Source organism: Ancylobacter aquaticus, from assembly GCF_004339465.1.
Lineage (GTDB): Bacteria > Pseudomonadota > Alphaproteobacteria > Rhizobiales > Xanthobacteraceae > Ancylobacter > Ancylobacter aquaticus.
The window spans coordinates 113,676-226,438 of sequence record NZ_SMFY01000005.1 but is presented as its reverse complement, the minus strand read 5'-3'; the positions used below and the strand labels follow the sequence as shown (position 1 = coordinate 226,438).

At 64.0% G+C, this 112,763-nt stretch carries 102 protein-coding genes and 13 pseudogenes (2 of these 115 cut by a window edge); 64 read left to right on the top strand and 51 right to left on the bottom strand.

All coding sequences use genetic code 11. The features are described 5' to 3' along the window. The 11 genes in view from EV667_RS20985 to EV667_RS20935 are tightly spaced (at most 50 nt apart) and all read left to right on the top strand, a layout consistent with a single transcriptional unit that may run on beyond the window. Positions 1-339: the final stretch of a methyl-accepting chemotaxis protein gene (locus tag EV667_RS20985; protein WP_245516295.1), read on the top strand. It extends 1,500 nt beyond the left edge of the window; 339 of the gene's 1,839 nt are visible here — the last part of the coding sequence; its start codon lies beyond the left edge, outside the window; its stop codon occupies positions 337-339. Beyond that, entirely contained in the window at positions 332-1,852 is a 1,521-nt protein-coding gene (locus EV667_RS20980; RefSeq protein WP_131837271.1) for a chemotaxis protein CheW, read from the top strand. Before EV667_RS20985 ends, EV667_RS20980 begins: the two co-directional genes overlap by 8 nt. Next, a complete protein-coding gene (cheB, locus tag EV667_RS20975; protein ID WP_131837270.1) occupies positions 1,849-2,919 on the top strand; it encodes a chemotaxis-specific protein-glutamate methyltransferase CheB in 1,071 nt (356 codons plus the stop codon). Before EV667_RS20980 ends, cheB begins: the two co-directional genes overlap by 4 nt. A 1-nt stretch (position 2,920) precedes the next feature. After that, positions 2,921-3,547 carry a HEAT repeat domain-containing protein gene (locus tag EV667_RS20970; protein ID WP_131837269.1) on the top strand — a complete coding sequence of 209 codons (627 nt, stop codon included), beginning with the start codon at positions 2,921-2,923 and terminating at the stop codon, positions 3,545-3,547. A 10-nt stretch (positions 3,548-3,557) separates the two neighbouring features. Continuing rightward, a complete protein-coding gene (locus EV667_RS20965; RefSeq protein WP_131837268.1) occupies positions 3,558-4,391 on the top strand; it encodes a CheR family methyltransferase in 834 nt (277 codons plus the stop codon). Continuing rightward, on the top strand, positions 4,384-4,773 hold the full coding sequence (locus EV667_RS20960) for a response regulator (RefSeq protein WP_131837267.1): 390 nt from the start codon (positions 4,384-4,386) through the stop codon (positions 4,771-4,773). The genes EV667_RS20965 and EV667_RS20960 overlap by 8 nt, the downstream gene beginning before the upstream one ends. Next, positions 4,770-6,953 (top strand): chemotaxis protein CheA, encoded by a 2,184-nt coding sequence (locus tag EV667_RS20955; RefSeq protein ID WP_245516294.1) that lies wholly within the window; start codon positions 4,770-4,772, stop codon positions 6,951-6,953. Before EV667_RS20960 ends, EV667_RS20955 begins: the two co-directional genes overlap by 4 nt. Further along, positions 6,950-7,222, top strand: a complete 273-nt coding sequence (locus EV667_RS20950) for a hypothetical protein (RefSeq protein ID WP_131837265.1) — start codon at positions 6,950-6,952, stop codon at positions 7,220-7,222. The genes EV667_RS20955 and EV667_RS20950 overlap by 4 nt, the downstream gene beginning before the upstream one ends. A 50-nt stretch (positions 7,223-7,272) precedes the next feature. After that, complete coding sequence (locus EV667_RS20945) at positions 7,273-7,650, top strand: response regulator transcription factor (RefSeq protein ID WP_131837264.1); 378 nt, start codon at positions 7,273-7,275, stop codon at positions 7,648-7,650. Further along, positions 7,647-8,309, top strand: a complete 663-nt coding sequence (locus EV667_RS20940) for a chemotaxis protein CheC (RefSeq protein WP_131837263.1) — start codon at positions 7,647-7,649, stop codon at positions 8,307-8,309. The genes EV667_RS20945 and EV667_RS20940 overlap by 4 nt, the downstream gene beginning before the upstream one ends. Beyond that, positions 8,296-10,632 carry a PAS domain-containing hybrid sensor histidine kinase/response regulator gene (locus EV667_RS20935; protein WP_131837262.1) on the top strand — a complete coding sequence of 779 codons (2,337 nt, stop codon included), beginning with the start codon at positions 8,296-8,298 and terminating at the stop codon, positions 10,630-10,632. The genes EV667_RS20940 and EV667_RS20935 overlap by 14 nt, the downstream gene beginning before the upstream one ends. Positions 10,633-10,927: 295 nt before the next feature. Here EV667_RS20935 and EV667_RS23000 read toward each other — a convergent pair. The 5 genes and pseudogenes from EV667_RS23000 to EV667_RS20910 form a co-directional block, all read right to left on the bottom strand. Beyond that, positions 10,928-11,038, bottom strand: a pseudogene (locus EV667_RS23000) (short-chain dehydrogenase); the annotation flags it as partial. A 651-nt stretch (positions 11,039-11,689) separates the two neighbouring features. Then, complete coding sequence (gene pdxR / locus EV667_RS20925; protein ID WP_131837261.1) at positions 11,690-13,108, bottom strand: MocR-like pyridoxine biosynthesis transcription factor PdxR; 1,419 nt, start codon at positions 13,106-13,108, stop codon at positions 11,690-11,692. 24 nt (positions 13,109-13,132) lie between these two features. Then, positions 13,133-13,873, bottom strand: a complete 741-nt coding sequence (locus tag EV667_RS20920; protein WP_131837260.1) for an NAD-dependent epimerase/dehydratase family protein — start codon at positions 13,871-13,873, stop codon at positions 13,133-13,135. 134 nt (positions 13,874-14,007) lie between these two features. Beyond that, complete coding sequence (locus tag EV667_RS20915) at positions 14,008-14,646, bottom strand: FMN-dependent NADH-azoreductase (RefSeq protein WP_131837259.1); 639 nt, start codon at positions 14,644-14,646, stop codon at positions 14,008-14,010. Then, on the bottom strand, positions 14,643-15,119 hold the full coding sequence (locus EV667_RS20910; protein WP_131837258.1) for a GNAT family N-acetyltransferase: 477 nt from the start codon (positions 15,117-15,119) through the stop codon (positions 14,643-14,645). Before EV667_RS20910 ends, EV667_RS20915 begins: the two co-directional genes overlap by 4 nt. A 277-nt stretch (positions 15,120-15,396) precedes the next feature. Between EV667_RS20910 and EV667_RS20905 the strand changes: the two genes are divergently transcribed. The 6 genes from EV667_RS20905 (at position 15,397) to EV667_RS20885 (ending at position 20,923) form a co-directional block, all read left to right on the top strand. Beyond that, complete coding sequence (locus EV667_RS20905; protein ID WP_165901673.1) at positions 15,397-16,623, top strand: alpha/beta hydrolase family protein; 1,227 nt, start codon at positions 15,397-15,399, stop codon at positions 16,621-16,623. A gap of 380 nt (positions 16,624-17,003) precedes the next feature. After that, a complete protein-coding gene (locus tag EV667_RS20900) occupies positions 17,004-17,408 on the top strand; it encodes an EamA family transporter (RefSeq protein WP_245516293.1) in 405 nt (134 codons plus the stop codon). 423 nt (positions 17,409-17,831) lie between these two features. Further along, positions 17,832-18,677 carry a hypothetical protein gene (locus EV667_RS20895; protein ID WP_131837256.1) on the top strand — a complete coding sequence of 282 codons (846 nt, stop codon included), beginning with the start codon at positions 17,832-17,834 and terminating at the stop codon, positions 18,675-18,677. Positions 18,678-18,760: 83 nt separating this feature from the next. Further along, entirely contained in the window at positions 18,761-19,714 is a 954-nt protein-coding gene (locus tag EV667_RS20890; protein WP_131837255.1) for a hypothetical protein, read from the top strand. A gap of 104 nt (positions 19,715-19,818) precedes the next feature. Continuing rightward, on the top strand, positions 19,819-19,947 hold the full coding sequence (locus EV667_RS23105) for a hypothetical protein (protein ID WP_280960235.1): 129 nt from the start codon (positions 19,819-19,821) through the stop codon (positions 19,945-19,947). A 223-nt stretch (positions 19,948-20,170) separates the two neighbouring features. Then, on the top strand, positions 20,171-20,923 hold the full coding sequence (locus EV667_RS20885; protein WP_131837254.1) for a hypothetical protein: 753 nt from the start codon (positions 20,171-20,173) through the stop codon (positions 20,921-20,923). Positions 20,924-20,994: 71 nt separating this feature from the next. Here the strand turns inward: EV667_RS20885 and EV667_RS20880 are convergent, their stop codons facing one another. Next, a complete protein-coding gene (locus EV667_RS20880; RefSeq protein ID WP_131837253.1) occupies positions 20,995-21,174 on the bottom strand; it encodes a hypothetical protein in 180 nt (59 codons plus the stop codon). 600 nt (positions 21,175-21,774) lie between these two features. Here EV667_RS20880 and EV667_RS20875 point away from each other — a divergent pair. The 8 genes and pseudogenes from EV667_RS20875 to EV667_RS20845 all read left to right on the top strand — a co-directional run. After that, positions 21,775-22,734 (top strand): helix-turn-helix transcriptional regulator, encoded by a 960-nt coding sequence (locus tag EV667_RS20875; RefSeq protein ID WP_131837252.1) that lies wholly within the window; start codon positions 21,775-21,777, stop codon positions 22,732-22,734. Positions 22,735-22,910: 176 nt separating this feature from the next. Beyond that, the gene (locus EV667_RS20870) at positions 22,911-23,888 is read left to right on the top strand and encodes a hypothetical protein (protein ID WP_131837251.1); all 978 of its coding nucleotides are present in this window, start codon (positions 22,911-22,913) and stop codon (positions 23,886-23,888) included. Beyond that, a complete protein-coding gene (locus EV667_RS20865; protein ID WP_131837250.1) occupies positions 23,885-24,994 on the top strand; it encodes a hypothetical protein in 1,110 nt (369 codons plus the stop codon). Before EV667_RS20870 ends, EV667_RS20865 begins: the two co-directional genes overlap by 4 nt. Positions 24,995-25,020: 26 nt before the next feature. Continuing rightward, positions 25,021-28,245, top strand: coding sequence for a vWA domain-containing protein (locus tag EV667_RS20860; protein ID WP_131837249.1), 3,225 nt, complete (start codon positions 25,021-25,023; stop codon positions 28,243-28,245). 3 nt (positions 28,246-28,248) lie between these two features. Further along, a complete protein-coding gene (locus EV667_RS20855) occupies positions 28,249-28,977 on the top strand; it encodes a hypothetical protein (RefSeq protein ID WP_131837248.1) in 729 nt (242 codons plus the stop codon). A gap of 610 nt (positions 28,978-29,587) precedes the next feature. Next, positions 29,588-31,588, top strand: coding sequence for a BCCT family transporter (locus EV667_RS20850; RefSeq protein WP_131837247.1), 2,001 nt, complete (start codon positions 29,588-29,590; stop codon positions 31,586-31,588). A 29-nt stretch (positions 31,589-31,617) separates the two neighbouring features. Further along, complete coding sequence (locus tag EV667_RS22650; protein ID WP_165901660.1) at positions 31,618-31,983, top strand: hypothetical protein; 366 nt, start codon at positions 31,618-31,620, stop codon at positions 31,981-31,983. A 14-nt stretch (positions 31,984-31,997) separates the two neighbouring features. Continuing rightward, positions 31,998-32,484 (top strand): annotated as a pseudogene (locus tag EV667_RS20845) (IS6 family transposase); the annotation flags it as partial. Between the two features lie 207 nt (positions 32,485-32,691). Here EV667_RS20845 and EV667_RS20840 read toward each other — a convergent pair. The 6 genes from EV667_RS20840 to EV667_RS20815 all read right to left on the bottom strand — a co-directional run bounded on the left by EV667_RS20840 (position 32,692) and on the right by EV667_RS20815 (position 39,166). After that, entirely contained in the window at positions 32,692-33,330 is a 639-nt protein-coding gene (locus EV667_RS20840) for a dihydroxyacetone kinase family protein (protein WP_131837246.1), read from the bottom strand. Positions 33,331-33,339: 9 nt separating this feature from the next. Further along, positions 33,340-34,341 (bottom strand): dihydroxyacetone kinase subunit DhaK, encoded by a 1,002-nt coding sequence (locus EV667_RS20835; RefSeq protein ID WP_131837245.1) that lies wholly within the window; start codon positions 34,339-34,341, stop codon positions 33,340-33,342. Between the two features lie 50 nt (positions 34,342-34,391). Continuing rightward, complete coding sequence (locus EV667_RS20830) at positions 34,392-35,423, bottom strand: ABC transporter permease (RefSeq protein ID WP_131837244.1); 1,032 nt, start codon at positions 35,421-35,423, stop codon at positions 34,392-34,394. After that, on the bottom strand, positions 35,420-37,000 hold the full coding sequence (locus tag EV667_RS20825) for a sugar ABC transporter ATP-binding protein (protein WP_131837243.1): 1,581 nt from the start codon (positions 36,998-37,000) through the stop codon (positions 35,420-35,422). Before EV667_RS20825 ends, EV667_RS20830 begins: the two co-directional genes overlap by 4 nt. Positions 37,001-37,101: 101 nt before the next feature. Further along, positions 37,102-38,112, bottom strand: coding sequence for a substrate-binding domain-containing protein (locus EV667_RS20820; protein ID WP_131837242.1), 1,011 nt, complete (start codon positions 38,110-38,112; stop codon positions 37,102-37,104). Positions 38,113-38,170: 58 nt separating this feature from the next. Continuing rightward, complete coding sequence (locus EV667_RS20815; protein ID WP_131837241.1) at positions 38,171-39,166, bottom strand: ABC transporter permease; 996 nt, start codon at positions 39,164-39,166, stop codon at positions 38,171-38,173. Positions 39,167-39,657: 491 nt separating this feature from the next. Here EV667_RS20815 and EV667_RS20810 point away from each other — a divergent pair, with 491 nt between their 5' ends. The 3 genes from EV667_RS20810 to EV667_RS20800 are packed head-to-tail and all read left to right on the top strand — an operon-like array spanning position 39,658 to position 42,508. After that, positions 39,658-40,749: a LacI family DNA-binding transcriptional regulator gene (locus EV667_RS20810; RefSeq protein ID WP_131837240.1), complete on the top strand. Its 1,092-nt coding sequence runs from the start codon at positions 39,658-39,660 to the stop codon at positions 40,747-40,749. Positions 40,750-40,760: 11 nt separating this feature from the next. Next, a complete protein-coding gene (locus EV667_RS20805) occupies positions 40,761-41,450 on the top strand; it encodes an aspartate/glutamate racemase family protein (protein ID WP_131837239.1) in 690 nt (229 codons plus the stop codon). Then, positions 41,447-42,508 carry an aldo/keto reductase gene (locus EV667_RS20800; protein WP_131837238.1) on the top strand — a complete coding sequence of 354 codons (1,062 nt, stop codon included), beginning with the start codon at positions 41,447-41,449 and terminating at the stop codon, positions 42,506-42,508. Before EV667_RS20805 ends, EV667_RS20800 begins: the two co-directional genes overlap by 4 nt. A gap of 192 nt (positions 42,509-42,700) precedes the next feature. Here EV667_RS20800 and EV667_RS20795 read toward each other — a convergent pair whose 3' ends face one another. Next, on the bottom strand, positions 42,701-42,961 hold the full coding sequence (locus EV667_RS20795) for an FAD-binding protein (RefSeq protein WP_131837237.1): 261 nt from the start codon (positions 42,959-42,961) through the stop codon (positions 42,701-42,703). Positions 42,962-43,093: 132 nt separating this feature from the next. Between EV667_RS20795 and EV667_RS20790 the strand changes: the two are divergent. Both EV667_RS20790 and EV667_RS20785 read left to right on the top strand, forming a co-directional pair. Continuing rightward, positions 43,094-43,348 (top strand): annotated as a pseudogene (locus tag EV667_RS20790) (IS21 family transposase); the annotation flags it as partial. A 50-nt stretch (positions 43,349-43,398) separates the two neighbouring features. Beyond that, positions 43,399-43,585, top strand: a pseudogene (locus EV667_RS20785) (IS6 family transposase); the annotation flags it as partial. A 428-nt stretch (positions 43,586-44,013) separates the two neighbouring features. Here EV667_RS20785 and EV667_RS20780 read toward each other — a convergent pair. From EV667_RS20780 to EV667_RS20765, 4 genes are all read right to left on the bottom strand, one after another. Next, positions 44,014-45,161 (bottom strand): IS3 family transposase gene (locus tag EV667_RS20780; RefSeq protein WP_131837236.1). Its coding sequence is split into 2 segments (ribosomal slippage): positions 44,014-44,897 and positions 44,897-45,161, totalling 1,149 coding nucleotides; the frame shifts between segments, so codons are not numbered across the junction. A gap of 32 nt (positions 45,162-45,193) precedes the next feature. Continuing rightward, positions 45,194-45,883 carry a methionine ABC transporter permease gene (locus tag EV667_RS20775; protein ID WP_131837235.1) on the bottom strand — a complete coding sequence of 230 codons (690 nt, stop codon included), beginning with the start codon at positions 45,881-45,883 and terminating at the stop codon, positions 45,194-45,196. Then, positions 45,873-46,913 carry a methionine ABC transporter ATP-binding protein gene (locus EV667_RS20770; RefSeq protein WP_131837234.1) on the bottom strand — a complete coding sequence of 347 codons (1,041 nt, stop codon included), beginning with the start codon at positions 46,911-46,913 and terminating at the stop codon, positions 45,873-45,875. Before EV667_RS20770 ends, EV667_RS20775 begins: the two co-directional genes overlap by 11 nt. Before the next feature lie 123 nt (positions 46,914-47,036). Further along, a complete protein-coding gene (locus EV667_RS20765; protein WP_131837233.1) occupies positions 47,037-47,240 on the bottom strand; it encodes a hypothetical protein in 204 nt (67 codons plus the stop codon). Between the two features lie 447 nt (positions 47,241-47,687). Between EV667_RS20765 and EV667_RS20760 the strand changes: the two genes are divergently transcribed. From EV667_RS20760 to EV667_RS20745, 4 genes are all read left to right on the top strand, one after another. Then, positions 47,688-48,488 carry a MetQ/NlpA family ABC transporter substrate-binding protein gene (locus tag EV667_RS20760; RefSeq protein ID WP_131837232.1) on the top strand — a complete coding sequence of 267 codons (801 nt, stop codon included), beginning with the start codon at positions 47,688-47,690 and terminating at the stop codon, positions 48,486-48,488. Positions 48,489-48,566: 78 nt separating this feature from the next. Beyond that, positions 48,567-49,346: an amino acid ABC transporter substrate-binding protein gene (locus EV667_RS20755; protein ID WP_131837231.1), complete on the top strand. Its 780-nt coding sequence runs from the start codon at positions 48,567-48,569 to the stop codon at positions 49,344-49,346. 75 nt (positions 49,347-49,421) lie between these two features. Further along, positions 49,422-50,102, top strand: coding sequence for an amino acid ABC transporter permease (locus EV667_RS20750; RefSeq protein WP_131837322.1), 681 nt, complete (start codon positions 49,422-49,424; stop codon positions 50,100-50,102). Next, a complete protein-coding gene (locus tag EV667_RS20745; protein WP_131837230.1) occupies positions 50,099-50,845 on the top strand; it encodes an amino acid ABC transporter ATP-binding protein in 747 nt (248 codons plus the stop codon). Before EV667_RS20750 ends, EV667_RS20745 begins: the two co-directional genes overlap by 4 nt. A gap of 68 nt (positions 50,846-50,913) precedes the next feature. Here the strand turns inward: EV667_RS20745 and EV667_RS20740 are convergent, their stop codons facing one another. From EV667_RS20740 to EV667_RS20730, 3 genes are all read right to left on the bottom strand, one after another. After that, positions 50,914-51,663, bottom strand: a complete 750-nt coding sequence (locus tag EV667_RS20740) for a transporter substrate-binding domain-containing protein (RefSeq protein ID WP_165901672.1) — start codon at positions 51,661-51,663, stop codon at positions 50,914-50,916. Positions 51,664-51,746: 83 nt separating this feature from the next. Further along, the gene (locus EV667_RS20735; RefSeq protein WP_131837229.1) at positions 51,747-53,246 is read right to left on the bottom strand and encodes a tripartite tricarboxylate transporter permease; all 1,500 of its coding nucleotides are present in this window, start codon (positions 53,244-53,246) and stop codon (positions 51,747-51,749) included. Further along, positions 53,246-53,707: a tripartite tricarboxylate transporter TctB family protein gene (locus EV667_RS20730; RefSeq protein ID WP_131837228.1), complete on the bottom strand. Its 462-nt coding sequence runs from the start codon at positions 53,705-53,707 to the stop codon at positions 53,246-53,248. Before EV667_RS20730 ends, EV667_RS20735 begins: the two co-directional genes overlap by 1 nt. 89 nt (positions 53,708-53,796) lie before the next feature. Between EV667_RS20730 and EV667_RS20725 the strand changes: the two genes are divergently transcribed. The 13 genes from EV667_RS20725 to EV667_RS20665 all read left to right on the top strand — a co-directional run bounded on the left by EV667_RS20725 (position 53,797) and on the right by EV667_RS20665 (position 67,066). Continuing rightward, positions 53,797-54,780, top strand: a complete 984-nt coding sequence (locus EV667_RS20725; protein WP_131837227.1) for a Bug family tripartite tricarboxylate transporter substrate binding protein — start codon at positions 53,797-53,799, stop codon at positions 54,778-54,780. Positions 54,781-54,800: 20 nt separating this feature from the next. Beyond that, the gene (locus EV667_RS20720; RefSeq protein WP_131837226.1) at positions 54,801-56,135 is read left to right on the top strand and encodes an LLM class flavin-dependent oxidoreductase; all 1,335 of its coding nucleotides are present in this window, start codon (positions 54,801-54,803) and stop codon (positions 56,133-56,135) included. Positions 56,136-56,170: 35 nt separating this feature from the next. Further along, positions 56,171-57,319, top strand: coding sequence for an ABC transporter ATP-binding protein (locus EV667_RS20715; RefSeq protein ID WP_131837225.1), 1,149 nt, complete (start codon positions 56,171-56,173; stop codon positions 57,317-57,319). Continuing rightward, positions 57,316-59,049, top strand: a complete 1,734-nt coding sequence (locus EV667_RS20710; RefSeq protein WP_131837224.1) for an ABC transporter permease — start codon at positions 57,316-57,318, stop codon at positions 59,047-59,049. Before EV667_RS20715 ends, EV667_RS20710 begins: the two co-directional genes overlap by 4 nt. A 14-nt stretch (positions 59,050-59,063) precedes the next feature. Next, the gene (locus EV667_RS20705; protein WP_131837223.1) at positions 59,064-60,623 is read left to right on the top strand and encodes an FAD-dependent oxidoreductase; all 1,560 of its coding nucleotides are present in this window, start codon (positions 59,064-59,066) and stop codon (positions 60,621-60,623) included. An 8-nt stretch (positions 60,624-60,631) separates the two neighbouring features. Then, entirely contained in the window at positions 60,632-62,020 is a 1,389-nt protein-coding gene (locus EV667_RS20700; protein ID WP_131837222.1) for an LLM class flavin-dependent oxidoreductase, read from the top strand. Positions 62,021-62,043: 23 nt separating this feature from the next. Then, entirely contained in the window at positions 62,044-63,117 is a 1,074-nt protein-coding gene (locus EV667_RS20695) for an ABC transporter substrate-binding protein (protein WP_131837221.1), read from the top strand. Between the two features lie 58 nt (positions 63,118-63,175). Next, on the top strand, positions 63,176-64,771 hold the full coding sequence (locus EV667_RS20690) for a rhodanese-like domain-containing protein (protein ID WP_131837220.1): 1,596 nt from the start codon (positions 63,176-63,178) through the stop codon (positions 64,769-64,771). Between the two features lie 23 nt (positions 64,772-64,794). Further along, complete coding sequence (locus EV667_RS20685) at positions 64,795-65,559, top strand: SDR family NAD(P)-dependent oxidoreductase (protein ID WP_131837219.1); 765 nt, start codon at positions 64,795-64,797, stop codon at positions 65,557-65,559. Positions 65,560-65,566: 7 nt separating this feature from the next. Further along, entirely contained in the window at positions 65,567-65,974 is a 408-nt protein-coding gene (locus EV667_RS22755) for a hypothetical protein (RefSeq protein WP_207907832.1), read from the top strand. A 259-nt stretch (positions 65,975-66,233) separates the two neighbouring features. Beyond that, a complete protein-coding gene (locus tag EV667_RS20675) occupies positions 66,234-66,401 on the top strand; it encodes a DUF6441 family protein (protein ID WP_207907831.1) in 168 nt (55 codons plus the stop codon). A 63-nt stretch (positions 66,402-66,464) separates the two neighbouring features. Beyond that, positions 66,465-66,722 (top strand): type II toxin-antitoxin system ParD family antitoxin, encoded by a 258-nt coding sequence (locus EV667_RS20670; RefSeq protein WP_131837320.1) that lies wholly within the window; start codon positions 66,465-66,467, stop codon positions 66,720-66,722. Beyond that, complete coding sequence (locus EV667_RS20665) at positions 66,722-67,066, top strand: type II toxin-antitoxin system RelE/ParE family toxin (RefSeq protein ID WP_131837218.1); 345 nt, start codon at positions 66,722-66,724, stop codon at positions 67,064-67,066. The genes EV667_RS20670 and EV667_RS20665 overlap by 1 nt, the downstream gene beginning before the upstream one ends. A gap of 709 nt (positions 67,067-67,775) precedes the next feature. On the opposite strand, the gene EV667_RS20655 is transcribed toward EV667_RS20665, so the two are convergent. From EV667_RS20655 to EV667_RS20645, 3 genes and pseudogenes are all read right to left on the bottom strand, one after another. Beyond that, positions 67,776-68,246: a Ros/MucR family transcriptional regulator gene (locus EV667_RS20655; protein ID WP_131837217.1), complete on the bottom strand. Its 471-nt coding sequence runs from the start codon at positions 68,244-68,246 to the stop codon at positions 67,776-67,778. A 148-nt stretch (positions 68,247-68,394) separates the two neighbouring features. Next, positions 68,395-69,015, bottom strand: a pseudogene (locus EV667_RS20650) (IS5 family transposase); the annotation flags it as partial. Further along, positions 68,966-69,199 carry a type 1 glutamine amidotransferase family protein gene (locus EV667_RS20645; protein ID WP_245516310.1) on the bottom strand — a complete coding sequence of 78 codons (234 nt, stop codon included), beginning with the start codon at positions 69,197-69,199 and terminating at the stop codon, positions 68,966-68,968. The gene EV667_RS20645 and the pseudogene EV667_RS20650, both read right to left, overlap by 50 nt. Before the next feature lie 89 nt (positions 69,200-69,288). Between EV667_RS20645 and EV667_RS20640 the strand changes: the two are divergent. After that, positions 69,289-69,606 (top strand): annotated as a pseudogene (locus tag EV667_RS20640) (transposase); the annotation flags it as partial. Positions 69,607-69,946: 340 nt separating this feature from the next. On the opposite strand, the gene EV667_RS20635 reads toward EV667_RS20640, so the two are convergent. Beyond that, positions 69,947-71,140 carry an AGE family epimerase/isomerase gene (locus tag EV667_RS20635; protein WP_131837216.1) on the bottom strand — a complete coding sequence of 398 codons (1,194 nt, stop codon included), beginning with the start codon at positions 71,138-71,140 and terminating at the stop codon, positions 69,947-69,949. A 25-nt stretch (positions 71,141-71,165) separates the two neighbouring features. Further along, the gene (locus tag EV667_RS20630) at positions 71,166-72,704 is read right to left on the bottom strand and encodes a UxaA family hydrolase (protein WP_131837215.1); all 1,539 of its coding nucleotides are present in this window, start codon (positions 72,702-72,704) and stop codon (positions 71,166-71,168) included. A gap of 111 nt (positions 72,705-72,815) precedes the next feature. On the opposite strand from EV667_RS20630, the gene EV667_RS20625 reads away from it, so the two are divergent. The 3 genes from EV667_RS20625 to uxuA are packed head-to-tail and all read left to right on the top strand — an operon-like array spanning position 72,816 to position 76,281. Continuing rightward, positions 72,816-73,556, top strand: coding sequence for a GntR family transcriptional regulator (locus EV667_RS20625; protein ID WP_131837214.1), 741 nt, complete (start codon positions 72,816-72,818; stop codon positions 73,554-73,556). Then, the gene (locus tag EV667_RS20620) at positions 73,553-75,064 is read left to right on the top strand and encodes a mannitol dehydrogenase family protein (RefSeq protein WP_207907829.1); all 1,512 of its coding nucleotides are present in this window, start codon (positions 73,553-73,555) and stop codon (positions 75,062-75,064) included. Before EV667_RS20625 ends, EV667_RS20620 begins: the two co-directional genes overlap by 4 nt. 2 nt (positions 75,065-75,066) lie before the next feature. After that, positions 75,067-76,281 carry a mannonate dehydratase gene (gene uxuA / locus EV667_RS20615; RefSeq protein ID WP_131837213.1) on the top strand — a complete coding sequence of 405 codons (1,215 nt, stop codon included), beginning with the start codon at positions 75,067-75,069 and terminating at the stop codon, positions 76,279-76,281. Between the two features lie 74 nt (positions 76,282-76,355). Here uxuA and EV667_RS20610 read toward each other — a convergent pair whose 3' ends face one another. The 6 genes from EV667_RS20610 to EV667_RS20585 all read right to left on the bottom strand — a co-directional run bounded on the left by EV667_RS20610 (position 76,356) and on the right by EV667_RS20585 (position 82,252). Continuing rightward, on the bottom strand, positions 76,356-77,186 hold the full coding sequence (locus tag EV667_RS20610; RefSeq protein ID WP_131837212.1) for an ABC transporter permease: 831 nt from the start codon (positions 77,184-77,186) through the stop codon (positions 76,356-76,358). A gap of 5 nt (positions 77,187-77,191) precedes the next feature. Next, positions 77,192-78,076, bottom strand: a complete 885-nt coding sequence (locus tag EV667_RS20605) for an ABC transporter permease (RefSeq protein ID WP_131837211.1) — start codon at positions 78,074-78,076, stop codon at positions 77,192-77,194. Continuing rightward, entirely contained in the window at positions 78,073-79,143 is a 1,071-nt protein-coding gene (locus tag EV667_RS20600) for an ABC transporter ATP-binding protein (protein ID WP_131837210.1), read from the bottom strand. Before EV667_RS20600 ends, EV667_RS20605 begins: the two co-directional genes overlap by 4 nt. Positions 79,144-79,226: 83 nt before the next feature. Continuing rightward, entirely contained in the window at positions 79,227-80,390 is a 1,164-nt protein-coding gene (locus EV667_RS20595; protein ID WP_131837209.1) for an extracellular solute-binding protein, read from the bottom strand. A 51-nt stretch (positions 80,391-80,441) separates the two neighbouring features. Beyond that, on the bottom strand, positions 80,442-81,206 hold the full coding sequence (locus tag EV667_RS20590) for a glucosamine-6-phosphate deaminase (RefSeq protein WP_131837208.1): 765 nt from the start codon (positions 81,204-81,206) through the stop codon (positions 80,442-80,444). Positions 81,207-81,208: 2 nt separating this feature from the next. Next, complete coding sequence (locus tag EV667_RS20585) at positions 81,209-82,252, bottom strand: LacI family DNA-binding transcriptional regulator (RefSeq protein WP_165901671.1); 1,044 nt, start codon at positions 82,250-82,252, stop codon at positions 81,209-81,211. Positions 82,253-82,870: 618 nt separating this feature from the next. Here EV667_RS20585 and EV667_RS20580 point away from each other — a divergent pair. Next, a complete protein-coding gene (locus EV667_RS20580) occupies positions 82,871-83,308 on the top strand; it encodes an HAD family hydrolase (RefSeq protein WP_245516292.1) in 438 nt (145 codons plus the stop codon). Between the two features lie 6 nt (positions 83,309-83,314). Here EV667_RS20580 and EV667_RS22995 read toward each other — a convergent pair whose 3' ends face one another. Both EV667_RS22995 and EV667_RS22990 read right to left on the bottom strand, forming a co-directional pair. Continuing rightward, the gene (locus EV667_RS22995; RefSeq protein ID WP_245516306.1) at positions 83,315-83,398 is read right to left on the bottom strand and encodes a hypothetical protein; all 84 of its coding nucleotides are present in this window, start codon (positions 83,396-83,398) and stop codon (positions 83,315-83,317) included. Between the two features lie 104 nt (positions 83,399-83,502). Continuing rightward, positions 83,503-83,760, bottom strand: a pseudogene (locus EV667_RS22990) (SDR family NAD(P)-dependent oxidoreductase); the annotation flags it as partial. A gap of 123 nt (positions 83,761-83,883) precedes the next feature. Here EV667_RS22990 and istA point away from each other — a divergent pair. From istA to EV667_RS20555, 3 genes and pseudogenes are all read left to right on the top strand, one after another. Beyond that, positions 83,884-85,200: an IS21 family transposase gene (gene istA / locus EV667_RS20570; RefSeq protein ID WP_425359051.1), complete on the top strand. Its 1,317-nt coding sequence runs from the start codon at positions 83,884-83,886 to the stop codon at positions 85,198-85,200. Beyond that, on the top strand, positions 85,200-85,985 hold the full coding sequence (gene istB, locus EV667_RS20565; RefSeq protein ID WP_131837205.1) for an IS21-like element helper ATPase IstB: 786 nt from the start codon (positions 85,200-85,202) through the stop codon (positions 85,983-85,985). Before istA ends, istB (EV667_RS20565) begins: the two co-directional genes overlap by 1 nt. A gap of 141 nt (positions 85,986-86,126) precedes the next feature. Further along, a pseudogene (locus EV667_RS20555) lies at positions 86,127-87,525 on the top strand (IS3 family transposase). A gap of 386 nt (positions 87,526-87,911) precedes the next feature. On the opposite strand, the gene EV667_RS20545 reads toward EV667_RS20555, so the two are convergent. From EV667_RS20545 to EV667_RS20515, 7 genes are all read right to left on the bottom strand, one after another. Then, positions 87,912-88,877: a LysR substrate-binding domain-containing protein gene (locus tag EV667_RS20545; RefSeq protein ID WP_131837203.1), complete on the bottom strand. Its 966-nt coding sequence runs from the start codon at positions 88,875-88,877 to the stop codon at positions 87,912-87,914. Positions 88,878-88,955: 78 nt separating this feature from the next. Then, positions 88,956-90,458 (bottom strand): aldehyde dehydrogenase, encoded by a 1,503-nt coding sequence (locus EV667_RS20540; protein ID WP_131837202.1) that lies wholly within the window; start codon positions 90,456-90,458, stop codon positions 88,956-88,958. Positions 90,459-90,461: 3 nt separating this feature from the next. Next, entirely contained in the window at positions 90,462-91,889 is a 1,428-nt protein-coding gene (locus tag EV667_RS20535) for an MmgE/PrpD family protein (RefSeq protein WP_131837201.1), read from the bottom strand. Between the two features lie 410 nt (positions 91,890-92,299). Beyond that, the gene (locus EV667_RS20530) at positions 92,300-93,850 is read right to left on the bottom strand and encodes a tripartite tricarboxylate transporter permease (RefSeq protein ID WP_131837200.1); all 1,551 of its coding nucleotides are present in this window, start codon (positions 93,848-93,850) and stop codon (positions 92,300-92,302) included. Positions 93,851-93,858: 8 nt separating this feature from the next. Continuing rightward, positions 93,859-94,359 carry a hypothetical protein gene (locus tag EV667_RS20525; RefSeq protein WP_207907828.1) on the bottom strand — a complete coding sequence of 167 codons (501 nt, stop codon included), beginning with the start codon at positions 94,357-94,359 and terminating at the stop codon, positions 93,859-93,861. Positions 94,360-94,428: 69 nt separating this feature from the next. Continuing rightward, positions 94,429-95,808, bottom strand: a complete 1,380-nt coding sequence (locus EV667_RS20520; protein ID WP_131837199.1) for an MmgE/PrpD family protein — start codon at positions 95,806-95,808, stop codon at positions 94,429-94,431. A gap of 5 nt (positions 95,809-95,813) precedes the next feature. Next, on the bottom strand, positions 95,814-96,818 hold the full coding sequence (locus EV667_RS20515) for a Bug family tripartite tricarboxylate transporter substrate binding protein (RefSeq protein WP_165901670.1): 1,005 nt from the start codon (positions 96,816-96,818) through the stop codon (positions 95,814-95,816). A 269-nt stretch (positions 96,819-97,087) separates the two neighbouring features. On the opposite strand from EV667_RS20515, the gene istB (EV667_RS20510) reads away from it, so the two are divergent. Then, entirely contained in the window at positions 97,088-97,933 is an 846-nt protein-coding gene (gene istB / locus EV667_RS20510) for an IS21-like element helper ATPase IstB (protein WP_131837197.1), read from the top strand. Positions 97,934-98,014: 81 nt separating this feature from the next. Here istB (EV667_RS20510) and EV667_RS20505 read toward each other — a convergent pair. Next, a pseudogene (locus EV667_RS20505) lies at positions 98,015-98,260 on the bottom strand (transposase); the annotation flags it as partial. Here EV667_RS20505 and EV667_RS22985 point away from each other — a divergent pair. After that, a pseudogene (locus EV667_RS22985) lies at positions 98,260-98,408 on the top strand (IS21 family transposase); the annotation flags it as partial. The pseudogenes EV667_RS20505 and EV667_RS22985 overlap by 1 nt on opposite strands. A 266-nt stretch (positions 98,409-98,674) precedes the next feature. Here the strand turns inward: EV667_RS22985 and EV667_RS20495 are convergent. The 7 genes and pseudogenes from EV667_RS20495 to EV667_RS20465 form a co-directional block, all read right to left on the bottom strand. Then, a complete protein-coding gene (locus EV667_RS20495) occupies positions 98,675-100,192 on the bottom strand; it encodes a tripartite tricarboxylate transporter permease (protein WP_131837196.1) in 1,518 nt (505 codons plus the stop codon). 39 nt (positions 100,193-100,231) lie between these two features. After that, entirely contained in the window at positions 100,232-100,699 is a 468-nt protein-coding gene (locus EV667_RS20490) for a tripartite tricarboxylate transporter TctB family protein (RefSeq protein ID WP_165901669.1), read from the bottom strand. 75 nt (positions 100,700-100,774) lie between these two features. Continuing rightward, positions 100,775-101,737, bottom strand: a complete 963-nt coding sequence (locus EV667_RS20485; protein ID WP_131837194.1) for a Bug family tripartite tricarboxylate transporter substrate binding protein — start codon at positions 101,735-101,737, stop codon at positions 100,775-100,777. Between the two features lie 58 nt (positions 101,738-101,795). Continuing rightward, complete coding sequence (locus EV667_RS20480; protein WP_131837193.1) at positions 101,796-103,007, bottom strand: mandelate racemase/muconate lactonizing enzyme family protein; 1,212 nt, start codon at positions 103,005-103,007, stop codon at positions 101,796-101,798. Then, positions 103,004-104,170: a mandelate racemase/muconate lactonizing enzyme family protein gene (locus tag EV667_RS20475; protein ID WP_207907827.1), complete on the bottom strand. Its 1,167-nt coding sequence runs from the start codon at positions 104,168-104,170 to the stop codon at positions 103,004-103,006. The genes EV667_RS20480 and EV667_RS20475 overlap by 4 nt, the downstream gene beginning before the upstream one ends. 31 nt (positions 104,171-104,201) lie before the next feature. Then, on the bottom strand, positions 104,202-104,873 hold the full coding sequence (locus EV667_RS20470; RefSeq protein WP_131837192.1) for a GntR family transcriptional regulator: 672 nt from the start codon (positions 104,871-104,873) through the stop codon (positions 104,202-104,204). Positions 104,874-105,077: 204 nt separating this feature from the next. After that, positions 105,078-105,350: pseudogene (locus EV667_RS20465) on the bottom strand (IS66 family transposase); the annotation flags it as partial. On the opposite strand from EV667_RS20465, the gene EV667_RS20460 reads away from it, so the two are divergent. Then, on the top strand, positions 105,285-105,806 hold the full coding sequence (locus EV667_RS20460; protein WP_342636733.1) for a tyrosine-type recombinase/integrase: 522 nt from the start codon (positions 105,285-105,287) through the stop codon (positions 105,804-105,806). The pseudogene EV667_RS20465 and the gene EV667_RS20460 sit on opposite strands and share 66 nt — an antisense overlap. Before the next feature lie 135 nt (positions 105,807-105,941). On the opposite strand, the gene EV667_RS23275 is transcribed toward EV667_RS20460, so the two are convergent. Continuing rightward, complete coding sequence (locus tag EV667_RS23275) at positions 105,942-106,319, bottom strand: FadR/GntR family transcriptional regulator (RefSeq protein ID WP_207907826.1); 378 nt, start codon at positions 106,317-106,319, stop codon at positions 105,942-105,944. A 264-nt stretch (positions 106,320-106,583) separates the two neighbouring features. On the opposite strand from EV667_RS23275, the pseudogene EV667_RS22975 reads away from it, so the two are divergent. Further along, positions 106,584-107,094, top strand: a pseudogene (locus tag EV667_RS22975) (transposase family protein); the annotation flags it as partial. Here the strand turns inward: EV667_RS22975 and EV667_RS20450 are convergent. Next, a pseudogene (locus EV667_RS20450) lies at positions 107,094-107,483 on the bottom strand (transposase family protein); the annotation flags it as partial. The pseudogenes EV667_RS22975 and EV667_RS20450 overlap by 1 nt on opposite strands. Continuing rightward, a complete protein-coding gene (locus EV667_RS22745; protein ID WP_207907825.1) occupies positions 107,405-107,728 on the bottom strand; it encodes a WGR domain-containing protein in 324 nt (107 codons plus the stop codon). The gene EV667_RS22745 and the pseudogene EV667_RS20450, both read right to left, overlap by 79 nt. Before the next feature lie 671 nt (positions 107,729-108,399). Here EV667_RS22745 and repA point away from each other — a divergent pair. The 5 genes from repA to EV667_RS20420 all read left to right on the top strand — a co-directional run. Then, complete coding sequence (gene repA, locus EV667_RS20440; protein WP_207907824.1) at positions 108,400-109,638, top strand: plasmid partitioning protein RepA; 1,239 nt, start codon at positions 108,400-108,402, stop codon at positions 109,636-109,638. Between the two features lie 198 nt (positions 109,639-109,836). Next, the gene (gene repB / locus EV667_RS20435) at positions 109,837-110,850 is read left to right on the top strand and encodes a plasmid partitioning protein RepB (RefSeq protein ID WP_131837190.1); all 1,014 of its coding nucleotides are present in this window, start codon (positions 109,837-109,839) and stop codon (positions 110,848-110,850) included. A 188-nt stretch (positions 110,851-111,038) separates the two neighbouring features. Then, a complete protein-coding gene (gene repC, locus EV667_RS20430) occupies positions 111,039-112,268 on the top strand; it encodes a plasmid replication protein RepC (RefSeq protein WP_131837315.1) in 1,230 nt (409 codons plus the stop codon). Positions 112,269-112,344: 76 nt separating this feature from the next. Further along, entirely contained in the window at positions 112,345-112,578 is a 234-nt protein-coding gene (locus EV667_RS20425; RefSeq protein WP_131837189.1) for an AbrB/MazE/SpoVT family DNA-binding domain-containing protein, read from the top strand. After that, positions 112,575-112,763, top strand: the beginning of a protein-coding gene (locus EV667_RS20420; RefSeq protein WP_131837188.1) for a type II toxin-antitoxin system VapC family toxin. Its footprint extends 222 nt past the window's final position; only the first 189 of its 411 coding nucleotides appear in the window; the start codon lies at positions 112,575-112,577; its stop codon lies beyond the right edge, outside the window. Before EV667_RS20425 ends, EV667_RS20420 begins: the two co-directional genes overlap by 4 nt.

The following is a 112,763-nucleotide window of genomic DNA, read 5'->3' as shown; positions in this document are numbered from 1 at the left end:
TCGCTGCGCCGCGATTGCGAGCAGACCATCCTCACCGCCGAAGCCGAGGTGCAGGCCAACCGCACCATCGTCGGCTCGCTCGAAAAGCTCGATGCCGACGTCTCCGTCATGAGCGCGGCGAACAAGACCATCCTCCAGGGAGCGCAGGCGATCCTGGGCGCTGCGGGACAATCCGCCGAAGCCGCACGGCAGATCGCGGCGGCGGCGGAAGAGGCCAGCGCGGCATCGCGGCAGGCGGCGACGGCATCCTCGCAGCAGGCGCAGGGCGCCGACGATCTCGCGGCAGCGATCGAGGAGATCGCCTCGCTCGCCGACGAGTTCAAGCAGCAGAATGGATAATCAGCAGCCAATCGCGGTGGACGGCACCGTGACTCACCGCTTTCTGACCTTCCGCATCGACGCGGACTTCTACGCCCTGCCGGCGGAGGACGTCAGCGAGGTGCTGCGGGTGCCGGCGGTGGCGCGCGTGCCACAGGCGCCCAAGAGCCTGCTCGGCATCGGCAATCTCCGCGGCGTCGCGCTTCCCGTGGCGAGCGTGCGCTCGCTGCTGGGCTATACCGAGGCCGGCGAGCGCGCGGGTGCGCGGGCCATCGTGCTTCACGGCGCCACCCCGGTGGCGCTGGCGGTCGATGCCGTGGAAGAACTCGTCTCCATCGCCGCCAACCAGCTGGAAGATGCCGATGCGAGCGGCCTCGCCCGTCCCGGGGAGAGGCTCAAGGGCGTGTTCCGCTTCCACGACAAGCGCGACATCGCCAAGGTTCTGGACATCCAACCGCTTCTGGCCGCGGCCTTCGTCGCCCGTGCGCGGACGGCGCGGGCCTATTCCGTGGCAGACGGCACCCAAAAGTCGGATGCGCAGGCGGCCGCGCTGACGACCAGCAAGCTGATCACCTTCGATGTGGATGGTCAGGAATATGCCCTGCCCATCGAGCAGGTTCGCGAGATCGTCGCGGTTCCCGAGGGCGTCACCAGCGTCTCCACTGGCGATGCCGTGGCGCGCGGCGTGATGGGCTATCGCGACCGGCTGCTGCCGCTGTTTTCGCTGCGCGCCTTGCTGGGTCTCCCGGCGGCGCAAGAGCGCCAGATCGACGAGAAGGTCGTGGTCGCCATGGTCGGCACCATGCTGGTCGGCCTGCTGATAGACCGCATGCGCGCCATCATCCTTGCCGATCACGCGCTGATCGAGCCGATTCCGCCGGCACTGGCCGCGCGGATCGGCGGCGAGAGCCGCATCAAGGCGATCTATCGCGCCGAGGGCGGCCACCGGCTGGTGTCGATCCTGGACCCCCAAGCGCTTTTTCGGGAGGAGGTCATGAAGCGCCTCGATACCCAGCGCGCGCTAGACAGCGCGCCGTCCGATGAGAAAGTCGCCGCGAAGGACGACTCCTTCCTGATATTCCGGCTCGGCGATGACGAGTACGGCCTGCCGATCGCGGTGGTCGACGAGGTGATGCAAGTTTCCGCCAAGATCACCCGCGTGCCGAAGACGCCGAAATTCCTCGAAGGCGTCATCAATCTGCGCGGCGAAGTGCTCCCCGTGATCGACCAGCGTCGGCGGTTCGACATGCCGGCGCTGAGCGACGGCGTGCGGCGGCGGATCATCGTGGTGCGCACCGCGCGTCATCGTGCCGGCATTATCGTGGATGGCGTCAGCGAAATCCTGCGCAGTCCCACCGACGCCATCGAGCCCGCGCCGGATCTCACCGGCGAGACCACGCGGCTGGTGTCGGGCATCATCAATCTGGAGGCCGCCGGCCGCATCATCCTCGTTCTCGACCCCGCCGAGTTGCTGACCCGGGCGGAGCTCGGCCTGCTCGACGCCTTTGCCAAGACCGGGCCGACCACTCCGTGATCAAGCTGCTGGTGGTCGACGACTCGGCGCTCGTCCGCAAATTGCTGGGCGGCGTGTTCACCGAGCGAGACGGGTTCGATGTCCGCTTCGCCCGCGACGGCATTGATGCGCTGGAACAGAACAAATCCTTCGCCCCCGACGTCATCACGCTCGACCTCAACATGCCGCGCATGGACGGGCTGGAGTGCCTCGACCAGCTGATGATCGAACGCCCCTGCCCGGTGGTGATGGTGTCCTCGCACACCGCCGCCGGAGCCGAGGCGACGCTGAAGGCGTTCGAGCTCGGCGCGGTCGATTTCGTGCCGAAGCCGGCGGGCGCCGTCTCCCTGCACCTCAACGAATGGGCACCGCAGCTGGTGGCGAAGGTGCGCGGCGCCGCGGGTGCCCGGCTGAAGTCGAGCACAAGGCTGCGCGACCGGGTCCGTCACCGCATCGGGCAGTCGAAGGTTGCCGGGGTCGGCGCTGCCGGTGCGCGGCGGCGGAGCGCGGCGACCGGCGAAGGCCTGGTGCTGGTCGGCACCTCCACCGGCGGCCCGCCGGCACTGGAGGCGCTGCTGACGCCGCTGCCGGCAAGCTTTCCCTGGCCGATAATTGTGGCCCAGCACATGCCGGCGAGCTTCACTGGCCCGTTGGCGCGGCGACTGAATGGCATCTGCGCGCTCTCGGTCGTCGAGGTTCGGCAGCCTGTCGTGCTGATGCCGGGCACCGTCTATATCGGCGCCGGCGATATCGACATCATCGTCTCCCGCCGCGCCGCCGGCCTCATCGCCATGGCCGCTCCCGGACAGCCGGACTATCTCTGGCATCCGAGCACGGATCGCCTCGTCCGGTCGGCTATGGAACATGTGCCGGCCAGCCAGCTGGTCGGCATATTGATGACGGGGATGGGCAATGACGGCGCACAGGCGATGACATTGCTGCACGCGCAGGGTGGCAATACCATCGCCGAGGCCGAAGAGACGGCCGTCGTGTGGGGCATGCCGGGCGAACTGGTGAAAGCCGGCGGTGCCGAATGGGTGCTGCCGCTCCCCGATATTGCCGCCCGTCTGCAGAAAATGGTGCCGTGACATGCCGCTGGTCCGCAAAAGCACTGCTGCGGTAGACGCGCCGCCCGCCGACGTTGAGGAATTGAAGACGGCACTCGCCAGCAGCCGCCCGGACGAGCGCTGGCAGGCGGCGCGTGCGCTCATCGATATGCCCGGCGGCATCGCGCTGCTCGGCGCGGGATTGGCCACCGAGGCCGACATCCGGGTCCGCGAGGTCATCTTCTCCGGCATCGCCCGCACGGCGACGCCGGAGGGCGCGGCGCTTCTGCTGCAGCTGCTGCGCTCGGAGGACGCCAGCCTGCGCTCCGGCGCGCTCGATGCGCTGGCTGCCATGCCCGCCGACATGCTGGCCGGCCGGTTGCCCGAACTGCTCTACGATGAGGACCCCGACGTGCGGTTGCTTGCCTGCGAGCTGGCGCGCGGAATGCCCTCCGAGGACGCCACCCAGCTGATGGCCGACTTGCTGGAACGAGAGAGCGAGCCAAACGTTTGCGCGGCGACAATGGATGTTCTCGCCGAGATCGGCGGGCCGCAGGCACTGCCGGTACTCCAGCGCAGCGCCGAACGCTTCGCCTCCTCGCCCTTCCTCGCATTCGCAATCGAGATCGCCGTGAAGCGGATCAAGACCACCCTCGATTCCGGCCGATGAGGCGCGCGGCGTGAACGAGGATGAGTTCCGGCGCCTGTGCGAGTTCATCTATCGCCGCACCGGAATGGTTTTCACCGAAGCCAAGCGATATTACGTCGAGCGCCGCATGGCGGACCGCATGCTCGCCACCGGCTCGACCTCGTTCGCCAGCTATTTCGCCCGGCTGCGCAGCGATGTGCGCGGCGAGGTCGAACAGTTCATCAACGCCTTCACCGTTAACGAGACCTATTTCTATCGCGAGGACCACCAGCTCCAGTGCCTGAGCGCGGATTTGCTGCCCCGGCGCATTTTGCGCCCGCGTGCGAACAAGACCATCAGAATTTGGTCGGTGCCGTGTTCGACGGGCGAAGAACCCTATTCCATCGCGATCTGGCTGCTGGAGAACTGGCCGCAGGCCGATGCCTATGAGATCGAAATTCTGGGATCCGACATCGATACCCGCGTGCTGGACGCGGCCCGCGCCGGCCTGTTCGGGCGCCGCGCCCTAATGCGGCTATCGGCCGATCTCATCGCCAAATATTTCGAGCAGACTGACGCTGAGCATTGGCGCCTGATCGATGATTTGCGGCAGTCGATCAGCTTCTCCCCGGTCAATCTGGTCGAGGCTGCGGAGACGCGCGCTCATGGCGCTTTCGATGTTATTTTCTGCCGCAACGTGCTCATCTATTTCGATGATGCATCCCGGCGTACTGCGGCGGAGAACCTTTATGAAAACCTGCTTCCGGGCGGTTTTATTTGTCTTGGCCACAGCGAGTCCATGAGCCGGATATCGCCGCTATTCGATGTCTGCCGATACTCCGACGCTATCGTCTATCAGCGGCCGATGGAGCGGGCGGATGGCTGACGTGACAGGCAAGCGCATTCTGGTCGTCGACGATGCCAGCCTGATCCGGCTCTATTACCGGCAGGCGCTCGAGGCCGCCGGCTTCACCGTCGAAGAGGCACTAAACGGGCTCGAGGCGATCGAGAAGCTGCTGCTGGAGCCGGTCGACCTCGTCATCGTCGACGTGAACATGCCGCGCATGGACGGCATGACGTTCCTGAAGACGCTGCGCCGCCAAGGCTCGCCAATCGTCGCGATTCCGGCGCTCGTCACCAGCACCGAGGCCGCGCCGCAGGATTTGGACGCGGCGCGTGCGGCGGGGGCGAACTTCTATCTGGTGAAGCCGCTCGCACAGGATGTGCTGGTGCAATACGTCCGCCTGATGTGCGGGATATCGGCATGAACGAGTTCATCGAACAGTTCCTCATCGAGGCCCGCGAACTCGTCGAACAGGGCACCGCCGACCTGCTGGCCGCCGAAGAACGGCCAAAGGATGCCGCCGCCATCGACGGCGCGTTCCGTGCCTTCCATACGCTCAAGGGCTCGGCCGGCATCATCGATTTCGCGGCGATGGCGAGAGCCCTGCACGTCGCCGAGGACTCATTGTCCGAAGCGCGTGGCGGCTCGCTGCCGATCACTAACGAACTCATCAGCCATTGCCTGTCCTGCCTCGACCAGGTGGTGCAATGGCTTGAAGTCATCGAGCAGACCGGCGAACCGCCGGCAGACGCCGACAGCGGCGCCGATGCGGTAGTCGCGCTATTCGAGCCGGGGGCACCGACGCCAGCGAAGGCGTCGCCCGAGGTAGCTGCCAATCTCGATGCGTGGCTGGACGCGCTCTCGGTGGCGAAGCCCGATGTGCGCGCGGCGGCCCGTTCAGCGCTGTGCCATCAGCCCGATGAGGGTAGCTTCTTTCGCGGCGATGATCCGCTCGTCCGCATCCGCGACCTGTCGGGCCTGCTCGCCGTCGATTTGGTGCCGACAGGCCCAGCCGTACCACCGGCGGAGATCGATCCGTTCGCCTGTCATCTCCTCATCTTCGCCATTAGTTCCGAGCAGGTGTCGAGCCTGGCGCCGGCCTTCGCCGATGTCGCCGGCCAGTTCGAATGGCGCGAACTAGCGGGGCCTGTCGTCGCCACTTTGTCGCCGGCAGCGCAGCTGATCGAGGCGCAGATCGCCCTACTGCAAGGCCCGCAGGGCGAAGGCTTTGACGGCCGGAAGGCCGCCGCCCTCAACACCGCCATCAATGTACGACGCGCTGAGGGCCGCGACGCCGATGCCCGGCATATCGAGCACTTGGCCGCCAGCGATGCCGGCGTTGAGGCGCTCGTCGACACCTTGCGCTCAGGTGCTGCCGCCCCCGCCGACAACGCGGCGGAGGAGGCAAGAGCGTCCGAGCCGTCGGCACAGGATCTCGCCGCGCGCTCGCTGCGCGTCAACGTCGAGCGTATAGACGCGCTGGTCCGGCTCACCGGCGAACTGACCGTGCTGAAACACGCCATCGGCCATGCAGCCGCCATGGCAGATCGTGGCGACACCGAGAGCCTCGGGACGATGCTGAAAGCGCAGTATGGCTCGCTCGACCGATTGGTCAGCGAGCTGCAACACGCCGTCCTCAACATCCGCGTGCTGCCGCTTCGCCATGTGTTCCAGCGCTTTCCGCGCCTCGTTCGCGACATGTCCGACAAGCTCGGCAAACCGATGCGGCTGGTCATCGAAGGCGAGGAGACCGAGGCTGACAAGACCATCGTCGAGGCGCTGTTCGAGCCATTGCTGCACGTTCTCCGCAACGCCGCCGACCATGGCATCGAGGTCCCCGGCGCGCGCGCGGAAGCTGGAAAACCCCCGACCGGCGTGGTCATCCTGCGCGCCCGGCGCGATGGCGATCATCTCGCTGTCGAGGTCGAGGATGATGGGCGCGGCATTGACACTGCTCGCGTCCGCAGCGTCGCCACCGAGCGCGGTGTCGCGAGCGCGGCGGCCATTGCCGCCATGAGCGAAGAAGCGGCCGCCGACCTCATCTTCGCGCCGGGCTTCTCTACCCGCAGCGAGGTGACGGGCTACTCCGGGCGCGGTGTCGGAATGGACGCGGTGCGCGTGGCGGTGCAACGGCTGGGCGGCCGGGTCAGTCTGCACAGCCGGCCGGAGCACGGCTCGCTGGTCCGCATGACGCTGCCCTTCACCATCATGAAGACCGACGTCATGACGGTGGAAGCTGGCGGACAGGTGCTCGGCATACCGCTCGATACGGTGATCGAGACCGCTCGCATTCCGCGCGCCGCGATCTCCAATATCGGCGCGGCACAGGCTTTCACTTGGCGCAACCGCACCGTTCCGCTGCTCGATCTCTCGAGTGCTATCGACGCCTCTACTGCCTCGACCTCATCCGCCGACGCGCTGGTGGTCATCGTCACTATCGCCGGTGAATATTGTGGCTTGGAAGTCGAACGGCTGGGGGAGCGCATGGATGTGATGCTGCGACCAATGGAGGGGCTGCTTGCCGGCCTCCCTTGCGCCGGAACGACGCTGCTGGGCGACGGCCGCGTGCTACTGGTTCTCGATCTTCATGAGCTTCAGTTATGACGGTGCGATTGGGTGCAGACGGCATTATCCATATCGCGGGCGTCTGCGGCGTCGAAGACGCCGAGCCGCTGCTGCGCTACCTGCTGGCGGCGCCAGAACCGCGCGTGGACTGGCATCAATGCGAGGGCGCGCACACCGCCATCGTCCAGCTTTTGCTCAAAGTCCGGCCGGCTATCGATGGTGCCCCATTAGGCGACTTCCTAAACCAGCATATCGCGCCGCTTGTCAGCCCACGGTATGCTGGCGAAACCGCGCTGTTTAAGGCATAGAGGCGTATTAAGCACCACCGTGGCGCAGCCGCCGCCGGAGTCTCCTATCGATGCCGTTCCAAGTACTCATCGTCGATGACAGCAAGCTCGCCCGCATGGCGATCACCAAGGCGATGAATAATCTCCATCCCGACTGGACCCGCGTCGAAGCGCCCAACGCCGATGACGCAATTGCGCTTGCGCGTCAGCAGCACTTCGACATCGCCCTTCTGGACTTCAATATGCCCGGCCGTGACGGCCTTGAACTGGCTGCCGAACTGCGCGCCCTTGCCCCAGGCATCGCATTGGCGATCATCTCCGCCAATCACCAGAACGAGATCGTCAACCAGGCCCATGACGTCGGCGCGATCTTTTTGCCCAAGCCCTTGACGGAACAGGCGCTCGGCCAATTTCTTACTCAGGTTCAGCAATCCAAGGGACAGTCGTGAGCGATCAGAGCCGCCTTGCCCTTAGTGAATTGCAGATCGACGCACTGACCGAACTCGTCAATATCGGCGTCAGCCGGGCCGCCGCCAGCCTGCGCGAGCTAGTGAACCAGCAGGTTCTGCTCTCTGTACCTCGGGTCAGCCTGGTGAGCCGTGCCGATGCCATAGAAATTCTGGGAGCCAGCGAAGACAAGGGTCTTGTCGCGGTTCATCAGATCTTTGAGGGCGACATCACCGGCCGCGCCCTACTGATTTTCCCGGAAATCAACAGCCTTGAACTGGTGCGGGCCGTCACCGGCGGCGTACTTCCTCTTGAGGATATCATCGAGCTCGAACAGGAAGCGCTTGCCGAAACCGGCAACATAATCCTGAACGGTTGTCTTGCCACGATCGCGAACATGCTGCACCGCAGCCTGAAGATGTCGTTGCCCGAGATTCTTCGCGGTCAAGGCAAAGATCTGTTCAATCTAGCGCCGCCACCGGAAGACGGTGACGTCGTACTGTTTCTCTACATCAACTTCGCGGTGCGAGAGCGCGACATACGCGGCTATATCGCGATGTTGATGGACATGCCCTCGCTGGAGGCCCTGCAAGGTCTTCTCGACGAATTCATCGAGCGTACGGCGGGCGGAATGGCGCCTGAGTTAAATGCCCCTGTCTGACGGTGATCTCGCGAGTATCGTGCTCGATGGACTGGACAGCGGCGTCATCGTTGTCGACCGCGAGAAGCGCATAACTGTCTGGAACGACTGGATCGCGATGGCGACCCGCAAGTCGGCTGCCGAGTGCGTCGGTAGGACGTTTGAAGAGCTGTTTCCGGACATACCCCCGCGCTTTCATTCGGCACTTACTGAAGCGTTTATATCGGGCGCCGCCAGCCTGTTGACCCATTCCCTGCATTCCCAGGTGTTCCCGTTGCGCACCCGCGCGGGCATCGAGCTGATCCACAACACCTCGATCCGCGCGCTCGGCGAGAAGCCGCATGCGTTCTGTCTGGTGCAGATCGTCGACGTCACCCCCAGCGCGAACCGCGAGCGGGTGCTGCGGCAGCGCCAGAACGCGCGCTACCACGCCGTCGTTGACAGCGCCCTCGACGCCATCCTGACGTTGGACGCCGATGGGGTGGTGCAGCTTGCTAATCCCTCCGCCGCCCTGCAGTTCGGGCATTCGGCGGACGAACTGGTCGGTGCGACCTTGTCGACCCTGCTGGAAGACCAGCACGATTGGCGCACGGCGTGGGAGCGGGTTCTTCGCGGCGCGCCGTTGACACGGCCGGTCGAAGTGGTCGCCCGCCGCAAAGATGGCTCCACCAGCTATCTCGAACTGACCGCGTCGCGCTGGACCAGCGACTCTCGCTATTTCGTCACTGCGATCCTGCGCAATATCAATGAGCGCAAGGCGGCCGAGGCGGAGCTGCGCAGCCTCAACCTCACGCTGGAACAGCGCGTGGCCGAGCGCACCGCCGACCGCGACCGAATGTGGCGCCTGTCGACCGACATCATGGTGGTCGCCCGCCTCGACGGCGTTATCAATGCCACCAACCCGGCTTGGACGCGCATTCTGGGCTGGGAGGCGGATGAGCTAGCCGGGGCCAACTTCCTCGAGTTCATCGTGCCAGAAGATCGCAGCCGCTTTGCGAGCATCCTCGATACGCTGAGCGAAGACACGCTGCCGCAGCTTTTCGCCCTGCAGCTGCGTGCTCGCGAAGGCGGCTCCCGCTGGATCGAATGGAGCGCGGCCACGGCCGACAATCTGCTTCAGGCGGTGGGGCGCGACATCACCGCCGAGCGGGAGGCTGAATTGTTGCTGCAACGCACCGAGGAAGCGCTGCGCCAATCGCAGAAGATGGAGGCGGTTGGCCAGCTCACCGGCGGCATCGCGCACGATTTCAATAACATGTTGACCGGCGTGATCGGCGCCATCGACGTCATGAAACGCCGCATCGCCTCCGGCCGCTTCACCGATCTTGACAGGTTCATGGACGCCGCCTCGGTATCTGCCCAGCGCGCCGCGGCGCTGACGCATCGCCTGCTGGCGTTCTCTCGTCGGCAGTCGCTGGATTCGAGGCCGGTCGACATCAATCTGCTGGTCGGGTCGCTGCAAGATCTGTTGAGCCGCACGCTCGGTGAGACCATCCAGCTGGATTTCGCTTTCGACGAGAGCCTTCCGCTTGGGGCCGCCGATGCCAACCAGTTGGAGAGCGCGATACTCAACCTCGTCATCAATGCGCGCGACGCGATGCCTAATGGTGGCCAGCTCACCTTGCGTACCCGCCAGGTCGTGCTAGGCGAGGTCGATATCGTGGCCACGCCGGAGGTTAAACCGGGTCGCTACGTTGTCATCACCGTGGGCGATACCGGCGTCGGCATGACGCCGGAGGTGCTGACGAAGGTGTTCGAGCCGTTCTTCACGACTAAGCCGGTAGGGCAGGGAACCGGCCTCGGTTTGTCGATGGTCTATGGCTTCGCCCGCCAAAGTAACGGCCATGTCGAGATCACCAGTAAGCCGGCCGAAGGCACGACGGTCGAGCTATATCTTCCCGTCGCGGATTCATCGGAGGCGCCAGTTTCAGATGAGCAGGATGCCGCTCGGTCCGGTGCCGGCCAGACCGTTCTGCTGGTGGAAGATGATGATTCGGTGCGCTTGCTGGTCGCCGACATATTGAAGGAACTCGGCTACCTCCCGGTTGAGGCTTCGGAAGCGCACGCGGCGATACGCGAGCTCTCCTCCAACCGCGCCATTCACCTGATGATTTCCGATGTCGGACTGCCCGGCATGAACGGCCGCCAGTTGGCCGAAGTCGCGCGGTCTTATCGCCCCGACCTACCGATCCTATTCCTGACGGGTTACGCAGAGAACGCGGCGATCCGGTCTGGCTTTCTCGGCACCAACATGGCGATGATCACTAAGCCCTTCGCCATGGTGACGCTGGCGGCGAAGATTGACGAGATGATTTCTTCAGGATCATTGCGAGCGGTGAATTAGTTCGTAGTTTGCGAACAATTTCTGCCGTTTGCCCTCATGCGTCCTCGCGGGCAGTGTCGAGGATTTCATAACTGTTGAGCGCCGCTACGCGGCGTGCCTCGTCCCAAACTAGTGCATGTCTGCTGTGATCGCCGTCGTCCACTAGAATAACATCCAGTCAAATTATTTGAGGCCACGACGTCTGGCCGAGCACAGCCGTATCCAATCTGCTTAACTAGCACCCCATTCAGGTCAACCGGAAGCACACTTGCCGGGCACAGCACGGGATGGTGACCACACCCAGCGCCACCAGCCCTCAGCCGCCAGAATAGCCACCAATGATCGGCAGGATTTCGCCGGTGATGTAGCTGGAGCACTGCGCCGAGGCGAGGAACACATTGGCCGGGGCGATTTCTTCCGGCTGGGCCGATTCTGGCTGTCAAAAGAGCCCACATACGGCATGGATCGGAAGGTCCGCTCTTGGCGCGAAAGTGCCGACGTGCCCCAGCTCGCGAATGTCGGCTTTTGGGCCGCGGCCGTTACCAAATCAATGGCCGAGATGGCGGCGCAAAGCGGACCTCTATGAGATGCCGCTCGAGGGCGCAAAGGGTCGTGAGTGGTGGCTCACGGCTCACGCGCTGCGGCGCCTGCACCGTGGGCACCCCCGACAATGGGTGAATGCAGTTCGGGTATAAGCATTTCGGCGTGCACCGCAGCTGAGCCGTTGAGCCCTTCGCCCGATGGGCGCTCGGCCGCTTGCTCGCTATGCGTCTTCGCCGAAGTGCTAGCCCGCCCACCCCCATCATAGGGCCAACCTGCCGACAAACCCTCGACTGCCGTTGCTGGCCATTCGGCCAATGCGGCAGGGATTATCGGTCAATTCCGCACTGTGTTAGTGCCGGCCACATCGGGAAAGCGCCGTCAGCCGCAAAACACCTGTTATTGAAGTAGGCCGTAGACTCCCGATAATTCATAACTGCGTGCAATAATCGAGGTCCGTATGTCGTCCGCGCCTTATGATGCTTCCATTTTAGAAAAATAGGGCGGGGAGGTTTATCGCGTTTCGTCGTTCTGATTATTAGACTTGTTCCTTTGAAACTCCCTTAGGTATGCTGATCAGAGTCAGCAGGCGGCGACAGTCCTGCTCGATATTTCGTTCGCGCACATTAGCGACGGCAAGAAGTAGGCCCGAGCGGGGTGGGGAATCCGCCGCGAACCAGGGCGACAGCGGTGCGGGCCCGAGGTCAACGGCACAGGCCTCCAGCGCGAGCCGCCGATCGTCGAAATCGTCCGGCAGCGGCAGCATGACAGACAGGGCCGCCGGAACGGCTGTCTCGATGCCGAGCCTCGTCAGGGTATCCAATAGGCACTGCCGCCGCTGCCCGTAAAGCCGTCGCATCCGCCGTAGATGGCGCAAGTAATGACCCTCGCTTAGGAACGCCGAGAGGGCGAGCTGGAGGGCAGCGTTGGGCGGTCCGCCCAACCACGTCGCCACATCGATCAATCTGCGGGCAAGCGGCAGGGGCGCTACGAGAAATCCGACGCCCACCATTGGCGCGATCGTCTTGCTGAAAGTTCCGACATGGATGACGCGCTCGACACCGCCTCCGGAAGCCAAAGCATTCGGCGATCGGCCTGCAAGATGCAGTTCCGCCAGGTAATCGTCTTCGACAATCCAGCCGCCGCAGGATTCCGCCCATTGAAGCAATTCCTGCCTGCGATGTTCGGCCAAAGCGACGCCGCTAGGAGCTTGTTGGCCCGGCGTGACCACCGCCAGCGCAGCGCGCGGCGCCAACTCACGGCCTCGCGCGACGATCATGCCGTCACCGTCCACCGGCACGGGGACTGGATGGACGCCTGCCAATTCGAGAGCGTAGCGAGTGACGGGATAGCCGGGATCTTCAACCCACGCCTGCCTTCCCGTCGCGCCGATGGCGCGCAACGCGATCCCTAAGCCGCCCCGGAAGCCGGTCGTCACGATGATCTGTTCAGGCGAGCACTCGATCCCGCGCGCTATGGCGACGTGCGATGCTACCGCCGACCTGAGTTCGGGAAGGCCGCGCGGATCGCCATAGCCGGTCTGCAGCGATGTCGACTGCACAGCCTGTCGATGCAGCCGAGCCCACAACGTCGCCGGGAAGGCGTCGTGGGCCGGAACGCCCATCTGAAAGACGAGCGCCTGCGTAGAGCGGAAATGGAAATCTTGCGGCAGCAGGCTCTCGCCGCCTGACGAGGGTGGCACAATTGTCGGAGGCAGGTGCTCTGCGACACGGGTTCCGGCCGCTCCGGCCGCGATCAGCAATCCGCGATCGATCAGCTTTTCGTAGGCAGCCCGCACCGTACCGCGCGCGACGCCGAGCTGGCCAGCGAGATCGCGCCACGATGGAAGACGCCCACCCGACTGCAATGAGCCCTCTGCTATCGCAAACTCGATATGACGCGCGATCTGGTCGGCGAGTGTCGCCGGGCTGACGCGATCAAGCGTCAGTGTCGCCATCTTCCAGGGCGCGCCGGGCGGCATTTACGCCTGTCTGCCGATGCGGAAGTCAGGTCGCCAACCCAGCTCGTTCAACGACTTTTCTATCTCCAGCGCGCCGCCGGGTTTGGCGATGTTGTAGGCCCCGGGCCGACCATGATCGACGGCGAGGAAGGCCGCATAGGCCGCGGCTTCAATGTGCAGCGGCGCTGCACCGACAGGCTCGACTGACCACGTTCCGGGACCGTAGAGCTGCCCATAGCGGAGAATGATGCCCTCGAACGCGGCCTGATCAAGGATCGCGCTTTCAAGGGCAGCGATCCCCGAAACTGTGATGGCACGCAGATCTGTTGCCTCCAGATCCAGCGGATCGGTCTCGACAAAAGGGGGAGGCTTGGGCGCGTAGGCCCATCCGATGCTCTGTGCGACAATCCGCTTCACGCTGGCGGCTGTCGCCGCTGCGACCAGATTGGCCGTTCCCTGTCGGCGAAGGCGTGCGTTGCGTCGCGATTTCTCTTCGGGGGAAGCAGCATCGCGGTTGCCTGACAGATCGGTGAGCTGGTGGATCAGAACATCCGGAGATGCAGTCCACACGGCTTCCTTCACGGCCTCGGCGTCGAACACATCAGCGACGACGGCCGCGCCGATGCCCATCGCCTCCAGCGTAGCCTTACCTTCAGGGCTTCGGCTCATCCCGGTGACGGTGTGGCCGGCGTCCAGCAGAAGCGGGACAAGCGAGCGGCCGATCACGCCAGATGCGCCGGCCAGAAATACGTTGAGTCCCATTTTTCACTCCGGAGAATCGCGGCGTGCCGAACCCGCATCATGTCCGATCCGGCGCCATTGAAAGACTAGGTGACCGCCCCGGCGCAATAGGTTCGGCGTTGCGCGTAGTGACGATATCAGGATCAGATCCGGAATCAGGCCGTGGCATTATCCTTCAGGAAGTCTCCAATCACGGTCAGGTCGATCGCTGCCAAGGTCTTCTCCCGGGCTGACGCGGCGTGGGCCGGGTCGAGGAAGGCAGTGGCCTGCAAAGGCAGGAATTGCAGGCTCGAGATGCCGACACAGCCGAAAGCAGCGCAAAGATAGGGTGTGAGAAAATCCGGCTGATTAGCCCCCGCGCCGGAGAACACGCCGCCGGACGCGATTCCGATTAAGACAGGACGGTTCCTCAGCATCCCCACCTTGCCTTCCGGCGTCGGTAGGATCGTGCGGCCGACGCGCAGAAAATGGTCGATCCAAGCCTTCAGCACCGAGGGGACGGTGAAGTTGTTCATGGGCGTGCCGATAACGATCACATCGGCCGTCTCAACCTCGCGGATCAGTGTCTCTGACAAGTCCATCGCGCTGGCGGATGCCGCGGCCATCATCGCCGCTGGCGACGCTAGCGCAGCGGCATAGTCGGACGCCGGATGCGGCACGGGCTGAGTTCCGAGGTCGCGCCGGCTGATGGTCGCGCCGGGAGCGCCGGAGAGGAGCCTTTGGACGATCCCCGCCGAAAGCTGGCGGCTGTGAGAAACCGGGCGCGGGCTGCAATCGATATGGAGAATGTTCATGCCGGCGGCCCCAACAGCTTAACGAAACCAATGACGGCGTCGGCCAGTCCTTCGCGCTTGTAGAAGCGGCGCGCGTTTTCGTTCGTTGCTGCGGTATCGAGGACGAGCCGGCCGCAATATTCATCGACCCCGATCGCGGTCAGTTCCCTGAGAAGCGCCGCCCCGAGCCTTTTCCCCCTCTCGGCCTGAGCCGTCACAAGATCATCGACGTAAAGAAAATGATCGTGGATCAGGTTTTCCATGACCCGATATCCGGCCATCGCCAGGACCCGGTCATTCTCCCACGCAGCGAGGACGCGATACCCCTCTGTCGCCATTTCTGAGGCGCGCTCGACCCACTCTTCCACGCCCTTAAGGCGCGGGCGCAGTTGCGAGATCACGGGAAAGCAGGCGGTCAATTCTCCCGGGCCGTGCGCGTGACGCAGGACGATCCCGTTCGGCAGAAAAACCGGTGAAGGGATTTGGTCGGACATGGGCTCCTCGCAGAATTGCCGTGGTCCATCAGGAGTTACCGTCAGCGCGCTACGCTTGTCAGCACCAGGAACCTTCAACCCGAATGGCCCAAGCCGGCCTATGAGCCATCCACCATCCTGCGATGAAGCCGGGCCTTACCTTCGGTCAGGGCAAGACGGATCTTGCACCGTGCGCGACAGCTCCGCACGCTCGCATGGTCCACCGCGAGAGGCTGTTCCTGGTTCTGTTAGCCAGCATCGGCAGGGTTCATCTTCGGGCAAAGGAGAAAGCCAAGAGATGAAGCACATTGTTACGATAACAGCTGTTTGCGTGGCGCTAGCTGGGCCTGCAGCAGCACGAGACGCGGAGACTCAGGCGACGGTGCCGCAGATGGTGATCGCCGCGACGGGAATTGCCCCGACATCCCGCCCTTCAGATGCCGGCGAATTGGTCTCGGCGGAGGCGATCACCCACCTTGACCCCGTGCTGGCGTCGGTCGCCGGCCGGGCGGATCGGATGACCTATCGCTCCAGATCGCTGAACGGGAGCCCCGTCGTCGTCAGCGGCGTATTCCTAACGCCGAAGGGTCAACCGCCCAAGCACAGATGGCCGATCGTTTCGTGGGGACATGGTTCGTCAGGCATCAGTGATAATTGCGCGCCGTCTACCATCACGAACAAGGGCGGCAAAATCGACCTTTATGGCTATGGCAGCTTCATCGCGGAGTTGCTCAAGGCCGGTTATGCAGTGGTCGCGACCGATTACGAAGGGCTCGGCACCCCCGGGATCCATCCTTACATCATCGCTGACAGCGAGGGCCGGAGCATGATCGACGCAGTGCGCGCCGCGATCCATGCCGAACCGGCGCTGTCGAAATCCTGGTTTGCCGTCGGACATTCCCAGGGCGGTCAAGCGGCGATTGCCGCCGGCGAGTTGGCGGAGACGTGGGGCAAGGGTCTCGATTTCCGAGGAACGGTCGGATTGGCTCCGGTCACGAATGTCGGAGCGGCCTATAGCTATGGCTCTCCCGGTCCGGTGGACCGCGGTTTCTACCTGCTCGCGCTTCAGGGACTGAAAACGCAGGACCCGAGCTTACGCTATGACGACTATCTCGGCAGCGAGGCGCTGCAGATGCTTCCCGCGACTGCGAACGACTGCACAATGAAAATTTGGGAGGATTTCTCCGCCAACCTCGGCGCGAAAATGCCCGATTTTCAGTTCACCCCTCAATCCCCTGCGGCCGCCCTAAAGCTCCAGAAGTTGCTGGACGCGCAGAGTGTGCCTCGTGGACTGACCCCTGCGCCCATGCTGCTCCTGCAAGGCGATCAGGACCCGTCCATCAAGATAGCTGTGACCCAACAGGCCGTTCAGAACGCGCGCTTCGCCGGGACCACGGCTCAGTTCCGCGTCTATCCCGGCAAGGATCATTATTCGGTTCTGGCGACCGGGGCAGAAGGCGGCGCGGCGACCGATGTCGTGAAGTGGCTCAACCGCCAGCGCCTCAGTGTTACGCCGCCGTTGTAAGTTAGCGAGATTCTACGGCCTACTTCAATAACAGGTGTTTTGCGGCGGGCGACGTCTCTCCGCATGTGGCAGGTATCGGCACCCTAAGGAAGTGACCGATAACCCCTGCCGAATTGGCTCGATGGCCAGCACGGCAGTCGAGGGTTTTTCGGTGCCGGTCGGCAAAAAACTGCTCTCGGTTCGGTTGCGCGGAGCGGCCTGATCGCCGGGCTCTCGTCCGGCCATCGACCGAGTGGCAACTAGGGATCCGGGGGGGCAACGCCCTCGCAGGACCGAGCGTTGCGGAGACCGCGGAGTTCCGCTGCTGCACCCAAGGGACAAAATCCCAGGGGAGGAGACGTCGAGATAAACCGGCGCACGGTGCGCCCAAGGGGATCTCAATGGCGCTTCCCACGCTGCTTCTCGTCATCCTTGCCTCCTTCATCCACGCCGCGTGGAACCTGCTGGCCAAGCGCGCGGCCTCGGTCGGGCCGGCGTTCGTCTTCGCCTATAATCTGGTCGCCTGCGTCGCCTATGCGCCATGGGTGCTGTATTTGCTGGCCGAAGACGCCATACGCTGGACATGGCAAGGTGGCGCCTTCGTGCTGCTGAGCGGGCTTATTCATCTCGCCTACAGCCTCTGCCTGCAGCGCGGCTATCAGGTGGCGGATCTGTCGGTCGTCTATCCGGTGGCGCGCGGCACCGGGCCCATGCTGTCGACAATCGGGGCCGTGCTGCTGCTCGGCGAGCCGCTGACCGACTGGGGTTCGCCGGGCTCGCGCTCATTGTCATCGGCATCGGCTTGATCGCCACGCGGGGCCACTTCTCTGCCTTTCGGCTGCCGGGCGGCAAGGCCGGCATAGGCTGGGGCACCGCGACCGGGGGGCTGATCGCCTGTCAAACGGCACGCAATGTTATTCCACGCCGATTCACAATGGCGGATCGGCTTTGAGAGATCAGCGATATTGATGGGCCGGTCGAGGCGGCAGAAGCGCCTCCGAACCGAAGAAGTACGGCCCGTTTATGCGGCCGATGTACAAAGCGCGGCCAATAAATTCAAACGGACCCATTACCTAGGGATCATTCAGGGTGGAATGAAGGGTCGTTGTGGTTAAAATGATTGGAGTTTCGCGCCAAATAGGTTGGGTGGTATGTGGCTACAGAGAAGGGTTTCCGGCTCGCAGGATGTAATCTTTCACGTTGGGCTTCCGAAGACAGCCACGACATCGATGCAGCACTGGCTTCACGCCAATACGTCCACGTTGGCCGAGGCTGGATTCCATTATCCTCTGGAAATCGCTGCCTTCGGCGTTCCAAAGCACCAGTCCATAGTTACCGACCTCCGTGCCGGACGGTGCAATTCACTGCGGCGCTATATTTCGCAGGCTAGGGACAAGACGCTGCTACTCTCTACTGAAGGGATGACCAATCACCTCTACGATTTTCCGGCCGCAGGTCTGAAAAAATTCTCCAAAGCATTGTCGGGTCGCCGGCTCACGGCATTCGTCGTGCTGCGGGAGCCCCGTGCATGGCTTCGCTCTTACTACATACAGGCGATACTCAATCCCCGTATTCCCGATGTCGACTATTACGCCACCGCTCTCACCCTTGATGAGTTTGCTCGGCACCCGCGTGTCATCGCACTGCTGGACCAGCCGCAATTGACGGCTGATCTGGCGCACCGGCTTGGTTGCAATGTGGTCGTCGCGCAATATGAAGCGGATTGGCTAGGCAGGTTCTGCTCGGCTTTCTCCATTCCAATCAGCCAAACCGAAATTCCACACGCCAACAAGAGCCCCCCTCGCTGGTTCATCGAACTGATGCGCCAGTTCAACGCCAGCGGCATGGCGGATAGCAAGCGATTTGCCTGGCAGGGACTCGTCCAGCGTATGACGCGCGGCTCCCACACCATGATGCGTGATGCGACGGAGCAGGCGATGGAAGAAGGCGCGGAACTTTCTGATCTCCTGTTGGTCAAGCCTGGACATCAGGACGAGTTTGAACTCGCGGCTGAGCAGATAGACCGCCTGTTGGATTTTGTGCGCGCCGACCAAGATGCGGTTGTGCCGGCATGAAGCCATATGCGGAGAACAGTGTCGCTCCCGCCGGCCCCAGCATCACGCCGCGCGCCATCATAGCTCCCCGGGATATTAGCTTCATGATCTGCGTCGAGGGCAATGCCCTGGGCTCGCAATCGCTCCTGCTATGCGAAAGCCTGCGCCAATTCGGCGGGGCCTATGCGGATTGCGAGATATGGGCAATTTCGCCTCGGCCTGAACATCCCGTGACCCCCGCTGTGGAGCACGCACTTCAAACGCTTGGAGTGCGTGTCGTCACGCTGCCGCTGAACACGACCGGAAGCGCCTATGGCTCGATCAACCGGATCGTCGCAGGTGCCTGGGCCGAACGCCACATGACAACGCCGTATGTCGGCATCCTCGATACTGATACCCTCTTCATTCGGCCGCCGACCTTCGTCGAGGCGGGCGCCGGTGTAAGGCCGGTCGACCATAAAGGCACGGCGACTGCGGGCGTGGACGATCCGAAAGATGTTTATTGGGGCGAAATATGCGATCTCGGCGGCATCCCGCTTGATAGGCTGCCGCTGCTGCGGACGACTTGTTGCAAGACGGCCATTCGAGCGTCGTACAACGGGGGATTTCTGATCGCGCGACGCTCGTTGGGCATTCTGGCGCACACGGACAAGATATTTTTTGAAACCTACCGGCGCGATCTGCGCCCCACACCCTCGGCCACGCAGATCTTCGCATCCTGTGGCCAGGCCGGACCAGAAGCCGCAAGTTGGTGGGGGTCGAGCCAAGCAGCCCTTTCTGCCGCGATCAGCGCGAAAACCGACGACATCCTTATCTATGACAACGCCTACAACATCCCGCTGCACATATTTTCCGAGACCCGACAGCGGCTATTCTCTTTGCGTCCTAGCTTCCCATTCGATCCTGGAGATGCCGTTCTGGTGCATTACCACTACCTCGCAGCCCAGAAGCACCGGACACGTTTCCTGAAGACGCTGAAGCAGATCCACTGCCCGCCGAACGTGGCAAAATGGATTTCGCAACGCTGCTCCGAACTTGACTGGCCCATAGCCGGCTGATGGCGCTAGGCAGCGGTCTATTGCTGATGGCGCTTTTCAGCTTTGAGGACAGGGGGGTCGTGAAGTCCGGGCACGCGCTTGACGGAGGGGAGAGCGTTAGAGCCATGCCGAGCGGTTACGAAAAGTCCGACGATTACGGCGGTCCCGAGCCCGGCTGGAATGGCATGCGATCCATCGTCGTATTTGTAGGCCTTTTGGCGCTGATCCTGTTGGTTGGTCTTCAGTGGCAATGACTGGTACTCGCCTTCCGGTCCATATGGCAGCACTGCCCCGGTGGTGAGTCCTTCCGGCATCCGCCGCCATGCGCGTCAGCCGTCTGCGCCAGCGCCAACAGCAGTCCGACCTTTACAAGGATGGGCATCGCCATCTTCCCCAAAAGCGTCTGACCCCTCTCATAGCACCCTCGACTCTCGATTGTAGATGGTCCAGCATCCCGCTCGGGTTGGGGAGAGTTCAATGAAATTTGCGTTCGTGCTGGCGGCATCGCTGGCACTGTCAGGGTGCGTTACGGGCGAAAAGGCTCACTTCAAGCCAACAGCAGGTCAGGAAGCGATTGTTCGGGACGGCAACGCCGCCATCGTATCCAAAAAGCCTCGCTCGATTGTGCTCGTCGGGCCGGCGAAGCGAGAAATGGTTCCCGGCGGTCGTCCGGTCTACGTGGTGGCCGCGTACAACGATGGCCCGGATTCCACGCTGCTGGCCATCAGCAACATCACCGTCGAACAGATGGCCGGCGGAGAGCCTATTGGGGACCTCAAGGTCTTCACTTATGAGGACCTATTGAGAGAAGAGCAGGCTCGCCAAGTGATGGCGGCAATCCTCGTAGGGGTAGCTGCTGGAGCCAATGCCGCATCGGCCAACAACGCGGGCTATTACAATAGCCAATCGACAATCTACACGCCGCGTGGAACCGCTACCGTCTACACGTCAGGGTACAGCCCTGCCGCAGCCTCGATTGCTCGCAGCAACGCCGCATATGAGAACGCGGCGATGACCGCTGCCGTCGTGGAAAGAGGGCAGCAAAATCTAGCCGTGCTGGAAAATCAGGTCCTAAAAGACAACACTATTATGCCGGGAGAGTGGATCGGCGGACAGGTGCACATCGCGCCTCCATCCAACAACGAGGCCGGCAAGGAGTACAGAATCACCGTGGTCGTCGGCGCGGACGTCCACCAGATTGACGTCGCCCAACGGCCATCCGGGAGCTAGCTACCGGTCGCGGCCGCACGCGAAGAACCCCGGCGCGAAGCCAAGTTTGGCGGACCCTACTGCCGTGGCATTCACCGAAGCTTGGCGATCCCTATGCCGTCGAGCTTCGCGCGGTCCTTGATGGATTCTTCGCTACGCGTCATCGCTTTAGAAATCGCCTTGAGCGCCATACCTTTCTTGGCAAGAAGCTTCAGCTTTTCCAACTCCTCATAGGTCCAGGGCTGACGGTGCCGTTCAAATCGTTCGGCCATGAGTGCTCCTTTTCGCCGGGCCCGCCCTCGGCGATTCGGCCAACTTATACCAGCCTTGGCAGCGAGCGTGCCGCGCGTGGCCCATTTGACCCTCCCCATCCCACAACAGCACAGCGCCCATGGATGTTTCTTGGGACGTGCATGCGGAATGACAGATAGCGCTGCCAGAAGTCACTCTCAGGTGGTTGCCAAATTCCACTGTAAGTAAGCGCCGAAACGAGCCCCCGCCACGGATGGCTTCAACCCATTGAAATAGCTTCAGGAGTTCATTTCGACTGGGGTCGCGATGGGCGCTGATTGGGGCCCCAGTGATCTTCGAAATTTATCAACTGAATTAGGGTTAGGCCGTTTCCAACGAAGGTCCCGCTTCCGCGCTTATTCACACCTAGCCTCGTGCGCCCCTGCCCGACCGAGGATGCTCCCGGCCGCGCGTATCTCAGGTCAAATGGCAGCCACTCGTCTGCATGGAGGTATTGGCGGTTCGTCCACCACTCCCCAGACCTCGGCTCGTCGACGGCGCTGGATTTCAAATCGAGACACTACCTGAGTCTGGACTCTCGGGACGTTAGGGAAATAGAATACATCACTCCCGGAGGATGCATGACGGTACTATCCATTCGTTCCCAGGACTTCGAGATTTCCCGGCGTGTCGAGGAATTTCAGAACGTCGTCGCGGCGATTACAAAGGTGGACTTTGTTCCGGACGATCAGAATTCCTTTACCTCTGAGACCTCGATCGGTGTTCTACAAAATCTGATCGTCGGCTATGGTCGACATTCCGCGTCGACGGCATTTCGCACGCCCGGCCATGCCGCTGAGACCGCCGACAATGTGATGTTCCACATCCCGATTTCGGGAATCTGCTCGATCGAACAACGAGGCGGCGAACGCACCGAGCTAAGGCCCGGCCTCGTCTATGCCGACCCAGGCGAAGTTCCCGGCGTCATCCGGTTTCATGGCGAACCCACAGAGGGGTTCTATGTGTCGGTCCCGCGCGTCCATCTCTCTGACGCGACCCTGGGTCTGAACGCCATGCTGCGCGGGACCGCGCCGCTGACCGCGCAATGGCGCCTGTTCTTCAGCTACGCCCGCAGCCTGCACGAGGAACTGGCCATACTCGCGCCCGAAGAGGCCGAGCAATGCGCGACGCATGTGCAGGACTTGGCGCTGATGGCGCTCGGTGCGACGAAGGAGGCCGCCGAAGTCGCGGCCGGTCGCGGCGTCCGGGCGGCACGGTTGAAGGCCATCAAGGCGGATGTCGACCGGCATCTGACGGCGACGGATTTGACGGCGGACGCGATAGCGGGCCTTCACGGCGTCAGCCCGCGCTATTTGCGGTCCCTGTTCGAGCGCGAGGGCACCTCGTTCGGCGATTTCGTCGCCACGCGGCGGCTGGCCCTGGCCTACCGGATGCTCTCGGACCCGCGCCATGCAGGGAGCAATATCGCCAGAATTGCCTTGAGCGCAGGGTTTGGCGACCTGTCCTGGTTCAATATCCGCTTTCGACGTGTCTATGGCATGTCGCCAAAGGACGTTCGGGCCCTGTCTCGCTTACGCTGACCGAGCACTGCGGACATCAGTTCCGTTCTCCCACTTTTTCACATCCTCTCTCCCCAAGACGCTCGCAAGCGGCGCTCCTACTCTCTGCACCCTGGGCCGACGGGTGAGGGGGGATCGGGTATGGGGTTCAAGCCTTTGAGGGGCGCTCGCCCTCGCTGCGAACGGGCAATCGCGTGATGTGGGATTTTTCTATTTCCCGCTCCCTCGGCCTCATGGGCCGCACCATGCCCTTCATCGCCCTGCGTGTTGCCGTCTATTTCGGCATGGCGGTGGCCTATGTCGCCGTTACCGGCACAGGTGCCGGGATCGGGTGGGGAATCGGCGCCTTCGGTGATGATGGATTTCGCAGCGGAGCGATGTTCTGGGGTGGCGCCGTCGGTTTCGGATTGACCGCCGGCGTTCTCTATTTGCTGCGCGAATACATTCTCTATGTCGTCAAGGCTGGGCATATCGCGGTGCTGGTGGAACTGCTCGACGGGCGCGACATGCCTGTCGGAAAGTCGCAGGTCGCCCATGCCGCCGCGGTGGTCAAGCTGCGCTTTGGCGAAGCCAGTGTGCTGTTCGTACTGGACCAATTGGTCAAGGGCGTCCTGCGGGTAGTGACGGGTCTCGTGCGGGGTATCGCGTCGTTCCTGCCCATTCCCGGCATCCAGTCGTTGAGCGGCATCCTCCATGCCTTCCTCAACATGTCGGTGGGGTTCATCGACGAGGTCATCCTCGCCTATGCCATCCGCACCGGATCGACCAACCCCTGGCAGTCGGCGCGCACGGCGCTGGTGCTCTACGGGCAGAACTACAAGCCCATGCTCAAGAACGCGGCCTGGTTGACGATCATCGTCTATGGGCTTTCCTTTTTGGTCTTCCTTCTGATGCTGGCTCCGGCCGCCGCGCTGGTGTGGCTCCTTCCGGGTGGCTGGTCGGCAGGCGGGTTTGTCTTTGCGCTGATCTTCGCCTGGGCGGTCAAGGCGGCGCTGATAGAGCCCTTTGCAATCACCTGCATGATGGACGTCTATTTCAGGACCATTGAGGGTCAGGCCCCCAATCCTGAATGGGATGCCAGGCTGTCCAGCCTCTCAAAGCAGTTCAACACCATCAAGGACAAGGCCGCCCATCGGCAGGGAGCGCCCGAAGCGCCCCGGGAATCCTACGCATGAGCATGGAGGGCGCAGGCGGCTGGTCCATTCTCGGGATCGTGGCGCGGTTTCGGGGGCCGCCGCGCGGGATGCTGTTTGGCAACCTCGGCCGGCCGCGTCTCCTTGAGTTCACGCTGCCTACAGCGCAGGCGCGCGCCGCAACAGAGCGGACAAAGCCAGTCATCGCCCGGCTAAACGAGCAGCGACAGGCTCATTTCGACGCGACCGAGACGCAGTTGCGGTTGAAAATGGGCGGAGCGGCCGCAGCCGGGCTTGTTCTGGGGTGGCTGTTCATGGGCAGCTTGCCGATTGGGCTGGCTTTGATGGTCGGTGGCGCATTTTTCGCTTTTCTCATGCTCTCCGCGAAGGCCGATTACACGGCCCGCGCCGACGCCAAGCACGCTATTGTCGAGGCGATGGCGGAGGGCATTCTTGGTCTGACCTCGGTTCCACCTGATCAGCGTGCCGCCGCCTTGCCCCAAGGCCTGGTGGAGAGCTGGCGCTTGCTGCCTCCCGTCCGGACGATCACGGTAGACGACTGGCTTGCCGGCGAAACGGACGATTGTCGTATTGCTGTATTTCGGGCGGGTTTTCAGTTCGGAGGCAGCTCGAACGTCGTGCTCAAGCCGGGCGACGGCCTTGTCTTCGTGATCGTCGAGATTGCCGAAGCTGACGCCACCGAGAGTGTTTCCGACGACGACCTCACGCTCGTTTTGGGCACCGACGCCCCGCTCATGCTGCGGAGTGCGCCGCGTATCACTCATGGCCTGACGAAGAGCCAAACGGGCGATGCTGCCTTCGATGCGCTCTACGAGGTCTTTGGCGATGCCGCGCGCCTGACCCCAAAGGTTCGCGCGAGCTTCAGGGCGCTCGAAGCCGTCACACGCTGCGACAGAACCGGCACGCGCGAAGTTCCCGCAGGCGCCGGCTTGCGGGCCGCAGTGGTCCTTCGGCCAGGTTATCTGGTGGTTCTGACGCCGGTCGCCGTCTTCGACGGCGCGCTTGAGCCGCCGCCTTTCTGGCAACCCTTAGCCGCCGACACCCTGATCCCGGCGTTCGCTTCGGATCTGACCATCCTCAACGAGCATCTGACGGCGGCGATGACGCTACGAGGCGAGCTTTCATGAGGAACGAAACAAAGGGAGGCGGCAAGATGAGAGTGAGCGTCAAACGTTTTGGGTTGGCGACGGCAATGACGGCGATGGCGGCAGTGTATTCGCCCGTCGTCGCACAGCAGGCCGATAGCGCCTCGATCCTGATCTATGACGCTTCCGGTTCGATGTGGGGCCAGCTTGATGGAGGCCTTACCAAGGTCGAGGTGGCTCGCAAGGTGATCGGTGACTTCTTTGCCAGCCGCGACAATTCCGTTCCGCTCGGCGTCATCGCCTATGGCCACAACCGGCGCGGGGACTGCTCGGATATCGAGACGATCGCGAATGTCGGCGTGAACAGCCCCCCCGATCTTTCGGCGCGGCTCAACCGCCTCACTCCGCGCGGCATGACTCCCATCACGGATTCGCTCTCGCTTGCCGCCTCGCTGATCCCGCCCACGGCGGAATCGGCCGATATCATCCTTGTGACCGATGGCCTCGAAACCTGCGACGCCGACCCTTGCGCTCTTGCCGCGCAACTGGCGAAGCAGGGTGTCGCCATCCGCGCGCATGTCGTCGGCTTCGGGCTGACGTCGCAGGAAGCGGCGGCGATGAGCTGCGTGGCCGATGCCACCGGTGGGCTGTTGCTGACGCCCCAGACCGGACAGGAACTGGCCGACGCGCTCGACCAGATCGCTCAAGTGCAGCCCTCCCCGAAGCCAGAGCGGGTTGTCGAGGAAGCGTTTTTCGACATCGGCCCCAACGCCGAGGCGGGCCACATCCACGCCATCTCATACAAGGGCACCGTGCCCGCTGATTATTATGCAGGGTTTACCCGCCGGGGAAACAACGCGCCACCCGTCAGCGGTGCCTATGGCGTCGTGGGCGGCGCCGGCAAATCGGGTCGCAATCCATTCTCGCGTGTGACCCCTGCGGAACCCGGCGCGTACGACCTGATCATGGTTGGTTACAATGGCGACATCATCGCCCGTCAGCCGATCGACGTGGTGCCGCCGTCAAACGGGTTCGACGCGGTTGGTTCGGTCGAACCAGGCAAGCGTTTTGAATTGACCTGGCGCGGCCCCAATCAGCTGCAGCAGCGTATTGTCATTGCCCGCCCCGGAGCCGCGCCGGGGGACTATCTGAAAAGCTGGGGCTTTCCCTATACCAATCGCAGCAGCCAGCGCATGCGTCTGACAGCACCGGCCGAACCCGGCATTTACGAGTTGCGCTACATCTCGGCAAACCGGAAAGAAATCCTGTTCTTCCGCCAGTTCGGCGTCGGGGTTCCCTTTGAGGATGCGAACCTGACAACCAGCTCGGACCTCGCCGCGCAAGCTGCTGCCGCCACACAGGCAAAACCGGGGCAGGACGCGCTGCCGCTGGTGCGGGCCAGCTTTCGCACCGCTGCAAACCTCCCCCAAATCCCGCTTTCATGGTCAGCTGTTCCGCTCGATTCGGACATGGGCCCGGAGGCCTGGTCTCCTGTCTCCGCGATGGTCATTGGCCAAGGTGATTTCGAGCCGGGCCGCTACGAGGTCTCGGCAACGGGTCCGGGCGAGGTCGCGTTCAGGGCCGTGGTCGAGATTTTGCCCGGCCAGAACAACGACTTCGTTGTCCCGCCTGTCGCTGCTTCCGACGACAAGGCGTCGGCCAGCACGCTGTCCGGCCCCTGGCAGGTGATTGGCGTGCCGCCCTATCAGGTTCAGGCGAGAACAGATCAATTGCTGACGCTTGCGCTCGAACAAGCTGAACCGAACGGCCGGATCGGCGGGAGCTGGACCGCCAAGGAAATGCTTGCCGGGCCGGAGGCTGCTGGACGGGAGGGCACATTCACGACAGCAGCTCGCGAAAAGGATGTGCTGCGCATGACCTTCACCGTGGGGGATCCGATTCCCCGGCCCATGTCGCTTTATCTCACCCCTTTCGGCCTAGGCTATGCCGGCTCCTTGTCCTCCGGGGCGAAGGGAATGAGCGTCGTCATGTGGCCCGGCGACCATAAACCGCCCTCTCTGGCCGAGATGCGCGCCGCCGTACATGGCCCTGCCCCGGCCGATTTCGTGGATATGGCGGTTCAGGGCTCGTCCGCCCAAACAACCGGGCCGACGACGGCGGCCGCGGCAGTGTCGGTGCGCCTGCGCACACCCTTGGCGGTTGGCAAGGTGGGCGTGCAGTGGTCGGCGGTCCGCACCGATGTCAGGGAAATGGATGTCGCTTTCGCCAGCCACGATCTCCTGTCGACCTTCACGACCCACCTGACACCGGGCGGCACGTATGAGGTGGAGGGGGTCAACGAGACGGCCCGTATCCGACTTGCCGGCACGATCACGATCAACCCGGCAGGCGGCAACAATTTCGAGATTCCGGTCGCCGGAACCGCCGATGACCATGAGGACCCGGTGGCCTTCCACTGCACGGGCACTGCCTCAGGCTGCCCGGTCAATCATGCCTCAAGCGGGATCTCGCTGACCCTGCCGAACAATTGGTCGATGAGCGAGCCCTTTTTCTACGAAACCGCTGGCGGCGCGCGTGCCAATCGCCCGACGGCCACGTTCTTTACGGAAGAGGCCGGCAAGGTCATCAGCGTGGAGCTCAACCCGCACCAATGGATGGAATCGAACGGTCCGTGCCGATCCATCGCCGCCAACCAGCTTTGCATATTCGGCGGACAGGGCAGGGCTGCGCAGAGCGCGTTCGAGGGAATTTCTTCGTCGCTTCAGCTTGCCTCATCGGGTCCGAACGACGCGGCCACACCTCGATCCTCCGGGTCCACGGGGACGATTCGGTTGACCTTTCAGCCGGTGACACAGTTCGGAGCGGGCTGTTCCCTGAAGGCCGAACTTGCGAACCCGTCGGGTGAAGCCTTCACGGTTTTCGCGCCGATCAACGCCACGGCAAACGGCCAGCCGGTTCGCCCCGCGCTCAATCCGGACGCGCCCGTCGTGTTGGAAATCGACGCGTATACCGAGGCAGGTGCCTCCCTCACCCCGCCGACGCTGATGTCTCCCTGCGATACGTTGGTTGTCGGCGTTGGCCCCGTGAAGTGCCGTATGGGCGTTGGCAGTTCCAAACCGTTGACCGCCTGCCCCCTGCCAGTCGAGGTGATGGCCATCCCGGAGTTCACCGATCTCTACCTCGTAAGCGCGAGCGATCGGGCGTCCGCCGCGCCGCCGAAAGGCTCCCCGGCCGTCGTCTCGTCGTCGCGCGCGGTCATACCCGTCGATCTGGGCGGGCGTGATCCGGAGGCCGTCCTGCGTGCCCTTTTCGACAACAAGGCGAGGAACTGACCCATGCGGAACCTTCTGGCATCCACCCTCGTCGGTTCGGCCGTGATCTTCGGCTCTGTCCCGGTGTCACAGGCGCAGATGGTACAGATCGCCATGTGCATGGAAGGCGGTTGTAGCTGCCATGTGCCCGGCACGGCGCTTGCTGATGTCGAGATCATTCTGGGGTCTCCCAACCCTCCGGGGGCCGCCGACATGACGCTCGTGATGTACGAGAACGAATATAGCTGGCGTTCCCAAACGCCCGCGCAGATCGACGCCACGTTCGGCGGCAGAGGCGAATGCCCGGTTCAGTTCGAAGCACCGCTCATTCCTGAAGACGGAATGTGGCGGATAGAGACCGGGGCCACTGACGCTTCGGCCTGTCCGCTGTTCTCGCTCGCCGGTCAGGCCGTGCCGGGACAGGTCAGCGGCGACACCCGCCAGATCGGATGGGGCGGATGGTTTTCGCCCCGCAAATTGATGCATGGCCACATCGGCCAGGTGAACTGGACGTCCACCGGCGGACATTCGTGGCGCGGCGTGGTTGTGGATGAACGACTGTCAGACAACTCCGGCACGACAGGCGCCAGCGTAGTCTGGCGATTGACACTGGTGACACCCACCGAGATTACCGGCTCAACCGTCTTCGAATACGACATTTCATCGAGTCTCTCCGATGCTGCCGCACAGGCGGTTCTCAAGAACATGCAATGCCGGACGGTCACGCCGTTCACTGCGCGAAAAGTTGGATGAACCGGCATGCCGGTTTCATCCCAGGTTATCAAAATCCTCACAGACTGGCTCCGCGAGAATGGCTATCTGACCACATGAGCTTGATGTAAATAAGCCTCGAAGCAAGACCCCGCAGAGATGGCTTCAGCGCATTGAAATAGCTTCAGTAACTTCATATGATGAACCCCCAAAGGCGCCGGTCGGGACCCGGTTTATATTCGAAATTTATCAACTAAATTATAGAGTTAGAAGGTTTTCAGAACCAGGGCCCCTCTTCGATGCTCATTCACAACGCGGAGCTAATTTTAATTGTCACGTTGATCTTGGTTTGATCGAGTACTTCGGCCATATGATCGCAATTTCTAGATGTACTCAAAATTTTCTGATTTATATTGTCAACATTTGCAACGGAATTTCATTCAATGTCCTAGGACGAAACAACGTAAGGCGGTGCTCATCCCTAAAGGATTTGAACCTTTCGGCCAGTGTCTTGCTGTCGAGCCCGAACGAGGCTGTCGGTCGGGCATGTTGATGGGGCGGAGTGTCCCCGGGCGGTACTTCCGGCTATAAAACAGGCTCATTGGAGTCAACGAGACGCTCCGTCACGGCTGTGGCGCGGAGGGAGCATGCCATGTTCAAGCCATTCATCATCAATCCGCCGGTGTTTTTCGGCTCGGTGAGCATCATCTGCCTGTTCCTCGCGGTGGGAATCATTATCCCGGAACAGGCCAGCACTATCTTCAGCACGTTGCAGGCCAGTATACTGGCGGGGTTTGGCTGGCTCTACCTGCTTTCCGTCGGCATATTCCTCACCTCCGTCTTGCTGCTGTGCATCGGCAGCTTTGGCGGCCTCAAGCTGGGCCCGGACGATTCGACCCCGGATTTCCGCTTCTCGTCCTGGATCGCTATGCTGTTCGCTGCCGGCATGGGCATCGGCCTCATGTTCTATGCCGTGGGCGAGCCGATGACCCACTTCATGCAGCCGCCGACCGCCGAGCCGCGCTCGATCCCGGCGATGCGCGAGGCGATGTCGGTGACGTTCTTCCACTGGGGTATCCACGCCTGGGCGATCTATGCAGTGGTCGGCCTCTCGCTGGCCTATTTCGGCTATCGCTACAACCTGCCGCTGACCATCCGCTCGGGTCTCTACCCGCTGCTGAAGGAGCGCATCAATGGGCCGATCGGCCACGCCGTCGACATCTTCGCTATCGTCGGCACCATGTTTGGCATCGCCACCTCGCTGGGCCTCGGCGTCAGCCAGATCAATGCCGGGCTGAACTATCTTGTCGGGCTGCCGGTCGGGGCCGAGGTCCAGCTCGTGCTGATCGCCGTCATCACCGGCTTCGCCACGGCCTCGGTTGTCACCGGCCTCGACAAGGGCGTGCGCATCCTGTCGGAGATCAATCTCGTCGTGGCGATCCTACTGATGCTGTTCGTTCTGGTCGTCGGGCCAACCGAACTGCTGTTCCGCGACTTCGTGCAGAATATCGGCCTCTACCTTGACACCATCGTGTTGCGCACCTTCAACATCTATGCCTATGAGCCGACGCCCTGGATTGACGGCTGGACGCTGTTCTACTGGGCGTGGTGGATTTCCTGGTCGCCTTTCGTCGGCATGTTCATCGCCCGCATCTCGCGCGGACGCACGGTGCGCGAGTTTGTGGTCGCGGTGCTTTTCATCCCGGCAGGTTTCACCTTTTTCTGGATGACCGTCTTCGGCAACACCGCCATCTTCATCGACACGGGCATTGCCGCCGGCGATCTAGGCAAGGCGGTGGCGGCGGATGTCTCTGTCGGGCTGTTTCGGTTCTTTGAATATCTGCCGCTGCCCGTTGTCACCTCGACCCTCGCCATTGTCCTGATCGCGGTGTTCTTCGTGACCTCGTCCGATTCCGGCTCGCTCGTCGTCGATTCCATCGCCGCTGGCGGCGAGACGCAGACGACCACCGGCCAGCGCGTATTCTGGTGCGTGCTGGAAGGCGTGGTCGCGGCCTGCCTGCTGCTGGCGGGAGGGCTTGGGGCGCTTCAATCGGCCACCATCGCCAGCGCGCTCCCCTTTACCTTCGTCATGCTGGCGCTGGTCTGGGCCTTGTTCAAGGGCATGCGGGCGGACATTGCCCAGCAGCGGGCACATGCGAACCAGCCCGTCTCCGTGCCGAGCGCGCCGGCCTCCGGCGTCACGTGGCAGCGGCGGCTCGCGCTCATTCTGCACGCGCCGACGCAGCGCGAGGTCGAGCGCTTCATCGCCCAGGAGGTGCGCCCCGCCCTTGAGCAGGTGGCGCAGGAACTGACGCGACGCGGCCGCGTCGCACAGGTGCGGGAGGAAGAGAACGGCGTCGTGGCGCTGCGTTCACCGGCGGAAAATGTGCGCGATTTCGTCTATGGCGTCAGCGCCGTCGCCCACCGCCTGCCGACCTTCCTCACGGCGGGGGCCGGAAAGCCCGAATACCGCTACGAGGCGCGGACCTACTTCTCCAGCGGCGGACGCGGCTATGACGTGATGGGAATGGCGCGCGACCAGATCATCACCGACGTGCTGGTGCAGTTCGAGCGCTATCTGAGTCTCGTTCATTCACCTGAGACACAGCTTGTACATGCTGCGCCCGGGCATGAGCATGAAGGGGAAGCCTAGACTAGGATGCGCAGGCGCGTGACCGCTTCATGGTCGAGCGAATGTCCGGCTTTATGCAGAGGGCCTTGGCATATGGAGACTATACCCTTGATGAGCTGACCTCCGCGGCACGAGATGTGGCGCCGTACCTTCTCGCCAGCGCAACGGACGCCGCCAAATTCCAGATAGACCGCATGGACGAGATAGTGAGGCAGTGGCGCTCCGAATTTTCGCGGGCAGAATGGAGCCGCCTGCGCGTCATTGTGCTCGGGCCACGAATGCCGCGCAACGGTTACGTCCAGCTGGCCTATTTCAGATTCCTCACGGGACAGGAGGCCGTTGGGAGAACGCTGATCTATGGCGAGAACATTTCGGGCGTTGTCACGTTAACTTCGGCGTTGCGGCAGGCCGTGTAGTTGGAATCGGGTCCCGCGACATCTGGCATCTCGACGAGGTCGTCGTCACCATTGCCGGGCAGAAGCACTGGCTGTGGCGTGCCGTCGACCAGAACGGCTATATCCTCGATGAGATCGTCCAGATGCGCCGGGACACCAAGGCAGCGAGGCGCTTGCTGAGGCGTCTTTTGAAGAAGCAGGACTGCGCGCCCCGGCGCATGATCACTGACAAGCTCGGCTCTTATGCCGCCGCCCGGCGTCAGATCATGCCGGCGATCGGGCATCGCGCGCATAAGGGCCGCAACAACCGCGCCGAGAACTCGCACCTGCCACTCCGAAAGCGCGAGCGGGCGATGCAGGGCTTTCGATCATCGGGGAGCCTTCAACGCTTCGTCGTGGTCTTCTCCGCCCTCCGCAAACTTTTTTCGTTCCACCCCGGTCCCGCTGCTCTGCCCTAGCCGCTCACCTCTATCGCCTCAATGCTATGGCGCACTGGAAGCCGTCGCTGGCGTCACCGCCTGAGCCTGTCACCAGGCCAAATGCTCCTCTTCGCGACCGCCGGAAGTTAACGTGACAACGCCCATGCGGGATGCCGGTTGGCTAGCACCCGTTCGCCTGGGGCGTGCATGATTTCCGGCATGATGGAGAGCCCCAGCCCGAAGCCCGAATCTGCGCCGCAGGCGGTGGCGGCCTTGTCATCCGACGATGGAAAGTCGTGACAAACCTCGTTTACTCCGAAACGAAATCGGTCATGGTCTTCAACAGCAGCACGCCCACAGTGGCGCCAGCATCCTGCAGCCCCAACGTTTTCTCCTGGAACGCCGCCGCCTTGCCATGCTGGGCCACCATGGTCTTGGTCCGCTCCAGCTCTGCCTCGGCGGAGTCGGCAGCCGCCTTCAGTGCCGGAGCCAGAGCGAGGCCAGAGGCCGCGGCCGTCTCCAGTGCACCAGCCACCGGGTCCAGCACGTCAAGAATGGTCTTGTCGCCCAGCTTCGCCTTGCCACGCTCGGCAATGCCGGTAGCAAAGGCCCGCCAGAAGGCGGCCGCCTCCGGGGTGCCGATCGCCTCCTTGCCGTCGAGCGCCTTGGCGCCGCGCAGGAAGCCGGTGGCAGTGAGAGTTCCCATGGTGGAGGGGGCCGTCTTGGCCATGATCGCGCCGGCCGAGCGGAGCAGTTTGGTAAGTCCCGCGCCCGCGCCTTCGGCCGCCACGGTGTCGTAGGCCGCCGCAAACGACTTCGCCATGGTGATGCCGAGATCGCTGTCGCCGACCTTGCCGTCGAGCGCGATCAGGAAATTGCGCTGTTCGGCGAACGTATCGCGCCAACGCTGGAAAAGACCGATCAGATCGTCGGCGCGGATCGCGTCCATTGGGAAACCTCAGACCTTGTAATGGGCGAAGAACGGCGTGTTCGTCGGCGCGGCAACCAGCGGATCGAGCTCGGCGTCGAGCTTCAGCACTGAAATGGAGGCCCCGGCCATTTCCATCGCAGTGGCGAATTCGCCGATCCAGACATGTTTCACCCTGGAACCGCGCTGCTCGAACAGCTGGGAGACGCGGCGAAATAGGATGTAAAGTTCTTCCTTCGGCGTCCCACCGAGGCCGTTGACCAGCACCGCGAACTCGTCGCCGCTGCCGGCAGGCAGCTCGGCGAAAATGCGCTCCATCATCTCGTCGACCACGGCGTCGGCCGCGGCAAGCTTGGTGCGCCCGATGCCCGGCTCGCCATGGATGCCCATGCCGATTTCCATCTCGTCGTCACCGACGGAGAAGGTGGCGTGGCCGATCTCCGGCACCACGCAACTCGACAGCGCGACGCCGATGGTGCGCACATTGAGGCGGGCCTTGTCGGCGAGGCGCGTCACCTCGTCAAGTGGAAGCATCGCGGCGGCTGCGGCGCCCGACACCTTGTAGACGAAGAAGATGCCGGCGACGCCGCGACGCTTGTGCTCTTCGCCGACGGCGGAGGACGCGACGTCATCATTGCCGATGACCTGCTTCACCGCGATGCCGTCAATGTCTGCCAGCTCGGCGGCCATGTCGAAATTGATGATGTCGCCGCTGTAGTTACCGTAGACGTAGAGAACGCCGGCGCCCTGATCGATGTACTTGGTCACTTCGTGCATCTGGTCGGCGCTCGGCGACTGGAACACGCCGCCGACGGCGCAGCCATCCAGCATGTTGTCGCCGACATAGCCAAGGAACAGCGGCAGGTGGCCGGAACCACCGCCGGTGGCGATGCCGACCTTGCCGGGCGTCGGCTTCGCCACCACCAGGCAACGCTTGTCGTCATTGACGTAGGTCAGCTGGGGATGGGCCCGGTAGATGCCTTCCAACATTTCGTCGACGAAATGCGCCGGGTCATTGAGAAACTTCTTCATATGGTCCTCTCGGTTCCTCTTGGAGCGCGAAGCTGTGGCGCCGGTTGAAATCAGCCGTTCTTTTTCTGGCAGAACACGAAGAAGCCGGCGGCGAGCAGAATGAAGGTGCCGACCACCACGCGCTGCCAGGTGGAGGGGATGCCCACCATCACCAGCACGGAGTTCACCACCACGATCAGCAGCACGCCGAGCAGCGTACCGATGACGCTGCCGGTGCCGCCGGTGATGCGCGCACCGCCCAGCACGACGGCGGCGATGACGTTGATCTCGCTGCCGACGAGATCAAACGGGTTGGCCTGCCGGTTGGCGGCGGTGTGGATGATGCCGGCGAGCCCAGCCAGCGCCCCGGCATAGGCGAACAGGAAGATATGGATGGTCTTCAGGCTGTAGCCGAGCCGCTCGGCGACGCTGGCATTGCCGCCCAGCGCGAAGATGGCGCGGCCCATCAGCGTGCGGTTCAAAATCCACCAAGTCAGCAGGGCTGCCGCCGGCAGGACGAGGAAATAGAACGGCAGGGTGATGGTGCGACCGTCCCCGGACTCGAACTGGAACAGCGGCATGCGGCCGAAGGCGCCCATCTGCGGCGGCAGCGACATGATCCAGACGGTACCGATGAAGGCGAGCAGGATGCCGCGGAACAGGTACTGCGTGCCGATGGTCACGATCAGCGAGGGCACCCTGAGGTGGTGCACAAGCAGGCCGTTCACCACGCCCAGCAGCGCGCCTCCTGCCATGGCGAGCAGGAGCACGAGGGCGATAGGCATATCAGGGACATGGTCCTTCACCAGCAGCGTCATCGAATACATCGTGAACGCGGCAATGGCGGTGAAGGAGACGTCGATTCCCCCTGCCGCCAGGATGATGAACACGCCGAGCGCGAACAGGCCCATGACCACGCTGGCGCGACCAATATCCACCAGCGAGGAGGGCTGGAGAAAGGCCGGGTTGATGATGGAGACGGCGACGCAGATCGCCAACAGGATCGCGAGGGTGATGATCTCCGGGCGCCGGCTTACCAGATCGATGAACGCGCTGCGCCGTGAGGGTTTGGCGGGGATGTCGTGAAGATGGAGCGCGCTCATCGGGCGGCCTCCGTTGCGAGGTCGGACCGGGACGTCAGCATGGCCTGGTAGAGCTGTTCCTCGTCGGTCGCCCGGGCATCAAATTCGGCGACGATGCTGCCCGCATTCATTACGAGGATGCGGTCGCAGTTCTGCAGCAATTCGGGCAGATCGTCGCTGATGATGACGAGGCCCATGCCGGCTTCGGCGAGTTGCTGAACCAGGCGGTAGATCGTGTCCTTGGAGCCCACATCGACACCCACGGTGGGCCCGTGCAGGAGCAGCAGCCTGGGGTTGATCGAGAGCCAGCGGCCGATGAGCACGCGTTGCTGATTGCCGCCGGAAAGCGCACCGACCGGGAGGTCGATATCGCGCGTGTTGAGGTGCATATCCTGAGCGATTTTCCCGGCGAGTGCCCGGCCCTTCGTCTTGTCGACGATGCCGACCGCGTTGGCGAGGTCGCTCACCACGAGGGCGATCTCGTTCTCGAAGATCGACTTGTCGAGGAAGAGGCCCTCGCCCAGCCGGTCCTCGGGCACATAGCCGATCCCGAGGCGTATCGCATGGGCGGGGTGGCCGATCCGCTCGACCTTGCCATCGATACGGATGCGCCCCACGGAAGCGGGGGTGACGCCGGCAATCGCGGTGGCGAGCTCGTTGCGGCCGGAATCGGCAAGGCCGGTGATGCCGAGAATCTCGCCATGGCGCACGCTGAAGCTCACATTCGCGAAGCTCGGCGGCAGCGAAAGACCGTCCGCGGCAAACAGTTCCTCCGCCCTTGGGGCGCCGGTCCGGTAGCGCTTGGAATCGATGGTACGCCCGGTCATCAGCTCGGTGAGACGGTGCTTGGAATAGTCGGCTAGCGGCCCCTGTGCCACGCATTGGCCGTCGCGAAACACGATCGCGTGGCCGCCGATACGGTAGCATTCGTCGAGCTTGTGGGTGACGAACAGCACCGCCACGCCCTCGGAGCGCAGGCGCTCGACGACGGCGATCAGATTGTCGACCTCCCGGCGGGTGAGCGAGGTGGTCGGCTCGTCCATGATGACCATCTTCGCCCGGGTGGCGATGGCGCGGGCGATGGCGACCAGTTGGCGCTGGGCCAGCGGCAGGTCGGAGACGATGGTGGAGAGATAGGCCGGCGCCGTGGGCAGGCCGACCACGTCGAGCGCGGCCTCGGCGGTGCGCTTGAGCCGCGCACGGTCGAACAGCCGCGCCAGCCGCCCACCGCTCGCGACAAGCTGCTCATTGAGCGCAACATTCTCCGCGACCGTCAGGTTCGGCAGCAGGGAAAGGTCCTGGTAGACGGTCTCGATGCCGGCGGCGAGCGACTGAATCGGGTTGAGCGCGCGGAAGCTCCGGCCTTCGAGCACGATCTCGCCCTCATCCGGGGCGTGGGCGCCGGACATGATCTTGATGACAGTGCTCTTGCCGCAGCCATTCTCGCCGAGCAGGTGATAGGCCTCGCCCGCCGCGATGGAAAAGCTCACCCCGCGCAGCGCGTGGACACCGCCGAAGCGCTTGTGGATGTTGCGCAGTTCGAGGAACGGGCGCGCCTGCGCGCCGGTCGGCAGGGGGGTATGGGACGCGTGGGACATGAGGACTCCCCTGACACCGTGATGACGCGTGCGGTGAGCGACGCGTGCGGGACCCCGGGAAACGCGCAGGGCGTCCCCCGGGATCTGGACTTATCGGGCGATCAGAAGAGGTATTCCTTGTAGTTCGCCTTGTCGGCGAGCACCATGCCGTTGCCGATGATGAGAACACCCTCGCCTGGGCCCTTCACCACCTTCACCTTTTCGTAGCCGGGCACGCCGAGATCAGCGCCGTCCTCGACCTTCTTGCCGGCGATCAGGCTCTTGGCGACCGCGTTCATTGCCATGCCGGCCTTCTGCGGATCCCAGAAGCCGATGGCGGTGATGGCACCGGACTCAAGCAGGTCCTGCGAGGGGTTCGGGAGGCCGGTGCCGACCAGGCACACCTTGCCGGACAGGCCGGCCTCGTCGATGGCGCGGCCGACGCCGAGCACGTCATTGCCAGCCGAAGTCTGGAAGCCCTTGATGTCGGGGTGCTTGCGCAGGATTTCCTTGGCCTTCTCATAGGTGCCGTTGGCGTCGTCGAACGACTCGTTGTTCTTGTCGACCAGCACCATGTCCGGATGCGTCTTCGCGTTCTCCTCGCCCGCACCGACCCACTGCATGTGGGTGCGGCTGCCGACCGAGCCGACGAAGGTGGTCCACTTACCCTTGCCGCCCATGCACTCGGCCAGACGCTTGTTCAGGGCACGCCCGTAATCGGCATTGTCGAAGGCCTCGACATCGGCATGGGTGTTCTTCTGGTTGTCGGCCTCGTGCGTCACCACGATGATCCCGCGATCCATGGCGCGCTTGAGTGTGCCTTCGAGTACGGAGGGGTCCATTGGCACCACGGCGAGCCCGTTGACCCCCTTGGCGACGAGGTCGTTTATGATCTGCAGTTGCTGGGCCGCATCAGCGGTGGCCGGGCCGTACTGGGTGGCGACGACATCGGGATTGTCCTTCTGGAACTGCTTGACGCCGGTTTCCATGCGGTCGAACCACGGAATGCCGCTGATCTTGACTATAGTGGCGATGACCGGCTTGTCCTGGGCCATCAGCGCGCCGGCGGAGCCGGCCACGACGGCGAGGGCCATCGCCGAGCCGAGCAGCATCTTCTTCGAGAGAGCTCCCATAGTTTCCTCCTTTTTTGTTTCCACCCTCATGATCTGATCGATGCGTGAGGGTTGCGCATCACACGAGCTTCTCGCTCTTGTTCGGGGTTAGCAGGCCGACCAGGTTGTAGCGGCCGACCGCTAGGAAGGTCAGAAGCAGTGCGCCCCAGGCGAAGTCGCGAACGAAGTTCGACAACCCGCCGAAGTTCAGCAGGCTCGACATGAGCTGCAGCGCGATCGTTGCCATCACCACGCAGATCACCCGGCCATAGCCGCCCTCCGGGCGGACGCCCGCCATGACGGCGATCAGGATGGCAATGAGCAGGTAGGACGTGCCGTAGTCCCACTTCACGTTGACGTTGCGCGCCGCGATGATGATTCCCGCAAGGCCCGCCAGCAGCCCGCTCGTCGCATAGGTCGCGATCAGTACCCGCGCCTTGGGAAAGCCAGCGAAGGTCGCTGCCTTGGGGTTGGTGCCCATGAGCATCAGCCACAGGCCGAAAGGGGTGAATTTCAGTAGTGCAGCGACCAGCCCGGCGGCGCCGATGAAGACAAGGAAGCTGATCGGTACGCCCAGAAAAAGCCCATTGCCAATTGCCGACAGCAGCTCGGGGCTGCCGACAGCCACTGCCCGCCCGTCCGACAAGACCACGGCAATGCCTGTGAACAACATCTGGGTGCCGAGGGTGCACAGGATGGGCGTAATGTTCAGCCGGCTGATGAGCAGGCCGTTAAACATGCCGCCAACCAGCCCTATCACCAGTGCCACCGCGATGAAGGCAATGGAGAAGACGGTCTCGTTGCCGGTGCTCGCCAGGAATGAGGCAACGATGATCGCCGAGGCGACGCCGGAGAGGTTGGCGAGCGCGATGCCGGAAAGATCGATGCCGCCATTGCCGGCGCACATGGCGAGCATCACTCCGATGGCGAGGAAGCCGATCTCGGGCAGCTGGCCGGCCATGGACTGCAGGTTGAACGGCGAGAGGAAGGTGCCGCCGGAAATCATCGCCCCCACGGCGAGGAGCGCCGCGTTGATGACGACGAGCATGACCAGCTGTCCGCCGGTGGTTCGCATGGTCTCCTCCCGGAGTGGTGCCGGTACTTTTAGTAAACTTTGACCAGCTTCACTAAATTCGTAGCAAAGGCTTTTGCGGGGCGCAAGCGGCCTACCCGAGGTGGGTGGCAGTGTTCTGCGGGCGCCCCCCGCAGCTGCCTTGGGACCAGCGTGCCCAAAAGAGCGGCAACGTTCAGGGCCGGTAGGGCATCAGATGAAATATGGAATTTCGTATACCAAACCCTTATAGGGCAGCCTTTCTTACGCTTCTGTGGGCATTTCCGTCATCTCTCGGGCAAGGCCAGGCCCGTCGCTGCCGGAGTGTTCGATCGACGGGGAGCGCGCGAATTCCAAATGGGCCAGCCACGCGGTTCGGACTTCCGCATCATTCTTGCAAGACGGTTGCAAGGCCGAGATTTTTGGCCTAACGCTCAAAAAGGCGCCCATATGTTTACTAAACAAAGTTGGCATTTAATGCGCATCGTAGGTTCCATGGGGACGCTTAGCCGGACATGAAAGCCAAGGCGACTTTCACCATTCGGGACATTGCCGGTGCGGCGGGCGTTTCGCCGGCGACGGTCTCGCTCGTCCTGAACGGCAAGGGGGAAATCTCCGGGATCACCCGCGCCCGGGTTCTCGAAGCTGCCGCGCGTCTCAACTATGTTCCCCGCCTGGCAAGGCCGCGGCCTGAGGCGTCGGGCAGCACCATCCGCTTCCTCAAGATCGCCAAGCACGGCCACACGGTGAACCGTGACCACAGTGTCTTCGTGTCGGATTACATCGACGGCATGTCGGCCGAAGCGACCCGGCGCGGCTATGCGCTGGAGGTGGTGAGCCACGAGGGACAGAGCATGACCTCGGTCGCCGACATGATCGCGGTCGCCCCGGTCAGCGGCCTCATTGCGCTTGGCACCGAAATGTCGGAATCGGACATTCGCATCCTGCAGGGCGTCGGCCGGCCGATCGTGTTTATCGATACCTTCTGCGACATCGTGGAAGCCAATTTCGTCAATATGAACAACGAAGACGCCGTCTATCAGGTGATGGCGCGACTGCGTCAGCAGGGGTTCGAGCGCATCGGTTTCGTGGCGAGCCATGTGGAGACCACGAACTTCGACCTCCGTGAGCATGCCTTCCACCGGAATGCCGCACGGTTAGGGCTGACCATCGACCCCGCCCACATTCTCTCCGTCGAATCTACCTTTGATGGCGCCCATCTCGATACCGTGAAGGCGCTAAGCGACGGGCTCACGCTCGCAGATGGGTATTTTTGCACCAATGACGTCATTGCCTATGGCTTCATCAAGGCGCTGCGCGAGTTCGGCATCCGCATTCCGGAGGATGTCGGGGTGATCGGCTTCGACAATCTCCCGCTCGGCGCCACCATGGAGCCGGCCCTCACAACGATCGACGTCTCGAAGCGCAAGATCGGGAATCTGGCCGTCACCATTCTCGACGACCTCATCAACGCCGCCGAGCCGCAGCGGCCGGTGAAGATACTGGTTGGGGCCAGTCTCGTCACAAGGGCCAGCGATCGGGGACCGGGCGATCCCCGCCCCGCACCGCGCGCGGTCCGCCGCCGCGGCGTCGCCCAGACCGCGTAAGGAGACAGCACATGCCCCGGCTCGCGCTCATTCACACCGTGCCGTCGCTGGTCGCGCGTTTCGGACCGCTCGTCGAGGAAGCGCTGCCGTGCTGGACATTCGTCCATTCGGTCGATGAGAGCCTGCTCGCTGAAACCGTGCGCGCCGGGCACCTCACTGATGCCACCCGGGCGCGCCTCGCCGCCGAGGTGCAGGCCGATGCCGCCGGGGCCGATGCGGTGCTTGTCACCTGTTCGACCCTGGGCGAAGCGGTCGACGCCCTGCGCCCGACAACGCCGGTGCCGCTGTTTCGCATTGATCGCGGCATGGCCGAGGAGGCGGTGCGGCGCGCCCGTCGCATCGGCGTGCTGGCGACACTGTCCACTACTCTGGAACCGACCGGCCGGCTGATCCGCGCGACAGCATCCGCCGCCGGCCGTGACGTCACGATGGTCGCCCGGCTCTGCGAGGGGGCTTTTGCGCGTCTCGTGGCAGGGGACCGAGAGGCCCATGATCGCCTTGTGCGGGAGGCCTTTGACGAAGTGGCGCCGCAGGTCGAATTGGTCGTGCTGGCGCAGGCCTCGATGGCGGGCGCGTTGCCGGCCTCGGCCCAGCAGAGGATTGCCGTGCTCACCAGTCCTGAGCTGGGGATTGCCGCCGTCGCGGCTGAACTGACAGGTCGCGCCCTTGCGGCCGATACCTCCGGGAGACGTCTCTCATGAAATACCGCACGCTCGGCCGCTCGGGCCTGAAGGTATCGGCCCTCAGCATGGGAACGTTCTCCTTTGGCGGAGTGGGCGATTTCGCCAAGGTTGCCAATCACGGCGTCACCGAGGCCCGGCGCCTGGTCGATGTCTGTCTCGACGGTGGCATCAACGTCATCGACACCGCCAATATGTACTCCTTCGGCCGTTCCGAGGAGATCGTCGGCGAGGTGCTCGAAGGCCGCCGCGACCGCGTGCTCCTCTCGTCCAAGGCGCGCATGCGGATCGGCGAGGGACCAAATGACGAGGGCGTGTCGCGCTACCACCTCATGCGCGAATGCGAGCGCAGCCTTAAACGGTTGCGCACCGACCATATCGACATCTATTTCCTGCACGAGTGGGACGGTGTTACGCCCCTCGACGAGACGCTGTCGGCGCTGGATGCGCTGATGCGGCAGGGCAAGATCCGCTATATCGGCTGCTCGAACTATTCCGGCTGGCATGTGATGAAGGCGCTTGGCATCGCCGAGACCAGGAACCTGCCACGCTTTGTGACCCAGCAGATTCACTACACGCTGGAGGCGCGGGAGGCGGAGTATGAACTCCTGCCGATCGCGGTCGATCAGGGCGTCGGCGTCATGGTGTGGAGCCCGCTGGCCGCCGGCCTGCTCTCTGGCCGGTTCGGCCGCGACAAGTTCCCGGCCGATTCACGCCAGGCGGCCGGCTGGACCGAGCCGCCCATCCGCGACAGCGAGCGCCTGTGGAATATCGTCGACGTGCTGAACGACATCGCCGCCACGCGCGGTGCAACAGCGGCACAGATTTCCATCGCCTGGACGCTGTCGCGTCCCGGAATCGCCTCGCTCGTGGTCGGCGGCACCGAGGAGGCCCATTTCCGCGACAACATCGCTGCCGTTGATATCGAACTCACCGCCGATGAACTGGAACGACTGAACATCGTCAGCCGGCTGCCCTATATCTACCCCTATTGGCACCAGCACAATTTTGCCCGCGATCGCTTTTGCGAGGGAGATTGGGCCTTGCATGCGGGCTACGACGACCTCGGCAAGATCTAGCGGATGCGCTGATGCAGATGAATCTTTTTGCGGATTCCGGAGACGAGCTCGTCCGTCGGGAAAGCGCTTGGCATATCGCTCTGGCGGCTAGCGGAAGCTGCTCGTCATCGAGCGGCTAAAAGGACGTTGCCGCATTTAACATCATCGTGCTTCAACTTCCCAGCCTAGGGGAAGTCAACATAAGTCGCCCCGTCATCGGCGTGGCGGGATGGCGGCATGGCGTGTCGCGATGTAGGCGAAGGTCATGCCTGGGCCCAACTGGCCGCCCGGCCCCTGATATTCCCCGCCCATCGCGGCGCTCATGTCATTGCCGCAGACATAAAGCCCCGGAATTGCCTCACCGTGGGCATCGAGCACCTGCGCATGGGCATTGGCGGAAAGGCCGAGGCTTGTGGCGACGGGGGTTGGGTAGACAAGCACGCGGTAGAACGGCGCCTTTGCCAGTGACACCATGCACGGTTGGGCGCGAAGCTGGTGTTGTCCATGGCGGTGTCAAAACCAGGCAGTGAGTGACGGCACTTTGCTGAGCACGGCGGGGTAAAATCCGGCCATTGGTTAGGCTTATCCCTTTGGGGACGGCCAGGGATGTTTGCCGTGGAGAGTTATGCCGCGGTTCGGCGCTTCGTGTTTGTCGGAGGTCGTCGCCGGCGTGAGGCGGCGCGGGTATTCGGGTTGAGCCCGGAGACGGTTACGAAGATGTGTCGGTTCTCGCTGCCACCGGGATATACGCGCAAGGAGCCCGCGGCGAAGCCGAAGCTGGGTCCCTTGTTGCCGGTGATCGATGCGATCCAGGACGCGGACCGTTCGGCACGGGTGAAGCAGCGGCATACGGCCAAGCGGCGTTGTCACGTTAACTTCGGCGTTGCGGCAGGCCGTGTAATTGGGGTCGCATGAACCCGCCGACCATCAGCTACAAGCGCCACCGATTCCCGCCGGCGATCATCGCCCACGCGGTGTGGCTGTATTTTCGCTTTCCCCTGAGCCTTCGCCTGGTCGAGGAGATGCTGCCCGGAACGTAGTATTGCCTTCTCCTACGAGACGCTGCGGCGCTGGGCGATGAAGTTCGGGCGGGATTATCTGTTCGTTCCATCTCGGCCCCGCCGCTCTGCCCTAGCCACTCACCTCTTCGCCTCAAGGCTATGGCGCACTGGAAAGCCGTCGCTGGCGTCACCGCCTGAGCCTGTCACCAAGCCAAATGCTCCTCTTCGCGACAGCCGGAAGTTAACGTGCCAACACCAGCGCGGCACACCGGCCGTATGAGACGCCAGGGGCTCCCGCGGCACAACTGCGGGAGCCCCGGAGCCACGGGTTTCAGCGTGCGCGACGGGGCGAGCTTCGGCGTCGCGGCATCAGGACGCTCGCCCGCGTCCCCGGGCGACCGGCGCGGTGTCGGCGAAGGCATGGGCCACGATTTCCCTCTCGTGGCCCTCGATGACGTCCCCGTCTCGCCAAGAGGTCGGGGGACGGCCGTGTGGCCTGCCCCTATTGAGTGGTCCGGTTTCAGTCTAATTCATTGTCGGCCTTTCGGCCTGGTCTGATGGGGCCGGCTGCAGGGGTAAGATGACCTCTGGAGCTGGAGGCCTGTAGCCGAGTGATGAGTGCGGTCGCTCGGTATTGTAGTGGTGGCGCCAGCTCTCGATGACGATCTTTGCCTCAGCCAAGATGTAGAAGATTTCGCCGTTCAGCAGTTCGTCTCTGAGCTTGGAGTTGAAGCTCTCGCAATATCCGTTCTCCCATGGCGAACCCGGTTCGATGAAGGCGGTCCTGGACCCGACCGCGGCGATCCAGTCGCGCACGACCTTGGCGATGAACTCCGGGCCGTTGTCGGAACGAACATGGCTGGGCACGCCCCGCAGCACGAACAAGTCGGATAGCACGTCGATGACTGCAGTCGAGTTGAGCTTGCGGTCGATGCGGATCGCCAGGCATTCCCGCGTGAACTCGTCGATCACGTTCAACATGCGGAACTTCCTGCCGTTATGGGTGCGATCCTCGACGAAGTCGTAGGACCAGACATGATTGGGATGCTCCGGCCGCAGCCGGAGGCAGGACCCATCGTTCAGCCATAGGCGGCCCTTCTTCGGCTGCTTGTAAGGCACCTTGAGCCCCTCCTGCCGCCAAATCCGTTCGACCCGTTTGACGTTCACGGCCCAGCCAGCGGCGTGTAGCAGCGCTGTGATCCGCCAATAGCCATAGCGCCCATACCGGGTGGCCAGTTCGACGATGTCAGCGGTAAGCGCGGCCTCATTGGCTCGCCCCATCGGCATCTTGCGCTGCGTGGATCGATGTTGCCCCAGAACCCGGCACGCGAAGCGCTCCGACACGCCGAGCTTGCCCATGACGTGCTCGATGCAGCGCCGGCGCCGGGCGGGGCTTAGAAGTTTCCCGACGCGGCTTCCTTCAGGATAAGCTTTTCAAGCGTCAAGTCCGAGACCGCCTTGCGAAGCCGCTCGTTCTCCTTCTCCAAATCCTTCAGACGCTTCACCTGGTTGCTCTTCAGACCACCGAACTCCTTGCGCCAGCGATAGAAGGTGAACGCCGTCACCCCGATCGCCCGGATCGCCTCGGAAACCGGACGTCCTTGGGACACCAGCACGTCTACCTGCCGGAGCTTTGCGACGATCTCTTCAGGCTTGTGCTTCTTCTGCGCCATAGCGCCATCCTCCAAAGGCTCGAAAGCCTACCTTAAGGAGGACCACTTTTCAGGGGGCAGACCAGTCGCAGGCGTCGGTTGACCCGCCGCGCGACATATTCACCGAGGGTTTGAAATCCCTGAACCAGCACGATGAGCACGATCACCACGACCAGCATCACCTCCGGCATAAAGCGCTGGTAGCCGTAGCGGATGCCGAGATCGCCCAAGCCTCCGCCGCCGACCGCGCCAACCATGGCGGAGTTCGACAGCAGGCTGACAACAGCCAGCGTGATGCCAAGCACGAGACCCGGCAGCGCCTCGGGGATCAGCACCTTGCGCACGATCTGCAACGGTGTGGCTCCCATCGCCAATGACGCTTCCACCAGGCCGTAATCGACTTCCCGGATCGCCGCCTCGACGATGCGCGCGATGAATGGTGTCGCGGCAATGGTCAGCGGCACGATGGCCGCCGTGGTGCCGATGGAGGTGCCGGCGATCAGCCGGGTGAAGGGGATGATGGCGACGACGAGGATGATGAAAGGTGTCGAGCGGGTAGCGTTCACCACCACGCCGAGCACGCCGTTCAGCTTCGGGGCGGCGAACAGCTCGCCCTGGCCGCTGGTGGCGAGGAAAATGCCGAGCGGCAGGCCGAGCAGCGTGCCAATAAGGGTCGCGACGCCGACCATGTAGAGCGTCTCGAGCGTCGAATCGAGGATGAGGCGGAGGAGTTCAGGCGACATGGCCGAGCATCTCCAGCTGGATGTCCGGGCTCGCCAGTGCCGCGCTCACCGCACCGCTGGTCCAGCTCGCCGTCGGCACGCCGAGGAACAGCAGCGCGAACGGGTGGCCGCCAATGCTGTCGATCTGGCCGCCGAGGATGGCGACATCGATGCCGAGCGCCCGCGCCAGCTTGGTCACGGTCGGCTGGGTGGCCGCCTCCCCGGTAAGAGTCAGACGCAAAATAGTTTGGGACGATGCCTCCACCGGCGCGCCGAGTTCGGCCTTGATGCTGGCGGGCAGTTCGCGCCCGGCAAGGCTGCCGACGAAAGAGCGCGCCGTCGCGGTCTGCGGGTGTGCGAACACCTGGTGGACCGGGCCCTCCTCGATGATCGCGCCGTCGTCGATCACACCGACGCGGTGACAGATTTCCTTGATGACGGTCATCTCGTGGGTGATCAGCACGATGGTGAGGCCGAGCTCGGCATTCACCCGCGCCAACAGCGCGAGGATGGAGCGTGTGGTCTCGGGATCGAGTGCCGAGGTCGCCTCGTCCGACAGCAGCACCTTGGGCTCGGTGGCTAGCGCACGGGCGATGCCGACGCGCTGCTTCTGGCCGCCGGAGAGCTCCACCGGATGGCGGTCACGTTTGTCGCCCAGCCCAACCAGCTCCAGCAGCGGCGTCACGCGCTTTTCAATCTCGCGACGGCTAAGGCCGAGCAGCTCGAGTGGCAGCGCGACATTGCCGAAGGCCGAGCGTGAGGACAGCAAATTGAAGTGCTGGAAGATCATGCCGATCTTGCGGCGCTCCTCGCGCAGCGCACGCTCATCGAGCTTGTCGATGGCGATGCCGTCGACCCGCACCTCACCGCAGGTCGGGCGCTCCAGCCCGTTAATGGTGCGGATCAGGGTCGACTTGCCGGCGCCGGAACGGCCGATGACGCCATAAATCTCGCCACGCGGCACATGCAAGCTCACGCCGCGCAGCGCCTCGACGGCCGTGTCGCTGCCGCGGGCTGGAAAGGTCTTCCACACACCGTCGAGTTCGATCATCGGGCGCGCATCATCGCTACCGTTCTGGTTTTCCGGGTCTTGCTTGGCAACCGCCGACGGTCCGGCGCCGCGAGCGGCACTGTTAAACGGAAAAGTCTCGGACAGCGTGGCACGCTCAGCCTGTCAGGCCGCGTAGGCCAGAGCCGGTGAACCGGCGGCCCGGCGCGGCGCGCTGCCGAACCCGAGCCGGCGCTGCTCGCGCGCCAGCAGGGCGGCGACCCGCTCGGCGCTAAGGCCATCGCGCTTCAGCACAAGGCCAATGATGGGGTCGGCCAATATGTCGTCGAGCCGCGGCTCGCCGGCGGCAAAGGAGATGAAATCGGTCATGGTCTAGGTCCCTGAACCGGAGGGCGCCTGTGGCGCAACTGCAATCCGGCTAAAGCTGCTGAAAAGATACGAGACGAAGCAACGTCATACGCAGCAGGGACAACACATCTTGGTCATGGCTCGGCCTCCCAAAGGCATCGTCAAAACGACCCGACCACGACCATCGTGGCGCTTTAGCAATTGGTGACGCGGTGCAAGCTGCCGGGCTCAAATCCCGCGGCCAATCAGCGAATACAAATTATTCACCGATCAACAACGGCTTTACGATTAACCAACCACTTCAAATTGTCAATTGGATTGATAGACCTTTGTGCGGTCGCCCACGATTTGTGCATCACGCCTAACAAATATGCATACCTAGTATTCCATAAATTCAATAGATTATTATCAGATTCGGCGCTCCTCTCACGAGACAAGGCGCCTGGCGCCATCATTCGGGGAGCCTCCATGTCCATCAATCGGTTCATCAACCTCGCAGCCGGCATTGCCGTTGCCGCCCTCATAAGCGCCCTACCCGCGTCAGCGGCTGAAAAGATCAAGCTCGGCGTCATCGGCGGCGACGAGGAAGAGATCGCCGAAGTCGTCAAGAAGGTCGCGGCCAAGGACGGAATAGAGATCCAGATCATCGCCTTTTCCGACTACACGCTGCCGAACGAGGCATTGTCGCGCGGCGATCTCGACGCCAATGCGTTCCAGCACCAGCCCTATCTCGACGCCCAGATCGCGGCGCGGGGTTACAAGATCGTGCCCGCCGGCTTCACCATCGTCGAGCCGATCGGTTTCTACTCGACCAAGATCAAGAATTTCAAAGACCTGCCGCAGGGCGCGCAGATTGGCATTCCCAACGATCCCAGCAATGGCGGGCGGGCGCTCAACCTGCTGGCGGCCAACGGCTTGATCAAGGTGAAACCCGGCAAGGGCCTGCTGCCGACGACGCTGGATGTGATAGACAATCCGAAGCAGGTGAAGTTCCGCGAGCTCGATGCCGCCTTACTGCCCAAGCAACTGCCCGATCTCGATGGCGCGGTGATCAACACCAATTACGCGCTCGGCGCCAAGCTCGACCCACGCAAGGACGCGCTGGTTCAGGAAAGCCGCACCGAGAACCCGTATGGCAATATCGTCGCCGTGCGCGCAGGGGATGAGAGCAAGCCCACGATCCGCAAGCTGGCCGCAGCCTATCAGTCGCCGGACGTGAAGGCGTTTCTGGAAACCCGGTTCAAGGGCGCCGTGCTGCCGGCGTGGTGAGCCACTAGCTGCCCGCCTCGATCACCCCACTTTAGCATTCAAGCAGGCAGCGCCCCTTAGAGCGCAGGAGACAGACCCATGAAATGGATGCACTCGCTTATCGCAATCGGCCTCGTCGCCGCCTTGCAGACGGTCGCTGCCGCGCCGGGCCGTGCCGACGACCTCGACGCCATCAAGGCCGCCAGAATCATCAAGATCGGCACCGAGGGCACCTATGCCCCCTTCACTTATCATGACGGCAGCAACAAGCTGGTCGGCTTCGATGTCGAGATCGGTGAAGCCATCGCTGCGAAGCTTGGCGTGAAGGCGGAATTCCTCGAGGGCAAATGGGACGGGCTGATCGCCGGCCTCGATGCCAAGCGCTACGACGCCGTGATCAACCAGGTCGGCATCACCGACGCCCGCAAGGCCAAATACGACTTCTCCGATCCCTATATCGCCTCAAAAGCCGTGCTGATCGTGCGTGACGACAATACCGACATCAAGGGCTTCAGCGACCTGAAGGGCAAGAAGGCGGCGCAGTCGCTGACCAGCAATTTCGGCAAGCTCGCCGAGAAGAATGGCGCGAGCCTCGTCGGCACCGACGGCTTCGACCAGTCGATCCAGCTCGTGCTCAACGGGCGCGCCGACGCCACGGTCAATGACAGCCTGTCCTTTCTGGACTTCAAGAAGCACAAGCCCGACGCCAAGGTGAAGATCGTCGCCACCGAGGACAATGCCGACTATTCCGGCGTGATCGTGCGCAAGGGCAACCCGAAGCTGGTCGAGGCCATCAACAAGGCGATCACCGACATCAAGGCGGACGGCACCTACGCGGCGATCTCGACGAAATATTTCGGCGCCGACGTTTCCAAATAATCCCACCGTCCTAATGTGACGACAGAAGGGGTCGCCCTGCCTGGGCGGCCCTTTCTCATGAACGGAAGCCGCGCTGTGCCCTATTGGCTCGAACTTATGCTGAACTCGGCCGCCCCGCTGCTGTGGGCGGCGCTGGTGTTCACGGTCCCACTTACCCTGCTGTCCTTCGCGCTCGGCCTGACGCTTGGCTTCGTCGTTGCGCTGATCCGCTTGTTCGGCCCGAAGCCGCTGGTGGCGGTGATGCGGTTCTATGTCTGGATCATTCGCGGCACCCCGCTGCTTGTGCAATTGTTTCTGATCTTCTACGGCCTGCCGAGCATCGGCATCGTGCTGGACGCATTTCCCGCCGCGCTGATCGGCTTCACCCTGAACGTCGGCGCCTACACCTCCGAGATCGTGCGCGCGGTGATCGGCTCGATCCCAAACGGGCAGTGGGAGGCGAGCTATTCCATCGGGATGACCTGGCAGCAGGCGCTGCGCCGGACCATCCTGCCGCAAGCGCTGCGCGTGGCGGTGCCGCCGCTGTCGAACTCGTTCATCTCGCTGGTGAAGGACACCTCGCTCGCCGCCGCCGTGACCGTCCCGGAGCTGTTCCAGGCGGCGCAGCGCATCGTCGCCACCAGCTATGAGCCGCTGATCATCTATATCGAGGCGGCGCTGATCTATCTGGCGCTGAGCTCCGTGCTGTCGGCCTTGCAGGTACGGCTGGAGCGTCATTTCAGCCGCTATGGCGGCTTCGTGAAAGCCTCGTCATGATTGCGCTCACCGACATCGAGATGAGCTTCGGCGAGCTTGCCGTCCTCAAATCCGTCAGCCTCAGAATTGCCGAGGGCAGCGTCACCGCGCTGATCGGCCCCTCCGGCTCGGGCAAGAGCACGCTTTTGCGCTGCGTGAACCTTTTGGAAATCCCGCAGGCCGGCGCGCTCGCCATTGGCGAGGACCGCGTAACGTTCGCGCCCGGCAAGCGGCCCGAACGCGACGCCATTCTGCGCGTGCGGCGCCAAACCGGCATGGTGTTCCAGAACTTCCAGCTGTTCCCGCACCGCACCGCGCTGGGCAACGTGATGGAAAGCCTCGTCGCCGTGCTGAAATGGCCGGAGGGCAAGGCCCGCGCCCGCTCGCTGGAGTTGCTGGATAAGGTCGGCCTCGCCGACAAGGCGGAGGCTTGGCCAGCGCAGTTGTCGGGTGGCCAGCAGCAGCGCGTGGCGATCGCCCGCGCGCTGGCCCCGGCGCCGAAGGTGTTGCTGTGCGACGAGCCAACCTCCGCGCTCGACCCGGAGCTTGCCGTCGAGGTGGTGGAAGTCATCGCGCAGCTGGCGCGCGAGGGCACAACCATGCTGATGGCGACCCATGACCTTCGGCTCGCCGCCAATATCGCTGGCGAGGTCGCGTTTCTGGATGGCGGCCACATCCTTGAGACCGGCCCGGCCCGCGCGCTGTTCGCCGCCCCGGTTCAGGAGCGCACCCGGCAGTTCATCTCGAGCCTGCTGACGCAGTGAGGAGTGCAGACCTTCCGGCCCATCAGCGGTGACGCGGTTCCGCCACAACGCGCACCCGCGCTTCGCCGTCACGCAGCGGAGACGCTCAGTCCCTGCACACGGTGCCTCTCGATCAGTTCGGCGACGAAGCCAGAGCTCTTGGCGGCCTCAATGAAGCTCGTGAGGTAGGAGAGCGCCGCGGCTTTCGCCTTTGGCGTTCCAATCGCCTGCTGCACCGCCATGAAGCGCCCCGGCAATAGGGTCGAACCGGGAAGCAGAGCCTGATCCGCGATTAATCGCGGTCGAAGCCCAGCGAGCGCGTCGAGCCCTTGCTCGGCAAAATCCGCCCGTGCCTGGTCCATGGTGGAGGAGCGCACCAGCGTGGCGTGCTGGATGTTGCGGTCGAGCCAGAGCCCATAGGCGGTGCGCCCCGTCACCGCGATGCGAAGACCCGGCGCGTCGACGTCCCCCGTGCTGTGCAAACTAGAGCCTTCGCGGACCAAATAGGTCGCCTCGATCTCTACATAGGATGGGGTGAAGCTGATTACTTCGGCCCGCTGCGGCTCGGCACCGATCAGCCCGATATCCCATTCGTCGCGCAATGCCGTGTCGGCCAGAAGACCGGGCGACTCGTACGGTACCAATTGCAGCCTGACCCCGAGGTGGTTGGCGATAGCGCCGGCCATGTCGGGCGACACCCCGATCGGCGAACCTTGCGCATCGCGGCTCGAGACCAGCAGAAAGTTCGAGAGATTGATGCCGGCGCGAAGTACGCCGCCTGGGGCAAGAAGGTCGCGCAAGGCGGGGGAGATGGGATCGATGGTCGGGCTGAACGCCATGTTTGGTACTCGGTACTGAACAGAAAGGATCCGGGCAGCATCCTATGCCGGATCGCGACGACGGTCATGGACGTCCGTTCTCCTCACTCCACGAACACCTCCTCGCGACGCTTGCGCACCGAGGGCAGGACCGCCACCACCAGTAGGGCAGCCGTCGCCAGCAGCAGCGTCAGGCTGATCGGCTTTTCGACAAACGTCATCGGGTTGCCGTGCGCGACCAGCATGGCGCGGCGGAAATTCTCTTCCAGCATCGGCCCGATGATGAAGCTGAGCAGCAGGGGCGTCGGGTCGCAATCCAGCCGCGACAACGCGTAACCGAACAGCCCGGCGGCGAACAGCACGACCACATCGAAAGTTGAGTTGTTCACGCTGTAGGCGCCGACGCAGCAGAACAGGATGATCGCCGGCACCAGCCGCCTGTAGGGGATGCGCAGGATCGACACCCAAATGGCGATCAGCGGCAAGTTGATGATCAGCAGCATCGCGTTGCCGATCCACATCGAACACACCAGCCCCCAGAAGAGATCCGGGCGCTGCGTCACCACCTGCGGCCCCGGCGAGATGCCATGGATGGTCATGGCGCCGATCATCAGCGCCGTCACCGCACCGGACGGCATGCCGAGGGTGAGCATCGGCACGAAGGAGGTCTGCGCCGCAGCATTGTTGGCACTCTCCGGGGAGGCCAGCCCTTCGATCGCGCCCTTGCCGAAGCGTTCCGGCGTGCGGGAAATCTTCTTTTCCACCATGTAGGCGGTGAAGGAGGCGAGCAGCGTGCCGCTTCCCGGCAGGATACCGAGCACCGTGCCGACGCCGGTGCCGCGCAGGATCGGCAGAGCCGAGGCCTTGAGGTCCGCCCATTTTGGCCACAGCCCGGAAATCTTGTTGTTCAGAATTGTGCTGTCGCCCGGCGTCTCCAGCGTGCGCAGGATTTCGGAAATGCCGAACAGCCCCATCGCCAACGGGATGAAATCAATGCCGTCGCGCAGTTCCTGAATGCCGAAGGTGAACCGTGCCTTGCTGGTTTCAACATCGGTGCCGATCAGCCCGAGCGACAGGCCTATCAGCACCATCACCAGCCCGTTCAGCACCGAGCCCTTGCCCATGACGATGACCGCGACGATGGCCAGCACCATGAGCGCGACATTCTCCGCCGGCCCGAACATCAGGCCGAGCTCGGACAGCGTCGAGGCCGATCCGGCGATGAAGAAGGTCGAGACCGTGCCGGCGAACAGCGAGCCGATGGCGGCAATCGACAGCGCCACTCCCGCGCGGCCCTGCTTGGCCATCTGGTGGCCGTCCAGCGCTGTGATGATACCGGACGACTCGCCGGGCATGTTGACGAGGATCGCCGTGGTCGAGCCGCCATATTGCGCGCCGTAATAGATGCCGGCCAGCATGATGAGAGCGCCAACGGCCGGCAGCTCAAAAGTCACCGGGAGCAGGATGGCGATCGTGGTTGCCGGCCCGATGCCTGGCAAAACGCCGACCAGCGTGCCCAACAGCACGCCGATCAGGCACAGCAGAAGATTCTGCCAGGAAAGCGCGACATCGAAGCCGAGCGCGAGATGACCGAGAAATTCCATCACAGGAAGTTCGGCAGGATCGGCAGCGGCAGGCCAAGCCCATAGGCGAACACCGCCCCGGCAATGGCGGCGAGCGAGCCCGCAAGCACGACGCGTTCAGCCCAGCCCTCTCCCTGTTGGGCGAGTGAGGAGAAGAACACCGTCGCCGTGGCGCTGGCGAGCAGGCCGATCGGCTGGATCAGTAGCGCGAACGTCAGCACGCCCAAGCTGATGCTGGCTGCCCCACGCCAGTGGATCGGCGCTTCCGGCGCGGCATCGTCTGCGCGGGCGGGCCGGGCAAGCAAAGCCTTGATCAGGATAAGCACGGCCACCGCGAGCAGGCCTATGGCGACGGCACGGGGAATGAAGCCGGGTCCCATGCGCACCGCCGTTCCCACCGGGAGATAGCTGCCGAAAGCCAGCAGAGTCAAGGCAAAGGCGGTGGCGAGGCCGGCAGTGAGAACGTCGCGATTAAGGGGCACTGGCAATCTCCAACTCATTAATCTATATTTTCTATAGACAATTAGAAATGTCAATTTAGGATCGTGGCGAATTACGGAGGTTCTCAGCGATGAATGGTGTTTTCAGTCTATTAGCCGGCGCCGCACTGGCACTGACGCTCGTCCCCGCGTCCGCCGACGAGGTGGACGTGTCGAAATACCCGCAGTCCCAGGTGCGCATCGTCGTCACCTCGTCAGCGGGCGCCAGCGCCGACGCGCTGACACGGACGGTGGCCCGCGAGCTTGGCAAGATCTGGGGCAAGGACCCCATCGTCGAGAACGTTGCCGGCTCCAACGGCAATATCGGGCTGGAGCAGATCGCGCAGGGCAAGCCTGACGGGCTCTCGATCGTGGTCGGCGGCGACAAGGTGCCGCTCAACGCCATCTTCTTCGGCCCGGAGCTGAAGAGCGACCTGATCAAGGACCTCTCGACCGTCACCAAGGCGGTGTCGAACCCGCAAATCCTCGTGGTCCGACCCTCGCTCGGCGTGAAGAACCTCGATGAATATCTGAAGCTCGCCCGCGAGAAGAACGGCACGCTCACCGTCGGCACGCCGTCCAATGGTGGCGCCCATCACATCGGCCATGAACTGCTCGGCCAGCTCACCGGCACCAAGTACACCTTCATCCCCTACAAGGGCGGCGCCCCGGCGGTGACCGACCTGCTTGGTGGCCATATCGACGCGGTAATCATCACGCTTGCCGCCGTTACCGAGCATGTGCGCGCCGGCCGACTGATCGCCATCGGCGTCAGCACCGCCAAGCGCTCAGCAGCCCTGCCCGACGTTCCGACCTTCCAGGAACAGGGCATCAAGGACTTCAACATCGAGACCTGGCAGGGCGTCTTCGTCTCTGCCAAGACCCCGCGCCCGCTGGTCGAGAAGATCAACCGCGACTTCGTCGCCGCGCTGAACGCGCCCGACGTGAAGAGCTTCCTCGAAGGCCAGGGCTTCGCCGTCGTCGCTTCGACCGCGGCGGAAGGCGATGCAGCCGTGCGCAGCGATTTCGAGAACTACAGCCGCGTCATCAAGGCCGCCAACATCAAGCTCGATTGAGCATTTTCAGGACGACTGCCGTGACGGACAAGCACATCCATCTCAACGTCTTCGTGCCGACCACCGGCCATCACGAGGCGTCTTGGCTCTACAGCGGATCACAGCCCGAGCGCCTGACCGATGTCGATTATTACCGAGAGATCGCGGCGATCGCAGAGCGCGGCAAGTTCGACTCGCTGTTTCTCGCCGACCAGCTCGCGATCGGGCGCAGCGTGAAGCATGTCGCGCAGGGCAAGTTGGAACCGCTGACGCTGCTCTCGGCGCTGGCAGGTTCAACCTCGCATATCGGCCTGATCGCCACGGCCTCCACCACCTATTCCGAACCCTATAATCTGGCCCGGCAGTTCGCCTCGCTCGACCATATCAGCGGCGGTCGCGCCGGCTGGAACATCGTCACGTCCTGGTCCGCCGAGGCGGCCGGTAATTTCGGGCTCGACCAGCGCAACTCCCACACCGACCGCTACCGCCGCGCGACGGAGTATGTCGAAGTGGTGCACAAGCTGTGGGACAGCTGGGAGGACGACGCCCGCGTGCTGGACCGCACGCGCGGCATCTATGCCGACACCGCCCGCATCCACGCCATCGACCATCAGGGCGAAACCTTCCGGGTGCGCGGGCCGCTCGACGTGCCGCGCTCGCCGCAGGGCAACCCCGTACTGGTGCAGGCCGGCTCCTCCGATGAAGGCCGTGGCTTCGCGGCACGCTATGCCGAGGCGATCTTCACCGCGCAGCAGGATCTCTCCGAGGCAAAGGATTTCTACGCCGATGTGAAGCGGCGTGCTCTGGCGTTCGGCCGCGACCCGGACGACATCAAGATACTGCCCGGCCTGTCGCCTATCCTCGGCTCTACCGACACTGAAGCTCGCGCGCTGGAAGAAGAGCTCGACGACCTCACGCTTCCCGTGGTCGGCCTCAAGCACCTCTCGCAGCGCTTCGACGGCTTCGACTTCAGCGTCTTCCCGCTGGACGAGCGCATCCCGATCGAGGCCTTCCCCCGCCCGGAGACGGTGCAGGGCGCGCAGAGCCGCTCGCAGGTCATCCTCAACATCGTCGAGCGCGAAAAGCCGACGCTGCGCCAGTTGCTACGCCGCCTCGCCGGCGGTCGCGGCCACAAGGTGCTGGCCGGCACGCCGAAAGCGGTCGCCAACCATATCCAGCTCTGGGTCGAGCAGCGCGCGGCGGACGGCTTCAACATCATGCCGGCCTTCATGCCGGGCGGGCTCAGCGCCTTCGTCGACGAGGTCGTGCCGATCCTGCAGGCGCGCGGGCTGTTCCGCCGCGACTACACCGGCCGGACGCTGCGCGAGCATTACGGCCTCACCCGCCCCGAGAGCCGCTACGCCCGCTCGGCCTGAACCATCCCTGACACTATGCGTACCCGGAGTTCGCCATGAACTTTTACTCACCTGCCACCGGCATCGTGCCCGATGCCCCCGTTGCGACCGACCAGCTCCCGCGGCTGGAATTGCGCGACCTGCGCAAGCGGCTCGGCGACACGGCGGCCGTGAACGGCATTGATCTGCAAGTGGCGCCCGGCGAAAGCGTTGTGCTGCTCGGCCCATCCGGCTGCGGCAAGACCACGACGCTGCGCATGGTGGCGGGCTTCCTGCAGCCGGAAGGCGGCGAGATCCATCTCGACGGGGTGCTGGCCTCCAATGCCTCCTTCGCGCTGCCGCCGGAAAAGCGCCACCTCGGCATGGTGTTCCAGACCTATGCGGTGTGGCCGCACAAGACGGTGGCGGACAATGTCGGCTACGGCCTCGTGGTTGCCGGCAAGAAGCGCGCGGAAATCGACCGCGAGGTGGCTGCGGTGCTCGATCTGGTGCAGCTCGGCGATCTGGCCAAGCGCTACCCGTCCGAACTCTCCGGCGGCCAGCAGCAGCGCGTCGCGCTGGCGCGGGCGCTCGCCACCAAGCCGACCCTGCTGCTGCTCGACGAGCCGCTCTCCAACCTAGACGCCTCGCTGCGGCAGGAGATGCGGTTCGAGCTGCGCGCGCTGCAAAAGCGCATCGGCATCACCACGCTCTACGTCACCCACGACCAGGACGAGGCGCTGGTTCTCGCCGACCGCGTCGTGGTCATGAACAAGGGCCGCATCGAGCAGGTCGGCACGCCAGAGGAGGTGTATCGCACCCCGGCCAGCCGCTTCGTCGGCAATTTTGTCGGCACCGCGAACCTGCTGGAGGGCACCATCGTCAACATCGATGTCGCGGCAGGGCGTGTCTCGGTGGCGCTCGATGCCGGCGACATCGTCTCGGCGCGGGCATCCGCCGGCTGGCTCACTACCGCGGCGCCCGGACAGCGCGCGACCCTGCTGCTGCGCCCCGAGGACATCCGTTTCGACCGCCCGGAAAAGCCTGACCAGCAGACCGGCCTCGATGTGCGGTTCGTGTCGGCCGCCTTCCTCGGCAGCCGCTACGAACTCCAGCTCGCCGCCAAGGACACGCCGCTGCGCGTGCAGTCGCGCACCGCGGGCACTTTCAAGGACGGCCGCGCCCTGCTGTGGTTCCGCGCGGACAGCGCCTGGGTGGTCGCATGAGCAGCGCCACCCTCTTCACCGATGACCCGCGCGATGTGCCGGACGGCCCCGCGCTGCTGCAGCGGCTGTCCGACATCCAGCCGGTGAAGCTTCTCGTCATCGGGTTCGCGATCTTCATCCTGCTGGCGCTCATCGCCTACCCGCTGGCCTTGCTCATCGGCTACAGCGTCGTCGACGCGCAGGGCAACCTGACCTTCGACACGTTCGAGAAGGCCTTCAACCGGCGCGGCATGTGGGCGGCGACGGTGAATTCGACCGCGCTGGTCGCGCTGGTCACGGCGGGCGCCTGCGCCCTCGGCATTCCGCTTGCCTGGATCGTCGCGCGCACCGATGCGCCCGGCAAGATGCTGGTGACTCTGGCGGCCGGCATCTCCTTCGTCATCCCGTCCTTCATCTCGGTCGTGTCGTGGATTTTCCTCGCCGCGCCGAACTCCGGCTATCTCAACAAACTGGCCGTCGAGTATCTCGGCTTCACCCACGCGCCGTTCAACATCATGAGCTTCGGCGGTCTCGTCTTCATCGAGATCATTGGCGTCTATCCTCTGGTGTTCTTCGCGGTCAGCGCAGCGCTGCATAATGTCGATGCCAGCAACGAACAGGCCGCCCGCGTGCTAGGCGCGGGCCGGCTGCGTACCACCCTGACTATCACGCTGCCGCTGGTGCGGCCGGCGATCCTGTCCGCCATCATCCTGGTGATGCTGGACGCGCTGTCGTCCTTCGGCGCGCCAGCGGCTATCGGCACGATGGCGAACTTCTCGGTCATCACCACCAAGATCTACGACCTGCTGAAATTCCCGCCGCAGTTCAATTATGCCGCCGCGGTGGCGATGCCCATCATGGTGTTCACCGCCGTCAGCCTGCTGATCCAGAAATACGCCGTGCGGGCGGAGAACTTCCGCACCCTCACCGGCAAGGCGACCTCCGACCAGATCACCACGCTCGGCCGCTGGCGCTGGGCGGCGGGCGGCTTCTGCATCGTCGTGGTGTTCGCCACCGCCGTGCTGCCCATCGGCGCGCTGCTGCTGCTCTCGGTGCTGTCATCGTTCGGCGCCGACATCACCTTGAGCAACCTCGTCACCAAACATTACGCGCTGATCTTCGACGCCGATTTCGTCGCGCGCGGCTCCATCATCAACAGCCTGCTGCTGGCGCTCGCCACCGCGACGGTTTGCGCCGGGCTCGGTCTGGTGCTCGGCTGGGTGGTAGAGCGGGTGCAGTTCTTCGGCCGCGAGGCCATCACCTTCCTTGTCATGATCGCCTATGGCTTTCCCTCCATTGCCTATGCGGTGGGAATACTGATGGGCTACGTGAACCTGTTCTACGGCACACTGACGCTCATCCTCATCGCCTATGCCGGCAAGCTGCTGCCGATCGCCTTCGTGCTGGTGCGCAACGGCATCCAGCAGCTCTCCACCGACCTGGAGGAGGCCGCGCGCATCTCCGGCGCCGGCTGGCTGCGCAGCGTGCGCGACGTCACTTTCCCGCTGGTGCGCGGCGCGGTTGGCATCGCTTGGGTGCTGGTGTTCTCGCTCAGCCTGCGCGAGCTGTCGATGTCCGCCATCCTCTCTCAGGCGGATACGCAGGTCATGCCCACCGTGGTCATCCAGTTCATCGAGGACGGCGCCATCGAGCTCGCCGCCGCGCTGTCGGTCGTCATCGTCACTGTCAGTCTCTCCATCCTCGGCCTCATCCGCTTCTTCTCGCGGAAGAAGACGGCCGTGGTCAGCTAGCCGGGATGCCCGCCATGCCTGTCAACACATCCACCCCGCCCTTCGACGAGGTCTGGGACGTGCTCGTCGTCGGTTTCGGCTTTGCCGGCGGCGCCTCGGCGATCGCCGCCTATGATGCCGGCGCGCGTGTGCTGCTGATCGAGAAGATGCCCGATCCCGGCGGCATCTCGATCTGCGCCGGCGGCGGCATTCGCACCATCGTCGAGCGCGCCGGCGCCCGCGCCTATCTGCGCGAGACGGTTGGCCCCGACGTGCCGGATGACGTGCTCGATGTGGTCGCTGCCGGCATGGCCGAGCTGGAGCCCTATTTCCGCGACCTCGCCACGGTGAACGGCGCGGAGATCGCCGTACACCGCCGCATTGCCAACTACCCGTTCACGGGCAACGACGCCTTCGGCACGGTGGAGGTGCTATCCATCCCCGGCTTCGATGCGCGTACTGAGTACCCGCAGGTGCGGGGCCGGCTGCGCGGGCCGAACGTGTTCAAGCTGGTGCACGACAATGTCCGGGCGCGCGGCATCGAGACACGCCTCAATACGGCCGCCGAACGGCTGATCCTCGGCGCCAACGGGGAAGTGCTTGGCGCCATCACCCGCACCAATGGCGAGGTGAAGCGCATCGGCACACGGCGCGGCGTCATCCTCGCCTCCGGCGGCTTCGAGGCCGCGCCCGATCTGCAGCGCAAATACTGGCAGATCCGCCCGGTGCTTCCGGTTGCCACGCGTGGAAATACCGGCGACGGCATCCGCATGGCGCAGGCCGCCGGCGCCGACCTTTGGCACATGTGGCACTTTCACGGCTCCTACGGCTTCCGCCACACCGACCCGGCCTATCCCTATGGCCTACGGGTCAAGAAACTGCCGGATTGGACGCCGCAGCTGCAGGAGCCGGACGTGCGCATGTCCTGGATCGTGCTGGATTGCCAGGGCCGGCGATTCATGAACGAGTACCAGCCCTATATCCAGGACACCGGCCATCGGCTGCTCGACCAGTACGACGCGCAGTCGCAGCGCTTCCCGCGCATCCCCGCCTTCCTTGTGGTGGATGAGGACGGACGCAAGCTCTACCCGCTCGGCCAGACCGTGATCAACGACCGCTCGGTCGAACCCTATGAGTGGAGCGACGATAATTTGAAGGAGGTCGGCAACGGCATCCTGAAGCGCGCCGACAGCGTCGAGGAACTCGCCGCGCTGATCGATGCCGATCCCGCCACGGTCGCGGCGAGCCTCGCGCGCTGGAATGCGGCGGTCGAGGTCGGCACGGACGGCGACCACAACCGTCCGGTCGGCTCGCTGTTCCCCGTGAAGAACCCGCCCTTCTATGTCGGCGAGCTGTGGCCGGTGGTCAGCAACACGCAAGGGGGCCCCGCGCATGACGCCCGCCAACGCGTGCTCAATGCGCATGGCGAGCCAATTCCCGGTCTCTACGAGGCCGGCGAGCTCGGCAGCATCTGGGGCTTTCTCTATCTCGGCGCCGGCAATCTCGCGGAATGCTTCGTCACCGGCCAGATCGCCGGCAAGGACGCCGCCGCACAGCAGCCCGCCGCCCTCCCTTCCGAACTCACAGCCGCCTGAGGTTTCCTATGACCAAGCAGATGGCGCTCGGCGCCTTCCTCTACCCCACCGGCCACCACGCCGCCGCTTGGCGCCACCCGGAGGCGCAGGCCGATGCCGGCATCAACTTCAAGCATTACGCCGAGGTCGCGCAGGCGGCCGAGGCCGCCAAGTTCGACATGCTGTTCCTGGCCGACAGCGCCGGAGCTCGCGGCGAGGACTGGGGCGCGCTGGCGCGCTTCTCCACCCATTATGTCGCGCAGTTCGAGCCGCTGACGCTGCTCGGCGCGCTGGCCGCCGTCACCGAGCGTATCGGCTTGGTCGCCACCGCCTCGACCACCTATAACGAGCCCTACACGCTGGCCCGCAAATTCGCCTCCATCGACCATATCAGCGGCGGGCGCGCCGGCTGGAACCTCGTAACCTCGGGCAATGAGGGCGAGGCCTATAATTTCGGCCGCGACCGCCATCCCCCGCACGATGAGCGCTACCGCCGCGCTACCGAGTTCCTCGCCGTCACCGAGGGGCTGTGGGACTCATGGGAGGACGACGCCTTCGTCCGCGACAAGGACAGCGGTGTCTTCTTCGATCCCGATAAGGTCTACAGCCTCGATCATCGCGGCGAGTATTTTGGCGTGCGTGGGCCGCTCAACATTCCGCGCTCGCCGCAGGGCTGGCCGGTGCTGGTGCAGGCCGGCTCGTCTGAGGCCGGCAAGGCTCTGGCCGGCGCCTCGGCCGAAGTCGTTTTCACCGCGCAGCAAACCCTTGCCGACGCGCAGGCGTTCTACCGCGACGTGAAGGCCCGCGCCGTCGCTGCGGGTCGCTCCCCCGACGACGTCAAGATCATGCCGGGCATCTTCCCGGTGGTCGGCCGCACCGAGGCGGAGGCACAGGCGAAGTTCGAGGAACTGCAGAACCTCATCCACCCGGACGTCGCGCTCTCCATCCTTGAGCATCGCCTCGGCATTCCGCTGCGCCATCTGCCGCTCGATGGCCCGCTGCCCACCGACATTCCAGTCACCAATGCCGCGCAGAGCCGGCAGGTGCTGCTGCTGGAACTCGCCCAGCGCGAGGGGCTGTCGATCCTGCAGCTCGGCCTGCGTGTCGCTGGCGCGCGCGGCCACTGGCAGGTAATCGGCACGCCGGAGCAGATCGTCGACAAGATGGAGGAGCGCTTCCTCAACGAGGGCGCCGACGGCTTCAACGTCATGCCGCCCTACCTGCCAGGCGGCCTCACCGACTTCATCGAGCTGGTGCTACCCGAACTGCGCCGGCGCGGCCTGTTCCGCACTGAGTACGAGGGCCGCACCCTGCGCGAGCATCTCGGGCTCAAGCGCCCGGCCCGTCACCACAAGCACACCAAGGCGATCGACGCCGCAGCCGAGCATACGGCTGCGAAAACGTCCGCCGCCGCCTGATCAATTGACCCTCGGAGACTGACATGACCCTCAATAAGAGAACCCTGCTTAAGGGCGCAGCCGCCGCGCTGCTGATCGCGGGCTCGCTCGCCACCTCGTTCGCCCCTGCCCGCGCCGACACGCTCCCCGAACGCTTCAAGGACCTCTACGAGGCCGCGAAGAAAGAGGGTTCGGTGGTGTTCTACACATCGTACCGGCAGGAAACGAGCACCCAGGTGCTGGAGTTCTGGCGCAAGAACTTCCCCGATGTGAAGCTCAACATCGTGCAGAAGCAGACGCTCGACTTGATCCCGACCATCGAGGCGGAAAAGGCGGCGGGGCGCACCAATCCGGACGTGGTGTTCATCAGCCAGCGCTTCATTCTCGACGACTGGAAGAAGCGTGGCTACCTCACGCCCTACAAGGTGCGCGACTTCGACAAGATCGGCGGCAATTACAAGGACGCCGACGGCACCTACCTCGCCACCGCCGCAACCCTGCTGTCCGCCGCCTACAACCCCAAGGCCTTCCCCGACAAATCGGTGCTGCCGAAGAAGATCGCCGACTTCCTCGACCCGAAGTGGAAGGGCAAGATCGTGTTCTCCGACCCGAAGTCGGCGGCCTCGCAGCTGACCTGGTTCCAGACCCTCCTGGCCCACAAGATCATCACCTGGGACACCATCAAGGGCTTCGCGAGCCAAGACTTCCTGTTCACGCGGGGCAATGCGGAATCGGTGCGCCTGCTGGTGGCCGGCGAGCGTGATCTGTCGCCGCTGATCTCCTCGCAGAACGTTATTACCGCCAAGGAGAAGGGCCAGAGCATCGAGGCCTATATCCTCGAGGATGGCGTGGTCACCAACGAGAACTATCTCGCCATCTTCAAGGGCGGCCCGAACCCCACGGCAGCCAAGCTGCTGGAAGAGGTGCTGACCAGCGCCGAGGGTCAGGAACTCGTCGCCAATGCCGGCTCCTACATCCCGACCCATCCCGACGCGAAGACGCCGGAAGGCCTGCCCAAGCTCGCCGACCTGAAGATCATCGTCGCGGACCAAGATATCGGCGGCGACGCCTCGACGAAGTTCCTCGAGCAGTTCGACGCGGTCTTCAACCGCCAGTGATTGGCCGCAGGCCCTTCCCGAACGGGAGGGGCCTTTCTCCCACCAGGTTAAGAACAAGATGAGCGCCAACTTTCCCCGCATCGACGCCGCCACCCTGCATGCCACCCTCTCCGGTGACACCGAGATCGCCCTGCTCGACGTGCGCGAGGAAGGCGTGTTCGCCAGCGCGCACATTCTGACCGCCTCGAACACCCCGATCTCCCGCTTCGAGCGCATCGTCCCGGCGCTGGTGCCGCGCCGCGCCACCCCGATAGTGCTGGTGGATGACGACGAGACGCTGGCCACCCGCGCCGCCGGCCTGCTTCGCGCGCATGGCTATGACGACGTGTCGATCCTGCACGGCGGCGTGCCAGCATGGAAGAGCGCCGGCTTCGAGCTGTTCGCCGGCGTCTATGTGCCGAGCAAGGCCTTCGCCGAGTTCGTCGAGGTGGAGTACGCGACCCCGCATATCGACGCGCACGAACTGCAGGCCCGCCGCGCCGCCGGCGAGGACATCGTGCTGCTCGATAGCCGGCCTTATGACGAGTACAACTGGATCACCATTCCCGGCGCCATCGATTGCCCCGGCGCCGAGCTGGTGCTGTGTGCCCGCGAGGTCATTCCGTCCGACGAGACGCTAGTGGTGGTGAATTGCGGCGGACGCACCCGCTCGATCATCGGCGCTCAGATATTGATCGACGCCAGCCTGCCCAACCGCGTGGTGTCACTCAAGGACGGCACACAGGGCTGGCATCTGGCGGGCCTGGACGTCGCGCGCGGCCAGGACCAGATCGCACCAAAGCCCTCTCCCAAGACCCATGACTGGGCACGCCATGCCGCCGAGGCCCTGGCCACGCGCCTCAACGTGCCGACCATCGGCGCGGCGACGCTGGCCCGCTTCGAGACTGAGCGCGACGACACCACGCTCTACCGCTTCGACGTGCGCGGCACCGACGAGTACCGTCATGGGCATCGCCCGGGCTTCCTCTCGGCGCCCGGCGGCCAGCTGGTGCAGGCCACCGACACCTATATCGCCATGCGCGCCGCGCGCATTGTGCTGGCCGACAGCGATGGCGTGCGGGCCCGCAGCACGGCGGCGTGGCTCGCGAGGCTCGGCTTCCCCAATGTCTATGTGCTCGACGAGAACGCCCCGGCGGGCCGCGTCGAGACCGGCGCCGCACCGGAGATCGTTCTCGGTCTTGATGGAGCCAGCGCCGAGACCGTCACCGCCGCCGAACTCTCCGCGCTTCTGGCGCAGGGCGACATCATTGTGGTGGACCTCGCCACCAGCCGGCAGTACCGCGCCGGCCACATTCCCGGCGCGTGGTTCTCCGTGCGCGGCCGGCTGGCGACGGATGCGTCGAAGCTCCCCGTCGCGCCGCTCTACGTCGTCACCTCGCCCGACGAGGTGATCGCACGCCTCGCGGTGGCCGAGCTGGCGCAGGCGACCGGTGCGGTGGTGAAGCTGCTGGCCGGCGGCACCGACGCCTGGAGCACGGCCGGCCTTCCGCTGGAGACCACGCCGGAGAACCTCGCCTCCCGAACCGATGACGTGCTGCTCAAATCCTTCGAGCGCCGCGAGGACCGCGAGGCGGCGATGCGGGAATATCTGCAGTGGGAACTCGACCTGGTCGAACAAGTGCGCCGCGACGGCACGTTGCAGTTCCGCCTCTGACATAAACAAGCATCGGTAGAGATATGAGTTCGCATCAGCAAAAGTCGCTTCACGGCAAGGTCGCCCTCGTCACCGGCTCGGCCCGTCGCATCGGCCGCGAAAGCGCGCTGCTGCTGGCGTCAGAGGGTGCCCATGTCGTGGTCCACGCCAAGACGTCCAGGGACGAAATCGAGGCGGTGGCCCACGAGATCCGCGCGGTCGGGGGCAGCGCCAGTACGGCGCTCGCCGACATCACCGATGAGTCGCAGGCGCAGGGCCTCGTCGACGAAATCGTCGCGGCCCATGGCCGTCTGGATATCCTCGTCAACAACGCCGCCATCCGGCGCGAGACGCCGTTCGCCGAGATCAGCCTGGCCGCATGGCGCGAGATCAATTCGGTGATCGTCGAGGGCGCCTTCCTCGTCACCCGTGCCGCGATCCCGCACATGGTTCGCCACGGCTTCGGCCGCATCGTCACCATTGGCGGCGTCAGTGCGCATTCCGGCGTGTTCCACCGCGTCCATGTCGCTACCGCCAAGGCGGCACTGGCCGGCTTCACCAAGGCGCTAGCGGTTGAGTTCGGCGAACATGGCATCACCGCCAACCTCGTCGTCCCGGGGCGCATCGGCGGCAACCGCTCGGCGACCTCGGGCGCCGGCGGCGCGTTCCCGGGCGGCGGTCATCTGCTGGTCGGGCACGAAGGCGAGCCGCGCAACGTCGCCGAGTTCGTGCGCATCCTCGCCCTGCCGGCCGGCAGCTTTACCAGCGGCCAGACCATCCATGTGAACGGCGGAATGTATCTGCCCTAGTCCTTTGATGCCGTCAGCCGACGGCCGGACCGTGCGCAGGGGAGCGCTTGCTGTGGGTGATTTAGGGATCGACGGGTGGGCGAGGTCTTCGACATCCCTTGGCGACCTCGCCGGGCTACCAGCGACCCCGGCCAGAGACTCCGGGGAAGCCCTTAGCGCTGGCTGGAACCTTGATGAGATCGTCGCGGCGCTGCGGCAATCGCGCGATGTCACCCACAATATCCGCCATCGCGGGCGCCTGCGCCCGCCGCCCTCCCGCGAGGCGATCACCGAGGCGCTGAAGGGCTTGGCTGCCGCGCTGTTTCCAGCGCATTATGGCCAATCCGGGCTGACCTCGGAGACGATCGATTACTTCGTCGGCGCCACGCTGAATACCGCGCTCACCACGCTCGCCGAGCAGGTAAAGTGTGAGTAAGCGCCGAAACGAGCCCCCGCCACAGATGGCTTCAACGCATTGAAATAGCTTCAGGAGTTCATTTCGACTGTGGTCACGATCGGCGCTGATCGGGACCCCAGTGATCTTCGAAATTTATCAATTGAATTAAAGGGTTAGGCCGTTTCCAACGAAGGTCCCGCTTCCGCGCTTATTCACAGCTATAGCGCGACGATCTTGATGAGACGAGCTCGCATCGTGATTGTCGCGCCGCAGACGGCTGAACACAAAGGGCCAGACGGTGGCGTCGCGCTCGAAAGCCGGGCGCGGCAAGGTCACCGCGCCGATTGTCCTGCTGGTGCCGCAGGTCAAGCTCCCGAAGCGGCTGGATCTCGCGCGGGAAGCGGACCGGGCGTTGGACAGTGTGCCGGGGTTGATTGTGGCGAACTGGCTTGAGACCCGGTTCTGAACGGTGTTGGTCGACATGTGGGCGGCGCTGGCATATATTGCCAACGACTGCATGGAGGCGCGCATGGTCACGCGAAACGTCGTTCTGACCGATACGCAATCTGACCTGGTCGACCGGCTGGTCGCATCGGGGCGCTACCAGAATGCCTCGGAGGCCCTGCGGGCGGGCCTGCGGCTGCTCGAACGCGAGGAAAGCGAACTGGGCGAGTTGCGTGCCCGGCTGCAATCCGGCTTTGAGGAGGCCCGCAAGGGGGATCTTGCCGAGGGTTCCGGCGAGGACGCCATTCGCCGCGCCTTTGCGACCGCGCGCGAAATGTCCTGATGCCGACACCGTGGCGGCTGACGCGGTCGGCGGAAGCCTCGCTCATCGACATTGCACAATGGACGGTCGAGACCTTCGGGCCACGACAGGCGGCGGCGTATGAGGAAGACCTCATCGCCGTGTGCCGCGACATCGCCGCAGGCATTGCCATATCGCAGGACTGCCGGCGGCTCATCGACCCGAACCTGCCCGAGGACCTGCGGTTCGCGCGCGCGGGCCAGCATTTCGTTATCTTCATTGAGGATGCCGCGCAGGTGATCATCATCGATTTCCTGCACGGCCGATCCGATATGCTGCGACGGCTGGCCAACCTGCCTTTCCCGAGAGGCGACAGGGATCACTGAAACCGGGTCGGTCCTGGAGAACCGGGATCATCATGCCAACCCTACGGGAAACCATCCACACGGCGCTGCACACACGACTTGCAGCGGCTGCCCGCCACCGTCCTGCGCGGCGGTCGCTACCCGGGCGCATCCCGGCCGATGGCCTGCGGATCCTGCGCGACGGCGAGGCACGAGGTCACGCTGTCGCCGCTGCGCTACCAATATCAGCACCAGGCCGAGATCGAGGCGGTCGTGCAGGGGACAGACCGTGACGCCGCCTTCGACACGCTGACTGTGAATAGGCGCCCAAGCGGGCCCCGCCACAGATGGCTTTTAATACGTCGAATTTTTTCGAGATCTCATGACGCCCAAGGTTCCGATCGGCGTTGGTTGGGACCCGGTTGGGTCGGTATTTTATTTATTAAATTAAGGAGTTAGGAGGTTTACAGCCGGGGTCCGAATTCCGCACTTATTCATCGTCAATCACATAGCGTCGTGCGCTGCTCACCTCGACCGAGCGCGAGGTGCCGCCGCTATTGCCCATCAAGGCGTTGAAAAGACCATCGCCACCTCCACTTCGGCATGCGCTCCCGCGCCGAACTCATGAGTCTGGCTCAATCGCTGCGGCTGATCGTGATTGTCGCGCTATAGTCATGCACTGATGCCGACCAGGCCGGCAGCTAAAAACAGATAAGAGGCAGGCCCCGTGGAGCCTGCCATTACGGGCCGCTCAGGCGGCAGCAGCCTTCGGGGCGCGACCGCGGGGCTTCGGGGCCGGCACGACTGGCTTCTTGCGCTGCTGACCCAAGCCCATCTTCTTGGCAAGGTTGGACCGCGCTTCGGCGTAGCTCGGTGCCACCATCGGATAGTCGTTGGGTAGACCCCATTTGGCGCGATAGTCCTCCGGCGTCAGGGCGTACTTGGTGCGCAAATGGCGCTTCAGCGACTTGAACTTGAGGCCGTCTTCCAAGCAGATGATGAAATCAGGCGTCACCGACTTCTTGATCGGCACGGCGGGCTTCTGCTCGATTTCAACGGGCGGGGCAACCGATAGCTGCCCAACAGAAAGCAAGGCGCTGTGCACGCTGGCAATTAGCGCGGGCAGCTCATTGGCGGGAACTGAGTTATTGCCGACAAAAGCAGAAACCACGCCAGCGGTGAGCTCCATGAGAGCGGCATTTGTATCAATATCTTCGGACATATATTTTCTCCAAAAACGGAGCATGTATTTAACATCATTGTGCAGAGAAGCAATATTAGCAAAAAATTATAACGCTCATTTGAGCTTGACCCCATGCCTTGAGTGATCCTCTTATGGATTAGGCCGCTCAGGGACCGTTTTAGAATGATCACGGATTGACGATACGTCGGGGTATGAGGCTTACGGGGGCGACGTGGATCATGGCCTCGGAGACATCGAGGCGCTGCTTGTAGTCGCGGACGAGGCGCTTCCAATGGGTCATCCAGCCGAAGGTGCGCTCAACCAGCCATCGCCTTGCCAGCACCTTGAAGCCGGGTTCCTTGTTGGTGCGGCGCACGATCTCAAGGACGAAGTCACGGTACCCGACAGCATCCATGAGGCGGGTGCGATCGTAGGCGCAATCAGCGAACGGGCGCTTGAGCCAGGGCCAGAGCTTGCGGATGGCCGCGACGATAGCCTGGGCGCCGGCGCTGTCGGAGATATCGGCGGCGGTTAGGTTGACCATGAGCAGCCACCCATCGGTATCGGCGGCAATGTGGCGCTTGCGGCCGACGACCTTCTTGCCGGCGTCAAAGCCCCCCTTTTCCGCCGTTGACGCCTTGATCGACTGGCTGTCGACCACTGCCGCGCTCGGGAACTGCTCCCGGCTTTTGCGATCGCGATCAAGCATCAGCGCGACATCGTGGATCGTTCGGAACAGTAGCCGCCGGACGACGCCGTCATAGGCAACCTCGAGTAAATGCGGGAACCGCCCCGGCCTCAAGAACCAGATCATTCGACGCCATCACGGGCTGGCCGTCCGTGCTGCATGTGCACCAATCGAAGGCTTTGCGGCCAAGAAGCCGGTTGGCAACGCGGATTGGTTCGATTGCGGAACTCAGGCTCATCATCGAGAAGCGCGGCGCCAGAAGGAAGCCAAAGCGCAAGGGTTCGTGATCCTTGTTGAGTAGCAAATCACTCTCCCGTGGCGCGCCAATGCCGATCGCCGCATTCGCGCACAGCCCATACCTGCCAGTCCAGCGACAGCGTTAGCGGCGCCATCGAAAGCGGCGGGGTTTGCGGATATGACGCGGGCAAGAAGATCAAAGGGCGCAAGCGCGACCTCATCACCGATACGCTCGCTTCCTGATCTTCGTGCGGGTCCACCGGGCCAATATTCAGGATCGAGATGGCGGCCACGGTCGTCGGACCATCGAGATCGTCAAACGCTCCGACACGGCCAAGGGCTTCGTCGCCCTGCCCCGCCGCTGGTTGGTTGAGCGGACATTTGCATGGCTCGGCCGCTGCCACCGCCTTCGCTCACATCGCCAGCATCCGCATGCTCACACGCCGCATCGCAAGACATTGCAAACCCCTGTGAATTTTTGAATCCGGCTCTTTGAACAACCTCGCCATGCAATGTAGGGCCGCGCTGCCGCCCAAGTAAATCACACTGACAGGGGACAACGCCGACGACGCGCGCCGCACTCACACCGAACCGCACCCAGGCCTAGCGGTGCGTCAAATCCGCCGCAACCGCCGCCAACACCCGAACACGAAGATCCACTGACAGAGCTTTTGACATGCCTGCCGGCCTCCAGCCCGAGCCAGTTCAAACCGATTTGGGAATCTCAAGTCGATTCAGTCAAGTCGAAACGTGCTCCAATTAGTAGATATCTCCAATACATGCGCAACTCGTGTACTTTATTCGCATAGGCGCCTCATCGGTTTCGGAATGGTTGGAGAATGTTCGATTTGCCTAGATCATTTCCGACATATTGACTGTTTGCGAAAAAGATGAAGCAGGGCATTATATGATATATGGTTCTCAGAGGGACAGATAAATACGAATATAAATCATTGGAATTTATCTCATTTACCCACAAATCGTTATCCTGATTAATTTGCGACAAGACAATCGCTAAGCTTCGCATTGCCAGGGCGCGGTAAGTGGCGTTCTCGTCCAGGGTCGCGGCCGCAAGGGACGCCTTTGCCAGCTCGACCGTAGGCCAGAGCGGTCGAGAGGCCGAGGTCACATTACCCCAGGCGTCGATAGAGTTCGGGATGGTCTGGGTCAGTCCTGCCGAAGGAATGCCGGCTGCCTCGAGGCCGAAGTTGAAAAGGCGCCATGCCAAGTGGAGCGCGCGTTTCGAGCCGGTTTTCGTGGCATAGATGAAGAGAAGCCAGGCCCATTCAAAATGATGGCCAATCTCCCTCTTCCGCCTTTCGGGCGCGAGGGCCTCCCATCGCGGACCAAACCACTCATCGATCGCACCCTGTTCGTCCACGAGGCGCGCCGCCAGATCGACGATCCGTTCGGCGCGCCCAAGCCATCCACCGTCCGGATCGACAGCGGCAAGCATTTGGTAGGCTTCGAACAGGTGCATCTGGGGGTATTGCAGGCGAAAGTGGCCGGCCCCCGCAGGATCGAGATAGCCTCCCAGGGGGTCGAACCAGTCCCCGTCGAGACGCGCCGCGATCTCTTCGGCAACCGCAAGCACTTCCGTCCTGCCGGTCGCCGCGGCGTACCCGCCAAGCGCCAGAAGGACAAAGGCGATATCATAGAGATCGCCGCGCGGATCGCTGACACGCCCGTCCCTGTCCACGCGATGCGCAAAATGCCCTGAAGGCAAACGACAGGTGTCGAGGAGAAAGGCGAGCCCATGCTCGGCGCCACGCAGCGTTTTCGGCGAAGCGTCGAACTGATAGGCCATGCTGAACGTGTAAACGAGCCGTCCGGTCACCATGGTGGTGTGTTCGCCCGGCAGGATTTGCCATGGCTCAGTCGCGTGGATTTCCTCCACATATCCGCGAAGTCCCGGCCGGCAGCTGCGCTCGACCCAGCGAGGAATGAACCGGTCCTTCAGCCATGCCGAAAGATCCACGGGTTGCGCAGAAGCGAAAGGGACGGTCATCGGGCGGCTTCTACGCTGACTTGGCTTACATCACCGCGCCGATCTGCCAGGGGACGAACTCGGCGTCGCCATAGCCGAGCTGCTCCGACTTGGTGCGCTCGCCCGATGCCACGCGCAGAAGGGTGTCGAATATCTCGCGGCCCTTGGCTTCAAGCGAGACGCCCTCGAGTATCTCACCGCAGTTGATATCCATGTCGTCGGTCATGCGGTGGTACATCTCGCTATTGGTGGCAAGCTTCAGCGAAGGCACCGGCTTGCAGCCAAATGCCGAACCCCGCCCTGTCGTGAAGCAGATGAGGTTGGCTCCGCCAGCGACCTGGCCGGTGGCCGAGACCGGATCGAAGCCGGGCGTGTCCATGAACACGAGGCCGTGCGTGCGCACCGGCTCGGCATATTCATAGACCGCCCGGAGCGCGGCCTGGCCGCTTTTCGCGACGGCACCGAGCGACTTCTCCAGTATGGTGGTGAGCCCCCCGGCCTTGTTGCCGGGAGATGGGTTGTTGTTCATCTCGGCGCCGTTGCGCGCGGTATAGTCCTCCCACCAGCGCAGCCGCTCCATCAGCCGGTCACCGACGCCGGGAGAGGCGCGACGCACCAGCAGGTGCTCGGCGCCGTAAATCTCCGGAGTTTCGGAAAGGATTGAAGTCCCCCCGTCGCGCACCAGCAGGTCCGAGGCGAAGCCGAGCGCCGGATTGGCCGTGAGGGCGGAGTAACCGTCGGAGCCGCCGCATTGCAGGCCAAGCACGAGTTCGCTGGCCGGGCGGGTCTCGCGCCGTGCGGAGGCCGCGCGCGGCAGCATCTCGCGGATGGTGCCCGCGATCTGGTCCACGGTGCGGCGCGTGCCACCGGTCTCCTGGATGGTCAGCGTCCGGAAGCCATCGCTTTCCTCGACCCCGCATTCCTTCTTCATCCGGGCGATCTGCAGCACCTCGCAGCCGAGGCCGACCATCACCACGGCGGCGAAATTGGGATGGCAGGCATAGCCCCACTGCGTCCGGCGCAGGACCTCGTAGCCTTCGCCCCGCTCGGCGAGGCCGCAGCCCGTGCCGTGAATGATCGGCACCACGCCGTCGATGTTCGGGTAGGCTTCCAGCACTCCCGACCGGATGATCGCATCTGCGGCAAACCGGGCGACGGAGGCGGCGCAGTTCACCGAGGTGAGAATGCCGATGTAGTTGCGCGTGCCCGTACGCCCGTCGCTGCGACGATAGCCCTGAAAGGTCGACGGTACGTCGAAAATGGGCTGGTCGACTGCAAAAGGGTTCGTGCCCAAATCGGCACGGGACAGAACGGTCGCGCTCACATTGTGGACGTGGACCCATTCGCCGGGCGCGATGTCGGCGCTCGCCAGACCGATCGGCTGTCCGAACTTTATGATCGGCTCGCCGATACCAATCCGGCATAGGGCCATCTTGTGCCCGCGAGGAATCTTGTCGCAGGCAAGGACCCCGCTCGCGCGGTCGCCGGGCTGGATTGCGTCCAACGCGACGACGAGATTGTCAGATCCGTCGAGCCGAAGGATGCGCGGCTCTGCCCGAAATGAGGATAGGGATAGGTCGCTCATCGCCTGCCGATCGGTTTGCCTTCTGTGATATGCTAATATATTAGTGTGAACATGCCAACTACGAAGAGTCCAGAGCCGCGGCTCTCCTCATCCCCGATTCCCCGAGCCGCCATGCGGGCCATTCCGGCTTCGGCGCGCATCTATGAACTGCTGCGCGACCGCATCGTTGGCGGCGAGATGCCGCCGGGCGCCTCTGTGTCGGAGAAGGAACTCGCCGAGCGCTACGGCGTCAGCCGTACGCCGGTACGCGAGGCGCTGCTGCGCCTTGCCGACGAGCGGCTGATCGACATCTTCCCCCAGCGCGGCACCTTCGTGTCCCATATCAGCGTCGAGGCCCTGCGTGACGGCATGGTGATCCGCGAGGCGCTGGAACGCGTGGCGGTTCGCCACGCTGCCGCGAAGGTGACGGATGCCGACATCTCGGAGCTTCGTCTCATCCTCGACCGTCAGCAGGCCAGCGAGCAGGCCAGCGACTGGGCCGGCTTCCACGCGGAAGACGAGGAGTTCCACCGGCGCATCGCCATCCTGTCCGGACATCCGAACCTCTGGCGGGTGGCACGGCAGGAGAAAGTTCAGATCGATCGCTGCCGCGTGCTTCACCTACCGATCTCCGGCCGCCGCGAAATGGTGATGGCCGAGCACCGCGCGATCCTCGCCGGCCTCGGCGCGCGCGATCCCGACACCGCTGACCGGGCGATGGCGGAGCACCTCGGCAACGTGCTGCCCGGCCTGGACGAACTGCTGCGCGCACGTCCCGAGTATTTCGACGCCGATGTGCGTACCACCTCGGAGGGTGAGCCGGCCGCAGTGCCGCTTCGCGCCGTGCGGAGCAAGGACAGGTCCGCGCGATGACTTCGCTGACAAGGTCCTCGTTGCCGCGGCTTTCGGCGGCGTCACTGGGGAGGCTGGCACCGGACACCGCGCGCCCCGCCTATGATCGCGCCAGCCAGCGCATCGGCATCGTTCACCTGGGGATCGGGGCGTTCCACCGGGCGCATCAGGCGGCCTTCGTCGACGACCGCATGATCGCCGGCGAACGCGACTGGGCCATTCTCGGCGCGAGCCTGCGCTCGCCCGAGACGCGTGACGCCCTGGCGCCGCAGGACGGGCTCTACACGCTGGTCGAGCGCGACGAGGACGGCGAACGCGCGCGGGTCGTCGGCTCGGTATCGCGCCTGCTGGTCGCGCCGGAAGCGCCGGCCGCCCTGCTCGAAGCGATGAGTGCCCCGCAGGTGCGGATCGTCTCGTTGACGGTGACGGAGAAGGGCTATTGCCATGATCCCGCGACCGGCGACTTGCGCGAGGACCATCCCGACATCCTCCATGACCTCGCCATGCCCGGCCTGCCGCGCAGCGCGCCCGGATTCCTGGTCGAGGCGCTGGCACGCCGCCGCGCGGCGGGCATCCCGCCCTTCACCGTGCTCTGCTGCGACAACCTCCCGGCCAACGGCAAGCTCGTCCGGCGCATCGCCAGCCGGCTGGCCGGTCTTCGCGACGCGGGTCTCGGTCATTTCGTGGGGAACGAGGTGGCGTTCCCCTGCACGATGGTCGATCGTATCGTCCCGGCGACGACGCAGGCCGACCGCGACGCCGTGGATGCACGTCTTGGAGTGGCCGATGCCTGGCCTGTCGTGACGGAGCCTTTCCGGCAGTGGGTTATCGAGGACGACTTCACCTGCGGCCGTCCCCGCCTTGAGGAGGCGGGCGCCGAACTTGTCGCCGATGCGGCCCCCTATGAAACGATGAAGCTTCGCCTGCTGAACGGCTCGCACTCCGCGCTGGCCTATCTCGGCTATCTCGCCGGCCACGAGACGGTGGCGCAGGCGATTGGCGCGCCAGGCTTTGCCGCCTTCATTCGCGGGCTCATGGACATTGAGGTCGCGCCGACGCTGGACGTGCCCACACAGACCGATCTTGCCGCCTACAAGGCCGCGCTGCTCCGCCGCTTCGCCAATCCCGCGCTGCATCACCGGACATGGCAGATCGCCATGGACGGCTCGCAGAAAATTCCCCAGCGCTGGCTGGCCACCATCCACGCCCGCCTTGCCGTTGGCGCCCCGATCTCGCGCCTCGCGCTGGCGCTCGCGGCATGGATGCGTTTCGTGAGCGGCATCGACGAGCAGGGCCGGCCGATCGATGTGCGCGACCCCCTCGCCGGACGCCTGCGCGCGCTCGCCGATGCGGCCGGGCCGTCGCCGGAGGCGCTGGTTCCGAGCCTGCTCGGCGTGCGCGAGATCTTCGATGCGGGCCTCGCGGCCGATCCGCGCCTCGCCGGCGCTGTCCGCGACGCGCTGTCGACCCTTTACCGGATCGGCGCCGGACGCGCCGTTGCGCAATTCGACTACAAGCCGGAGGCATGACGATGAGACAGGGCTGGCGCTGGTTTGGTCCGAGCGATCCCGTGACGCTCGACCATGCCCGGCAGGCGGGTGCGACCGACATCGTGTCCGCCCTCCATCAGGTGCCGCCGGGCGTTGCCTGGGCCCGCGACGAGGTCGAGGCGCGGCGCGCCATCATCGAGGACGATTCCGGCAACCGCGCACCCCTGCGCTGGTCCGTCGTCGAAAGCATCCCCGTCGCCGACGAGATCAAGCGCGAGGGTGCGGGCGCCCGTGCCGCGCTTGATGCCTGGATCGCCAGCCTCGAGGCCGTGGCCGCGGTCGGACCGCGCGTTATCTGCTACAATTTCATGCCGGTGCTGGACTGGACGCGCACCGACCTCGACTGGCCGCTGGCGAACGGCGCGACGGCCCTGCGCTTCGACCAGCACCGTTTCGCCGCCTTCGACCTGTACGTGCTCAAGCGGCGGGGTGCGGCAGCCGAATATGATGAGGCCCAGCAGGCTGCGGCGCGCAAGGTTGCCGATGCGCTCAGCGATGACGACGTCGCAACCCTGATCCGCACCGTGCTGGCCGGCCTTCCCGGCGGCACCACCAAGGGGCTGAGCCTCGAGGAATTCGGCGAGTATCTCGAGGCCTACGCCGCTATCGATGCCGCGCGGCTGCGGGCCAATCTGATCGCCTTCCTGGAGATCGTCGCCCCGGTCGCGCAGGCGCTCGGTGTCAAGCTGACAATCCATCCCGACGATCCGCCGCGCCCGTTGTTCGGCCTTCCGCGCGTGGCCTCGACGGCGGCGGACTTCGCCGCCCTGTTCGCCGCCGTGCCCTCGCCCGCCAACGGCCTGTGCTTCTGCACCGGCAGCCTCGGCGTGCGAGCCGATAACGACCTCGCGGTAATCGCCGAACGATTCGCCGACCGCATTCACTTCACCCATCTGCGCGCCACGCGCCGCGACGCGGATCACCTCGGCTTCCAGGAAGCCGATCATCTCGACGGCGATGTCGACATGCCGGCCGTTCTCGCCGTTCTGATGACGGAGAACCGGCGGCGGAGCGAGAGCGAGAAGATCGTTCTGCGCCCCGACCATGGACACCGCATGTTGGCCGACCTCGCCACCGACGAGGTCTGCAATCCCGGCTATACCGCCGCCGGGCGCATGAAGGGGCTGGCGGAGCTGCGCGGCATCATGCGCGTGCTGGACCGGCTGCCCGACGCCGGGCTCGCCGCCCTTCGGTGACGGACAAGCGCCTCAGCCACGAAAGGCCGCGCTTCCCTCCGGAAATGCGGCCTTGCTCTTTCATGGCGGCCCGCTCAGACGGCGGCCTTCTTCACCCGGGCGACGATCTGCGTCGGGTTGACGAAGCGCAGCGCCACGATCAGCCAGATCAGCGTGCTGAGCATGTAGATGACGGCCATGGCGTCGATCGACTGGCCCGCGCGCACGCCGGCGGCGAACACCGAATAGTACAGTGCCACGACCAGCGTCTGGCTCGACGGCCCGGCGGTGAGGAAGGTCAGCTCGAACATCGACACCGTGCGCACCATGGCGAGCAGTGTTGCCGCCAAGATGCCTGGCACCAGCAGCGGCACGAGGACGTGAATGAACAGCCGGCCCGTTCCGGCGCCAAACACCCGCGCGGCCGCCTCGACCTTGGGGTCAATCTGCTCGATGAACGGGATCATCAGGATGACGGTGAACGGCACGGTCGGCACCAGATTGGCGACGATGACCCCCCACATCGTGCCGGCCAGGCCGACCTTGTAGAGCACCGTCGCCAGCGGAATGCCGAAGGTGATGGGCGGCACCAGCAGCGGTAGGAGAAACAGCACGATTACCAGCGGCTTGCCCGGGAAATCCCGGCGCGCCAGCGCATAGGCCGCCGGCACACCGATCAGCGCCGAGAGCAGCACCACCGCTCCGGCGATCTGGAAGGTCACGAGCAGCACGTCGCCGAGCTGGAATTCCTTCCAGGCAGAGGCGTACCAGCGCAGGGTGAAGGCCGCCGGCAGCCAGGAACTGAGCCAGCGCGTGCCAAAGGAATTGATGACGACGGTCGCGATCATCGCGAGGACATTGACCACGAAGAAAATGACGAAGGCCCAGACGAGCGTCCGCCACAGCCGTTCCAGCGCGCTTTCCATCGGCCTCACCCTTTCCCGCCGCCGGCCGGGCCCGTGTAGAAGAGGCCCCGTCCCGCCAGCACCAACCCGACGAAGCCGAACTGCACCACCGCCATGATCATCGCGATCGCCGAGGCGTAGGAGTAGTCGTACTGTTCGAAAGCCGCCTGCGCGGCGGCGAACGAGATCACCCGTGTCTCGCCGGCCGGCGCACCGAGCATCACCGCCGACGGAAACACCGAGAAGGCGTCGACGAAGGCAAGGCAGAAGGTGACCGCCAGCCCCGGCACGATGAGCGGCAGCACGATGTGACGAAACCGGCTCCGGGCGCGCGCGCCAAGCGTGGCAGCCGCCTGTTCCAGCGCGGGGTCGATGCCCGAAATCATCGATAGCGTCAGCAGGAAGGTGAAGGGAAAGCCGGTGATGACGAGCGAGATGAACACGCCCCAGTAATTGTGCACGAGGCGGATGGGGCGGTCGATCAGACCGAACAGGATCAGCGTACGGTTGAGCCAGCCCTGTGGGCCGAGATAGTTCAGCAACCCTTCCGCCACCAGCACCGTGCCGAGCGTGATCGGCAGCACGAGAATGGTGGTGAGCAGGCGCTGGCGCCGCATGTGCCGCACCTGCATCGCCACCGGCACCGAGAGCGCGATGTTGAGCAGCGTCACCGGCAGTGCGAGCCGAAGCGTCAGCCAGATCGTGCCGTACATGTAGGGATCGGAGAAGAACTTGGTGTAGTTGCCGAGCCAGCCCCCCTCCTTCGGCGCGAAGGACAGCAGCAGCCCGTAGACGAAGGGGTAGACGAACAGCAGCACCACGAAGAGCGCGGCGGGAAGGACGAGCAGCGTCACCCCGTCAATGCCACGGTCGGCAAGGGTGCGCCGGCGCGGGCGGCTCGAAGTGCTCATCCCACGCCCCCCGCCGCATAGACCAGCGTCCGCTCGGCGGGCGCGCCCAGCTGCACCGCTGCGCCGACGCCAAGCGGGGCATCGGTTCGGAAATAGAGTTCCGCGCCGCCCGGCTCGGTCGCCGTGCCATAATAGCCCTCGCCGCGATATTCGAGCCCGGTCACCTCCGCATGGATCGGCCCATCGGCCATCGGCACGAGGTCGGCCGGCCGGATGGCGACGACCACCCGGTCACCCGCAACATCCACCGCCTGGCCGCGGATCGCGCCGGCAAAGCCGCAATCGACCTCGACCTCCTCGCCCTCGCGGCGAACGAGCCTGCCCTGAATGGCGTTGCGGAAGCCCATGAACTCGGCGACATCGGCATGGAGCGGCCGTCGGTAGAGGTCCTGCGGCGTTCCGATCTGCCGTACCTCGCCGTCGCGCAGCACGACGATCCGGTCGGCGAGCGAGAGTGCCTCGTCCTGGTCATGGGTGACATAAATGGTTGCCGAACCGAGCAGTCGGTGGATGCGGCGGATTTCGGCGCGCATTTCCAGCCGCAGCTTGGCGTCGAGATTGGACAGCGGCTCGTCCATCAACACGAGGGGTGGCTCCACCGCGATGGCGCGGGCGATGGCGACGCGCTGCTGCTGCCCGCCGGAAAGCTGGCCGGGAAGCTTGGCGCCCTGGGAGGTGAGGCGCACCACGTTCAGCGCCTCGTCCACCCGCCGCTCGATCTCGGCCTTCGGTACGCCGCTCATCTGGAGGCCAAAGCCGACATTGCGGCGCACGCTCATATGGGGAAAAAGCGCGTAGTTCTGAAACACCATGCCGAAGCCACGCTCCTCCGGCTTCAGCGTGTCGATGCGCTTCTCGTCGAGCCAGATGGCGCCGTCGCTCAGCGACAGCAGCCCAGCAAGGCAATTCAGTGCTGTCGATTTGCCGCAGCCCGAAGGGCCAAGGAGGGCAATGAACTCGCCGCGCTGGACGGTAAGGCTGATCTCCTTCAGCGCGTTGTGGGCGCCAAAGTTCCGGCTCATGCCGTCGAGCCGGAGCTCGCGAAAGCCGGCGGATGCTATCGCCATCGCGCTTCAATCCTGCTGGTAAAAAAGATGTTCAGAGCCTTCCGGCGGGCCGGGCTGAGACAGCCCGCCGGACGCGCGTTACGTTACTTCTTCATCTTCGCCGCGCCGATCTCGCGGTCCCACTTGTCGAACATCGCGACGAGCGGCTTGGCATCCAGCGGGGCTTCGGTCGGGTTGTTGGCGATCAGAGCCGCATATTCGGGCCGGCCGAACTTCTCGATGGTCTCCTGGCTTTCCTTGGGCGCCATGTCGAGCGTGATGCCCTTGATGGCCGGGCCCGGATACATGTAGCCGTGGTCATACATGTAGGCCTGCTGCGCAGGCTTGAGCAGGAACGCCATCAGCTCCAGCACGACCTTGAGCTTCTCTTCGGAAATACCCTTGGGGATCGCCATGTAGTTGGCGTCGCCGACCCAGGTGAAGTTCTTGAAAGCGCCGACCTTATACTCTTCCGGGACGATGCCGAGATAGCGCGGGTTGATGTCCCAGCCGGTGGTAGTGGCGATGATGTCGCGCGTGCCGTTGGCCAGCTCCTTCATCGAAGCGGTGGTGCCGGCGGTGTAGTACTCGATGCAGGTGTCGAGTTCCTTCAGATAGGACCAGGTCTTGTCCCAGCCGTTGATCGGATCCTTAGGATCCTTGTCGCCGAGCAGATAGGGCAGGCCCATCACGAAGGTGCGGCCGGGGCCGGAATTGGCCGGGCGGGCATACATGAACTTGCCCGGATTGGCCTTGCAATAGGCCAGCAGCGCTTCCGGCGTGTCGGGCAGCTCCTTCACCCGGTCAGGAGCGTATTCGAGCAGCGGGCCGGACGGGTACCAGTCGATGACGAAGGCTTCGCCGCGGGCCATCTCCTGCATCAGATAGGCCCCGGGGATGTAAAGCTCCTTCAGATTGGGGAACTTGTCGGCATATTTCGGCAGGATCTGGAGCCACAGCCCCTGCTCCATGCCGGCGGCGAGTGCGTCGTTGCCGGTCAGCACGAAGTCGATGTCGACCCGGCCGGCTTCCTGCTGCGCCTTCAGCTTGCCGGCAAGCTCGGGTGCCGTCGCCTGGGTGAAGATGAACTTCGAGACCAACTCGGGGTGCTCGGCCTGGAACTTCTCAAGCGCCGGCTGGCTGACCTGAAGGTCGCCTGCCACGTCGATCACACTGATCACCACAGGTTCGGCCATGGCGCCGAAGCTGGTCGAGACGAGCAGGGCGCCCGCTGCCAGCAGGCTGGATTTCCAACGCATAAAGGACATTTGTTCTCTCCACTCTGGTTTTGTCGGCGATCGGCACTGACAGGTGCGGACTTAGGCGTTCGCGGCTGCCGTCTTCTTGGTGAGGCGGCTTGCGGCGGCGCGATCGAGAAAAGCGTGGCAGGCGGGATGCTGCTGGAGAATGGAGGCCGGCCACATATTGGTGACAGGCCCCTCCAGCACGTGCTGGACCGCCTCCGCCTTGCGGGCGTCCGGTACGGTGAGAACGACGAGGCGGCTGGAGACGATGCGCTGCACCGTCATCGAGATCGCCTCGTGGGGCACGTCCTCAAGGGTGGGGAACCAGCCTTCGCCGAACTGCTGGCGGCGGCAGCGTTCTTCCAGCTCGACCACCTTGTAGGCGACGGTCGAGGTGAAATCGGCGGGGGGATCGTTGAAGGCGAGGTGGCCGTTTTCGCCGATGCCGGCGAACATGACGTCGATCGGATGAGCGTCAAGCTCGGCATTGATACGGGCAAGCTCGGCGTCGAGGTCGGGCGCGTCGCCGGCGATGAAATGGAAGGCGCCCAGCGTCGACAGCCTGCCGGTGAAGCGCTCCTTCAGATATTTGCGGAAGCTGGCCGGGTGGGTCTCCGGCATGCCGATATATTCGTCGAGGTGGAAGGCGGTAACCTTCGACCAGTCGATGCCGGGCGCGGCGACCAGCGCCTCAAGCATCTCGAACTGGCTCGCGCCGGTGGCGATGACGACATTGGCCCCGCCGCGCGCGGCGATGGCCTCGCGGATGGCTGAAGCGCCGAATTCGGCCGCCGCCGTGCCGTTTGCCGTTTTGGTCTCGTAGAGGTGGATGTCGATCATGATCACTTCCTGCTGGACGGATCGGGTTCGGCCGGCGCCTTCCGGCCCCTGGGCGCCGGCGCGGGGGCGGGTGCTGGCCCGGTAGAGCCGCGGATGACAAGCTCGCCCTTGATGACGTGGCCCTCGACGGGCGGCGTGGGATTTGCGAGGCCGTTGAGCAGCAGATCGACGGCATTGGCACCCGCCAAAGCGCAGTGGGCGTTCACGCTGGTCAGCGGGGGATAGGTGGTGGCGGCGATGATGTCGTCGCAGCCGACCACGCTGAAATCGCCAGGCACCGACAGGCCGCGCTCGGCGAGCCCGGCCATGATGCCCTGGGCCACCACGTCATCGACCGCCAGCGCGGCGGTGACGCCGGCCTCCAGCAGGCCGGCCACGCAGTCCCGCCCCGCCTCATGGCTGGGCCGGCCGGCGTCGATTTGCACCACCGAGAGCCCATGGGCGGCGCCGGCGGCCGTGACGGCACGGGCGCGCTGCTGGCTCGACCACGAGGTGCGCGGCGCCCCGACATAGGCGATCGCACGGTGGCCGAGCCCGGCCAGAAGCACGACGGCGGCGGTGAAGCCCGGTCCGGTGTCGACCAGCACGCGGCCGATCCCCTCAAGGTCGCGATTGATCACCACGACCGGCTTGCGGGCGGCATGCTTGCGGATGAGCGGCTCATCGAGGCGGGGCGAGGCGAGCACGAAGCCGTCGACCTGGGCCGCGAGCTTTGCGAGCAGGACGTCCTCCAGGTGCGCGGTCTCGTCCGAGTCGCCGAGGAAGGTGGCGTAGCCGCGCTTGTAGGCCTGCGCTTGCGCACCGCGCATCAGCGCGGAGAAGAACGGATTGGCGACGTCGGGCAGGATCAGCGCGATGTTGCCCGCGCGTCCGGTCGACAGCGCCCGCGCTACCTGATTTGGCACGTAGCCGAGGCGCTGGGCGGTCCCGAGCACCTTCTCCACCGTCGCCGGCGTCAGCAACTCCGGCTGCGAAAAGGCCCGCGACACCGTCGCCTGAGACACGCCTGCTTCACGCGCGACGAGGCGGATGGTGGGTACGGGCATATGTGACGACGATTTGGTCAAGTTTTCTCACCGATGAAACCGGTTTCATTGTGAGAATGAAACCGGTTTCATTAGGTGTCAATGGCGTTTTAGGCCTCGTGCCTTGACCCGAAGCAATTGTCATGACGTGGCGCGGCGGAATCAGCACATGACCCGATGAAGCGAGACGCCGGCAGGGGCGCCTCACCCGCGCCTTGCCACAAGGCCGAGAACCTTTTCGCGCAAAGAGCCTGCGTCCCCGCGAGCTGCGGCGATGATGAGTTTCCCCATGCCTCGCAGAGTCCGCGCAACAACGGCGGGCGTCGACATGTCGACGAGCCGGCGAATTGGGCTTTCCCGGGGTGTGCGGCCCGGGCATATGATGGCTTGGCGGCGATGGAACGGGAATCGGGAGAGCGGCTTTGGTTCACCGCACGCGCGGCCCGGCTAAGGCGAGAGCGCTCCCGTTCCGTGGTCGAAGAAGTACGGAGGATATCTTCTGACCGATATTCCGGAAACCCGCACAAAAAGCTGTCATTTTCGATTTTGATGGGGTCATCCTCGATTCAGCTGGCGTCACGACATATGCTTTCGCCCACTGCTATGTTGGTGAAGACGCCGGCAAGATCGCCGCGGTCGTTGACTACCAGCAGCGGCACGGAGGCATTGGGCGACGCTAAAAGTTCGTCCATTTTCGAGCGCAGCCTCGTCGGCCTGCCGGCCGACCCGGAGACCTTGCGGGCGCTGCACGGCCGGGTTCCGCTTCATCTCGTCTCCGGCATGCCGGAGGACGAACTGACGGCGGTGCTGGCGCAGCGCGGGCTCACGCCGTTCTTCGCGTCGGTCGCCGGCGCGCCCAAGCACAAGCGGGAGGTGTTCCGCCGAATCCTCGATGTGGGGGGCCTCGCAGCGGAAGAGGCGCTGGCGTTGGGCGATTCCACCACCGAGTTCGAGGCCGCGCGCGACCTCGGCATTCCATTCTTCGCCATCGTGGCCGAGGGCACCCCGGACTTCTTTCCGCCCGACGTGCCACGGCTCGACGATCTCTCAGGCTTTCCTGCTCTCGTCGCGCGATGAGCAGGGTCAGTTCATCCACAAGCCGCCGGTGACGTTGATCGCCTGCCCGGTCATGTACGAGGATTCGTCGGAGGCAAGGAAGGCGACCACGCGGGCAATGTCGTCGGGGCCGCCGACGCGGCCGATCGGAATGAGGTGCTCGCGCGGATATCCACCACCTTGCCGACGGCGGTGATGGCGGCGTTGTTCACGGCGATGTCGATCGGCCCGAGCGCGACCTTAACCTGATCCATCGCCGTCGCCACCGCATCGGCATCGGCGACATCCACGGCGAGCACCAGCGCCCGGCGCCCGGTCACCTGAACCATCGCCGCCGTTTCCTGCGCGCCTGCGAGATCGAGATCGAGAACGGCGACGTCGCAACCCTCCTGCGCGAGGCGGGTAGCAATGCCGCGACCGATACCGACCGCCCTGCCGGTGATGACGGCGACGCGTCCGTCGAGATTGTACATGGCGCTTCCCGCCTCAGTGCGCGCCGGCTCGGACTGTCCGGCGTCAGCACCTGTCAGGCGACACGGCAAACTGCCCCCCTGCCGCCATGAGGAACTGACCCCCTCGATGGCCAGGAGGTCGGCATGGAAGACAGGAATGGGCAGAGTTCTCCGCGGATGAATGGACCGCGGAGGGACGAGATGAAGACGCCGGACGACGTGTCGGCGATGGTGCGGCTGAAGGGGCTGGGTTGGGGCGCGAAGCGGATCGCGGCGGAGCTCGGCTGTTCGAAGAACACCGTGAAGCGCTGGCTTCAGTATGGCGACTGGCGTCCCTGCGTGACGCCGTCGCGGTCGAAGAAGCTGGACGGACTCTCGGACTTTTTGGCGGAGCGGTTTCGCCGGCACGCCGGCAATGCCGACGTGATCCGCCAGGAACTGGCGGCCGAGAAGCGCATCCATGTCAGCCTTCGCACGGTGGAGCGCACGGTCGCGCCGCTGCGGCGGGAACTGGTGGCCGCGGCCCGGGCGACGGTGCGCTTCGAGACGCGGCCGGGCGTCCAGTTGCAGATCGACTTCGGCGAGCGGCGGGTGGAGATCGGCGGGGTGGCGACGAAGGTCTTCTTCTTCGTTGCAACGCTCGGCTATTCCCGCCGGCTGCATGTCCGGGCCTTCGGGCACGAGAAGCAGGAGAGCTGGTTTGCCGGGATGGAGAGCGCGTTCCTGGCCTTCGGCGGGGTGCCCCGCGAGGTGCTGCTCGACAACGCCCGGGCGCTGATCCTGCATCATGATCCGGCGAGCCGCGAGGTGGTGCTGCATCCCCGGCTGCATGCCTTCGCCAAGCACTGGGGCTTCCGGGTCCGGGCCTGCGCGCCGTACCGGGCACGCACCAAGGGCAAGGACGAACGGGGCGTCGGCTACGTCAAGAAGAACGCCATTGCGGGGCGCAGCTTCGCCAGTTTCGCCGAGATGGAGGCGCATCTGGAGGCCTGGACGCGGGAGATCGCCGATCGCCGCATCCACGGCACGACCGGAGAGGCGCCGGCGGACCGCTTTGCCCGCGACGAGAAGAAGGCTCTGCGTCCTCTGGCCGGCACACCGCCCTTCACGACGGCCCGCGATCTCATGCGCCGGGTTGGATCCGACTGCGCCGTCGCCGTCGACGGCAACGCCTACTCGGTGCCGTGGCGGTTGATCGGCGAAGAGGTCCGCGTCACCGTCGGCAACGCCATCGTGCGTGTCCATCATAGCGGCCGCGAGGTGGCGGTCCACGGCGAGTTGAAGGGCCGGCACGGCCGCGTCGTCGATGACGCGCATCTGGCGGGTCTGGTCGGCGCCAAGGACCGCCCGGTGCCGACCGCCGTGGATGTCATGGCCGCGACCGTCAATGTGCCGCTGCCGATCCCGGCCTTGCTGCGTCCGCTGGCGGAATACGAAGCGGCGGCGGGAGGATCGTTCTGATGGACGGCCACGATCACCTGACGGCGCTCCTGTCGCGGCTGAAGCTGACGGCGCTGCGCGACCAGCTCGACAACCTGATCGACGAGGCCGGGCGCAGGGAACTGACGATCCGCGAGGCGCTGACGATGTTCTGCGAGCGGGAGGTGGCGCGGCGCGACCAGCGGCGCATCGACATGGCCTTCGGCCTCGCCCGCTTCCCCTTCGTGCGTGATCTCACAGGCTTCGACTTCGGCGCCCAGCCCTCGCTTGACAAGGCACAGGTCCGGGAGATCGCGACGGGGCGCTTCATCGCCAACGGCGAGGCGGTCCTGCTTCTCGGGCCGCCGGGTGTCGGCAAGACGCATCTGGCCGTGGCGCTGGGGCGGGAGGCGATCGTGGCCGGCTACACAGTCCTGTTCACGCCGGCGACGACGCTGGTGGCGCAACTGGCCAAGGCGCACGGCGAGGGGCGGCTCGAGGAGAAGCTCTCCCACTACGCCAAGCCCAGGCTCCTGATCGTCGACGAGCTGGGCTATCTGCCCTTCGAGCCGGATGCCGCCCATCTCTTCTTCCAGCTCGTCAGCCGCCGCTACGAACGCGGCGCCATGCTGGTCACCTCCAACCGCGCCGTGGGCGAATGGGGCCAGGTCTTCGGCGATGCCGTGGTCGCCACGGCCATCCTCGATCGCCTGCTTCACCACAGCCACGTCATCACCATTCGCGGCGACAGCTATCGCCTGCGCGAAAAGCGCCGCAGCGGTCTTTTGCAAAAGACCGCCGCGGCGCCACAACCCTCGAACGCCTGAAATAGGCAAACCCCAAGGGGGTCAGGTCCTCGTGTCGTCAGGGGGTCAGTTCCGAATGTCGCTGGACAGCACCCATGGCACGGATTTGCGGTTGAGATTTAAGGAGGGTTTTGGCCTCGTCGTCATGACGAAGGAACGAAGATGACCACCAGATCCTCGAACGCCAAAAAGCCTGCGGAGCAGGTGGTGAAGGACATTCGCCGCGCGACGCGCCGGCACTTTTCAGCGGAAGACAAGATCAGGATCGTGCTGGACGACCTGCGCGGCGAGGACAGCATCGCCGAGCTGTGCCGCGAGGAAGGCATCACCCAGAGCCTGTATTACACTTGGTCGAAGGAGTTCATGGAGGCCGGCAAGCGCCGGTTGGCCGGTGACACCACTCGTGCCGCGACCACCGGCGAAGTGCAGGACCTGCGCCGCGAGGCCCGAGCCCTGAAGGACTGCGTGGCCGACCTGACGCTCGAGACCCGGCTGCTCAAAAAAAGCATGATCGCGCCCTATCGGTGAATGCAAGGCATTCACCTGCCGGGTGGGAGATGGGGCCGACGACGAATGAGGTATCCTGCATCCGAGAAGCTCGAGATCATCAGGATCGTCAAGCAATCGCACTTGCCCGCCAAGCGCACCCTGGACCAGCTCGGCATCCCCCGCTGGACGTTCTATCGCTGGTATGACCGCTACATCGAAGGCGGACCGGAGGCGTTGGAAGATCGGCCGTCGGCGCCGAGTCGGGTGTGGAACCGGATCCCGGCGGGCATCCACGACCAGATCATCGAGTTGGCGTTGGAACAATCCTAGCTGAGCCCCCGGGAGCTGGCCGTACGCTTCACCGACGAGCAGCGCTACTTCGTGTCGGAAGCCACGGTTTACCGGCTGCTCAAGGCCCACGACCTGATCACCACCCCGGCCTACGTCGTGATCAAGGCGGCCGACCAGTTCCACACCAAGACCACCCGCCCGAACGAGATATGGCAGACCGACTTCACCTACTTCAAGATCATCGGGTGGGGATGGATGTACCTCTCGACCGTGCTCGACGACTTCTCGCGCTATATCATCGCCTGGAAGCTGTGCACCAACATACGGGCCGAGGACGTCACCGAGACGCTGGACCTCGCCCTGGCGGCTTCCGGCTGCGGCAGCGCCACGGTACTGCACAATGCACGAGCCCCGGCTGCTCAGCGACAATGGCCCCAGCTACATCGCCGGCGAAGTGGCGGAGTACATTGAGGTCCGGAAGATGAGCCATGTCCGCGGCGCCCCGTGCCATCCCCAGACCCAAGGCAAGATCGAGCGCTGGCACCAGACCCTCAAAAACCGCATCCTGCTGGAAAACTACTTCCTGCCCGGCGACCTCGAGGCCCAGATCAAGGCCTTCGTCGAGCACTACAATCACCAGCGCTACCACGAGAGCCTGGCCAATGTGACACCCGCCGACGTCTACTTCGGCAGGGCGCCGGCCATCATCAAACAGCGTGAAAAGATCAAGCGACAAACCATCGAACATCGGCGCTTGCAGCACCGCAAGCTCGCCGCCTAGCATCAATCCCCTGATGAGCCTGCACTCCGCTAATCCACGCCGCGATCTGCGCCAAATGTTCTGACGACGGACACTGGCGAAAGGCAACGCTACCGTCGGCACGCGCGCCGTGAACCTGGAAAATCCGCTTCGCGAGGTCCAGGCCGATAATGCTAACCTCGTTCATAGATGCCGTCTCCTCATTGTGACGTTGTTGCAAACATCACTCTGGCACACTCGATGCCGTCGGGAGGGGGCAACCACTCCATCACTTCTCAGTGGAAATCCAGGGTCAGTTCTTCCCGGAAATCAACACTTAGCGTACGTTTACGATCAGATTTTGCGACGGCCCCCCATAGGGTACACTCCATCGGCTGTCCCAAATACCCGCATTTTGGCAGCTCTGCTCAACCTTGTACCGTCGGGCCGCGGCCCCGATTCTGGAGCGCCTCCCGTACGATATCGGGCGTCAGGTGGGGTGCGAGGCGTCGAATAAATTCGAGCGTATAGGGGCGCAGATAGGCATTCGACCGCAGCTTGAGATAGGTCATGCTGGATTCGAACAGGTGTCTGGCGTCGCGTATGCCGAGCCCGACATCGGCCTTTTCGTCGAACGAGACGCTAGCGAAAATGGCGATGCCGAGGCCCATCAGCACGTAGGTCTTGCAGACATCCGCGTCGATGGCGCTGAGCACGATCCTGGGCTCCAGTCCGGCCTGCTCGAAGGCGCCGAGAACCTTCCACCGCCGACGATGCAACGTCTCGCCGGCGAAGCGCGGATCGTAAGTAATGATCGGGTATTGCGCGACCTCTTCCAAGGTCAGATGCTCGGCCGACAGGATGGGATGGCCGACCTTTGCCACGACACTGCGGGTCAGCTCGAAACACGGCAGGCCCACCAAATTGGGAAATTCCCGCGCCGTCTCGGTGCCGATGGCGATATCAGCCTCGCCCGCGTCCACCAGGCTGCAGATGCCCTCGGGATCGCCCTGCTTCAGCACGATCTGGACGTCTGGAAAGTTCTTGAGAAACGAGCTTACCACCGGCGGCAGCACATATTTCGCCTGCGTGTGGGTGGTGGCGATGACCAGGGTTCCGCGACTTATCGCGGAAACGTCATCCTTGAGAATGCGCAAAGTCCCGAGGTCGCCGACCACGCGCTTGGCAATCTCAAGCACCTGCTCACCCGGTTCGGTGAGGCCAATGATGCGGTTGCGGGTCCGCTGGAAGATGGGAAAGCCGAGTTCGCTCTCCAGCATCTGGACCTGCCGGCTGACGCCGGGCTGCGACGTGTGAAGAGCTTCGGCGGCGGCGGAAAGGTGATTCCCCTGCCTCGCAATCTCAAGAACGTAGCGGAGCTGCTGAAGCCGCATGACACTTCCTGGTATTCTCTCTTGTTATACTGTCACCCCACAATATTCCTAAACGACACATGGTGACAAGCGCGGACGCTAATTGGCGAACGGGTCGTGGGGCTCTCCCCTGGCGAGCTCAATGACCACGGTCTTGGTCTCGGTGTATTGCCGGATCACGTCCATGCCGCTCTCGCGTCCGATGCCGCTCATCTTGTAGCCGCCATAAGGCAGCATCCAGTGCACCGGCCGGAAGGTATTGACCGACACCAGGCCGGACTGGAGCCGGGCAGCGACGCGATGAGCGCGCGTCACATCGGACGTCCACAGCCCGGAGACCAGGCCGTAATCCACGTCATTGGCCATCTCGACCACGTCGTCCTCCGTATCGAACGGAATCAGAGCCAGCACCGGCCCGAAGACCTCCTCCTGGGCGAGGCGCGAGCGGTTGTCGACGTAGCCAAACACGGTTGGCTCGATGAAATAGCCCTTCTCGAACATCGCCGGTCTGCCGCCGCCCGTCATGAGGCGTGCGCCTTCGGCCGAGCCGAGCGCGATGTAGCTTTGCGTCTTTGCAAGCTGTTCCGCCGACGTGTGCGGGCCGATATGGGTGCGCGGATCGAGCGGCATGCCGACGCGTATGCGTCGAACACGATCGACGAGTTCCGCCGATATCCGCTCATAGACCGAACGCTCGATGAAGAGCCGCGAGCCCAGCGAGCAGGACTGGCCGGTGGAGCGGAAGGCACTGTGAATAGCCACCGTCACGGCTTTTTCCAGATCGGCATCGGCGAAGATGATGTGCGGCGACTTTCCCCCGCATTCGAAGGTGCAGCGCTTGAGCGTGCCGCTCGCACTCTGCATGATCCTCTGCGCCGTTCGGTGATCGCCGGTGAAGGTAATCTTGTTGACCTTCGGATGGGCGACCAGAGCCGCGCCGGCCGTCTCGCCATAGCCGGGGACGATGTTGACGACCCCGGCGGGAAAGCCCGCCTCTTCCGCGAGGCGACCGAGTTCCAGCATGCTCGCGGGCGTCTGCTCGGCAGGCTTCAGCACGATGGAGTTCCCGGCCGCCAAGGCGGGACCGAGCTTCCACGAGGCCAGCAGGATAGGCGAGTTCCACGGGAGAATGGCGGCAACGATGCCGATTGGCTCCTCCCGCGTATAGGCTAAGGCGTCGGGACGGAAGGGAATCTGATCGCCGAGGATCTTGTCCGCCGCGCCGGCATAATAGGTGATCCAATCGGCGGATCGCTGCATCTCGCCGAGCGTGTCCCTAATGGGCTTGCCGTTGTCGCGGCTCTCGATTTCGGCCAGCCGTGCCGCGTCGCGCCGGATAAGTTCGGCGAGCCGCAGGAGCAGTCCGCCACGCTGCGTCGGTGTGAGCTTATGTGCCCACGGCCCCTGCATTGCCTGCCCGGCCGCCGCCACGGCGCGGTCGACATCGACCTCATCGGCCTCCGCCACGTCCTTCCACACCGTTTCGGTAGACGGGTCGATCGAGGCGATGACCCGGCCCGAATGCGGCAGGACCCATTCGCCGCCTATGTACAGGCGGTCACCGATTGCGCCGTTCGCGTCGGCCTGCTGCGTCGCGGCCATGGATCAGACCCCTTCCCTGACGCAGCTGCCGACCGCGCGGGCGGCTATGTCGCGCACGAGCGCGGCGAGCGGCGTGGATTCGGGGAGGTCGATCAGCGCGACACCGGCATCGTGCGCCCCGTCGCCGAACAGCCACCTGGTATTGCGGGCGAACTTGTCGAGAACGTCGGCCTGCGACAGGGCCGCTTCGGCACTGCCCGGATGATAGGGAATGTGTTTGGAGTAGACCTTGCCGCCGTCTATCTTGATCCCCATCCGTGCCGGGCAATGCGCGGGATAGTCGGAATCCGGGTCCGGCTCGGCGGTGATGCGGCTCGCGAGCTGGCGGATCGCCGGATCGACGAGACGCGCGTCGCTGAAGGTCTCGAGGCCGACATCGCCGTGAAGCAGCGCGCTGGCAATTGTGAAGGGCAGGCTGAAGCGCGCCTCATGGCGGGTCCGCGGCGCCCATTTGCGCTCGCGCGGCTCGGTGACGAGCGTGAGGCCCGGCTCGGCGAGCTTGCAATTGACGCGCTCGATGCGGTCCAACGACACGCCGTCGCGCGCCAACTCAACCAGCAGCTGCTTGCAGGCCTCGATGAAGGCGTGGAGCAGCTGGCAGCAGGGGTAGGGCTTGAACGCCGTCGCCGGCAGATACCAGTGCGTGCCGAGCCCCGCTGCAGGCGTCACCCAGTTGAGCGTGCCCTCGATGGGCGTGAGGTGCGTCTCGAAGAAGCCCATCTTGCCCTCGAACACGCTTTCCGGCCCGGTGATGCCGGCAATGGCGAGATCGATGGCGATGATGCCGCTATGGGCGCCCCATCCGCCATGCAGAATCTTCGAGGTCGCGCCGGTGCGGGTCGATTCCTGTATGCCCGACGCCATGGAGCCGGCGATGCCGAAGGCATTCACGATCTCGTCCGACGTACATCCGCGCAGGCGCCCCACCGTCGCCGCAGTGCCGAAGGCCCCCAGCAGCGAACTTGTGTGATAGCCGCGGGCGAGGAAGCGTTTGCCGGCGACGAAGCCGAGCCGGATCATAATCTCATAACCGACGGCGATCGCCGTCACGACGTCGGCGACGGTGCCGTCGTCCTCCTCGGCCACGGCAAGCGCGGCCGGCAGCACGGTGGAGCCCGGACGTGCCAGCGACGAACCGTGCTTGTCGTCCATCTCGAGCGCCTGGGCGAGCGCGCCATTGATCAGCGCGGTCATCTCCGAGCGGCATTGAGTGCCCAGGCCGAACACGGTAGCGCCGCTCGCCGCCTGCCACTTCGCAGCGAGCCTGCGGGCCGCCTGCCCGCTTTCCTCGCTCGGCGCGGCGCCGGCGATGCAGACACCTATCGTATCGACGAGATGCAGGTGACCGGCCTGCCGGACCTCGGGCGGGACGTCGGCGGCGGTCAGGCCGGCGGCAAAGTCGGCAAAAACGCGGGCAAGGGCACTCTTCATCTCGGTTCTCTCCGTCGGACGCGAACTGCCGGGGCGTGGCCCCGAAAGTCGCGGAAAAGCAAAATCGGTGGCATTCCCCGACAAGATGTCATCGGGGCTTTTGTGGCCGGCTCCTTGCTGGCCGCTTCACTGCTTCGTCTGGTACGATCGCCGGTCACGCTCTGGGCGACGGCGATCCTTGTCTTCGCCTCGGCAACGCCGGGCACCACGATCGCAGTCCGAAATTCATTCGACGATGCACGGTCGTGTAGCGATCTTCTATTACTCGGCTTGCTCCACTCCGTGACCTCCGGTCGCGACGCGGTCGCGGGATGTACTTGCCTGAGAGATTTCATAACGCCGCGTAAGTATTACGTCACAGAATATCTTGACATTCTGGCATGCTGCAGCCGCATGCTGGCGAACCACCATCACCCCCGGGGCTCCGGCTGCTCGGTAGCCAGAATCCGGCTCAGGTTGCCGTCCCGATTGGCCCGGCTTTGGCGGCGCTTACTGACGGCCGTCATGGTCAGCGAGAAGATCATGACGGCGAGTATCGCCATCGTCGCCGGGCGCTCGAAGACATAGGTTATGTCGCCGCCGGCCAGCTGGTAGGAGCGCAGCAACTCCGTCTCCAGCATGCGTCCGAGCAGCAGCCCCACCACGACCGGGGCGACGGGATATTCGAACTTCACCAGCGCGAAACCGATGATCGAGAAGACGAAGAGCGTTATCGGCCCACCGATCGACCCCTCGACGGCATAGGTGCCCATGGTCGCGATGACGAGGATCGCCGGCAGGATGTAGCGGGTGCGAATGCGCACGATGTTGCAGGCGAGATAGATGAATCCGATGCCGACCACCAGTAGGAGCACCGCCTGGACCATGTTGTTCAGGATGATCGCGTAGACCATGTCCTTCTGGTTCTGGATGAAGGACGGCCCGGGCACGATGTTGTGCATCATGAACGCGGCAAGCAGGATCGCGGTGGCCCCGCCACCAGGAATGCCGAGGGCCAGCATGGTCGCCATGGAGCCGCCCTCGGCGCTAGCAACCGCGGATTCCGCCGCAATCACGCCCTTCGGATTGCCCTTGCCGAAGGTGGCGCTGTCCTTGGCGGTTCTCTTGGTTTCAGCATAGGCGATGAGGTTGCCGACCGACGATCCCACGCCGGGAACCGCGCCGATGACGATGCCGATGACCGAACCGCGGATCAGCACGCCGGGATACCGGAAGGTTCCCCAGCAGCCCGCAAGGATCCTCCTGAGGCTCACCGTCCGGGCGCTCTCGGCGTCGAGGATGTAGTCCTTGCTGGCGAGCGAAAGGAGTTGGCCGGAGGCTAGGAGCCCGATCATCGCCGGCACGGTCGATATGCCGCCGAGCAGTTCAGGCATCCCTAGCGTACCGCGGACGAAGCCGGCGGTATTCATGCCCACCGTGCCGAGCAGGATGCCGAACGCGGCGGCCAGAAGGCCGCGGGTGGCGTAGCGCGTGCCGAGCGATCCGAGCAGCAGCATGCCCCACATCGCCACCGAGAACATCTCGAACGGACCGATCTTCAGCACGATACTCGCGAGCGGCTCGATGACGAGCAGCAGCAGCACATAGCCGAGCAGGCCGCAGATGGTCGAGGCGAACAGCGCATAGCCGAGCGCCTCGTTGTGCAGACCCTTCTTCGACATGGCATAGCCGTCGAACGTCGTCGCATAGGACGAGGGCGATCCGGGAATGTTCATCAGGATCGCCGGCACCGATCCGCCGAAGCCGGCACCAGTATAGACCGAGGTCAGGAACACCACACCTGGAAAGAAATCCATGTAGAGCGACATCGGCAGCACAATCGCCATGGCCATGGTGATCGAGACGCCCGGGATCGCGCTGAAGACGAGGCCGACGATAAGGCCGGGAATGATCCATCCCCATGAAGCGACTGAGGTCCCCATGAGGTCGAGAGCGCCCGCCATTGCATGCATGTCGATCATATTGGGCCTCAGAGAATGAAGGTGACCATCGGATAGGACATGAGCGCCCTGAATCCGTAGACGGCTGCCAGGGTAACGGCGAGCGGGTAGACGATGAGCGCCACCGGCCGCCGCTCACCGCAGATCGCCATGGCGGCGATGCAGAACAGCGAGATCGCCACGTCGAAGCCGACGACGTTCAGCGAGAAGATCATCAGGCCGAGCGCCAGCCCCAGCACCACGACGCGGGCCAGTTCCTTGCCGCCCTGTGGCAGCGATGGCGCCAGCGGGTCGTCTTCGAGCAGGACATCGGCGTCCGCCGGCCTGTCGGCGCGGCGGAAGCACTGCGGCACGATCAGCGCGCACAATGCCAGCGCGCAGAAAGCCAACGGCTGGAGCAGCAGCAGGTTGTTGAGGCTGGTCGAGACGTGACGGGCATTGAGTAGATAGAGGGTGATGCTCACGACCATGAGTAAAATGAACCCGAGGTGGAGCCAGTCGACGACGTAATGCTGATTTCGAATGCGCATCTTCACTCCCACTGCGTCGGTTTTTCCCGATCAGTCTTGTTCTCGCCCTTCGCGCTCGGTGCGCGAGGGTTATCCGGCCGCCGTTCGCGCGGACCGGGATGGCGGTCGAATCCGCGGAAGTGACGCCGTCCATCCGGCCGGCAATTCCTCGAAGTCCTGCAGAAGATCGAACATCGCATCGGCGTCGAGGTCCGACCCAGCGAAGGCGAGGCAGTCGTTGAACTTGCGACGCAGATCGGCGTCGGTGATGTGGCCGCGCGCGCGCGCCACGCGCTTGCTCAGCCGCACCTCGCCGGACGCAAGCCGCAGTTGCACCTGGTCGTAAGGCGAATAGCCGGGCAGCAGCGGATCGCGTTCCGCAATGATGGCCACACGTATCTTCGCCATCAGATCGCGCATCGCCGGCGCCTGCACCCGCGCATCCGTCAAATGCGCCAGCGCAACGTCACCGTCCAGCACGGCGCAGGCGAGGGCGAACTCCAGACTGAACTTCGCTGCCAGAGCCGTGGTCGGCCGGTGATGCTCCAGCACGGTCGCCTGTGTCGTGCCGATCCTCGCCTCGATCTCCACGATGTCGGCAGCGTCGAAGCCGAGTTGAACGCGCAGATCGAGAATGGCGTCGATCGCCCGATGGCTGCAGTAGCAGACCGGGTATTTCTTAAAGCTGAGGCCTTGTTCCAGAATCCGCCATGCCGTTCCCAGCCGGCAGGGGCTTTCGAGGTCGACCCCTCCTTGATGCGAAACTGCCGAGAGCAAGCCCTGGGGGTGCTCGATGACGGTGTCGGAGGCGGTCATGCCGTTTGCTGCTAGCCTTGCTGCAAGCAGACCGGACGAGGCCGCCCGGCCAGCATGGAACGGCTTGGTCATCGAGCCGAAATTCGCCACCAACCCACCGGTCTGCGACGCGCCGATGCCGATCGCATGAACCGCCTCGATAGACCCGAGGCGGCGCAGATTGGCGATGGCTGCGGCGGCGGCGGCGGCGCCATAGGCCCCCGTCGGATGCCATCCGCGCTCATGAAGCTGGCCTGGCTCGCGCCGCGCCAGCTCGGACCAGACCTCGAAACCAACGACATAGGCGGTGAGCATGGCCGCGCCCGTCGCGCCGATCACCTCGCCCTCGGCGAGGATCGCCGGCACCAGGACGGCGCTGCGATGGCCGGCCGGGGAGGTGTCGTCATAGTCCAGTGCATGCGCGGCCGTGCCGTTGACCAAGGCTGCCGTGACCGCACAGGCTCGAAGCTCCGAGAGATGAAGCGAAGCCTCGCCACCGGCGGTGCCCGCCCCCAAGGTCGACCGCAGGATGCGGACGCCCTCTTGGGTGCTGCCCGCGACCATCACCGCGAGGCAATCGACGAAACCGCGCCGCGCGCGTTCGCGCGCCTCCGAAGGCATGCCGTCCGCCGCCATCGTCGCCGCAAACGTTCCGATATGCCCCGTCAGCGACATGCCGCTCAGCTGCCTTTCAGGAGATAGGCGTGCTCCTGGAGGACTTTCGCTGTCTTCTGATACATCGCGTCGGAGGCTTCCGGTCCGTACCAGACTAGCCCGAGTTGCTGGACCTGCGAAGCCTTAATGGCTTCCGGATTCTTGGTCGCCCGCTCGAAGGCGCCGACCAGGGTCTTGAAGATTTCCGGCTGCTCCTGCTTCAGCTTGGTCGGCACTACCCAGCCGCGCAACGCGCCGGGCAGATAGTTTACTTTGATCCCGGTTTCGGTCGCGATCTTGCTGACCAGCGGCGCACCGCTCCACTCGGCGATGGTCTCGTCCCAGAAGCCGGCCAACACCCGAATCTTGTCCCGGAGGTTGATAAAGCCCTCGGCGCCGGCAAAGCCGACGTCGATCTGCCCGCCCGCCGCGGCGTTACGAACCGGCCCGCCGCCATCATAGGTGACGAGGCGGATCTTCGCCGTGTCGATGCCGACGGCCTGCAGCACAAGGATCATGTTAACGTAGTCGACCGAACTCGCCTGCACACCGAGACTCACGCTCCTCGGGTCCTTCTTCAGCCGGTCCAGCGCGTCGGCGAAGCTCTTGACCGAGGTGTCCTTCGCGGTCACCGCCATGGTGAAATCGCGCGAGGGCAGATTGATCATTGAGAAGTCGTCGACCTTGAACGGCGCCAGCCCCTGCGCGATCGTCAGGGGGATGTAGGTGACAGCGCTGTTGCAAATCGTATAGCCGTCGAGCGGCTGGTTCAGCAGGTAGGTGTGGCCGAGCACGGTTCCGCCGCCGGGCTGGTAAACGACCTCAAGCGGCTGCCCCAATTCCTTCTGGACGAAGGGCATGGCCACGCGGGACAAGCGGTCGCTCGACCCGCCGGGCGCGAACGGCACGACGATTTTGATCGGCCGGCTCGGATACTTATCCGCCGCACGCACAATGTTGGGGCATGCCAGGCTCGCGCCTGCCAGCATTGTCAGCTTGAGCGCCTCACGACGCGTGGTGCCGCTTTTCACGTTTGGTCCTCCCATAGTGGCCCGTCTTGACGGCGAACCTTTCTTGATCTTGGTAGAGGATAACGAGCTGCGGATACCGGCGATAATAATTTCCAATCTTTCAGCATAACCGGAGCGCATACTGCCCAGGAATTTTCTGTCTGCCGTCAGCGCCCTTGAGACCATTTAGGGCGAAGACGCTTCGCGCCAGATCCAGCCGCACTGCCACTGGTAAGCGTCGAACTCGTCCCGCTCGCCGTCTATGACGTGCTGTTGTCAGGAGCGGCGGTATGACCTCAGTCACTCACCCTACCGATGCACAGAGACTGGCCCTTATCCTCAACGATCTGCGTCTGCCCGCCATCAAGCTGAACTGGCCTGAGATCGCCCAGCGTTCCGATAAGGAAGGCTGGCCCGCCGCCCGCTTCCTCGCCGCCCTCGCTGAGCACGAGATCGCCGAGCGGGACAGGCGGCGCATTGAACGTCATCTCGGCGAAGCGCTTCTCCCGCCTGGCAAAACCCTGGACAGCTTCGCCTTCGACGCCGTGCCGATGATCTCGCGCTCCCAGGTCATGGCGACCTGTTGCGGAGATGGCTGGCTTGAGAGGGGTGCGAACCTGATCTTGTTCGGCCCGCCCGGCGGAGGGGAAAGCCATCTCGCCGCGGCAATCGGCCTGGCGCTTATCGAAAACGGCTGGCGGTTGCTGTTCACCCGCACTTCTGACCTCGTCCAGAAGCTGCAGGTCGCTCGCCGCGAGCTGTCCCTGGAAGCCGCGATCGCTCGGCTCGACAAGTACCTCCTGCTGATCCTCGATGATCTCGCCTACGTCGCCAGGGACCAAGCCGAGACGTCCGTCCTGTTCGAACTGATCAGCTCCCGCTACGAGCGCCGCTCCACCCTCATCACCGCAAACCAGCCCTTCGGCGAATGGAACAGGATCTTCCCGGATCCCGCCATGACGCTCGCAGCCGTCGACCGCCTCGTGCATCACGCAACGATCTTCGAGATGAATGTCGAGAGCTACCGGCGCCGGGCCGCCGTTCAACGTCGCACCGGAGCAGGCAGGCCGCCGACCTACGCGACAATCAAGACCATCGACCAAGCGCCGACGGGAGACGACAAGCCATCAGGCTGACCTTGCCAGCGACAATCAAAAGCACCAATCTCAACCCGCCGCGACAATCTGTTCTCATCCTGATTGACGCGCCGCTCTCATCAAGATTGTCGCGCTATACCCCGTCGAGTGTTCCCGCGGGACAAGACCTAGCCATGCAGCCAGATCGCGGGCCTTCTGGAACTGGCGTCCGTCGCCGACGGCCGCCAGAAGGGCGGTGGCGCCGAGTGCTCCGATGCCGGGGATCGTCATGAGCCGGCGGGCAACATCTTCTCGATCTGCAATCGCAGTTATCTCCGTCGCCACGTCCTGAATGCGCTGCTCCAACTGGTGCAGGTCGGCGAACAGACGCCTACCAGTTCAATTGGAGCCACGATCGGTGGAGATCGGCGGCACGCCGCTGACGGTGAAGGTGGCCCACCTGCAGCTCTGCCACTGCCGCCGCTTTTACATCCAAGCTTATCCGCGTGAGACCCAGGAGATGGTGTTCGACGCCCCCTGCCCGGGCCTTGCCCCGGGCGATGGGCATCAGTCGTGCAACGGTTCGCACCGACGGCGTCCGATTCAGGATGCAGCCTCGACTGCGCTTGGGCACCAGCGGCAGAAATGGCGCGATGAAGCGCCATTCCTCATCCATCAAATCCGTCGGGTAGCGCTTCGCGCGCTGCTCAGATCCAGCCATCCCGCCACGGCTCGCTCGGATCCACATCCCAATCTTGGATCATGCCGCCGCCATCGCCTCAACCCATTCGCAAACGGTCTCTAGGGAGTTTCAAGCGTCCGCGGGCGCGACGGACGCTTCCAGAGCAGGCGCTTCGCCGCCGGCAGGACGAACAGCGCCAAGGTCAGGAGCAGCAGCGTCAGCGAGATGGGGCGCTCGAGGAAGATCATCGGATCGCCCTGCGAACTGATGAGCGCACGACGGATGCCCTGTTCAAGGATCGGCCCGAGGATGAGGCCGAGCAGCGCGGGAACGGCAGGATAGCGCAGCTTGTCGAACAGGTAGCCCAGAACGCCGAAGGCCAGCCCGACACCCATGTCGAACACGCTGTTGTTGATGCTGTAGATCCCGTAGAGCACGACGGAACATATCATCGGAAACAGATAGCGTGGCGCCACGAATACCATGGCCGCAAGCAGTGGGGTTAGCACGATGGTGAGCACTACCAGCATGATATTGCCGATATAGAATGTGCCGATCAGCGGCCAGACGAAGTCGGGACGGGTCGTGAACAGCAGCGGCCCCGGCTGAAGTCCCAGCATCAGAAGCCCGCCCATCATAACGGCCGTGGTGGCAGAGCCGGGTATACCCAGCGTGAGCAGAGGGATCATCGCTGCATAGGACGCCGCGTTGTTAGCGGCCTCCGGTGCGGCAACCCCTTCCACGGCCCCTTTGCCGAAGCGTTCGGGGGTCTTCGACATCCGTTTCGATGCCGCGTAGGCGAAAATCGTCGATGTCGTCGCGCCCGCACCTGGCAGGACGCCGACCACGAAGCCGATGATCGAGCCCACGACCAGATCCTTCCAGCAGACCAGAACGTCCGCAAGGCGGGGGAACAAAGATCGAAAAGTGTAGCTCGGTGTAGCTAACTTGCCGAGGGACTGCTGATCCAGTGCGCTCAGGATCTGGCCAAGACCGAAGACACCGATAGCCACGACGGTGAACTCGAAGCCTTCCAGCAGATTTGGCATTCCGAGCGTATAACGGGTGGAGCCGGAGATGATGTCGATACCGACCATGCCTAGCCACACGCCGAGGGCGAGAGAAATGAAGCCCTTGAATTTGTTGTCTCCGCCAAGCACCGTCGTGAAGCACAATGACATTATCATCAGCGAGGTCATCTCGGCCGGCCCGAAGGCGATGGCGAACTCGGCGAACTGCCGGCTCACCGCCACGAAGAGTATCAAAGCGATCAGCCCGCCGACGAAGGAGGCGAAGATACTCATGCCGAGCGCGCGTCCGGCCTGACCGCTCCGCGCCAGCGGATAGCCGTCCAGCATCGTCATCATGGCGGCGGATTCGCCGGGGATGCCCAGAAGAATCGACGTCACGGCACCGCCGTACATCGCCCCGTAGTAGGTTCCGGCGAGCGCCGCCATGGCGACCAGCGGGTCGAAGTTGAGGATGACTGGCAACAGGATCGCGATAGCGGCGGATGGGCCGAGCGCCGGCAGCACGCCGACCGCCAACCCGAGCATCACGCCGGAAAAGGTCGCGAGGAGATAGCTCGGGCCTATGGCGACCGAGAGCCCCGACAGAAGCAGAGAGAGCGTTTCCATGATTGGCTCCTGCGTTGGTGCGCTGCGCCCGGGGGGCCGTCAGTCTTCCCAGGTGCCCCAGGGCAGTGGGATTTCGAGAACCACATCGAAGAGGTAGTAGCTGGCGAGCGCGGCGATGACGCCAAGGCACCAGATGGCGACGTGTCCGCGCAGGCTGGTCGGCCGCTCCACGCAGTAGGAAACGGCGGGCACGTAGAGCATGGTGAGCGGCACGAGCCCGCCCCAGGGCAAGGAAGCTATGAGCGCGGCCGTGGCGAGGGTGATGCCGGCAACCGGCGCCAGTTGCGACAGCGACAGCCGATCATCCTCGAAGGCGCGCCGCGCGGTACGGTCGAACAAGACGCCGATGCTGCAGATGAGGATGATCGTGCCGGCGATCAGCGGGAAGAACCCGCTTCCCGTAACATTGATGCCGCCGATGCCGTAGCCCAACGCCAACGCGATCATCCAGACGCTGAAGACGAGAAAGCAAACAGCACCCGCGATATCCAGATGGGCCAGTCTCATCGCATGTCCCTCGGCTCGCATCCCTTGAAGCAATCGGTTGACGGGACGGAGTAAACCGCCCGCCCCGTCGACGAGTCACTGCTTCTTGAGCAGGCCCATCTCCTTCATGAAGCCACGATACATGTCATTGAGCTCCTTGAAGCGCTCTCCAAGAGCGGCACTGTCGAGGAACACCGCATTGGCGTTGTTCTTGTCGAGGTACTGGGCCTTCCATTCAGGGCTGTCGGCTACCTGCTTGAACACGTTCTGCATGTAGGCGACATCCGCCGGCTTCAGGCCCTTCGGCATGACGAAGGCGCGCAGCTGGCCAAGCTCGATGTCGACATTCTGCTCCTTCAGGGTCGGCACATCGGGAAGCACCGACACGCGTTCCGTGGTGGTCATCGCCAGCGGCACGAGGCGTCCCGCTTTGATCTGCTCCAGCACCTCGGAAGGATTGCCGAACTGGACGTCGATATGTCCGCCCAGAAGCGCGGCGAGCACTTCGCCGTCGCCGCCATAGGGCACGACGCTGGCCTTCAGCCCGGTCTTGTCCTGGAACATGCGCGCGAGCAGCGCATGGTCGGTCAGCACGCCGGTCGCGCCGAAATTGGCGTGCCCCTTGGCGACAAGATCCTTCACCGACTCGATGCCGGAACTGGCGCTTACCACCATCACATAGGGGTCTTCCGCGATCGCCGCGAGCGGGGTGAAGTCCTCGTAGGAGACCGTTGAATCCCCGCTCAGCGCGGTCGTGAAGAAGCTACCGGACATCGTGCCGAGGTAGTACGGGTTGTCCTTGCGCGCGGCGAGATAGGTGTAGGCGATTACGCCGCTGCCGCCGGGGCGATTCTCGACGATGATCTTCGTCGGGATGAGCTTCTTCTGGGCGATGATGTTGGTGACGGTGCGGGCGATGATGTCGCTGCCACCGCCCGCCGAGCCATGCACCACGAAGGTGAAGTCGCGCGAGGGATATTCCGCGGCGACGGCGGGCGCGGCCGACAGCATTCCGGTGAACAGAACGGCACGTGCGATCGTTTTGCAGAAGATAGTCATGGCGTTTCCTCCGGTCGCCGTTTTCGGCGACTTTGTTCATTTGGCAGTCGGATAGGCACTACCCCCCCAACGAACGCAGCGTTTCGTAGAGGTTGGACTTGCGCTCCAGCCCGACGCCGGGGGCATCGGACAGGGCGATGTAGCCATCTTCCACCGGCGTCTCGTCAGCGAAGCCGTTGAACGGAAAGAAGACGTCCGGGTAGGACTCGTTGCCGCCCAGCCCCAGCCCCGCCGCGATGGCGAGCGAGAGTTGATGCCCGCCATGCGGGATGCAGCGGCGCGACGACCATCCATGCTCATCAAGCACATCGAGCGTCCGGATGTAGTCCACGAGGCCGTAGCTCAGCGCGCAGTCGAACTGTACCCAGTCGCGGTCGGGCCGCATGCCGCCATAGCGGATGAGGTTGCGCGCATCCTGATGCGAGAACAGGTTCTCGCCAGTCGCCATGGGCAGGCCATAGGCGGAGGTGACGATGGCGTGCAGTTGGTAATCCAGCGGATCGCAGGGCTCTTCGTACCAGGCAAGGCCGTAGGGCTTGATGGCATCCGCGCAGGCGAGCGCGGCCCTGAGGTCGAAGCGACCATTGGCGTCGACCGCGACCCTTGAGGCGTCGCCGAGCACCTGGATGGCGGCCTCGATGCGCGGAAGATCCTCAGCGAGGGGAACGCCGCCGATCTTCATCTTTACCTGCGTGTAGCCGCGATCGAGATAGCTGCGTACCTCGTCCTTCAGGCCGGCAATGTCCTTCCCGGGGTAATAGTAGCCGCCCGCCGCATAGACGAAGACCTTCTCGTCATAGGCGCCGCCGCGATAGCGGTCCGCGAGCAGCTTGTAGAGCGGCACGTCCTCGATCTTGGCCACCGCGTCCCAGATCGCCATGTCGAGCACGCCGACAGCGACAGAACGTTCGCCATGGCCACCCGGCTTCTCGTTCTGCATCGCCACCTTCCAGATGGCGAAGGGATCGAGATTGCCGCTCTCCTCGTCGACAAGCGCGGCTGGATCGGCGCGCAGGATGCGGGGAATGAAGCGCTCGCGCAGCAGGCCGCCAGCGGCATAGCGCCCATTGGAGGAGAAGCCGTAGCCGATGATCGGCTTGCCGTCGCGTACCCTATCGGTGACCACCGCGACGATGCTTGCTGTCATCTGGCTGAAATCGACGACCGCGTTGCGGATCGGCGATGCGACTGACACCGTCTTCTCGCGGATCTCGACGATGGAGACGGCCGGGCGGCGCGCCGAGAGAGTGGGGGAAGCAAGCGCGCTCATGGCTTCACCCTGGTCGAGCGCACCGCGTCATAGTCGACGGTGAGGCCGAGACCGGGCTTGTCGGAGAGCGTGATCTCGCCATTCACCGGCACCGGCGCGTCCTTGAAGAACGCCTCGCCGATCGAGACGATGCCGAGATGCCACTCCACGTACCAGCCGTTCATCAAGCCGGCCATGGTGTGCATGTTGAACAGCGGCCAGCCGCCGCCATTGGCGATGGGCAGATTGTAGGCCTGCGCCAGATGGGCGGCCTTGCGGGTCTCGGTATACCCGCCGTTGAAACAGCAATTGGGCTGAAGAATATCGACGGCATGCTTCTCGACCAGCTCGCGCAGACGCCAGCGATGGCCCTCATTCTGTCCGCCCGCGATCGGGATGCGGGTCGAGCGCCGCAGGTCGTGCATTGCGCGGGCGTCGTTCTGGTGGAGCGGCTCCTCGAACCAGGTGATGTTGCAATCTTCGATGGCGCGGCAGAGCTGTTTGGCCTGGACCGGATTGAACAGGTAGTTGGCGTCGATCATGATATCGATGTCGTCGCCGACCGCGTCACGCACCTTGCGCACTCGCCGGGCATCCTCGCGCCAGCCGCCCTTGTCTACGGCCACTACCAGCTTCAGTCCCTTGAAGCCGTTGGCGACATGAAGCTTGGCGGCTTCCGCCAGCAGATCGAGGTCGTATTGCGGGAAGCCGAAGGTGCAGTAGGCAGGCACATTCTTGCGTGCGCCACCGAGCAGCCCGGCGATGGTGCGGTCCACGCCCTTGCCGTGAATGTCCCACATGGCGATGTCGAGGCAGGAAAGAGCGCTGGAAATGACGCCGGTCATGGCGCGGGCGTTGAGCTTCCACCAGACCCGGGAGTGGACGGCCTCGACATCGCGCACGTCCATGCCACGAACAAGCGGCAGGATGTGGGTATGGAGCGTCTCGACCACGGCGTGGGGCAAGAACTGCCCTGTCATGCCTATGCCGGTCACGCCCGCGGCGGTCTCGACTTCGCAGAACACGAACTCCGTCTGCTCCTCGCGACCGAAGCCGGCGATCTTCTCGCTGAGCAGCGGAATCTGAATCGAGATGGTGTGGACGCTCGCGCGGATGTCCTTGATGACAAACGAGGCGTCCACGCTCGCCTCTGCAGGCAAAGCGAGTTCAGAAAGTGTTGACACTACAAAGCCTCCCGTAATGGCCGTTTATCGTTCAGCCATTGATGTTGCGCAGAAGGCGGACCTTGCCTTCTGCAATATGCTGCTCCGTGGCACGCTGGGCGAGTTCGGGGTTCCCGCTGGCCAGCGCATCAAGGATGACGCGGTGTTCGCGATTGCTGTTCTGCATGGACGCGACGGTATAAAGACCCTGCCGGCGGAAGAGCTGAAGTTCGCTTTCCAAGGTGGGCCAGATTTCAGTCAGCCTGTAATTATCGGCGTACTCGACGACCTGCTGATGGAAGTCGGTGTTGAGATTGTAGAAACGAACGGTATCATTCTCGCTGATCGCCTCGTTCATGGCGTTATATACCTGCTCGAGACCTTGTATCTTAAGGTCGTCAATGCGCGGGGCCGCGAGCCGACCTGCCATTCCGAAGAGATTTCGGCGGAGATCATAGAGATCGAGCGCTTCCTTTGCGCTTAGTGAGCGCACATAGAAGCCCTTGTTCATCACCGACTTGAGCAGGCCCACCCGTTCCAGAAGCCGGCAGGCTTCTCTCACCGGCCCCCGGCTGACGCCAAGAAGCTGCGCAATGACGGCTTCCTTGACGCGCTCGCCTGCATCGATTTCGCCATTGGCGATCAGCCGCTCGATCTCCGCCTGGATATGCGGCACCGAGGATTCAACGCGCAGTTGGGCGCTAGCACGAGCCTTTGTTTTCATGAGGCAATCATATGGATCGACTAAAAAGTGTCAACACACTTACGAAATAAAAATAGCACAGATAAATCAAGTTGTTAAGGAATAACATTCCGGACTATACCGTCATTTATCGCGTAAAAATGTCTACACATGCGGCTAAGTGGATGGCTCGGTCGCTGGAACGCCCGACCACCCCCGGCTTGCTCATTTCCTGCCGTGCGGCCCTGCGCTCCGGCCACGGATATCAGCCTCGACGCAATAGAAGTCGGCGATGCGCTGCAGGGCCTCGCCGGCGATCGGCGCGGGGCCGGCCTGGGAAAGCTCGTAGAACCGCCGCCGAACATGCGCCCAGCCGAACGCAAGGCTGACCGCGTAGCCATCGACCTGCAGGATGCCGGTAAATGGAGATGGGCGATTGGCCGCTCAGTTTTTGTGGTCGGGCGCATAGACAATGACGCCAGGCGGATCGAAACCACCCCAGGGCCGGTTATCGCGGGCAAGGGTCGCAAGGATCGCAACGTGATGCTCGCGCCCGATCTGCTCGACCTGCTGCGCCGTCGGTGGAAGGAGCGGCGGCCGCAGGACTGGCTGTTTCCCTGTCGCGATCCCGGCCAGCCCATCACCACCCGGCAGCTCGACCGGGCGTGCAGGATGGCAGCTTCCGTCGCTCGGCTCGACAAGCGCGTCTTCATACACACCCTGCGGCACAACCGCATTGCCGGCGGGGACCTCGCTGTCGTGTCGGCTGCCTACGGCCTCGGCGCGACCCCGCACTGGGTCGGCGACCCGTCCGGTCATCCTGCCAAAGCGCCCGGCGTTGAGACACGCTGCCCAATTCCGGAATTGGCCAGCTCCACGTGCCATAAGCGCTTCAGTCATATGAGAAACTCGTGTTCCCGCCTTATTCGCTTTCCTGTGTCCACACGGAAGAACGTACATCCGGCTGTGAGATGACACACTGCCAAGAGGGCACCCCCGCCGTTACCGGGCGGCAGCAACACACGGACAAACGCATAATGGCAACCACGGACGGAAGCTGGGGCGGCCTGTCCCTTACGGGGCGCCTTATGGAAGGCCGCAGGGGCATCATCACAGGTGCCGCCTCCGCGAACGGCATAGGCAGGGCCGCTGCACTTTTGTTGGCCGCGCACGGCGCGCGCCTCGCCATACTTGACAATGACGAAGCCGGCGCCAGGCAGGGAGCGTCGTTGCCGAACCCAGCGATTCGAGTTGCGAGCCGACGGATCTGGGGCTTCCACCCACGAAGGTCCCAACGCCGACGCGGCGCCAGATGCGACCGTCGTTTTCCAGCAATTGAAGTGCCTCGCGCAAGCTGGCGCGCGAGACACGCAACATTTCCGCCAGCTGGCGCTCCGGCGGAAGGCGGGTATGCAGCGGATAGCGTCCGGTCTCGATCCACGCTGTCAGTTGCTTCGCGACGGAAATTATGGCTTCCGATACCCCCATGCGAGAAGGCGATCGGCGAGATACACGCTGGTCGTCGGATCTGCTGTGAACTCTATTGGCCATAGTCACATGTTAGTTGTGAATAAGCGCCGGAGAGGGACCCTGGCTGGAAACGGCCTAACCCTTTAATTTGGTTGATAAACGTCGGAGATGACTGGGGTCCCGATCTGCGCCGATCGGGACCCCAGTCGAAATGAAATTCCTGAAGCTATTTCAATCAGTTGAAGCCATCAGTGGCGAGGTCTCGCTACTGCGCTTATTCACATGAAGGCGCTGGTTCCAATTCTCATTCCCGCCATGGAGCAACACGGCCACCTCACGTTGGCACAAAATGTTCGTGCCGGCTTGATGGCCATGAGCGCCTCGACCATCGATCGGGTTCTTGGGCCGCAGCGCGAGCGAGCCGGCGCGGGAAAGCGACGGCGCCCGTCGATGTCGGCGTTGCGTCGCTCGATCCCGGTGAGGATTTTCTCCGACTGGAACGATCCGCCGCCGGGGCTTGTCGAGGCTGACCTTGTCTCGCATTCCGGCCCCGTCGCCTCGGGCTCATTTGCCCATATTTTTGTTCTCACCGACATCGCGTCCGGCTGGACGGAATGCGCGCCGCCTCTTGTCCGGGAACAGTCGCTCGTTGTCGCTGTCATTGATGCTCTCCGCGCCGAGATGCCGTTTCCGTTGCTGGGCCTGTATACCGACAACGACAGCGTCTTCATGAACGAGACGATCCGGGACTACTGCGGTGCGTGAAGGGATCGTGTTCACTCGCTGCCGACCGTAGGACTTGAACCGCCTCTTCGGCTCCTTGTCGCCCTCCACCTCCGGCAGCCGGCTGACGCCGTGGCGCTGCAGGCAGCGGTGCAGCGATGAGCGCGTCAGATGCGGGATCGTCGCCTGCAAGGCATAGAGGCAGTCGTCGAGCGGCAGCAGCGTATGCCGGCGGAAGGCGATGATGATGGCCTCTTCCTCGATCGACAGAACCGTCGATGTCGGCTCACGCGGCCCCGTCGGCAGATCGGCGACCGAGGTCCGCTTCTTCCACTTGGCGACGGTCTTCTGATTGATCCCGTAACGCTTCGCCAGCGCTCTCAGGCTCTCTTGTCTATGCTGTATCGCTCGACGGACCGCCTCTGTCGTCGTGGCGCTCCCGTGAAGAACCTGGCCCATAGTGCCTCCTTCCACTCCCGCGAAAAGTCTGCACCATCAAAGCCCGGGATCAAACACCTAGTGGCGTCCTCCTCCCGCGCGAAGGAATGGCACTTTGCCTGTCCGCGTGTGCCGGTGCGGCCCCAGCGGCGGGAGAGGCAGATTTCCTCGAACAGCGTCGGATCGATCGACAGCATGTAATGGTGGGCCATCCTTCGGGCCGGGTCTCGTCGTTCGACATAGAGCTGGTAGGGCTGTGCGATCATGCACCAAGAGTCGTGCGCCAATCATGTAGCGTTCAACCAGAGTTTTGAATCGGTCGGCGCCGACTGGTTCATTCCGGTGACGTTCGGGGCTGCCCTAGGGCATCGCATTAGGCCGGTGGCCGCCCGGCGGAGCGGGTTCGCTCGGCGTGCTGCACTTAGCCGGCTGTCAGGGAGTGGATGTCGCATTCGTGGCGCCGGTCCCGTTGCAGGATATCTTTGAGCGTGCCCACTCCCCTCCCCCAGCGGGGTATCCAACTCGAAGCGCAAGTTCCGCTGGGCACAGAGGTCTCCGCTGTCACAAACGCCGAAGGGCCGCTTCGACAAGGCCGGGCCCCTTGTCAGGAACCGGCGCCCACCCATGGTGATGGTGCGCTCGCCATTCCCTGCCGGGGTGAGTCGCGGGGGCGATTCTCGTAAGGGCCCCCGCGAAAAGGCCGAAACGGGATGATTGCATTCCGTCCTGCCGAGAATAAACGGGGAGGATAAGAGGCTTAGCGAGCTTGACGAGGAAGTCATAACTAACAGTAAACACACATGATATCGACGTCTGATCACCGGGTCGGCGGGGTCGCGATTGCGACGTTAAGCTGCCGTTAACCACTAAGGGCTTGCGCCCGGTCGGCTGGTCAGTATCGTCACGGAGAAATCGTCTTACTTCGAAAAAATCCGTGATGAAGGCTTTCAACGTGAACCTCGCCGCTGAACATGCGCGAAAACTGCTGCCCAGGGTCGACGAGACCATTGGCGCCCAGGCCGAGATGCTGAGTTCGCAGCTTCAGGCGATGAGTGAGGCGATGTTTCCGCCTTCGGCGAAGAAGGTTCTTCGCCGCTTCACATCGGGCGAGGCGGCGCGGCTGATTGGTGTTTCCGATTCGACCCTGCGGAAGATGACGCTGGCGGGCGAGGGGCCGATGCCGGACACGGCCGGCAACGGGCGCCGCCTCTACACTCTCGGCCAGATCAATGAGGTTCGCGGTCTTCTGGCTGGCTCGACCCGCGGACGGGAGAGCATCGAGTTTGTCCCGCACCGTCGCGCAGGCGAACATCTTCAGGTGCTGGCCGTAACCAATTTCAAGGGCGGATCGGGAAAGACCACGACCTCAGCCCACCTAGCGCAGTATCTCGCGCTGCAGGGCTACCGCGTGCTGGCGGTCGACCTCGACCCGCAGGCCAGCCTTTCCGCTCTGCTGGGCGTGCTGCCCGAGACCGACGTGCTGGCAAACGAGACACTCTACGCCGCCATTCGCTACGATGGCGCACGCCGGCCGCTGCGGGATATCATCCGGCCGACCTATTTTGAGGGCCTCGATCTGGTGCCGGGCAATCTCGAACTGATGGAGTTCGAGCACACCACGCCGAAGGCCCTTGCGGCGACGGACCGCTCGCGGGAGGATCTCTTCTTCACGCGCGTTGCGGCGGCGTTTGACGAGGTTGCCGACCGTTACGACGTCATTGTCATCGACTGCCCGCCTCAGCTCGGCTTTCTCACCTTGAGCGGACTGTGCGCAGCCACTGCGATGATCGTCACGGTGCATCCGCAGATGCTTGATATCGCCTCGATGAGCCAGTTCCTACTTATGACGCGTGATCTTCTGGGCGTGGTCCGTGAGGCGGGCGGTGAGCTGAAGTATGATTTTATTCGCTATCTGTTTACCCGCTTCGAACCGCAGGATGCGCCGCAAACCAAAGTGGCGGCGCTGCTGCGGAACCTGTTCGATGACTTTGTCCTGACCAACCCGATGGTGAAATCCGCCGCCGTCTCTGATGCTGGGCTGACCAAGCAGACTCTCTATGAAATCGGGCGCGAAAACTTGACGCGGTCCACCTATGACCGCGCCATGGAGGCCCTTGACGCGGTCAACGCAGAGATCGAGGGATTGATCAAGGCGGCTTGGGGGCGGGCGCAATGAGGGCGAGCTGCAGTGCAAGCTTCGGGGCTCCCGGCCCGTGGGGTGTGGTGTTGGGAGCTCCCAACACCACCGGAGTCGAGCCTAACGCTGCTGCCGGCCCGGGGCGCTTAGCCGGGGTGCGGGTCTTCCTGTTGGGAGCTCCCAACAGGGTTGCTCGCGCGGGCGCGGGTCCCTCGCCGTGGGATGGGAGCAGATGCGATGAGTCGTAAGGATGCGATCAATTCGCTGTTCATGACGAAGCCTGATGCGACGGCGGCCTCCCCTGCCCGCTCGGTCGAGCGCGTTCGCACCGGTGCAGTCGCCGCTATGGGTGCGTCACTCCAGGAATTGTCGGAAACGGCAAAGGCCGGGGAGCGGCTGAAGCAACAACTCGCCGCTAGCGACGTGGTGGTGTCGCTCGAACCGAGCCAGATTGAAGGCTCGACCATCGCCGATCGCATCTCGATCGAGATCGATCCGGGTTTCGAGCAGCTGGTGATGAGCATGGCCGAGCACGGGCAGCAGGTGCCGGTGCTTGTGCGACCGCACCCGAATGCTACCGGGCGTTTCCAAATCGCATATGGACGCCGTCGCCTTCGCGCCGCTGAAAGGCTGGGGCGTCAGGTGAAGGCGATCGTCAAGACGCTGAGCGACGCCGAACTCGTCGTCGCTCAGGGGCGAGAGAACCTCGACCGCCAAGACCTATCCTTCATCGAGAAGGCGCTTTTCGCAAAGCGGCTCGAGGATGCCGGCCACGACCGGCAGACCATTATCGCCGCCCTGTCCACGGACAAAGGCGATCTTAGCCGATACATCGCGGTTGCGCGCCGCATTCCGGAACCGCTCATTCGGCGGATCGGCCCGGCGCCGAAATCGGGACGGGCTAGATGGCTTGGCTTGGCGGAGAAGCTGGAAAACCAGAAACTGCTCTCGAGTGTGGAGGCGATATTCGACGACCCCGCAATCCAGGCGATGGATAGCGACCGGCGGTTTCAGGCGCTCTGGCAGAAATTAGCCTACAAGGCGCGCCCGCCCACACGGGCGGATGTGTGGGCCACGCCACAGGGACGGCGGGGCGGCCATGTCCAGCGAGCCGCCGGGCGGACGGCACTGGTCTTCAATGAGAAGGCTGTGCCTGCCTTTGCGGATTTCGTTGTGTCGCGGCTCGATACGCTGTTCGCCGAGTTTTCAAAGGTAAGGAAGGGAGATGCGGATGACGGAATGACCGGCTGAAATCGGAGCTACCGGCACCGAACATATACCCGGCAAAAAGAAAAAGGCCCCCGAAACGAGTCCCGGAAGCCCTTCTCAACGTCTAGCAACCTGAGAATCGCACTTCCTGGAATCACCGTCAAGCCTTTCGAGGCCTTAGCGCCGTTTCGGCGAGCAGATTTCTTTTGCCTGAACACAGGCGGAAGAGAATGGAACGACATATCACGACGACGCCCTTTGGGCGGCGGTCGCTATCGCTTGCCCATGTGGCAAGCCAGGCAGTGGCAAAGGCGCGCCCGCTCGACAAGGCGGTACACAAATGGAACGTGTTCCGGTCGATCTGCACCGCGAAAGCGCGCATCGGTGTCTCCGAGCGGGCACTTGCGGTGCTCGACGCGCTGCTGTCCTTCCATCCGGAAACGGCGCTGACCGGACAGGACCTCATCGTCTTCCCCTCCAACCAGCAATTGTCACTGCGGGCCCACGGCATGGCGCCTGCGACGCTGCGCCGGCATCTCGCGGTGCTGGTCGATGCCGGGCTGATCGTGCGGCGCGACAGCCCCAACGGCAAGCGCTATGCCCGCAAGGACCGGGGCGGCGAGATCGAACTGGCTTTCGGTTTCGATCTGTCGCCGCTGGTGGCGCGGGCCGATGAATTCGAAGCCTGGGCTGAGGAGGTGAGGGCTGAAGATCGGGCACTCAAGCTGGTGCGCGAGCGCATCACCCTGTGCCGGCGGGACATCGCCAAGATGATCGCCACCGGGATCGCGGAAGGCGTGCCCACGCGCGGACGAGGGCAGGGCCCTGCCGACTGGATGGAGATCCACGGCCTTTTCCGGGCCATTGTCGAGCGGATTCCACGCAACGCCATCCGGCCGGCGCTGGAGCCGATCGCCGAGGATCTGGCGCTGCTCGCCGACGAGATCCTTACCCTGCTGGAAGCGCATTTGAAAACGTCAGTTTCGAGCGCCAATGAGTCTCGAACTGAGCGCCACAAACAGAATTCAAATCCAGACTCCCCTATTGATCTTGAACCACGCTTTCGAGAAAGCAGGGGGGCGGGGACCGAACTGAAGACAGAACCGCCGCGCCAGCCAGAAGGCGCCTACCCCCTCGGCATGATCCTCGATGCCTGCCCCGATATCGTCGACTATGCCCGGGGCGGAATTTCCAACTGGCGGGACTTCATGGCGACCGTTGCCATCGTCCGGCCAATGCTGGGGATCAGCCCTAGCGCCTGGGAGGAGGCGCAATCCGCCATGGGCGAGGTTCAGGCGTCCGTGGCGGTCGCCGCCATTCTCCAGCGCGGCACGGCGATTAACAGCGCTGGCGGCTATATCCGGGATTTGACGCGAAAGGCAGAGACCGGTGCCTTTTCCATCGGACCGATGCTGATGGCCCTGATCGGCAAGCGGAAGGGCGAGAAAAAACGGGCGTGAGGCCGGGCCAGGCGGATTGTAGGGCGAGCGTGACTGTAATACTTTTATTTCGAGTATCCTTACCGGGGTTGATATGATGAGCACGACCGTGACGTCCAAGGGCCAGGTGACGATCCCCAAGCCCGTGCGCGACCTTCTGGGCATTGTGGCGGGGAGCCGAGTTGATTTTCGGTGCGCACCGGATGGCAGTGTTGTCTTGACGCGGGCGGACAAAGAACGCGCGCCCAGTAGGTTCGCCAAATTGCGCGGGCATGCCGGCAGGGGGCTGACGACGGATGCGATCATGGCGTTGACGCGCGGTGACGCGTGACCTTGATCGATACCAATGTCCTGCTCGATCTGGTCACCGATGACCCGCACTGGGCGCAATGGTCGATCGACCAGCTGGAGGCGGCATCTCTGCGCGGTCCGTTGCTGATCAATGATGTCGTCTACGCCGAGCTTTCTGTTCGCTATGAACGGATCGAGGCTATCGAGGCGGTTCTGAGCGAAACG

What these genes read in the sequence shown, in the direction of transcription:
- EV667_RS22745 (WP_207907825.1), bottom strand. Translation starts at nt 107,728, where the DNA reads ATGATCGCACAGCCCTACCAGCTCTATGTCGAACGACGAGACCCGGCC.
- EV667_RS20870 (WP_131837251.1), top strand. Translation starts at nt 22,911, where the DNA reads ATGTGGGATTTTTCTATTTCCCGCTCCCTCGGCCTCATGGGCCGCACC.
- EV667_RS20825 (WP_131837243.1), bottom strand. Translation starts at nt 37,000, where the DNA reads ATGTCCCACGCGTCCCATACCCCCCTGCCGACCGGCGCGCAGGCGCGC.
- EV667_RS20740 (WP_165901672.1), bottom strand. Translation starts at nt 51,663, where the DNA reads ATGGCGTTCAGCCCGACCATCGATCCCATCTCCCCCGCCTTGCGCGAC.
- EV667_RS20860 (WP_131837249.1), top strand. Translation starts at nt 25,021, where the DNA reads ATGAGAGTGAGCGTCAAACGTTTTGGGTTGGCGACGGCAATGACGGCG.
- EV667_RS20980 (WP_131837271.1), top strand. Translation starts at nt 332, where the DNA reads ATGGATAATCAGCAGCCAATCGCGGTGGACGGCACCGTGACTCACCGC.
- EV667_RS23275 (WP_207907826.1), bottom strand. Translation starts at nt 106,319, where the DNA reads ATGGGGGTATCGGAAGCCATAATTTCCGTCGCGAAGCAACTGACAGCG.
- EV667_RS20545 (WP_131837203.1), bottom strand. Translation starts at nt 88,877, where the DNA reads ATGCGGCTTCAGCAGCTCCGCTACGTTCTTGAGATTGCGAGGCAGGGG.
- EV667_RS20885 (WP_131837254.1), top strand. Translation starts at nt 20,171, where the DNA reads ATGAAATTTGCGTTCGTGCTGGCGGCATCGCTGGCACTGTCAGGGTGC.
- EV667_RS20745 (WP_131837230.1), top strand. Translation starts at nt 50,099, where the DNA reads ATGATTGCGCTCACCGACATCGAGATGAGCTTCGGCGAGCTTGCCGTC.
- EV667_RS20900 (WP_245516293.1), top strand. Translation starts at nt 17,004, where the DNA reads ATGGCGCTTCCCACGCTGCTTCTCGTCATCCTTGCCTCCTTCATCCAC.
- EV667_RS20705 (WP_131837223.1), top strand. Translation starts at nt 59,064, where the DNA reads ATGCCTGTCAACACATCCACCCCGCCCTTCGACGAGGTCTGGGACGTG.
- EV667_RS20530 (WP_131837200.1), bottom strand. Translation starts at nt 93,850, where the DNA reads ATGATCGACATGCATGCAATGGCGGGCGCTCTCGACCTCATGGGGACC.
- EV667_RS20725 (WP_131837227.1), top strand. Translation starts at nt 53,797, where the DNA reads ATGAATGGTGTTTTCAGTCTATTAGCCGGCGCCGCACTGGCACTGACG.
- EV667_RS20765 (WP_131837233.1), bottom strand. Translation starts at nt 47,240, where the DNA reads ATGACCGATTTCATCTCCTTTGCCGCCGGCGAGCCGCGGCTCGACGAC.
- EV667_RS23105 (WP_280960235.1), top strand. Translation starts at nt 19,819, where the DNA reads ATGCCGAGCGGTTACGAAAAGTCCGACGATTACGGCGGTCCCGAGCCC.
- EV667_RS20960 (WP_131837267.1), top strand. Translation starts at nt 4,384, where the DNA reads ATGGCTGACGTGACAGGCAAGCGCATTCTGGTCGTCGACGATGCCAGC.
- EV667_RS20655 (WP_131837217.1), bottom strand. Translation starts at nt 68,246, where the DNA reads ATGTCCGAAGATATTGATACAAATGCCGCTCTCATGGAGCTCACCGCT.
- EV667_RS20890 (WP_131837255.1), top strand. Translation starts at nt 18,761, where the DNA reads ATGATCTGCGTCGAGGGCAATGCCCTGGGCTCGCAATCGCTCCTGCTA.
- EV667_RS20670 (WP_131837320.1), top strand. Translation starts at nt 66,465, where the DNA reads ATGGTCACGCGAAACGTCGTTCTGACCGATACGCAATCTGACCTGGTC.
- EV667_RS20855 (WP_131837248.1), top strand. Translation starts at nt 28,249, where the DNA reads ATGCGGAACCTTCTGGCATCCACCCTCGTCGGTTCGGCCGTGATCTTC.
- EV667_RS20865 (WP_131837250.1), top strand. Translation starts at nt 23,885, where the DNA reads ATGAGCATGGAGGGCGCAGGCGGCTGGTCCATTCTCGGGATCGTGGCG.
- EV667_RS20585 (WP_165901671.1), bottom strand. Translation starts at nt 82,252, where the DNA reads ATGCCCGTACCCACCATCCGCCTCGTCGCGCGTGAAGCAGGCGTGTCT.
- EV667_RS20835 (WP_131837245.1), bottom strand. Translation starts at nt 34,341, where the DNA reads ATGAAGAAGTTTCTCAATGACCCGGCGCATTTCGTCGACGAAATGTTG.
- EV667_RS20970 (WP_131837269.1), top strand. Translation starts at nt 2,921, where the DNA reads ATGCCGCTGGTCCGCAAAAGCACTGCTGCGGTAGACGCGCCGCCCGCC.
- EV667_RS20690 (WP_131837220.1), top strand. Translation starts at nt 63,176, where the DNA reads ATGAGCGCCAACTTTCCCCGCATCGACGCCGCCACCCTGCATGCCACC.
- uxuA (WP_131837213.1), top strand. Translation starts at nt 75,067, where the DNA reads ATGAGACAGGGCTGGCGCTGGTTTGGTCCGAGCGATCCCGTGACGCTC.
- EV667_RS20700 (WP_131837222.1), top strand. Translation starts at nt 60,632, where the DNA reads ATGACCAAGCAGATGGCGCTCGGCGCCTTCCTCTACCCCACCGGCCAC.
- EV667_RS20525 (WP_207907828.1), bottom strand. Translation starts at nt 94,359, where the DNA reads ATGCGCATTCGAAATCAGCATTACGTCGTCGACTGGCTCCACCTCGGG.
- EV667_RS20795 (WP_131837237.1), bottom strand. Translation starts at nt 42,961, where the DNA reads ATGGTGTCACTGGCAAAGGCGCCGTTCTACCGCGTGCTTGTCTACCCA.
- EV667_RS20755 (WP_131837231.1), top strand. Translation starts at nt 48,567, where the DNA reads ATGAAATGGATGCACTCGCTTATCGCAATCGGCCTCGTCGCCGCCTTG.
- EV667_RS20605 (WP_131837211.1), bottom strand. Translation starts at nt 78,076, where the DNA reads ATGAGCACTTCGAGCCGCCCGCGCCGGCGCACCCTTGCCGACCGTGGC.
- EV667_RS20665 (WP_131837218.1), top strand. Translation starts at nt 66,722, where the DNA reads ATGCCGACACCGTGGCGGCTGACGCGGTCGGCGGAAGCCTCGCTCATC.
- EV667_RS20810 (WP_131837240.1), top strand. Translation starts at nt 39,658, where the DNA reads ATGAAAGCCAAGGCGACTTTCACCATTCGGGACATTGCCGGTGCGGCG.
- EV667_RS20830 (WP_131837244.1), bottom strand. Translation starts at nt 35,423, where the DNA reads ATGAGCGCGCTCCATCTTCACGACATCCCCGCCAAACCCTCACGGCGC.
- EV667_RS20775 (WP_131837235.1), bottom strand. Translation starts at nt 45,883, where the DNA reads ATGTCGCCTGAACTCCTCCGCCTCATCCTCGATTCGACGCTCGAGACG.
- EV667_RS20905 (WP_165901673.1), top strand. Translation starts at nt 15,397, where the DNA reads ATGAAGCACATTGTTACGATAACAGCTGTTTGCGTGGCGCTAGCTGGG.
- EV667_RS20920 (WP_131837260.1), bottom strand. Translation starts at nt 13,873, where the DNA reads ATGGGACTCAACGTATTTCTGGCCGGCGCATCTGGCGTGATCGGCCGC.
- EV667_RS20710 (WP_131837224.1), top strand. Translation starts at nt 57,316, where the DNA reads ATGAGCAGCGCCACCCTCTTCACCGATGACCCGCGCGATGTGCCGGAC.
- EV667_RS20590 (WP_131837208.1), bottom strand. Translation starts at nt 81,206, where the DNA reads ATGATCGACATCCACCTCTACGAGACCAAAACGGCAAACGGCACGGCG.
- EV667_RS20770 (WP_131837234.1), bottom strand. Translation starts at nt 46,913, where the DNA reads ATGATCGAACTCGACGGTGTGTGGAAGACCTTTCCAGCCCGCGGCAGC.
- EV667_RS20910 (WP_131837258.1), bottom strand. Translation starts at nt 15,119, where the DNA reads ATGTCCGACCAAATCCCTTCACCGGTTTTTCTGCCGAACGGGATCGTC.
- EV667_RS20480 (WP_131837193.1), bottom strand. Translation starts at nt 103,007, where the DNA reads ATGAGCGCGCTTGCTTCCCCCACTCTCTCGGCGCGCCGCCCGGCCGTC.
- EV667_RS20595 (WP_131837209.1), bottom strand. Translation starts at nt 80,390, where the DNA reads ATGTCCTTTATGCGTTGGAAATCCAGCCTGCTGGCAGCGGGCGCCCTG.
- EV667_RS20945 (WP_131837264.1), top strand. Translation starts at nt 7,273, where the DNA reads ATGCCGTTCCAAGTACTCATCGTCGATGACAGCAAGCTCGCCCGCATG.
- EV667_RS20610 (WP_131837212.1), bottom strand. Translation starts at nt 77,186, where the DNA reads ATGGAAAGCGCGCTGGAACGGCTGTGGCGGACGCTCGTCTGGGCCTTC.
- istA (WP_425359051.1), top strand. Translation starts at nt 83,884, where the DNA reads ATGGAAGACAGGAATGGGCAGAGTTCTCCGCGGATGAATGGACCGCGG.
- EV667_RS20850 (WP_131837247.1), top strand. Translation starts at nt 29,588, where the DNA reads ATGTTCAAGCCATTCATCATCAATCCGCCGGTGTTTTTCGGCTCGGTG.
- EV667_RS20715 (WP_131837225.1), top strand. Translation starts at nt 56,171, where the DNA reads ATGAACTTTTACTCACCTGCCACCGGCATCGTGCCCGATGCCCCCGTT.
- EV667_RS20600 (WP_131837210.1), bottom strand. Translation starts at nt 79,143, where the DNA reads ATGGCGATAGCATCCGCCGGCTTTCGCGAGCTCCGGCTCGACGGCATG.
- EV667_RS20630 (WP_131837215.1), bottom strand. Translation starts at nt 72,704, where the DNA reads ATGAGCGACCTATCCCTATCCTCATTTCGGGCAGAGCCGCGCATCCTT.
- EV667_RS20620 (WP_207907829.1), top strand. Translation starts at nt 73,553, where the DNA reads ATGACTTCGCTGACAAGGTCCTCGTTGCCGCGGCTTTCGGCGGCGTCA.
- EV667_RS20520 (WP_131837199.1), bottom strand. Translation starts at nt 95,808, where the DNA reads ATGTCGCTGACGGGGCATATCGGAACGTTTGCGGCGACGATGGCGGCG.
- EV667_RS20695 (WP_131837221.1), top strand. Translation starts at nt 62,044, where the DNA reads ATGACCCTCAATAAGAGAACCCTGCTTAAGGGCGCAGCCGCCGCGCTG.
- EV667_RS20425 (WP_131837189.1), top strand. Translation starts at nt 112,345, where the DNA reads ATGAGCACGACCGTGACGTCCAAGGGCCAGGTGACGATCCCCAAGCCC.
- EV667_RS20880 (WP_131837253.1), bottom strand. Translation starts at nt 21,174, where the DNA reads ATGGCCGAACGATTTGAACGGCACCGTCAGCCCTGGACCTATGAGGAG.
- repA (WP_207907824.1), top strand. Translation starts at nt 108,400, where the DNA reads ATGAAGGCTTTCAACGTGAACCTCGCCGCTGAACATGCGCGAAAACTG.
- EV667_RS20495 (WP_131837196.1), bottom strand. Translation starts at nt 100,192, where the DNA reads ATGGAAACGCTCTCTCTGCTTCTGTCGGGGCTCTCGGTCGCCATAGGC.
- EV667_RS20540 (WP_131837202.1), bottom strand. Translation starts at nt 90,458, where the DNA reads ATGGCCGCGACGCAGCAGGCCGACGCGAACGGCGCAATCGGTGACCGC.
- EV667_RS20735 (WP_131837229.1), bottom strand. Translation starts at nt 53,246, where the DNA reads ATGGAATTTCTCGGTCATCTCGCGCTCGGCTTCGATGTCGCGCTTTCC.
- EV667_RS20805 (WP_131837239.1), top strand. Translation starts at nt 40,761, where the DNA reads ATGCCCCGGCTCGCGCTCATTCACACCGTGCCGTCGCTGGTCGCGCGT.
- EV667_RS20485 (WP_131837194.1), bottom strand. Translation starts at nt 101,737, where the DNA reads ATGACTATCTTCTGCAAAACGATCGCACGTGCCGTTCTGTTCACCGGA.
- EV667_RS20535 (WP_131837201.1), bottom strand. Translation starts at nt 91,889, where the DNA reads ATGAAGAGTGCCCTTGCCCGCGTTTTTGCCGACTTTGCCGCCGGCCTG.
- EV667_RS20635 (WP_131837216.1), bottom strand. Translation starts at nt 71,140, where the DNA reads ATGACCGTCCCTTTCGCTTCTGCGCAACCCGTGGATCTTTCGGCATGG.
- EV667_RS22755 (WP_207907832.1), top strand. Translation starts at nt 65,567, where the DNA reads ATGCCGTCAGCCGACGGCCGGACCGTGCGCAGGGGAGCGCTTGCTGTG.
- EV667_RS20625 (WP_131837214.1), top strand. Translation starts at nt 72,816, where the DNA reads ATGCGGGCCATTCCGGCTTCGGCGCGCATCTATGAACTGCTGCGCGAC.
- EV667_RS22650 (WP_165901660.1), top strand. Translation starts at nt 31,618, where the DNA reads ATGGTCGAGCGAATGTCCGGCTTTATGCAGAGGGCCTTGGCATATGGA.
- EV667_RS20875 (WP_131837252.1), top strand. Translation starts at nt 21,775, where the DNA reads ATGACGGTACTATCCATTCGTTCCCAGGACTTCGAGATTTCCCGGCGT.
- EV667_RS20840 (WP_131837246.1), bottom strand. Translation starts at nt 33,330, where the DNA reads ATGGACGCGATCCGCGCCGACGATCTGATCGGTCTTTTCCAGCGTTGG.
- EV667_RS20815 (WP_131837241.1), bottom strand. Translation starts at nt 39,166, where the DNA reads ATGCGAACCACCGGCGGACAGCTGGTCATGCTCGTCGTCATCAACGCG.
- repC (WP_131837315.1), top strand. Translation starts at nt 111,039, where the DNA reads ATGGAACGACATATCACGACGACGCCCTTTGGGCGGCGGTCGCTATCG.
- EV667_RS20760 (WP_131837232.1), top strand. Translation starts at nt 47,688, where the DNA reads ATGTCCATCAATCGGTTCATCAACCTCGCAGCCGGCATTGCCGTTGCC.
- EV667_RS20950 (WP_131837265.1), top strand. Translation starts at nt 6,950, where the DNA reads ATGACGGTGCGATTGGGTGCAGACGGCATTATCCATATCGCGGGCGTC.
- EV667_RS20820 (WP_131837242.1), bottom strand. Translation starts at nt 38,112, where the DNA reads ATGGGAGCTCTCTCGAAGAAGATGCTGCTCGGCTCGGCGATGGCCCTC.
- istB (WP_131837197.1), top strand. Translation starts at nt 97,088, where the DNA reads ATGACCTCAGTCACTCACCCTACCGATGCACAGAGACTGGCCCTTATC.
- EV667_RS20955 (WP_245516294.1), top strand. Translation starts at nt 4,770, where the DNA reads ATGAACGAGTTCATCGAACAGTTCCTCATCGAGGCCCGCGAACTCGTC.
- EV667_RS20490 (WP_165901669.1), bottom strand. Translation starts at nt 100,699, where the DNA reads ATGAGACTGGCCCATCTGGATATCGCGGGTGCTGTTTGCTTTCTCGTC.
- EV667_RS20895 (WP_131837256.1), top strand. Translation starts at nt 17,832, where the DNA reads ATGCAGCACTGGCTTCACGCCAATACGTCCACGTTGGCCGAGGCTGGA.
- EV667_RS20935 (WP_131837262.1), top strand. Translation starts at nt 8,296, where the DNA reads ATGCCCCTGTCTGACGGTGATCTCGCGAGTATCGTGCTCGATGGACTG.
- pdxR (WP_131837261.1), bottom strand. Translation starts at nt 13,108, where the DNA reads ATGGCGACACTGACGCTTGATCGCGTCAGCCCGGCGACACTCGCCGAC.
- EV667_RS20915 (WP_131837259.1), bottom strand. Translation starts at nt 14,646, where the DNA reads ATGAACATTCTCCATATCGATTGCAGCCCGCGCCCGGTTTCTCACAGC.
- istB (WP_131837205.1), top strand. Translation starts at nt 85,200, where the DNA reads ATGGACGGCCACGATCACCTGACGGCGCTCCTGTCGCGGCTGAAGCTG.
- EV667_RS20685 (WP_131837219.1), top strand. Translation starts at nt 64,795, where the DNA reads ATGAGTTCGCATCAGCAAAAGTCGCTTCACGGCAAGGTCGCCCTCGTC.
- EV667_RS20800 (WP_131837238.1), top strand. Translation starts at nt 41,447, where the DNA reads ATGAAATACCGCACGCTCGGCCGCTCGGGCCTGAAGGTATCGGCCCTC.
- EV667_RS20470 (WP_131837192.1), bottom strand. Translation starts at nt 104,873, where the DNA reads ATGAAAACAAAGGCTCGTGCTAGCGCCCAACTGCGCGTTGAATCCTCG.
- repB (WP_131837190.1), top strand. Translation starts at nt 109,837, where the DNA reads ATGAGTCGTAAGGATGCGATCAATTCGCTGTTCATGACGAAGCCTGAT.